The sequence below is a fragment of the Paenibacillus sp. 2TAB23 genome (genome assembly GCF_052115165.1).
Lineage (GTDB): Bacteria > Bacillota > Bacilli > Paenibacillales > Paenibacillaceae > Pristimantibacillus.
Window position 1 is genome coordinate 287,045 of sequence record NZ_JBFRGD010000002.1, and the last position, 115,343, is coordinate 402,387.

The following is a 115,343-nucleotide window of genomic DNA, read 5'->3' on the forward strand; positions in this document are numbered from 1 at the left end:
TTATCGATGACTTGCTTCGGCATATCGACCACATATGCGAGCTTGGCGGTGAGAAACATATAATGCTAGGCTCGGATTTCGACGGCATTGATCGATATATTAGCGGACTAACACACCCTGGGGAGCTGAACTCGTTTACGGATGCTCTGCTGAAACGTTTTACTTCGCTGCAAACGGAGCAGTTCATGTCCGGAAATGCGATGCGATTTCTAAGAAGCAATCTACCAGTTTCCTGAAAATGGTTCATTCTGTTTGCGGTATCGTATTGATCGCAAACAACTATATTTCAATTAAGCGTTTACACCTTGATTTTTGATGGAGCGCGCTTTAAAATTGTTGTGACTGTCATACGATTTACGATATAATTACATGAAGATATTTTAAAATATAGGAACGTATAGGCTTAGGCTATACATTCTTTATATTTCTCGGAATGAAACGCGCGCGCTGCGCCACAAAAGACGGCGATAGCTGTTTCACATTATATTTGTACGTTCTAGAAAAAGAGGAGTTGGGCATTTTGATTAGTCAATTGTCTTGGAAGATCGGGGGCCAACAAGGAGAAGGCGTAGAGAGTACGGACCGAATCTTTTCCACGGCGCTTAATCGCTTGGGCTATTATTTATATGGGTATCGGCATTTTTCTTCACGTATTAAAGGCGGTCATACCAATAATAAAATTCGTATAAGCACGAAGCCTATTCGTGCTATTTCCGATGATCTGGATATTCTGGTCGCGTTCGACCAAGAAAGCATCGACTTGAATGCGAAGGAGCTTCGACTAGGCGGCGTAATCGTAGCAGATGCGAAGTTCAATCCGACGGTCCCAGAAGGCATAGAAGCTAGATTGTTCGCGGTGCCAATTACGAAGATGGCCGAGGAGCTCGGTACGTCGCTTATGAAAAACATGGTTGCCTCCGGCGCGTCTTGGGCGTTGCTAGGATTGCCTATCGAAGTTTTCAATAAGGCGGTAGAAGAAGAGTTCGGCCGCAAAGGCGCAGCAATCGTCGAGAAAAATATAGAAGCGGTTAAACGCGGGGCGGAGTTCGTCCTTGAGCAAGCTGGCGGCCCGCTTGATGAATTCAAGCTTGACGAGGCAGATGGCCAGCAGAAGCTGTTCATGATTGGGAATGAAGCGATCGGACTTGGCTCCATTGCTGCAGGCTGTAGGCTGATGGCCGCTTATCCGATTACTCCAGCGTCTGAGATCATGGAATATTTAATTAAAAAGCTATCGAAATTCGGCGGAACGGTTGTCCAAACCGAGGACGAGATTGCAGCGGTAACGATGGCGATCGGCGCAAACTACGCAGGTGTCCGCACGATGACGGCTTCGGCAGGTCCCGGGTTATCTTTAATGATGGAAGCCATCGGTCTGGCAGGTATGACGGAAACGCCGCTTGTCATCGTAAATACACAGCGTGGCGGTCCGTCAACTGGCTTGCCGACAAAGCAAGAGCAATCTGATCTCAACGCGATGGTATACGGAACACATGGCGAGATTCCCAAAATTGTCATTGCGCCAGCTTCAATTGAGGATTGCTTCTTCGATACGATTGAATCGTTCAACCTTGCCGAGGAATACCAAGTGCCGGTCATTCTAATGACTGATCTTCAGCTGTCTCTAGGAAAGCAATCTTGCGAGCCATTTGACTACGACAAGATTGAGATTAAACGAGGCAAGCTGGTAGAAAATGTGCCAGAGCTTGAAGGTCATGACCTCTTTAAACGATACGAGCTAACGGAGGACGGCGTTTCACCGCGCGTATTGCCGGGTGAAAAGGGTGGATTGCATCACGTAACTGGGGTTGAGCATGATGAGACCGGACGTCCTTCCGAGAATGCAACAAACCGTCTGAATATGATGGATAAACGCTTGAATAAGTTGAATGATGTGTATATTCGCGACGCGATCCGCATTGATGCTCCTCATGAAACGCCTGAGCAGCTGATTATCGGGATGGGATCGACTGGCGGCACAATAGATGAAGCAAGAAGCATGCTGGCTGAGGACGGATTGACAACGAATCACATAACGATTCGTCAAATTCATCCATTCCCTACGAAGCTGCTCCTGCCCTATTTGCAAAGCGCCAATAAAGTAATCGTCATTGAAAACAATGCTACTGGACAACTGGCTGCTCAGATTAAAATGAATGCCGGCTTCGCTGAAAAGATCGAGAGCTTGCTTAAATATGACGGCAATCCATTCTTGCCTTCGGACATTTACAAAGCTTGTAAGGAGTTGAGTCTAGATGGCAACGTTCAAAGAGTTTAGAAATAATGTGAAGCCCAACTGGTGCCCCGGCTGCGGAGATTTCTCCATTCAAGCTGCTATTCAACGCGCTGCGGCCAACGTAGGCTTAGAGCCTGAAAATTTGGCTGTCATCTCTGGAATCGGTTGTTCCGGACGGATTTCCGGATATATAAACGCGTACGGCTTTCATGGCATTCATGGACGCGTGCTGCCTATAGCACAAGGCGTTAAGCTTGCTAACCGCGAGCTCACGGTAATCGCATCAGGCGGAGACGGCGACGGCTTCGCAATCGGAATGGGCCACACCGTACATGCCATCCGCAGAAATTTGAACGTGACCTATATTGTCATGGACAATCAAATCTATGGATTGACAAAAGGCCAAACTTCTCCCCGCAGTGCGGAGGGCTTCAAAACGAAGTCAACGCCGGAGGGCTCCATAGAAACAACATTGTCTCCGCTTGAAATTGCTTTGTCTGCGGGTGCTACATTTGTTGCTCAATCCTTTTCCAGCGATTTGAAGCAATTGACCAAGTTGATTGAAGAGGGTATCAATCATGAAGGCTTCTCATTGATCAATGTGTTCAGCCCTTGCGTAACCTTCAATAAAATCAATACGTACGATTGGTTTAAGGAAAATATCGTGAACCTCGAGCAATTCCCGGATTATGATCCATCTAACCGCGTGCAGGCCATGAATAAGATCATGGAAACGAATGGATTGGTGACGGGATTGATCTATCAAAACAAAACGCGCAAATCTTATGAAGATATGATTACAGGCTTCAAGCCTGAAGCACTTGCAAAACAGAATATCAAGATAACTCCGGAAGAATTCGACAAGCTTGTAGCGGAATTTAAATAAGTGGTATGATAAGCATGCGGTTAATAGCCGTGTGCTTATTTTTGTCGCAAGAACCTATAAATACAACAGGATAACAGGAGAGTGACAACATGATACATAGAGAAGTTACGATAGGAGTATCCGCTAGACATATTCACTTATCACAGGAGCATGTCGAGCTTTTGTTCGGTAAAGGCTATGAATTGACAGAAATGAAGCCTTTGTCCCAGCCAGGGCAATATGCTGCCAATGAAACGGTAGCTGTTTCCGGTCCCAAAGGCAGCTTCGCGAAGGTTAGAATCTTAGGTCCTGCCCGCAAACAAACACAGCTGGAGGTATCCCGTACGGATGCTTTTGCGTTAGGCGTTAATCCGCCAGTAAGAGAATCAGGCGACATTCAAGGCTCTGCGGGGATCAAGCTTCAAGGGCCCGCTGGAGAGCTTGAAATCGAAGAAGGCGTCATCGTAGCTGCCCGTCATATTCACTTCCACACAAGTGATGCTGAGCGCTATGGCGTTGCGGACAAGCAGTTGCTGCGCGTGCGTTTCCCCGGGGAGCGTGGCGTCATATTCGAGCAGGTGGTTGCGCGCGTCTCAGATCAATATGCGCTTGACATGCATATTGATACGGACGAAGCAAATGCCGCAGGCGTCAAAAACGGTGACAAAGCGGAAATTATTGATTAATATAGCGGACGTCAAGAAGAAACGGCTTCGCCGTCCTCTGCAAGAGGAGTGTATCCGTTGCTCGTAGAAATAGAAGAAAACTATATCGCGTGAAACATAGAAGTCTTAAATGTATAAAAAGACAGCTTCCTTGTCGTCAATGACGATTCGGAAGCTGTCTTTTGCGTTACAAAAGTAAGTAAAGTTTGTTAGTGGCCCATCATCATGGACATTTCAGGCTTCTCATCCATGCTGGTGCCTTTCTCTTGCTTCGGTCTGCGAAGCAATAAAGCAGCAATTGCGCCAACGATTGAAATAATAGCGAGAATGAAGAACGTGTCACCGTAAGAGGAGTAAACAACATTCGGGCCAGGGTTTGTCGCACTGTAATGCTCGACTCTGCTCGCAAGAATAGTTGATAAGCCTGCGATTGCAAAGGAGGTCATAACCTGCTGTGCAGCTGCCGTCAACGAGGTGACACGGCTTACAAGCTCTCTGGGAGCGGATTGCATGATATGCGTGTTAAGCGGCATCATGGACAAGCCCATTCCTGCTCCGAGCATGGCAAGTGGAATCATTAATGTGAGAAGCGTCGTTTCAGCAGATATTTGGCTTAAAATAAAACCGGCTACCGTAACGATTGCGAGTCCTGAAAGGACGACCGGACGCGCTCCGAAACGGTCAAACAGCTTGCCGCCGATTGGCATGAAAATACCAGCTGCAAGAGCTTGCGGCAGCAAGATAAGACCTGTGTCAAACGCAGAGTAGCCTTTTGCAAGCTGCAAGAAAATCGGTGCAAGGAACAACGTTCCGAACAAAGCGATCTGCACGATCCATTGCAAAATGATGCCCCGCGTGAAATCGCTGGATTTGAAAACGCGAAGCTCCAGCAGTGGTTCTTTGCGGTTAAGCTCTACGATAATGAAAATAATGAGTGCTACGCCACCCACGATCATGCCGACTAGCGCTTCTGGCGATGTCCAGCCGCTTCCGCCGCCGCCTTCACCGCCGCCAGCTGAGCTTACACCATAAGCAAGCATGGCAAATGCAAGAGGAGCGAATATCATCCCGAGGAAATCAAGGGAAGGTACGCGTTTGCGCTCGATATTAGGCAGTGTACGAAGACCAACGATAACAGCGATGACACCGATCGGAAGATTAATAATGAAAATCCAGTGCCAGGATACATAATCAACAAGGTAGCCAGCTACTACAGGACCAAGTGCAGGAGCGAGCAGCATCGGAATACCGATCATGCCCATAACAGCCCCTTGCTTGCCTGGAGGGCTCAGCCTAAATGTGAAAGCCATCGCAATTGGAGCGACCATACCGCCGCCAAGGCCTTGAATGATGCGGAATACGATAAGCTGCTCAGCCGTCGTTGCGAGTGCGCAAAGAGCAGAGCCAAGTGTGAACATAATGATGGAGAACAAGAATACCTGCTTGGCTCCAAAACGATCCGACATCCATCCCGCGAGCGGAATGACAGCGGCTTGTGCAAGTGCATAGCCGGTGATCGTCCATTGGACCAGTGACATCGAACTCTTGAAATCCTCCATTAAACCAGGCATGGCAACGTTCATTGCCGTACCATCCAGAATGACCATAAACATACCGACAATGATGGCGATCAGCGGGGCAATAATATTGCGAATCGACATGGGATCGCCAGTAGGTGCTGCTTTCTGTGAAGCGGAAGCCATTTTTATTCCTCCTATCCGTATATGGGGGGTCTATTCTTCCTATTGTTGACCTGCCATAAGGAATCAGGCTACAATAAAAAGATGACCGCATCTATGTGCGGACAATTGTCCGCACTACTGAATAATAAAGACGAAACGGGCAATTGTCAATCGTTACATTTGTAAAAGCGGAAAAAGGAGATAGAACGATGACTGCACCAGAAAACAGCAGGACGAAGCAAGCATTGAGCAAAGCGATTTTGCATACTGCCAATTGTTTGTTTACGGAGCATGGGGTAGAATCGGTCAGCATGCATCAAATCGCGAAATCGGTAGGAATCGGACAAGGAACTTTATATCGGCGTTATTCAAACAAAGGCGATTTATGTATGGATATGATGAAAGAGAACTTTGATATCTTCATCTCGGAGATCGATGAATATTTAGAATCAGCCGTTCAACACTCCGTTCAAGAACGACTTAGCAGCGTGATGCGTAAAATTATAGCTTTTATTGACAAAGAATCGAGATGGCTCGGCGTTATGCAATCTTTTAATAAAATGGAGAATCAAAAGCCGGATTTCTTTCAATCGCCGCCATATTTATATTTGCATAGCGTGCTCAAAAATCTTTTTATAGAAGCGTTAGAGAAGAACGAAATCACATCCATTGATCCCTGCTATGCGGCTCATTCTTTTATTTCGATTCAGTCGCCGCATACGTTCAAGCAGCTTAGAATGGTTATGGGCTATTCATGCGAGGAAATTCAAGACCGATTTTGTTTGACCTTTATTGACCCTTTATTCCGTTAACTGGTATAATACTTAATTGGGCTATACAAGCATACTAAGCAACTATTAGTACCCATAAGGAAGTGAAACGGCAGTGACAAAGGATAGTAATCAGCTCGCTACGGATAAGAAGCAAGGGCTGCTAAAGGATTACTCCAAATATTTTGATTTCAGCGATGCGAAAGTGATCGACCAAGACGAGAATTCAACGACCTACCGCATTAAAGGAAGGATCGTCAACATAAACGCCGCACCTAGCCATAAGGATGAGAAAAAGCGCGGCAAAGAGGATATCGAGGTGCATTATGACTTCGCTATTCCGGATGAGCTGAGGACTATGGGAGTTGGCAAGCATTATTTGATCCAAACCTATGGCTGCCAGATGAACGAGCATGACACAGAGGTCATGAAGGGCATGTTCGAAGAGATGGGCTACAAGGCTACGGAGGATCGTAATACAGCAGATGTCATTTTATTGAATACATGCGCGATTCGCGAGAATGCTGAGGATAAGGTGTTCGGCGAGCTTGGCCATCTTAAGACACTCAAAACCGAGAAGCCCGACCTGCTGCTAGGCGTTTGCGGCTGTATGTCACAGGAGGAGTCGGTTGTCGGACGTATTTTGCAAAAGCATGCTTTTGTGGATATGATCTTTGGAACGCATAACATTCATCGCCTGCCACATCTGCTCCAAAACGCTTATTTCAGTAAAGAGCTGGTTGTGGAGGTTTGGTCCAAGGAAGGCGATATTATAGAAAATATGCCTAAGAAACGCGAAGGCATGCGTGCTTGGGTTAATATCATGTACGGCTGCGACAAGTTCTGCACCTATTGCATCGTACCGTATACGAGAGGCAAGGAGCGCAGCAGGCGTCCAGAGGATGTCATTGCGGAGGTTCGTGAGCTCGCAAGGAAAGGCTTTAAAGAAATTACGCTGCTTGGTCAGAACGTGAATGCTTACGGGAAGGATTTCGAGGATATCAGCTATCGCTTCGGCGATCTTATGCACGATATGTCCAAAATCGATATTCCGCGTATTCGCTTCATGACCAGCCATCCGCGAGATTTCGATGATCATTTGATTGAGGTGCTTGGAACGGGCGGCAATCTAGTGGAGCATATCCATTTGCCAGTACAGTCGGGCAGCACGGAGATATTGAAGCGAATGAGCCGCAAATATTCACGCGAGATGTATTTGGAGCTAGTAGACAAGATTAAGAAAGCCATCCCGAATGCGATGCTCACTTCGGATATAATCGTTGGTTTCCCAGGTGAAACAGACGAGCAGTTCGAAGATACGATGACGCTGGTGAAGGAAGTCGGCTTCGATTCTGCCTATACGTTCCTATACTCCCCGCGCGAAGGTACGCCTGCTGCCGGGATGGAAGACAACGTGCCTCTTGAGGTGAAGAAGGCAAGACTTCAACGGTTGAATGCTCAGCTTGCAGCAAATGCGAGAGAGAAGAATGAGCAGCTATGCGGGCAAATCGTTGAGGTGCTTATAGAAGGCGAAAGCAAAAATAATGCGAGCATCCTATCAGGACGTACACGCACGAATAAATTAGTTCATTTGGAAGGTCCCAAGGAATGGGTCGGCCAATTCATAATGGCTAAAGTGACAGAGGCACAAACTTGGTATATTAAAGCGGAATCGATCGAACAGGATGCACAAGAAGCCGTAAGTTAACGGCAAAACAGGAGAGATGACAAATGTCAGAGCAGCAAACAGCAGAAAACCAAGGCGCACATTGCGATCATGATCACGAGCATGGAGAAGGCTGCGGAATTCCGAGCTTCCATACACGCGATCTAATCGTTCGCGAGGATATTACGACAAAAGCGAAAGAGCTGGCGGCTCTCATTTTTACATCGGAGGAAGTCCAGCACTACCGTCGTGCAGAGCAGCAAATCAATGGAAACGAACGCGTTCAGCAATTAATTTCGAAAATTAAAAAGAAGCAAAAAGAAGTCGTTGCGTTCGAAACGACGTTCAAAAACGCCGATATGGTTAAAAAAATCGAAGGCGAAATGGAAACGCTGCAGGACGAGCTTGACGGCATTCCAATCGTATCCGAATTTCAACAAAGCCAGACGGATATCAATTACTTGCTGCAGCTAGTTATCTCGATCGTACGAGACACCGTTTCCGAGAAAATCAGCGTTGAAGATGCATCGGAGCCGGCTCCCGAGGAATGCAGCGACTAAGCGTGCACTAGCATACAATAGAAGAATAAAAAGAAGCGCTTGCCGAACGGGGCAGGCGTTTTTTTATGGAAATCGATCGCGGTTTGTAACTTTTTCCAGAGCTTAAACGTGTATAGCATAAGGAGATGCTGAGGAGCCATTCGGCAGGGCGAGGGGGAGATGGCAGCGCCGAATAGTATTAGCGATTTTGATTGATAGGCTTCCGGATAAACAAAAACAGGCATTGCTCTTGCATGATTGGCAAGAATTGTCGTATGTGGAGTCGGCAGACATTATGGGAATTGGCTTATCTCATTATAAAGTGCTTTTATTTCGGGCAAGGCAGACGCTTAAGCTGCTGCAGAAGGGGGCGTATGATGTCTGAACGTTTTAAACAGTTACTAAAGGACTATGAGGACGATAAGCTGTCAGCAGAGGAACGGGCGGAAGTGGAGCAGGAATTGAAGAAGCTTGAGGCTTATCAGACCTATATGGATGAGATGCTCGAGAAAGGGAATGCTCCGGCTGATTTAGGTGTACTGCGCAGTTCAATGGAGTTAAACCCTAAGCAGGCAAGGAAGCTGATGAAGCGGGGGAAAAGAAAAGCATGATTCTGGAGCGTGGGAACGGTATTTGGCATGCTGCTCCTGTTAAGTGTGTTGAATTCGATTCTGACATCCCTCTATTACACGACAGGCAGTCCTATGCGCCAGAGCGTTTATAGTGATGTCTTGAAGTCAGCACTAGCGGTATCGCGTCCAAATATTGAGGTATCACTTAGCAGCGCGCCGACTAATATATTGGCAACCCGTTTTTTTGGTACAATCACCAAGCAAATCGGCAGCGAAAGTGAAACAGTAGGCACTTATTCACAGACATTCAGACTTAATCAATGGATCGGTACAAGAGTAGATACGTACCTAGATACACAAAATCGAACAAATTTGTTTTTCTATTTGCCAAGCGCAACGGAAACAGTAAGGAGCAGTAATGAATGGTCCCGATTAGAAAAGCTTCCCGAGGGAACGGTGGCTGAAGCGTATGTCTCTTTGGATAATTATTACGAGCAGAGTGATGTGCTATCCAAATTCGATGGGAAAGAGATGGATTTAGTGTGGTATGCCGTTAGAACGGCGGTTGAGGGTTCTGAAATTGGAGAGCAGGCGGTTTGGAATCCGCTAGGGTTTCCGACCATACCATTGTATCACCATGAAAAAAATGGCTTGCAAACGGATGATTACAAGCAAACCCTGCAGCTATTGCTCGAATACAAGTCAATTACAAGGTCTGTTGTCTCGACTAAGCTGGTTAAGGACGCTTTGGGTTATGCGGATGATAATGGCGTACAGATTTACGGCGTCGTAGCGACGGGGCCAGTCAGGGAGCTTCTGAAATTGCAGGAGGTTAGCTTTGTAAGGGCTATTCGAATAGGTGAGGTACGTTTGTGGAATTGGAATCAAAAATAATGCGTATTCCGATGGGACTGACCACTGTGTTATGAAGATGGTCAGTCTCTATTGACGAAAGTCAATTGGAATACGCATATTTATTGCGATAGGACGGTTTCTACCCTTTAATGGTTAAAGTCTGATTGCTGCGCTTGACGGTTGACGAGCGAATATAGACGATGTAAGGTGTTAATGAGATAGCCAGAATGGCGCCAACAAGCGACTTTAATGCATCGCCAATTATGAATGGATAGAAGCCTACAGCCATGGCTTTCTGGAATGAGAAATCAGTAATATGCATGAGCCATGGTATGCCTGGCAGGTAAGCGAAAAGTGAACTGAAAAGCTCGAAAATAAGGAAGAATACAACAACAGCTAATCCTTTATTCGCTTTGGAGCTGCTCGTTCGCAGAAAAGCTCCGATCGCGATACTGACGAGCATAGCGCAAAACGGGAAAGCAAAGATAAAGCCGCCTGTTGCGCCCGTTAGGTGGGCGATTCCTCCGGCGCCGCTGAACAAAGGCAGACCGATTGCCGCAAGTACGATGACAACGAATATGCTGAGAAAGGCATTGCGCGGAGATAGGAACAAACCGGCTAATACAACGCCTAGTGTTTGCAGGGTGATCGGTACGAGTGAACCGCCAAGCTTAATCGTAAGTGAACTCATGATAATAAATAAGGCTGCGAATAAGGCGATGAATACGAGCGAGCGGATATTGTTGCTTTGCATACGATTGAACGACTCCTTTTATGTAGTTGCGATTTAATTGTTAACCGTTTATATTTGTGTAAGGTTAACAATTCGAATTGTAGCATAGCCGATCGATTTGGGGAAGAGGTTGGGTGAATTTTTTTGAATACCGATTTTCAAGTGAAGTTTAAGCATGTTTGTGTTACACCGCCATCCATGAGAGAAGGTGCGAAGTCCAATTCCATTTTAAAAGATATCTCTTTAACGATTGAACATGGCGTTTGGCTTTCCTTGTTAGGCCGCAACGGAAGCGGGAAAAGCACATTGGCCAAAGTAGCGGCGGGATTCCGTGTTGCCGGATTGGAAGGAGAAATGATTCGCAAGATACATACGGCTGCAGAAGGCAGACCAGTACCGATTGTGATGCAGCAGCCTGAAGCGGCAATGGTTGGAGCAACGCCTTGGGAGGACATTGTGCTATTGCTAGAGCAGAACGAGCTTTCGGGGATGGACATACCCGCAGAGGCGGAAAAGGCGCTTCAGCGTGTAGGTATGGGGGACAAGTTCCATCAGCCGATCGAAACGCTCTCAGGAGGACAAAAGCAGCTTGTTGCCATTGCCGGCTGCTTGGCGGCTAAATCACCAATGCTGGTTCTCGACGAGGTAACGGCCATGCTGGACCCGGAGGCTTCCAGTAAGGTGCTGGAGCACGTAAGAGCCCTTCATCATGAAGGTGTAACAGTCGTATGGATAACGCAAAAGCTGGAAGAGCTTCGGTCTGGCGATCGCATTATTGCGATGGAAGAAGGAGCAATCGCATTCGATGGAAATGCTGACACTTGGTTTGAAAGATCACATGCAGGCATAAATGACAGCTGGTGCGAGCGGCTTGGTTTTGAAGCTCCATACGCGGCACAGGTTGCTTGGGAGTTGGCCGAGCTGGGGGTTCAGCTATCACCTTTTCCATTGACGGCAGAGATGCTGGCTAAGGCGGTGCAGCATGTTGAAAGCTGATTGGAAGCTTGACATGGTTTTCGTAAACGCAGATGGGAATGATGGAAAGCCGCTGCTGAAGGATATCGATATGACTTTCAAAGCTGGCGAAATTACGCTGCTAATCGGACATAATGGAGCGGGGAAATCGACGCTGCTGGAGACAATGGCGGGCTTAAGAACGATTGCAGAGGGCGAAATAAAGCTTGGCGGCGAGCCGTTATGGATACAAGGAAAGCGAAGAAAACATTTAAATCAGAATGTCGCGCTTCGCCTCGGCATCGCGATGCAGAGCTCCGAATCGCAGTGGTTCGCCGCGACAGTCCGTGATGAGCTGCTGTATTCTCTTAAGCCTTACGGCGTGTCCAAGGAACAATCAATTACGAGGATAGAGCAAGCGTTTATTGAAGCGGGGCTTCCGTTAGAACTGCTGGAGCGAGATCCATGGACGCTCAGCGGCGGTCAGCAGCGACGGCTGTCGCTCGCCTGCTTGCTGGCGTGCGAGCCGGAATGGCTGCTGCTCGATGAGCCGACGGCGGGACTTGACGCCGTCGGCATTCGCCGCCTGTGCGCGGTTCTTGAAGCGCACAGGGCGGCGGGGCGCGGAGCGGTCGTAGCCACGCACGACCTCGACGCGCTGCTGCCGCTGGCGGACACGGTCGCCGTGGTCAGCGGCGGCACGGTCCGCGCAGCGGCACCTGCGGCGGCGGTAGCGGAAGCCGCAGCAGCGCCGCAGGCGCTTCGCGCGCTGGCAGCGCTGCGGGCGGAGGCGGCTTTGCCGCCTGGGGTTCCGGCGCCGGGAAGCGGGGCGCCGTGGCCGACGCCGCGTGAGACGGCGGCGGCCATTGCGGCGCAATTAAAGCTGCGTAAGGATCATTCAAGCAGCGAAGCCCATGCTGGCGTCGTTTGCCCGCAACAGGCCCAAACCAAGCGATCTGCTGCTGCACGCTTTAATGAGCAGAGGAGCTTCCCGACAGAAAGGTTGAACCAGAGGACAACAATGCCTCGGAACGACCAATTTGATCCACGCGCGCTTGTGCTCGTTTATCTGTTTCTTGCCGCATGCATATTTGCACAGCAAACGGTGCTGGAAGTAGTCATTGCATCCATCGCTACAGCGGTTTTGGCATCACCGTTTCGCACACTGATATGGCAGTGGCGTCGCGTCATTCGTGCGTATGCCATTATGATCATCGTGTTTTGCATAATTGGAGGCATTGGGCTGGATCCCTTTACTTTCGATCTGGATAAGGCATGGCCGATTGCAATGAGGTTTGGCAAGCTGCTGCTTGTTATGGTGTTGAGCATGCCTATGCTGAAGCTTATGACGCCTTACCGTCTTCAGCGCAGCATTGAACAAACGTTTGGCTGGCTTGAGAGGATTAAGCTGCCTATTCATAGCTTCGCACTAATCGTTACGCTTATATTTAGGTTTATTCCCCTTCTTACAGGTGAATGGGAGAGGTTTGCCAAGCTTGCGCATGCAAGAGGAAAGGCGGCAGCGCCGCCTAAATCGGTGCCCATTAAGCAGATCATCCCGATCTTGATTCCTTATGTACGCTCTATTCTCCGTTTGGCGGAGCAAATGGCAGATGCGCTTGAGGCACGAGGCTTCGGCTATGCGAGGCGTAATCCAGTGTATGCGTTCCGCCTCTCATTCCGAAAGGCGGACGCGGTTTTAATCAGCATCGGGATAGCAAGCGGATCAATGCTGTTGATTGTGGCTTATTTCCTTTAGCTGCTTAGAAACCTCATTCATCCAAACACCCTCGTCATCAGCAAGCAGCGTCCGCCATCCGTGCGAAGCTGCTTGCTTTAGGTTGGACTGCTGATCATCGACAAATAAGACGGGTGAGCCTAGAGGCAGTAATGAAATAACCGATACAAAGATGCTTGGATCAGGCTTCTTCAAGGATACTTGGCTGGATATCGTGATCGTGTTCAAAAAAGGTCTGATCGTTGAGAGCAAGGGATCAACCCATGAAGACAAATGGTTGCTTAGGATATGAATGTCGGCAAGCTGCTGCCATTCCGGTATGTAAGCGATGGCGGGAAGCGGCTTCAAACTCATATCGATAAAAGCGCGACCCTGCTCTATGGTTAGCATCGGTGCATAAGATAAAATCCACTCCCAAAATTGCTCCTCAGAAAGCTGGCCGCGCCACAAAGACTCACTTATTTCTCGTTTGTAAGCGGAGTATAAATGTTCTTCGGAAACGGCCGCTTCAATTGCTAACAGCTGCCAGAGCAAAGGAGATAAATTGGTGGCAAGTACACCACCGATGTCGAGTACGAGCTGAGGCTTGGTCATCCGCTAATCTCCTTTACCGTGGACTGCTGCATGTTTTTCCTCTCCGATCTTGCCCACACCGCAACGAGGATAAAGGCAGTAGCCCCTAACAATGAGCCGAATAGGAAGCCCCCATTTAAACCCCAGCTATCATTCAACCAGCCAGCGAGGAAAGGTCCAGAGAACATTCCGATTGCATATAAGGCTTGGTACAAGCCCATTGCAGTCGCACGTCCAGGCAGCGCCACGTCACGAATGGCAAGTCCGAGGAGCAGAGGCATATGCAAGCCTTGCGCGAACCCATTAATCGCCTGAGTGAAGATGAGGAATCCGAATGAATCTCCGAAAACCATCGCGGCTGTGCAAATGGTGCTTAATAGAAAGCCGGCTCCTATCGTACCCCAGTTGCCGAACCTTGGTGTGAACCATCTAGCGGTTACGAGCGAAGCGAACGCGTGAGGCAGCATGAACGCGAAGACGAGTATCGTTAGATTCAAGCCGGTAGCGCCTAGCTCTTCCGCTTTTAAGGGTGTAAAGCCAAACATCGTAATAAACAAAACACCATGAGCTAGAATGGAGAGCAGAGACACTTGCAGCAGCGTTTTCGTTCGTACGACATTTTTGATCATCGCAAAAGACATACCCGGTTGGCTGCGCAGCTCCGATTGCGGTTCCTTGATAACAAAGGCAAGTCCAAGTCCAATAACGGCAATGACAGCTCCTAGAATAAATGGTGCATTTTCGCTAAAGCCGTCCGTGAGCCAGCCGCTCAGCAGCATGCCGACCATTTGCCCGGAAACGGTCATGACACTAATATTGCCCATCGCTTTCCCGGTCTGTCCAGCTCCGAAATAACTGGCGTATAGCACGGTGAATGCGACCCACGTAGATGCGCATACACCAGCCATGAGCCTGCCGGCCAGCGGCCATAACCATGATCCGGGAATAAGAAAGAGCAGACAGCTAATCGCTGCGGTGAGCATGCCTAACAATATGAATGGCTTACGCTTGCCAAATCGGTCAGACAGAATGCCAAGCGGGAACCTGACGAACATTTGAACGAATCCATAGCTGCCAAGCACAATTCCGATAAACGGCAGGGACAGCCCGCGATCACTAAGATATGGCGATAAGGTTGGGACGTATACGTACATCGAAGTCCAGTATAAAATGGTAATAACCGTGAAAAGCACTCGCTGTGCAGGCGTGATTTGATTCATAGTTGTTGAATTCCCCTCTCTTTTTCACTTTAGCGCATAGCGGCTTCCGTTGTCACTTCCTATTTTCAAAGCGCCGCTTGGAAACTTTGCCCAATTTGAAACGTATAAACCAACGGCGCTAGGTATATTAAGCACAGTATTATCCACTATTAAACGAGGTGAAAGCAGATGAAAACAAAAAACAGCCAATCAAAAGGAATACTAAAAGAAATAAAAGAATGGACAATCTCGCTTGGCATTGCGGTTGTGGTAGCTATGTTGTTCCAAAACTATGTATATGCGCAATCCGAGGTTCAAAATGTTTCCATGCAAAACACGCTTATTGCCGGCCAGCGATTAATTGAAGACAAATGGTCTTACCACTTTCATGAGCCGCGACATGGAGATATTGTAATCATTAATGGGCCTGAAAGTGACCTTCGGTTAATTAAAAGAGTTGTTGGTCTACCAGGTGATATCATCGACATTCGTGATGGAGAAGTATACTTGAACGATGAGAAAATCGAGGAGCAATACGTCAAAGGACAAACGTTTGCTGGCACTGTAGCCGTGCCTTTCACAGTCGGGGATGGTCAGCTATTCGTCATGGGCGATAACCGCGAGCATAGCATGGACAGCCGGGCGATTGGGCCGATCGCAAGATCGAGTATTGAAGGAAAAGCTGTCTTACGGATTTGGCCGCTTCCGAAGTTCGGTGCACTGAGCAAGTAAGGGAGAGGGATGTCCTAAATGCCGTTTACGCTATCGCATCCATTGTTCGCTGCTCCAATCAAAAAAATAGTACCGTCTTTAAGTACAACAGGGTTAATACTTGGGAGCATGTCACCGGATATCGAGTATTTCATCGCGATGCAGCCGTTCCGTTCAATCGGTCATGAAATGCTTGGCTTTTTTCTACTCTCGCTGCCGACCAGCATCGCTTTTGCGTGCGCGTTCCATTTGATTCTTAAGCCCGCGCTGCCTAAGCTTCTTCCGAATATTGCTGGCATTGACCGATTTGCCTTACATAAAAACAAGCTCTGGCAGATGAACCGTATTCAGGATGTAGTTGCATTTGTGATCTCGTTGCTGATCGGGTTCCTATCGCATGTGATGCTGGACCACTTCACACACAGCGAAGGGTGGTTTGTGCAGAGATCGCCGTTTTTGCAAAGCGTGTTTTTGGGAGATAACGTTTATCATATTCTTCAGCTCTCACTATCGGCACTTGGATTAGGAATGCCCTGTTTATATTTGCTGCTTCGCATTTCTGCCTATAAAAAGCGCGAGAAAATAGTAGAGGCAGCGTTACAGTCCATCAGCCCGAAAATCAATTGGGGATTTATATTTGCAATCGCTGTTGTCATGCTGTCAGTCAAGCTGTTTATTGCGGATAACTTTTTTTCAATAAGCATTTGGGTTGTGGCACCGATAACTTCTGGTTTATTAGGTATTTATTTTATGTCGTTAATTAATCAAGCGACAGCAAACGGGAAGAGAGCCGGCGCGTTTATTTCAGTGAGCGCAATAGCTGGCCTCATTATATTATTCAAATGCTTCGCTTCTTTCGCCACCGTTTCAACTGCTATGTGGATCATGTATATATGGCTGTTGTCGGCGTTCATTCTCGTAAGTTCAATTCATTGTCAAAAGAATATAAAATTTAATGACGTAAATGATTAATGCAACTAAACAAATGGTCATCCTATTTATTACGCATCAAATACCCAAACGTAATAATTTTGTAAGAATTGGTTACAAGTTCGTTTAGAAATGTCCTTTATGATAAACCATAGGTTATAAGATATTGATGAGTGAGGCGTGAGCAGAATTGTCGATACGGGTAAAGCTTTATATGTCTTACTTAGCGATGGTATTTCTGCCGCTCATATTAATGAGCCTTTTTATGATATTCGTCTTTTATGCTCGCGGCGTCGAGGATGTAAGGCATTATTTTGAAAAGGAAAGCAAAGAGCCTTATCTTCAAGCTTTGGTATATGGCGAATTATCCTACGTGCTGCGCAATGATGCCGGACAGCTAGAGAAAAGGGAGTACGTCGCGGAAATTCAACAAAGACTGGGAGAGCACTGGGCAGGACTCGTCATCTCCAGAGAGGGACAAATCAAATCTGTCGCGCCGTTTCTGGATCAGACAGCGCCGAACGAGAATTGGAATCGCTTCTTGCAAGAAAGGCCTTCGAAGGTAACCTTCAACTCATTCCAATTCGAAGTGAGCTCGCTCGATTTCAACTATCCTGACGGCGGTGAAGGAAGTGCGTTGATATTTAGGCGTATTGATACCGTGCCTATCTATTGGCGTCCTGTAGGAACCGTTTTTAGCCTCGCCTTTATTGGCTTAACCAGCTTGCTGCTCACTTATTTTGTTTCCAGGAGCATTATAAGGCCCATTAAAGAGCTGGAAGCAGCTGCGCTTCAAATCAAGGACGGCGATCTCTCTCATAAAGTAAAAGCAACCACGAAGGGGGAAATCGGGCAGCTAAGCAATGCATTCGAGGATATGAGAGTGAGACTGAAGCACTCGATTGATCAGAGCCTTTTATATGAAGAAAACCGCAAAATGCTTTTGTCACATATTTCGCATGATTTGAAAACGCCGATATCGGCCATAAAGGGTTATGTTGAAGGAATAATGGATGGCATTGCGAATACCGACGAGAAGCGCATCCGATATATGGAAACGATCTATCGCAAAGCATCAGATATGGATCAATTGATCGATGAGCTGTTCCTCTTCTCGAAGCTGGATCTCCAGACCGTGGCGTTTGATTTCAAAATCATAGATATTCGGCGCTATTTGGAGCACTTCTTGGACGAGCAGCGCTTTGATTTGGAGAAATCAGAGGTGGAATTAATTTATCTCACCCATGAGTCAGAACCGCTGCTAATCGCAGCTGATCCAGACAAGCTTAGCAGAGTGCTGACTAATATTTTAAACAATTGTGTCAAATACATGGGGCAGCACACCGACTCATACAACAAGCAAGTTTTTGTAAGGGTTAGGGAGCTGCAGCAGTATGCACTCATAGTGATTGAAGATTCGGGTCCTGGCATTGAAGAGGATGATTTGCCGTTCATATTCGATCGTTTCTATCGAGCGGAGCAGTCGCGCAACTTGGAAACAGGGGGAAGCGGGTTGGGACTTGCTATCGTCAAACAAATAATCGAAGGGCACGGCGGTACGGTTTGGGCAGAGAATGCAGAACAGGGAGGTGCCAGGTTTTGCCTGAAGCTGCCTAAATCCACGACCGTCCATACGGTGGATGAGCATGAAGAGCATACTAATCATTGAAGACGAGAAAGCCATTGCCGAGCTTGAGCGTGATTATTTGGAAAGTTACGGTTTTGGCGTACACATTGAAGGCAGGGGAGATATTGGCCTTCAGAAAGCGTTGGAAGGGAGCTTCGACCTTGTCATATTGGATGTGATGCTGCCTAAGGTAGACGGTTTCGAGATTTGCCGTCAAATCAGACAGTCTATTAATATTCCGGTGCTAATGGTAACGGCAAAGAAGGAAGATATAGACAAGATAAGAGGTCTGGGGCTTGGAGCGGATGATTATATGACGAAGCCGTTCAGTCCAAGTGAGCTTGTAGCTAGAGTAAAGGCCCACCTGGCGAGGTATGAGCGTCTAACGGCAGATAAGAGTGAACGGGGCGAGCATATTCGTATTCGAGGCTTGTTTATTGACAAGCTCTCCCGCAGGGTGATGATTCATGAAAAGGAAGCGATGTTAACCTCCAAGGAGTACGAGCTGCTGCTTCTGCTTGCCTCGAATCCCAATCGCGTCTTTGAAAAGGAAGAGCTGTTTGAACGAATATGGGGCTTGGAATCAAATGGCGACGCAGCTACGGTCACGGTTCACATTCGGAGGCTGCGCGAGAAAATAGAGCATGACCCGTCAAAACCCCAATATATCGAGACGATATGGGGAGTCGGTTACCGTTTCAAAGTATAGATAGATGATGAGGGAGTGGAAGAACTTGAAGAGCATTATCCGGTTTTCATTGAACAACAAGTTTGCGTTATGGATTTTGACATTACTTGTACTATTTGCAGGCCTTTACTCTGGTTTGAACATGAAAATGGAAACCTTGCCTGACATTACGGTACCTATCGTGAGTGTGACGACGGTTTATCCCGGCGCTGCTCCTGAAGAAATTATGGAGAAGATAACCAAGCCGATTGAGCAAAGAACAAGAAATTTAAAAGGTGTAGAAATCATTAGTTCAACCTCCTATGAGAATGCATCGTCAGTCGTAATTGAATACACTTACGAGACGGATATGGACAAAGCGGAAGCAGAGGTGAAAAACATCCTCGCTGAGCTATCGCTTCCGCAAGGGGCACAGGATCCATCCGTATCTCGGATTAGCTTAAACGCATTTCCGGTCGTTTCGTTAAGCTTGTCTAACGACAACTTGAATTTGGAACAGCTCACAAAGGAAGTGCAAGACAATGTGCTCCCGCGTCTGCAAGGAATTGAAGGTGTAGCAAGCGTTCAAATTTCCGGTCAGAACGTACAAGAGGGAGAGCTTACGTTCAACCAAGAGAAGCTAAAGGAACTCGGATTGACCGAGGAAACGGTAAAGGGGATCATTCAAGCATCCGCTGTATCGGTTCCGCTTGGTATTTATGAGTTTGGCGATTCAGAGAAAGCACTCGTGGTTGACGGTAATATCTCCACGGAAGAAGACCTGAACAATATGGTCATCGTGCCAGGCGTCAAGCTTAGCGATATTGCGAAAATAAGCATTATTGACAAAGCCGAGTCCATTTCCCGTACGAACCAAAAAGATGCGATTGGTCTAAACATCGTGAAATCTGCAGATTCGAATACGGTTGACGTTGTTAACAACGTTAAGGACGAAATTAAAGAGCTCGAAAGCAAAAATGAAGGCTTATCCTTTGTCATGACGCTAGACCAAGGTAAACCAATAGAGGATTCGGTTCACACGATGCTAAGCAAAGCCGTTATAGGTGCTTTGTTCGCCGTTATTATTATTATGATTTTCTTGCGTGATATTCGGTCCACGATTATCGCAGTCGTGTCGATTCCGTTATCGATTCTAATTGCAATGCTTATTCTAAGCCAAATGGATATTACATTGAATATTATGACGCTCGGCGCAATGACAGTTGCGATCGGCCGGGTTATCGATGATTCGATTGTCGTCATCGAGAATGTATATAGACGGATGGCTTTAACGACAGAAAAGCTAAAGGGCAAAGAATTAATTCTAGATGCCACAAAAGAGATGTTCGTACCTATTCTAGCTTCAACCATTGTTACGATTGCGGTATTCCTGCCTTTAGGTCTGGTATCAGGCATGATTGGCGAAATTTTCTTACCGTTTGCCCTAACAATCGTATTCGCTTTGCTGGCATCGCTGCTCGTTGCGATTACGGTTGTACCAATGCTAGCTCATATGATGTTCCGTAAAGGGATGAAAGCAGGCAAAGCAAACCATGATAAGCCAGGCCGCCTAGCAGAATGGTACAAAGGCGTACTGCGTTGGTCACTTGACCACAAAGCAGTTGCATTTGGTTTGGCCGTTCTGCTCTTGGTAGGCAGCTTGTTCCTTGTTCCAGTCATCGGTACGAGCTTCTTAGCTGGAGACGAGCAGAAAATGATGGTTGTTTCGTATAACCCTGCTCCAGGCGAAACGCGTGAGCAAGTGGAGGCAATGGCACTTGAAGCCGAGAGCAAGCTCTTTGGTCGCGAAGGCCTTACGGTTGTACAGTATGCGGTAGGCGGGCAAAACCCGTTTAGTCCGGGAGCTTCAAAGCAAGCATTGTTTAACTTAAGCTACGATGAGGCTTACAAAGATTTCAACGCTGAGAAAGAAAAAATCATACCGCTCCTTCAAGAACTGGGCGGCAAAGGTGAATGGAAGCAGCAGGATTTCACAGGCGGTGGACTTGGCGGATCAGGCGTATCGATGCTTGTATACGGACCTGACATGAAGTCGCTGCAGCCAGTTGTAGATGATCTGACGAAAAAGCTAGCCGATAATAAAAACTTGAAAAACATTGATTCCAGCTTGTCGGAAACATACGATCAGTACAGAATTGTAGCAAATCAAGAAAAATTGAGTCAAAATGGCTTGACCGCTGGACAAATTGCAATGGCATTAAGTCCAGTGCGCGAGCGGCCGGTATTAACAACCATCGAAAAGGATGGCGGGCAATTTAATGTTTACGTGAAGGTTGAATCGAAAACCTACTCGAATAAAGCAGATCTAGAAAACGTGAAATTAATGTCGCCAATGGGAACGGAAGTGGCTCTTAAAGACGTCGTATCCATCGAAGAGGGCGAAGCGCCTAACACGGTAACAAGACGTGATGACCGAATCTATGCGGAGGTTTCCGCGGATGTTACTGCCTCTGATGTAGGTAAGGTTTCAACTGAAATTCAAAAAATGATTGATGAGACGGATCTTCCGGCGGGTATTGATATTGATATGGGCGGGGTAACCGAACAAATCAATGAATCCTTCACCCAGCTTGGTCTGGCTATGTTAGCCGCTATTGCGGTCGTATATCTCGTACTTGTCATAACCTTTGGCGGTGCAATGACGCCGTTTGCTATCCTATTCTCCTTGCCATTTACGATAATCGGTGCGCTAGTCGGGCTCCTTATCGCTGGCGAAACGCTAAGCGTGACAGCGATGATCGGAGCGCTGATGTTGATCGGCATTGTTGTTACGAACGCGATTGTGCTCGTGGACCGTGTCATTCAGAAAGAAAAAGAAGGCCTATCGATACGCGAATCATTAATCGAAGCGGCAGGCACGCGTCTTCGTCCAATTCTCATGACGGCAATTGCTACCGTTGGCGCGCTTCTTCCTTTGGCATTCGGGTTTGAATCTGGAGGTTTAATTTCGAAGGGAATGGCTGTGACTGTAATCGGTGGACTAACAAGCTCTACGTTATTGACGCTAATTATTGTCCCAGTTGTGTATGAATTCTTGAACCGCAAACGCAAGCATCGTGCAGTTGAAGAAGCTTAATACGATAAACGGTCACCGGCCTTATGCCTGGTGGCCGTTTTTTTTCGCTCCCTATCGCATATGAGAGCCAAGAATAATTCAGCAATAAAGCCCTTTTGCACCGGAATGGGATAGGATGATTCTAACTAGGCCACCTTATACCTATATCTTTCTATGCAGACAGGTGGTGTTGAAATGCTGCGACATATCGTTATGAAGGCTGTATTTGTATTGCTGAGTCTCGCCCATTCCGAGGTTGCCTCTACAGAATCTTCTGCTCTTTTCTCGGAGCCTTCCTATGCGAAGTGGGGTAAGCTTGCCGTTGAGGAAACGAAAAAAATGTACCAGGATGCTTCGATTGTGGATTATAMGTACGAGGGAAGAAAAACGCTGCCAAGTGGACAAGCGAATGAAAGCTTTGTTCTGTGGGTGCGCAAGGATACAAAGGAATTTGGCGTTCGAGTTGTTATGACCATTGAATCAAACACGGACCGATTAATAAAATTAAAGCTATCAGAGATTAATAACTAATAAATTGTGAAACATTACCTTATTGATGTCGTAATAAAGAAAAACAGAAATAGGCTTCAGAAATGAAGCGAAAGGAGTAGATGTATGTTAGTTTCAACTACGCCAACGATTGAGGGACATCCTATTCAAGAGTATGTAGGTGTCGTTACGGGTGAAGCGATTATGGGTGCCAACGTCGTCAGGGATTTCTTCGCATCTATTACGGATATAGTCGGCGGTAGATCCGGTGCCTACGAGAGCAAGCTAAAGGAAGCGCGCGACGTTGCTTTCGATGAAATGAAAAATCAAGCTGCAAGACTCGGAGCCAATGCCATTGTTGCCATTGATATTGATTACGAGGTCGTTCGCGAGGGTATGCTGATGGTTGCGGTCAGCGGAACGGCAGTCCGTCTCTAACCCATTGTTTAAAGTTGAAAAAGACAAAACTTCGATAGGCTTAAGCGACGCTTAAGACAATCTGAGTTTTGTCTTTTTTTTTGAAATCACCTGAAATGGGAAATATTGCAACCTTTCGATTGTAAAAACCGTTAAAATAAGGATGTACATAAAAAGATTGAGAAAAATATGGAGAGGGGCCATAAGGTGAATCGAATCAGGACAAAAGGAAAGCAAGCCGCTGCGTTAGCCGTTTTTTTCAGCATGCTCACTGCATTGCTAGCCTTCAATGGGGTTGCAAAGGCTGCTGCCGAAGAAAGTGGCATCTTGGTAAATGTCAGCGCGGGTTTTAAAGGCTACATGAAGCAAAATGAATGGTACCCGGTAAAACTAACGTTAACGAATGCAACGGAGGAGGATCTGAAAGGTGAGCTAGTCATCTCTCATCTTTTGCAAAACACGCAAGCCTCCAGCGATATCGTCATTCCGGCTGTGCTGCCTGTGGGGACAGCCATCACTGTAACAGCTTCTCTTCCAGGTGAAGTGCTGAACAAAAGCAATAGTAAAATCCGATTTTACAAGGACTCATTCAAATCCGGCAATAACGTCAAACTCATTGGAAACGACTATATTAGTTCGAAAACAGCAAACACCCATACGATCGGGGTACTCTCCCGTGATCCCGATACGCTGAACTTTATGCCGTCTTTAAACCAGAAGGGCTATGATATTACGGTAATCCCTTTGGTCCAAGGGGATCTTCCGACGAATGCGGCTCTGCTGAATTCATTGGATGTGCTAGTCATTAATGATACAGCTACTGCCAGTTTTGACGAACAGGCATTGAAAGCGGTGAAGGATTGGGTCCGCTTAGGCGGTAAGCTTGTTTTGTCAGGAGGAGTTGGTTATGCCAAAACGGCTGAGGGGTTCATGGATATTGCTCCGGTTGAAGCTACAGGCACATCGCAAATGACCAATCCGATCACCGTAAATGCGGCTGATCAAACGGTTATCAAGCTGAATTCTCCCGTAACGGTATCCGTTGGGACAGTCATTGAAGGAGAAATCGAGCAAGCTGAAGGCGGGCTGCCGCTGGCGGTATCACGTGAAATCGGGTTCGGTACCGTCATTTATGTCGCTTTTGATCCTTCGCTTGAGCCTTTTTCTACTTCTGCAGGAAGCGCTGCTTTATGGGCCAATCTGCTGCAAACGAGCATCATGCCTATTCAACCGGGAGCAATAAGCAATGCTTCGGATATGTTCTGGAACTTAAACAACGTCATCGACCAGTTTCCGTCGATAAATCCGCCGAACCTAACCTTGCTTATCGTGATGTTTGTGTTATATATGTTTGTTGTGGCACCGCTGTTATATTTTATTATGTCTAAAACGGATCGAAGAGAATGGTTATGGTGGCTCATCCCTACTACGGCAGTCATAGTGGGAATCTCGATCTTTTACATTGGCGCGGAGGACAAGCGGACAAAATCCGCCCATACCATTGAAATCATTGAGTTAACCGGGCATGGCGATGCTGTTCGCTCAGGCGCAGCTGCCGTATTCGTACCTGCTGGAGGTACGGTCAAAGCGGACTTTGAGGAACCGTTAAACACGAAGCCATACTCCAATAACTTTGACAATTATATGCTGGCGCTTGATGGGAAAACCCAAGCCGTCGTTCGAAACGAGTCTACCTCGATGATATGGAGAGAAGTCCCTTATTGGTCGACTCGCAAATTGTGGCTGGACCGCAGAATGATGGAAAGTGATCCAGGTCAAATGACATTAACGTACAAGCGAGTGAACAACGACCTTGAAGTATCTGCCAAAAACGACACAGATACCGATCTTAGTCACGTAGCCGTGCTTATAAAGGGACAAGCCTTTAAAATTGGAGATCTGAAACGCGGCGAAAGCGGAACTGCTTCGATCATAAGCAGCACGATGCAGCAGTCGGGATATTATCCATACGGACAACTGCTGTTTCCGTATCCATCAGGACGCACGAAGGACACTTTCAATCGCGAACGAAGCTTACTCGATAGTTATGCGAACCAAAACAATGGCGGGATTGTCTCGTCCAACCCAATGATAGTCGGCTTTAGCACCGATCATGAACCGTCTTTTAAAGTGAATGGCGACCGGATAAAGACCGATAACCTTAAATTCTGGATTCAAACGCTTGAGACGGCATTCATAGATGGCAACCGCTCCATCGTTCCGGCAGGTATCATCCAGCCTGTTATTAAACAAAATAGCTTGCAGCGATTAGAAAACTATGGGAATGGAATCTATTCCATAAGTGACGGTGAGCTTATGTTTGAGTACCGATTACCTAATTCCAGCAAAGTTGCGTATGACAAGCTTGATATTACAATCATGAACGGATCTACACAACTGACCAATATGCTTGCCGTCTGGAATGAAAAGACTGCACAATGGTCAACAGTTCAATCCGCGATGGCTGCTCCAAAAGAGTTTTTCGTAGGCAATGAGATTCTCCGCATGAAGGTGACGGCAACAGGATCACTCGAGATGAGCATGCCGTTAATTGCAGTTGAAGGAGAGGTGCAATGAACCCATGAGCAGAGAAGATGAAACTCAAATTATTCAGGTTGAACGAATTCAGCCTTCGAAAGCGGAAGCTGCAATGATGGATCAAGCAGAAGTTCCGATGATTGAGATCAAACAGCTCACGAAAACTTTTGGAAGCTTTCAAGCATTGAAATCGATCGATTTGACGATTCCAAAAGGCACCGTATTTGGGTTTGTCGGACCGAACGGAGCAGGGAAATCGACAACCATGTCTATTCTAGCCACGTTGATGTTTCCCACGTCAGGTACAGCGAAGGTAGACGGCTTTGACGTGACGCTCTTCCCGAATGAAGTTAGGAAGAGAATCGGGTATATGCCGGACTTCTTCGGCGTGTACGACCAGTTTAAAACGGTTGAATATTTGCATTTCTACGGTGCGAGCTACGGCATTCCCAAAACGGAGCGCGAGCAGCTCATCCCGCAGCTGCTGGAACTCGTCAACTTAAGCGATAAGAAGGATGCATACGTGGATACACTATCCCGCGGAATGAAGCAGCGACTTTGTTTGGCAAGATGCCTCGTTCACGATCCTGAGCTTCTTATCCTTGACGAGCCGGCATCGGGGCTCGACCCGCGTGCGAGAATTGAGATGAGGGAAATTCTGCGCGAGCTAAAAGCAATGGGGAAAACGATTATTATTTCTTCGCATATTCTGCCTGAATTAGCAGAAATGGTCGACGAAATTGGTGTTATTGAGCATGGTCAGATGATTGCGATTGGGAATGTTGCCGAAATTCAAAATCGTCTGCGCGTCAAACGTTTTCTGCATATCAGACTGCTTGGTCGAGAAGCAGAAGCAGAAGCTTATTTGCGTGAGCAGCCCTTCGTCAACCGCATCTTGCGGGATGAATCAGGCATTCAGGTACACTTCGGCGGGCAGGACGCCGAACAAGCAGCGCTGTTGAGCGGCCTTGTTGCCGCTGGGTTTGCGCTTGTATCATTCAGCGAGGCACAAACGAATTTGGAAGATGTGTTTCTGGAGATTACGAAAGGAGGCGACGGCTTCGAATGAGAGAGCAAACGGCTGCCAAGCATTCATGGGCAAGTTGGCGCAATAAGCTAATAAACCCAGTACTGAATAAAGAATTTAAACTGCGCATGCGAACGCCTAGAGCGATGTTGACGCTATTCTTTTATTTGTTTGCCATTGGATTAATGGCGTTTAGCGCTATTTATATTATGCAGATTAATATGCAAAGCTCGCAGTCTTTCAATCCAGAGGAAAGCAAGCTGCTCTTTTATTTCTTAAGCTTCGCGCAGCTCGGCCTCATTGCTTTTATGGCTCCGGGACTGACTGCGGGCGTTATTAGCGGCGAACGTGAGAAGCAGACGCTGAATCTGCTGCTGACAACGCAGCAAAGCTCGGCAACGATCGTGCTGAGCAAGCTTGTTTCGTCACTTAGTTTCATGATATTGATCGTGTTAAGCACCATTCCAGTATACAGCATGGTCTTTCTATACGGGGGTATTTCGCCCAAGCAGCTGATGCTGGTCTTTTTGTTTTATTTGTTCATTATGCTCGTGCTTGGCTCCTTCGGCATATTTTTTTCTTCGCTTTTCAAGCGTACGATGGTATCCGTCATAGTCACATATGGCGTCACCTTGTTTGTTTTTGGTGCAACGGCGCTTTTGTATTTTGTGTTAGCCAGCACGATGGATCAGTTGTATAACTACAACTCTGTTACATCATATAGCTGGGTAGGACATGTTATTGCATGGAACCCTATGGCAGCTTTGTATAGCATTCTTGATCCAACGATAACCGAACAAGCTTATTTGGGAAATAGGGGCAACCCGATCACTCAAGATCCGCCGCTGGCCCTGTGGCAGGAATTTATGATTATCTACACGATCTTGTCTGTTCTTGCTTTAATCTTTGGCATACGCTCGCTGCGTCCAAGATTGAAAAAGCATTGATAGCATGATCCGATAAAGATGATGACTTGGCTATTACGCTTATAGGAGGAGCGCCGTGGAACATAAATCTTTAATCGAGCTTATTGGCTCTGTTCGGAATCGGATGACGGTGTTCGCCGTATGCAAGTTTGCACTTACGGGCCTATTCATTGGAAGCGGGTGCGGACTGCTGCTGCTTGGCGCAAGCCGGTTGTGGCCGATCCTTCATGCACAGTTTTTCTTATATATGCTTCCTGCAGCTGGATTAATCGCAGGTATGGCTTGGGGTGTATGTAAGCGTGCTTCTATTCGGGAGGCAGCTCGGTTAATGGATCGGAAGGGGACAGAGGATGCTGTGTCTACTGCGCTAGACGGTATGCAGCGAGAGGAAAGCGTCGAGCTGCCCATTATTAGGCTGCAGCGCGAGGAAGCCGTGGAGGCTGCTGAGCGCTTTATTGGTTCATTGCGCGTGAGTTTGCCATGGCCGCCTTGGCGCAGTTGGAGGCGGCTCGCGTACGGAACGGCAGCGGTTTGGGTCGTGACGGCGGCGCTGGTCGTCATGCCTAACCCGCTCGATGAGCGGGCGCAAGCGATGGCCGAGGCGAAGGAACGGCTGGCAGAGCTTGAAAGCGAGGCAGTTAAGCTTGCCGAGCTTACGGATGCAGCGGAGCTTCCGAAGGATGCGAAGCAGGAACTGCTGCAGCCGCTGGACGAGCTGCGAAGCAAGCTGGACGCGCTCAGCGGCGATGGGGCTGAAGCGCTGGAGCAGTTGGAGGCGGCGATCAGTGAGCTTGAGGCAGCAGCGGAGGCGGCGGAGCAGGCCGTCGAACGAATGGAGGCTGCGGCGGAAGCGATGAGCGCGGAGCCGGGCCTGAGGCAACTCGGTCAGGCGCTGAAGGACCGGGACGCCGCAGGCATGCGGCAGGCGATCAGCGATATGCGATCGCAGCTGCAAAGATTGTCGCCAGAGCAGCGTGAAGCGCTGGCGGAAGCGTTGGAGCGGCTGGCGGCGGAGCAGCCGCGGGAAGATGGCGCCGCGGGGCTTGCTGCGGCGCTTGAACAGGCGGCGCAGCAAGCTCGCGCCTCCGGCGAAGCCGCCGCTGGCGGCGAGAGCGACGGCGATGCGCTCGCCGCTCTGGAGCAAGCGCTCGCCAGCGAATTATCGCAGGGCGAGCTGGAGCAGTTGGCCCGGTCCATGGCGGGCCAACTGGAACAAAGCGGGCAGCAGCTTGCACAGAAGCTGGCCGCGCAGGGGGGAACCGTACCGCCTGGATGGTCTGGCGGTACGGCCGCGGGAGAAGCTGGCACTGGTTCTGGTTCTGGCTCTGGCACTGGCACTGGCACTGGCTCCGGCTCTAGCCCTGGCACTGGCTCTAGCCCCGGATCTGGCACTGGCTCTGGCTCTGGTTCTGGCTCTGGCTCTGGCACTGGTTCTGGTTCTGGCACTGGTTCTGGCTCTGGTTCTGGTTCTGGTTCTGGCACTGGTTCTGGTTCTGGCTCTGGCACTGGCTCTGGCACTGGCTCTGGCTCTGGCTCTGGCTCTGGTTCTGGTTCTGGTTCTGGTTCTGGCACTGGTTCTGGTTCTGGCTCTGGTTCCGGGTCAGGAATTGGCAGTGGAGCGGGGACGGGCATGGGGAACAGGCATTTGGTTACGACTCCGCGTTATTTGGAAGGTTCAGGAAACATACAGCAGGATGGCGGGCCATCAAGCGGAGGCCAGACGGAAACGGGTGGCCAATCTCCAATGATTGACGGTACTACGAGGCCATATGAAGATGTATACAGCGAGTATGCGACAGAAGCGAAGCAGTCGCTTGGACGCTCACAGCTGCCTGCCAGCATGCAGGAGAAGGTAAAGGAATATTTTGACCAAATACAACCGAACCAATAATGGAGATGATCCAATTTGATTGAAACGAAAGCTCAGTTAGAGGAAGCCGCGGGAAGGATCGCCGCGCTCAAAGAAGAAATCGGTCGCGTCATAGTCGGCCAGCACAATGCAGTAGAACAGCTGCTGTGGTGCCTGCTTGCTGGCGGCCATGCTTTGCTGGAAGGGATTCCAGGACTCGGAAAAACCATGCTTGTCCGCACCGTCGCGGATTGCATTGCCCTGCAGTTCTCAAGAATTCAGTTCACGCCAGACCTAATGCCTTCAGATATTACCGGTACGACCTTAATTGATTTCGGCACGCAAGGTAGCACGGCGCAGCGCTTTCAGCCTGGGCCCATATTCGGCAATCTCGTGCTTGCCGACGAGATTAACCGTGCCACACCAAAAACGCAAAGCGCTCTTCTTGAAGCGATGCAAGAAGGAACGGTTACGGCTGGCGGTGAAACACACCGTCTGCCAAAGCCATTTTTCGTATTGGCTACTCAAAATCCCATCGAGCAGGAAGGGACATACCCGCTTCCTGAAGCGCAACTAGACCGATTTCTGTTGAAAATTGGTGTCGAATTTCCAACGCGGGAGGAGCTGAAGCAGATTGTGCTTAGAACGACTGCCGCTTCCCAGCCTCAGGCTGCCGCCGTCGTATCGGCAGCAGAGCTGCTGGAGCTTCAATCAGCAGTCAAGCAAATGCTCGTCGCTGATGACGTATTGGATTTGGCTGTCAAGGCGGTCATGATGTCGCATCCCCAAGAACCCGATGCACCGGAGGAGATAAAGCGGTATGTTCGATTTGGTGCTGGGCCACGCGCACTGCAAGCGGTTATTTCCGTCAGTAAAGTAAGGGCGCTCGCGGCCGGAAGGCTGTATGTTTCGTGGCAAGACATCCGACTAGCTGCGGTGCCCGTTTTGCGTCACCGGATCGTTCTCAGCTATGAGGCACAGGCAATGGGATTAACCAGCGATCGGATGAGCGAGTCAATTCTCGCAGTGATCGAGGCAGAGCGATGAGTGTGGGCAAAGCAAGCGGGCTTTCAGCTATTTCGGGCCAGCTAACGGAGCATTCGCTCACCGCACAGGAGGCGCTACATCGATTATTTCCTAATGTGGGTTTGCTCTCAGAACTAGACCGGATGAGCATAAGCAGTGGAAATCGGATTAAAGGGATGCTGGCAGGCAAACGGCGATCCAGCTCGTTCGGCGGTTCACAGGAGTTTGCGGATTACCGTCCTTATTCGCCAGGCGACGATGTCCGCAGAATTGACTGGAACGTTTATGGCCGAACGGCAAAAGCCTATATGCGGCAGTATTGGGACGAGCAGGAGCTCCAGGTTAATCTTTACGTGGATGTGTCGCAATCCATGAATTTTGGGGAAAAGGAAGCAAATAAATTGCAGTACGCCATCAGGCTTGCAGCAAGTCTAGGATATCTTGCTCTTAGCGGAGATGATCGCATATCCGTCCGATTATTTCAAGAAAGCATTGTAAAAGAAATGCAGTCGCTGCATGGCCGGGCAGCGGTGCCTAAGCTATTGCAATTTCTGGCGGGAGAGCTTCATGCTCTCGAATCGGAGCAACTGAAAGGGGAGGCGGCATCCGCAGCATTCACCAGCCTCTATATGCCATTCAACTCGGGTACTGCACTGCCTCGACGTTCAGGCACTTCTTGGCTCATTACGGATGCCATGTTCGAGAGCGGGGTTAAGGAGACGATACTGTCCTTAATGGCAGCTGGCCAAACAGTCGTATTCGTTCATTTGCTGTCTCAGGAAGAGATCAATCCAGCATTTAGCGGTGAGCTTAAGCTGATTGACAGTGAGCTTGGAACGGGGAAGGAGGTTGCGATTGGGCATAAGAGACTAAAGGAATATCGCGAAGCCGTTTCTGCGTTTCAGCAGGAATTGCAGCAGATTTGTGCAGAACGGGGTGCCGTCTATGTATTTGTGAATACGGATGTTCCGCTCGAAGAGACCATTCGTCATACCTTATTATCCTCGCGTCTGCTGAATAGTTAATACGAATACATGCGTCGATCATCGTCGCAGCCAGCTGCATCCATGAATGAGAAGACAGGAAGGAGGGAAACGGATGCAGTTTTTATCCCTTTCATCTGCTTGGTTTGCGGCCGCATTGCCCGCTATTGCAGCGATGTACCTGCTCAAGCGTACCTATGAACGGAAGGAAATCGCGAGTCATCTGTTATGGCGGCGTGTCCTTCAGGAGCAAGAGGCTAACCGTCCCTGGCAAAAGCTCAGAGCACGCTTGCTGCTGTTTATTCAGCTCCTGATTGCGATATTGCTAGTACTTGCCTTAATGCAGCCTGTCGTAACCAAAGATGTCGTTTCGACAGGGCATGCCGTGATCGTCATCGACCGTTCGGCCAGCATGGCATCGAAGCTAAGCCAACCGACGGCTTCTCGGGCCTCTACGAGATTGGAGCTTGCAATCGAACATGCAGCCATTTGGATGGACGAGCAGCCTGGAAAGAGAACAGTTTCGTTGATCGCAATCGGTGCACAGCCGGAGCTGTTAGTCAGTGAAGAGACCGATAAAGCCGTGGTTAAGCAGCAATTAGCGCGGATAACGCCTTACTATGGCAAGTCTGACCGAATAGCAGCGCTTTCGCTTGCGGATTCCATTCTGCAAAATGATCCGACTGGTGAAATGATCCTATTTTCTGATGGACACTGGGCGGATGCGGAGGAAGCGAGCAACCTGCAGCTTGAAGCCCCGGTCCGGTTGATTGTAGTTGACGGCGAAGCGACAAACCGGAACGTAACGATTATGTATTTTGGAATAAAAGCAGCTGCGGAAGGAAGCGCTTCAGCTAGCGGCGTCATCACCATTCGCAATGACAGCGAGGTTGATCGCAAACTTCAGCTAGAGATATATGCGGTGTCACTTGCGCAGGAAGAGGAGCTCGTTTCCGTGCAAGAGATTGCCGTCCCGGGAGGAGAATGGGAGAGCGCGGAGGTACAGAAGCTGCCAGCGGCCGATTATTACAAGGCACGCATTAACGAGCGGGATGATCGGTTTGTCGTTGATAATACGGCTTATCATTTTCCGGAAAATCCGCAAGAACGGCAAATATTGCTCGTCACCGAGGGCAATCTTTTTCTGGAAAAAGCGCTTCAGCTTGCAGGCGTTCAAGCAATCAAAGCAAGTCCTGACCAAGTTGCACCTTCCGGCGAACAAGCCAGCGAGCTCGACTGGATCATACTGGATGGCGTGGATGATCGTTTGCTTGCGGACCCTTCTTGGTCGGTTCTTCTGGATCAGAAGCCGCTATGGATGATTGACCATCCTGATCCCTTGAATAAGAATTCGGAAGTTCCCGTCAATAACCGTGTCGTAACGAAAAAGCATGCGGTTACCGCGTATGTGACTTTCTCAGATACGCATATAAGCCGGCTTGCAAGGCTGAAACAGGAAGATTTGTTATGGGCAGAGGACATTTTGAGCTATGGTGGAATACCTGCCATATATGCAGGAACGAATAGCGGCAAGCCGCAGCTCCGTTTCACGTTTAACCTTCAGGACAGCGATCTGCCGTTGCGGCCCGAATTTCCGGTTTTGATCGTTCAAGCGGTTGAATGGATGAATGGCGGCAAGCAGCTTAATCTTGGTACTGCCATTTCCGGTGAGCGGGTGGAAATTTCCTTCCAATCCGATACGGCAAAAGCAGAATGGGTTCAGGTTGCGCGCAATGAGGAGCTTTCTAATAATGAAATAAGTCGAACTGCTGAGGTCGAATTAGAACCGTCGGGCCTTTACATGGTACCTGAACAGCCTGGCTTGTACCGATTAATGGAAACAAACGAGGATAATCGTATTGTCGGAAACCGTCTGTTAGCCGTAACGAACGATCATACCGAGCTGACGGGAAGCCAATTAAAGGATGGCAGCCGTTTGCTGTTAGGCGCAGGGACGCCAGACGGCCAATCAAAGAGTGAAGGCTCAGAGTCAGAGCCGCGTGCCGAGCAGGCTTTATCGCTGCAGATATACGCAGCTATGCTGCTGCTTCTCATAATGGGCGTAGAATGGGAGGTGTACAGACGTGGGCTTTCAAGCTAATAGTCCGTGGGTGCTTCTCTTGCTGCTGCCGCTGCTTTTCTATGTGTGGTGGATGGCAAAAATGACCATACGATTGCGAGGCAGCAGAAAAATAATATCGATTGCAGTACGCTCCGTCATTCTGCTGCTGTTGCTCGTTATTGCAGCAGGCGTCCAGCCCTATACGGAAAAGAATCAGCGGCATGTCATCTTTATAGCAGATAGATCGGCTAGCGTACGCGCGGACGCCGTAGTAAGCGATTGGATTCAAGAAGCCTGGGCCTCTAAAGCACAGGATGACTGGTCCGGATTGATCTCGTCTGGCTTGCATGCGGCCATTGAGCGGCCGCTTACGCAGGACAAGCGTGAGAAGAAAGAACAATTGGCATTCCACGCTGACGTAAATAAACAATATACAGATCTTTCGCAAGGGCTCCAGCTTGCAGCCGCTATGCTTCAAAAAGAGGGCGGAGGGCGAATTGTTTTGCTCTCAGACGGCGCTGAGAACACTGGTGATGCGCGCAGACAAGCTCGGCTATTGAAGGATGCAGGTATTGTTATCGATGTTGTAGCACTCACGCCGGAGCGAATAACCGATGTCTCTATTGAGGAGCTTAACGTTCCAGCGGCTCTCAAGCAAGGGGAGACGTTCAGCTTCGAAATCGTCGTTGCAAGTACGGTCGCAGGACCGGCACAGCTGCGTCTCTATGCTGACAATAAGGAACTGTCGGTTTCAAGCATCCAGCTGGAGACTGGCGAGAACCGTTTCGCTTTGCAAAGCATCGCGGCAGAACCAGGTTTTCATCGCTTCCGCACAGAAATTTTTGCAGCAGGCGATGATCAAGCGGTCAACAATACCGCGCATGCTTTCAGCCGGGTAAGCGGACCGCCAGCCGTATTAATCGTGGAAGGGGCTAGCGGTACGTCGGCCAATATCGAAGCTGCTCTGCAAGCTTCATTGATCCGATATGAAACCATCCTACCAGAGCAGCTGTCAGTCGAGCTTCCGGATTATGCGGCTTACGACAGTATGATCTTAAATAATGTTCCGGCTACTCGGATAGCCGAGAAACCGATGGAATGGATTGCAAAGGCGGTTAGCGATTACGGGGTCGGATTAGTCATGCTGGGCGGCGACCAAAGTTATGGTCTGGGCGGCTATTTCAAAACGCCTATCGAGCGGGCGCTGCCTGTCTATATGGAACTTCAAGGCAAGAAACAGATACCTTCCTTAGGGCTTGTTCTTGTTATCGATCGCTCGGGCAGCATGGCTGGCGCAAATCTGGAGCTCGCCAAGGAAGCGGCAATGCGAACGGTTGAGCTGCTTCGCGATACCGACACTGTTGGAGTAGTTGCATTCGATTCTGCGCCATGGTGGGTGGTTGAGCCAACGCAGTTGAAGGACCGGGATGCAGTATTGAACCAGATAAGAGGGATTCAACCCGAAGGCGGCACTGACATTTTTTCGGCGCTGAGAGCGGGTTACGAAGGATTGAAGGAACTTGATGCGCAGCGCAAGCATATGATTATGTTAACAGATGGGCAGTCAGCTACAGGAGCCAACTACAAAGAGATTACCGATGCGATGAATGATCAAAATATGACATTATCCACGGTTGCGGTGGGAGATGGAGCGGATCAGCAGCTGCTAAGGCAATTAGCGGATGACGCAAAGGGCCGCTATTACTTTACGAAGGATCAGAGTACGCTGCCTGCAATTTTCAGTAGGGAAACCGTTATGATGTCCAGAACCTATATTGTCGAGAAGACGTTCACGCCAAGCATCGGACAAGCTGCGGATTGGTCCGTTCTCTTTCGGAACGGGCTGCCGCCCATTCATGCGTATGTCGCTGTCACGCCAAAAGAAACGGCGGAAATCGCCTTATGGACTCCAGACGGCGATCCACTGCTAGCGCGCTGGCCTTATGGCTCAGGGCGAACGGTCGCTTGGACAAGCGACCTTATTGGCAAATGGTCCAGCAGTTGGGTGCAGTGGCCAGAGATGCCGAAAGTACTCGTGGATTGGATCAAATGGACGTTTCCCCAGTTTGAGAGTACACCGTTCACGATCGCTGCCGAAATGGCAGGGAACGAAGCGAGGTTAAACGTTCGCGCGCTTGCAGGTGAGGGGGAAGCCATAAGCGACCTATCTGCCGGCATTCAAGACGAAACTGGCCAATTCGAGTTGAAAAAGCTGATGCCCATCGCGCCAGGCGAATTTGAAGCCAAGATGACAGTATCCGAGCCAGGCGTTTATTTGGCACAGATCGGTCAGCAGGCGGGTGATTCAAGTATTAAGGATGGCAGCACTGCAGGATTCGTCATTCCGTATTCACCCGAGTATCGCATCTCGAATGAGAATGGAGCCGTCTTATTGGAACAGCTCGCAGCAACGACAGGCGGAAGAGCATTGCAGCTATCAAGCCCGCAGCAGGCGTTCGAATTCGCACCGCTGCCGTCGAGGCAGATTTATGATTGGACCCAAGCGTTGCTAGCTGCGGCACTCCTGCTCTGGCTGTTCGATATAGCGCTGCGAAGATTGTCGATACCTTGGGAACGTTTGTGGCTCCGAATAAGTATGCCATTCAGCTCGAAACGGCGAGCCTCTTTTCGGAAGGATCCAAATGCAGCGTCTGATATGGCCTCCCTTCGCGCGTTATCCCGTTTGAAGGAACGGAAGCTGGAAACGGACCGTTTCTATGGCAGAAGTAATAGCAGTCTTCATTCAACTGAAACGTTGTCAACTAATTACTCAGAGTCAGCTCGTCCGAAGCCGGCACATAAGGAACCCGAAAAACAGATTAGTCAAGACACGGAGCCTCTGAATAAAGCTTCGGCTGACGCAACGATTAATCGGTTGTTAGCTGCTAAAAACAAAAAGAAGCGTTAGTGCTCCCGCAAACGAAAGTGCGCAAGATAGACATGTCAAAACTTGCAGGGTACAATGACTGTATGTGAGTTCACTATAATCAACGCTTGAAGGGAATGGGCAATATGTATTCGGAAATATCGGCAGCAGAGCTAGAAACACAATTAAAGGACGGGAAATCCATTAATCTCATTGATGTACGCGAGCCGGATGAATGGCAGGAAGGCCATATTAAAGAGGCGCGCAGCATTCCATTGTCAGAGCTACAGGATCGGATAAGTGAGCTTCAGCAAGGCGACCAAGAGATCGTCCTGATCTGCCGCAGCGGCGGCCGCAGCGGGAAGGCATGCGACTTTCTACAAGCCCAAGGCTATAAAGTGGTCAATGTAACAGGCGGCATGCTGCAATGGCCTGGCGAGGTTGCATTCGGCAGCTAAGCGGAAATGGGTTTATTCATAATTGTAAAGGCCTCGATTCCGGGGCTTTTTTATTTTTGGCGCGCTTTGAGGTATCCTTAATATCATAAGAAAGACAGTATCTTTTAGATAAGGCAGCTAAGATGCAAAGGATTGGGTGATTGCAATGATCGTCATAAAAACGAATGAAGAAATAATGAAAATGAAAAAAGCTGGCGAAATTCTAGCCGCATGCCACCGCGAGCTGCGGACTTTTGTACGGCCGGGTATTACAACGAAAGCAATCGATGATCACGTGGAGCAGTTTTTGAAGGAGCATGGAGCGATTCCCGAGCAGAAGGGCTATCATGGCTATCCATTCGCAACCTGTACGTCGGTAAACGATGTCATTTGTCATGGTTTCCCTGGGCAAACGGTATTAACGGAAGGAGATATTGTCACGGTTGACATGGTCGTTAATTTGGACGGCTGGTTAGCCGATTCTGCATGGTCCTATGCCGTTGGCCAAATTTCCGAGACTTCTCAGAAGCTGCTTGATGTGACGAAGGAATCGTTGTACAAAGGCATTGAACAGGCCGTAGTAGGCAATCGGATAGGCGATATTTCTCATGCTATCCAAGTTTACGCAGAGGCTCAAGGCTACTCCGTCGTCCGAGATTTTATTGGACATGGAATAGGGCAAAAAATGCACGAGGAGCCTCAAGTTCCCCATTACGGTCCGCCTAATAGAGGAACTCGCCTAAAAGCCGGTATGGTACTCACGATTGAGCCGATGCTCAACACGGGTAAGTATCATAGTAAGATCGATCCAGATGGTTGGACAGCTAGAACGGCGGATGGCGGGCTTTCGGCGCAATATGAGCATACGCTCGCCATAACCGAGGACGGACCCATTATTTTGACAGCGCAATAAGATTGGAGAAAACAGGCTTTCGTCGTTGACGGATGCCTGTTTTTTCTAAATATAAGACTTTATATGCTTCACGCGATAAAGTATTCTACTATGTCTACGAAAAACGGATACCGTCCTCTTGCAGCGTACGGCAAAGCCGTTTCTTCTGGGTTGCGTGTTACTTTTTACTTCATCAGGGTGTCTATTAATGGCGGGAGTCGTTTCATTTATCCTTTTGCAAGATGATGATAGGGAGAAAGCAGGGATTGTGATGAGCAGAAGAAATGTGTATATCCTGATGGCGGTGATAGCTGTATGGCTAATGGGACTAATATGGGAGGCTGTGAGTGCCCAAACGGATCATTTTGCTTATTTCCAGCGTTTTGCAGTTACCGTTCATAATGAATCGGATTTCGATCTCGTATCGATTGAAACGGGAATCGTGTCGGGCAACGAGAAGGACATCGTCGATCGGAGCATCAAATCCGGCGCAAGCGCAGTCATTAAGCCGAAGCTTAGCTTGTCTGGGGAAGGAGCCGTCTATTTGAAATATACGGATTCGCGAGGCCACACCAAGGAAACGATTGCTTGCGGATATACGGAGTCGCTAACGGGACGGACTGCAATCACGATTGACAATGACGGCATTTCTAAAAACGAGCAAAAGTGTTATTAAGTATTAAGCAAATCGAGTATAGGGCTAACGGCAACGATTTAGGAGCGCCGGAAATAAAAAAAGACCGATTAAGGTATCGGTCAACCCTTTTTACACGAAAAACGTATTGGCAGCTCTATGGATAATACTTCCATCAGACATGCGGATTGAATCATCGTTATATCCGATAATGGTTGAAGCGGGTCTGATCTGCATGCCGTTTTGCATCGGTTTAATTTTTGCTTTTGCTGCAATCGCAACTTCAAAATCTTTGTTTGTAATCAGTTTTTGTCCAGGTGTAAGCTTGATTTTTTCTTGCATGTTAGGTTGCCTCCATACATCTATATGTTTAGTATACCAAGGACAAATCATACACCATTTGCCTATAAATAGCCAATGGTTTGAATAGCTGTGCACATGCAGGTTCCATTCATGCAATTCGATTGCCTGTCATATAGATAAACGCAGAGAGGTACAGGCATGAGAGGGCGATGGATGGAAGGCGGTGCTTAGCTTGATAGACAAGCGAATCGATCATGAATTAGAAAACGATTGTACGATAGATTTCGCAGTGCAGGGCATGAGCTGCTCTGCGTGCGCGGCAAGAATAGAGAAAACGGTAAGCAAGCTGAATGGCGTGGCAATGGTTGCCGTGAGCTTTCCGCTCCGGACTGCGTGGGTACAGTTCAAGCCTGCTGAAATTCATGCAATGCAAATTGCAGAGAGAGTCAATCAGTTAGGATTCATAGCCATGCTGAATGAAACGGCTAAGGAGGGGCTCCATAAAGAGCATCACGTGCTGAAGCTGCGCCTGATTATCTCAGCCATACTTACTCTGCCGCTATTGATCACCATGCTGCATCATATCCCTCTGTTAATGCCATTAATTGATTATTTGCCTGCTTGGCTAAGTTTCCCTTGGCTGCAGCTAATATTCGCTACGGTTATTCAATTTGTAATCGGCATGCCCTTTTATCTCGGAGCCTACCATGCGGTGCGCGAGCGCAGCGCTAATATGGATGTACTCGTGGTGATCGGTACAACGGCTGCTTATTTATATAGTCATTATGCGGTGTTCCAGAATGGCTTGTTTCATTCCTATATGGATGCGGCACCGCATGCTCCGCCTCTATATTTCGAGACCTCTGCTGTCGTAATGACAGCGGTGCTGCTTGGAAAATATATTGAGACCTCAGCTTCCCTGAAGGCGTTGAGCGGAACGGAAGGTTATGATAAGCTGCATAACCAGACCGCTGTAGTTGAACGGGCTGGAGAATGGATACGAATGAAGACAGAGTTCGTTAGGGCTGGCGATATCGTAATCGTGCAGGCAGGCGAGGTCATCCCTGTTGACGGAAGAATAACAGCCGGACGATCCACGGCTAATGAAGCCTTGCTCACGGGAGAAAGCCTTCCAATGACGAAGGTCGAGGGAGATCAGGCATGGGCAGGGACGCGCAATGAGACGGGGCTGCTGCGGATTCGCACGCAAGCTGCGGGACATGATACGATGCTGAACCGCATACAGGAGCTTGTTCGAAAAGCGCAGCGATCGAAGTCTGCAATCCAGCGTAATGTGGATGCGGCAGCAAGCTGGTTCGTTCCGGCTATGCTTGTATTCGCCATCAGCACGATTGTGTTATGGGGATTTTTCCTAGAGCCTGGCAACTGGAGCAAAGCATTTATTTGCGGCATTGCCGTGCTATTAGCTGCTTGTCCCTGTGCGCTTGGCTTGGCGGCCCCGATCTCCTTGGTCATTGCTTCTGGCAGTCTTGCCAAGCAAGGCATTATTGCTAAGGAAGCTGGAGCACTAGAGAGGCTAGCAAGCATTCAAACGGTTATTTTCGATAAAACAGGAACTTTGACTGAAGGCAAGCCGCGTGTAAGTGCCGTATTGTCTGATCAAATCAGCCGATCCGCGCTGCTTCGAATGGCAGCAGCGGCGGAGTCGCAATCGACGCATCCGCTTTCTGTCGCCATCCTGAATGAAGCGGGGCGGCTTGGGCTTGTCATACCCGCTGCCAGTGAATATGAATTTACAGAAGGCGGAGGCATTGAAGCTATCGTCGAAGATCATCGCTTCGGCATTGGAAACGCAAGTTTTGCACATCATCGCAAATGGTCATTAAACGACAAGCTTTTCGCATTTGCCAAGCAGCGTGAGGAGCTTGGGGAGACGGTGCTGTATGCAGCGTCGGCTGGAAAAGGCATAGGCGCCATGGCTTTCAGCGACAGTGTGAAAGCGAATGCCAAGGGGACGGTGAAGCAGCTGAAGGAGCTGGGTATATCGTCTATTCTTGCCACAGGGGACCATCAAGCGCCAGCTTATGCTGCCGCTAAGGCTGTAGGCATCTTGCAGGTTCATGCTTCCATGCTGCCTGAGAGCAAGCTCAAACTCGTTGAGCAGATGAAGCGTAAAGGAATTCGGGTTGCTATGGCAGGGGACGGTTGGAATGATGCACCGGCGCTTGCAGCTGCCGACGTTGGTCTAGCCATGGGTGAAGGTACGGATGCTGCGCTTCAAGCCGGCCATATGACGCTGCTGTTCTCGCGGCTGCAAGCGATTCCGGAAGCGATTAGAATCAGCAGGCTGACAATTCGAAACGTACGGCAGAATCTAACATTCGCATTTGTATACAATGTCATCGTCATTCCATTTGCCGCTATGGGAATGCTGGAGCCATGGATGGCAGGAACAGCAATGGCGCTCAGCTCCGTGTCGGTAGTAGGGAATGCACTGCGGTTGAAGGGCTTGCTGAAGCGAAGAGCCGGTGGCTATTCATGACGTTGACAGGGCAGCTCATCGGCTTTATTATTCTTACCGGTTTATTCAGCGCGCCGCACTGCATGGGAATGTGCGGGGGAATCGTATCCGCTGTTTCGTTGAATTCCACAGCTTCCGTGAAGAAATCGATGCTGCTTTATAACACAGGCCGTATCGTTTCCTATGCTCTGCTGGGAGGCGTAATGGGGACTGTAGGCTCTTTTGTCGACGTAGCAGGCAGGTTTGCCGGGATGCAGGGGCTTGCATCCATCGTCGGAGGCTGCTTTCTCCTTCTCTGGCTTTGGCGTCGCTTCCAGCTGCCCGTTATGAACCGCCTTTCTTCCTTTCTATACAAGAAGCTTGTTCATGACGCGAAACAATCGAACAAGCACGAGACCATTCATCTGCTCGCCACTGGCATAGCTTTTGGATTTCTTCCCTGCGGTCTTACCTATGCCATGCAAATGACAGCAGCCTCTACAGGTTCCGGTTTAACAGGTGCTGCCGTCATGGCTTTGTTCGGTTTATCTACTTTTCCAGCACTGGCGTTAGCCGCATCGGTTGCTGCGTTTGCCAACAAGAAATGGCGCCGTTTCATGCGAGAGGCAAGCTTTGTTACGGCACTTGCCGTTGGCGTCATTTCAATTCTGCGCGGACTTGCAGTCAATGGCCTGATTCCGACCATAAATCCATGGTTATGGTAACCGGCTAATGGCTGGCTTTCAGCAATCTGCTTATTTCATAAGTTTGCTCTTTGGTTTCAAGCGTTAACGTTGCTTTCCATATGCCTGCCATTAGGGGGACGCCATCTCCTGTATATTTGCCTGAGGCTTCTTCAGTCATTTCGAACACGTAATCACCGCAAACCATGCTCAGCATGTCTAGCTTCACTGTTATATTAGCATCATGAACCGGAAAGCCCTGTATATCTTTTATATCAACCGTGAATTGATTTTCGTGCAAAACCTTGGCGGGGTATTCCGCAATGGTCCAGCTTATCGTACCGCTATTGAAGGCATGCTCCGTCGTTTGCGGAGGTACAGCTTCATCTTGCTGAAACCACCAAATAGCAAAACCGATTAGTAGCACGAGTAAGAAGAAAATGAGAAAAAATTTCAAATATGAGGTGCGGAATTTATCATTCGGCTGCATCTAATCTTTATCCTCCTTCAGTCGTTTTTTTGAGAGGATGCTCATTTAAGTTACCTATGCGGGAAGAGTGGGAAGCAGAACTCGGCTTGCAAGAATGAATTGCTGCTGTTTAATGGACAAATACGCGATGTCGGTGTATATTAACAACTGATTAATCAATCGTAAACGGACAGGTGCGGATAGGAGATTCTTGCAAGGTATCAACATCTTGCAGTGCTCTTTGAAGCTTAAAAGGGAAGACCGGTGCAATTCCGGCACGGACCCGCCACTGTAAGGTTGGATAGCGACGCTTTAGGCTTCGTTACGACCGAGTCAGAAAATCTGCCAGTCCTTACATGCGCTTAAACCTACGTGGAAATAGGGAGGGTGCTCGGAAAGCTTGTCGCTTTGCAAGTAATGGAAGAGCGTATGGGAGCATTTCTGGCACAATTGCCGGTGATGCTTTTTTGTTTTGACAAACTAAAAAAGAGGTGCAGAGAAACATGGTAAGAAATAACCGTAAATTAATGAAGGCTCTGTTTGGATTGCTCCTTGCGGCAATGCTTGTTGCCACAAGTGCATGTGGAGTAAACAAAGAACCTGAAAACCAGCAACGTCCAGAAACGAACCTTACGAATTCGGATGCCAATAAGTCAGAAGAAACCTCAGACGCAACGGTATATCCCTACACGATTAAAGACGATACCGGGACTGAGATTACTTTTGAGCAGCAGCCAACTAAGGTTGTGACGCTTGTGCCTAGTGAAACAGAAACGATCTACGCGATCGGTGCTGGGGAGCAGGTAGCAGGTGTCGATCAATGGAGCGATTACCCCGAGGATGCAGCGGCAAAGCCAAAGGTTGGGGATATGACGACCAATATTGAGGCCGTAGTGGCATTGAATCCGGATCTAGTTTTGGCTTCGTCCACATTGAACACAGATGCAATCGCAAAGCTGAGAGAGCTTAAAATACCCGTGTACGCATCAGATCCGCTTACCTATGATGCCGTTATTGCCAAATTAGAAATTTTAGGTCATATTATGAATAAACCTGCCGAAGCGGCTGAAATTGCAGATCATATGCGGCAGGTAAGACAGCAAGTAACGGATGCGGTGAAAAACGCTGAGAGAAAAAAAGTGTATATGGAGTTTTCGCCAGGCTGGACGGTCGGCTCCGGCACTTTTCTTGATGAGCTTTTAAACCTGGCTGGCGGGATTAATATTTCTGCTGCTTCGCAAGGCTGGTTCGAGGTCAGTGCAGAGGAAGTTGTAGCTCAGGATCCAGAATTGATTATATACCCTGATTTGAAGGAGGATCCGAATCCGATCGTCGTTGGCATCCAAAGCCGCCCAGGCTGGGAAGTCATTGCCGCAGTGAAGAACAAACAGCTGCATGCAGTGACAGAGAATCCGCTCGTGCGCGTTGGACCGCGTTTAGCGGACGGCTTGCTGGAGCTTGCTAAAGTAATCCACCCGGATCTCGTGAAATAAAGCAATGACCTATAAACTGGTTTGGTACGGAGGAGCAGCCATGCTCCTTCTTGCTGTTTCTATCGTGGTGAGTTTAACGATTGGCTCATCGGGCATTTCGGTGCGAGACGTATGGGGCATATTGCTTCATAAGCTGCCCTGGTTTTCGAATGAAGCAGTCTCTTATTCGGCGGGCGAGATCGCGATCGTTACGCAAGTAAGATTGTCCCGCGTGCTGCTCGCTGTTCTGGTAGGCGCATGTCTGGCGCTGGCGGGAACAGGTTTTCAAGGCGTGCTCCGTAATCCTCTTGCTGATCCCTATACGCTCGGTGTTGCATCAGGGAGCTCAGTAGGCGCAGCTTTTATTATTTTGTTTGGATTACAGGCAGCGATGGGGATGTGGACCATTCCGATTGTTGCATTCGCAACGGGGATGGCTACGCTGCTTGGCGTGTTTTGGCTTGCCAATCAAAAAGGTGTTATGCATATGGAAACACTCATCCTTTCCGGCGTCATCATTCAATCTTTTCTAGGCGCGTTTGTTTCCTTTATGGTTTCGATGTCAGATGGCGTCGTCAACCAAATATTGTTCTGGTTAATGGGATCACTAGCCATGCGAGGCTGGGATCATGTAATTATGCTTATCCCCTTTCTGCTGATTGGATTGCCCTTATTGCTTGCTTACGGGCGTCCCCTCAATTTATTTGTATTAGGAGAGAGGCACGCTGCCCATCTAGGCATACATGTGGAGCGAACGAAGCTAATCGTCTTGATCAGCTCTACGCTGCTTACTGCGGCTGCCGTCTCCGTGTCGGGTGTTATTGGTTTCGTAGGGCTTGTTGTGCCGCATCTAATCCGATTACTCGTTGGTCCGGATTATCGGTTAATAACGCCATTGTCGGCTATCGGAGGCGGTATATTCGTGTTATGGGCAGATACGCTTGCGCGAGTAGCGTTAACGCCGAAGGAGATCCCATTAGGTGTAGTAACCGCTTTAATTGGTGCACCATTTTTTGCTTATTTGCTGCATCGGCGGAAGAAAGGACAGGGTGGCGCTTTATGATCGAGGTTCGCGAAGTGATCCAGGATGTGAACGGTCGACAAGTGTTAAAGGGCGTTTCCTGTACGTTTCAAAAAGGCAATATGTATGGCATCATCGGGCCAAATGGCGTCGGTAAATCAACTTTGCTGCAATTGCTGTCCGGAGTTGATCGGCCAAAGCAGGGAGAAGTACTTCTAGATGGTCGGCCATTGTCGACATTTCCCCGTAAAACGATTGCGAAACAAATGGCAGTGCTGCAGCAAAACGGGCTTCCGCCTGTTGGTTTTACTGTGCGGGAAGTCGTCAGCATGGGACGTTATCCATATCAGAACTGGCTCGGAAGCGAGAATGAGGACTCGGCGAAGCTGATTGACGATACGCTCCTAACAATGGGCTTGAAGGAGCTTGAATTACGCACAATGGATCAGCTAAGTGGCGGGGAACGCCAGAGAGTGGCGCTGGCCAAGCTAATGGCACAAGGCCCGGCGATTCTATTGCTGGATGAGCCGACAACCTATCTTGATATTGGCTTTCAGGCACAGCTTATGGATACCGTGCGAACATGGCAGCGAAATAGCGAGTTGACTGTCATCGCCGTGCTTCACGATTTGAATCTCGCCGCGCTATATTGCGATGAGCTTGTGGTATTGCATCAAGGAAAAGTAGAGGCTGCCGGTACACCGCAGCAGGTACTTACTTCGTCACTAATTGAGCAGGTATATGAGACAAAGACGACTGTCATATCCCATCCGATTACAGGGGTGCCGCAATTGATGCTGCAGCCAAACTTCTAATTTAATTGCTTGAAGGGACTGATGAAATGGAAACACATACATACAAGCATCTATTAGACATTATCAATACTATCCCTCCTTTTGATAATGAAGCCGCAAAGCTTGCGATGACACATTCTGATTCCTTAACAAAACCGCCGGGAAGCCTAGGCAAGCTAGAAGCGGTCGCTGCACAGCTTGCCGGCATTTCAGGTAAGCTGTGGCCGGATTTGTCCCAAAAGGCTGTTATCGTAATGGCAGGAGACCATGGCGTCTGTGAGGAAGGGATCAGCGCGTTTCCGCAGGCCGTAACGCCACAAATGGTTGTCAATTTCTTAAACGGAGGAGCTGCTGTCAATGTGCTGGCCAGACAAGCAGGAGCAGAGGTTGTGTGCGTAGACATTGGCGTCATTGGGGATATCGAGCATGAACGGCTCGTAAGCAGAAAGATTGTACGCGGAACAGCGAATATGGCAAAACAAGCCGCCATGAGCAGGGCAGATGCGGTTGACGCCATAATGGTGGGCATCGAAACGGTGAATGAGCAAATAAAGCGCGGCTGCAGGCTGTTTGCGACTGGCGAGATGGGAATCGGCAATACGACGGCAAGTGCAGCTATTACGACCGTGCTGACTGGTTTGCCTCCTGAGGAGTCGGTAGGCCGGGGGACTGGAATTAATGATGCAGGCTGGTTGAAGAAGGTTGAGGTTGTTAAGCGGGCAATTGAAGTCAATGGGCTTCATGCAGCTGGAGCTGATCCTCTTGACGTATTGGCAAAAGTAGGCGGCGTTGAAATCGCCGGCCTTGTTGGCGTTATCATTGGGGCCGCGGCAAGCGGCTGTGCGGTTGTTATTGACGGATACATCTCGTCCGCTGCTGCACTTGTCGCATCGAGAGTTACCGAAAAAACGTTGCCATATATGATCGCTTCCCATCTTTCGCAAGAGCAAGGACATGCAAAGCTGCTTGATGCCGTTGGCTTGACACCAATGATTCAGCTGGATATGAGGCTAGGCGAAGGAACAGGTGCCGTGCTGGCATTTCATTTTATTGACGCTGCACTGCTGCTGATGCAGGAGATGGCTACATTCGATAGCGCAGGCGTTACCAAGGGTTAGGTGAAGGAAAGTTGGCAGTATTCATCACAGGCGGGGCACGCAGCGGCAAAAGCAGCTTTGCGGAGCAATACGCAATGAAGGTCGCAACAAAAGGCATATACATAGCAACCTGTCAGCCGTTTGATGAGGAGCTGGAAGAGCGCATCTCCAAGCACAAATTGGATCGTATCGACTCCGGATTTCACTGGACTACGATTGAAGAGCCTTATGATGTCTCTGAGCGGTTAGAACAAATCGTTGGCGAGCAGTCAGCTTCTGCAGCGCAGGGGAAGGAATTGCCTGTCATCCTGCTTGATTGTTTGACTCTTTGGTTGACAAACTGGCTGATGAGGATGGACGACAAAGAAACAAAACATTCAAGCTTGGACAGTGAAATTGCGCAGCTGCTAAAAAGCATTCAAAGCTGCCCTTTTCCTTTGATCATCGTATCGAACGAGGTAGGCGATGGTATTGTACCAGCCTACCCGCTCGGGCGGATCTTTCGTGACGAAGCAGGCAGGCTGAATCAACGGGTTGCTGCAATCTGCGAGCGTGCATTTCTGGTCACTGCGGGCATACCGATCGATTTGAGAGCTATCGCTTTTAACTGGGAGAAGCTATGATCCTCTATTCGATGAAGGAGCTTTTTTTGCTTGCAGCAGCTGCTTTGGTCATAGACTGGATCGTAGGTGACCCAAAATGGCCAACACATCCCGTAATATGGATCGGGCGCTTTATTCGGTGGCTCGAACGAAGGCTGTATCAGAAGCGTTGGAAGGGCAATTCTGCTGTCTTAAGAGGTTTAGGCACAGTATTGGCGTTAACGACTCTAAGCGTTAGCTACATGACGATATGGGGGTTGGTATGGGCCGCGGATGCTGTACATCACTGGTTGGGATATGCAGTAAGCGCATGGTTTATTTCAACAACGATTGCGGTCAAAGGTCTCAAGGATGCTGCTATGCAGGTCTTTCGGCCGTTAGTGGAAGGAAGACTGCACAATGCCCGTAAATTTGTCGGTTATATCGTTGGCCGTGACACGGAACACCTGAACGGGCGTGAAGCTGCGCGGGCAGCAGTGGAGACTGTAGCTGAGAATACGGTCGACGCACTCGTTTCCCCTTTCCTATTCGCTGTTATCGGCGGAGCTCCGCTCGCTATGTTGTACCGCGCCGTAAATACGCTGGACTCCATGGTAGGCTACCGCAACGAAAAATACGAATATTTTGGGTGGTTTTCAGCCCGAACAGACGATGTTTTCAACTATATTCCGGCTCGCATAACAGGCGTAATGCTTACGATCTCTGCACGATTGGATCGTAGAATGAGCGCACGGGATGCTTATCGCTCCATTCGCGCATTCGCGCATCTGCACCCAAGCCCGAATAGCGGCATTCCGGAGTCGGCTGTTGCAGGAGCGCTTGGCATTGAGCTAGGCGGTTTGAATCACTATCTTGGTGTGCCAAGCGAGCGCGCTAGAATGGGCTGGCCTTTGCGAGAGCTTGATGCACAAGACATCTTGCTTAGCGTGAGGTTGTTATACCTGGTTAGCTATCTGCTGTTCGCGGGGGTGATTATTGGATGTTTCTTCGTGAGTTGAAACGGCAAGCGCAAGCGCTTGCTGCAGCTATACAATTTTTAACGCGATTCCCTGTCCCGGTCAACATCCCGTTTCAAGGTCCTGTATTGTCGCGCAGTGTAGTTTACTTTCCAGTAGCAGGCATGCTGCTCGGAGCATGCCTGTATGGCTTCGCGTGGCTGTTAACGCTGTTTGTGCCGGCATGGCCTAGCGCCGTTCTCATGCTTGGACTGTGGACAGCGCTTAGCGGAGGGCTGCACCTTGACGGTTTGATGGATACTGCTGACGGTGTTCTCAGCCATAGGTCCCGTGACCGTATGCTTGAAATTATGAAAGACAGCAGGGTAGGCGCAATGGGCGTGCTGGCTGCTGTGCTGCTGCTCATGCTAAAAGCGTCGCTGCTCGCCGAACTTTTAAGCCATGAACTTGCTGCTTCTTTTGGATGCATGCTTATGATCGTTCCGATCTGGAGCCGAGCTTGGATGAGCGCAGCCATAGCCCGGTGGCCTTTTGCACGGGCAGGAGAAGGGATTGCTGTTTTATTTAACGAGGTTAAAGGTATTCATGCTGCTGCAGCACTGCTGATAGCTGCGATTAGTTCCTCTGCCATTCTAATGATAACCGAACATGAATTGAAAGCTACTTTGCTTTGGGTGCTTGCATTCATAATCGTCACGACGAGTGCAGGCGGGGCATTGGCTGCTTGGCTTAATCGAAAGCTTGGTGGATTAACAGGTGATACATACGGCGCTATGAATGAATTGATTGAAGCTATGCTGCTGCTCGTCGTTGTGATTTGGCTGCATGCGCAATAAAAAAGGAGCTGGAAGTTGATATGTTGGAAAGATACGGTCATGGTGGCGATTTAAAGACCGCAGAGGAAGCATTTGATATACCCGCACAGAAATTCGTTGATTTCAGCTCGAATATGAATCCGTTTGGTCCACCGCCAAGCGTGAAGGAAGTGCTGTATCATTACACGGAAACGATTGGTCAATATCCGGATCCTGCCGTACGGGGTCTGCGTCGAAAGCTGGCAGAGAAGCATCAAATCGACGAGAATTCAATCGTAGTCGGTAATGGGGCTGCCGAGCTGATTGATCTCATCGTACGGGCGTTGCAGCCTAAATTAACGACACTCGCCATTCCGTGCTTCGATGAGTATGGGGATGCGATCCGAAAAACTGGCGGCGCCATTTATGAAATTAAGCTGTCGGAGCATAACCATTTCACCTTGCATTCGAACTTCGAGCATCTTTGTGAAGCTGCGGCGGCAGGCTCGCTGTTCATGCTTGGCTCGCCTAACAATCCGACAGGACAACTGGTAGATCCCGAGCTCATACACGCGCTTCTTAGCCGTGGCGCGTATGTCGTCGTGGATGAGGCGTTTATGGATTTTGTGCCAGATGAAGCCAAGTACAGTCTCATTCATGAAGCGACAAGAAATGAACGGCTGTTTGTTATCCGATCGATGACGAAGTTTTATTCCGTCCCTGGTATCCGGTTGGGCTATATCGTCGGCATGCCTCGAACATTAAGCGGATTAAAACGGCTGCAAATCCCTTGGAGTGTGAATTCCCTTGCCCAACAAATCGGTGAAGCTGTTCTTGATGAAACCGAATATGCCGAGCGTACCCTGTTATGGCTGCAAGAGGAACGAACGTGGCTTACCGCCGCATTGCAGGCGCTTGGCTTCGTGGTGAATCCGAGCGCAGCCAATTACTTGCTCGTGCGAATTCCGAAGGATGCAGGCCTAAGCGCAAGCATGCTTCAGCTTGAGATGGGCAAGCAAGGCGTACTCATTCGCGACGCGTCGCGGTTCCCAGGGTTAGATCATACATATATTCGGGTTGCGATTAAGCTGCGCATGCAAAACGAACAATTATTAATGGCGTTAAGTAAATGTTTGTCGATACATAGATGATTATAGATAATTAATGAGGCTAATAAAAAACTTGTCGATTCATAAGTCATATTATTATAATTAATTAGATTAATTAAATGGTCGGCGCAACAAGTATTCGCTTAGTAAGATTTCTGAATAGTCGTCGATATCGACTAGCCATAAAGGGAAAAACGAAGAAAAGCTGAATGTTGACCTATTTTCGCGCGGGTGCAATATGAAGGAGGAAGTGTAATGGCACAGCCTTTTCGACAAGGCTCACACTATGGATCGAAGCTGTTAAACGGTGTCGACATCAGGCTGCTCGAGGATCGAATGGAAATATGCAGCAGCGTGAGCTGGCATGTTCTAAGCAGTGCCATTCTGCCAGGAGGCTTCTCGTTTGCAAGCCGTATCGTAAACTGGAAGGTGCCTCTGGATTACATTGGTGTTGACCCGGTGCAAGATATGATGGATCAGCTCGTTATATGGGGCTCTGAACCAGCCAGCACGGTTGGTTTGATTACGGCGGCCAAGCTTACGCATGCATCGGTCACGGAGATTGCAGGCGATCGCTTTAACCTGCTTTGCTGCACGACCGTTGGGACACGAAATGCGGCAAGGGCAGGAACCCGGCGTGATACCTTCTCGGCTTATGCCCCTGGAACGATAAATACGGTGCTTCTGATTGATGGGCAAATGACAGAATCGGCGATGGTGAATGCCATTATTACCGCCACCGAAGCGAAGGCTGCTGCAATGCAGCAGCTCGGCATCATTGAGCATGCTTCTGGTCAAATAGCTACCGGAACGACAACGGATGCAGTCGTAATCGGAGTCAGCCAGCGGTTAGATTGGAATGCCGTTCATGCCTATGCAGGCGCGGCTACGACCATAGGCTGCAGCATTGGCGAAGCCGTGTACAGAACAGTCGTTGAAGCGACACGTACGCAGCACGAAGAATAGCGTGAGATTACAGATGCTCTTTTATCGTGTAAAATGGTGGAGTTGAGCACTAGGCTTAGCTATAGTTGTTGCGAGAAGCAGAATGGAGGACGTATCCTTTGATACGCATTGTTGGTTACACAAAGCAAAAGGAATGGTTGACCGATCTGACCATCGATGATTTGAAATCAACGGAGCTTGATTGGTATTGGGTCGATTTCAACAATCCGAAGGAAAACGAGTGCCGCCTGCTCGACTCTTATTTCCATTTCCATCCGCTGGCCATCGAGGACTGCTATCATTTGCTGCAGCGTCCTAAGATTGACCATTATGAAGATGTGCATTTTTTTGTGCTGCATGAGGTAGAGCGAAAAACGCTGACCGTTAATGAAATCAATTTGTTTTTAGGTCCTAATTTCATCGTCACGTTTCATTATGAGCCTTCGCCTGAAATCGAGGAGGCGCGAAGCAAGCTGCTTACGAGCAGCAAAATGGGAGAGAAGGGCCAGCTTTTTGCCGCCTACCTGGTGATAGACAAGCTTGTGGATCAATACTTCCCAGCAGTCCATGAACTCGAGGATCAGCTGCTGGATATGGAAATAGGAAATGACGACGGACAAAGCCAGACACTGATGACCGATATATTTAACATTAGGTCAAGGCTGCTCCGTTTGCGCAAAACGATCGTTCCGATGCGCGACTTGCTGTACAGGCTGACCAATTCGGATCGCATTGAAGGCATGGACCAATATTTAGCGTTTTACCATGACATATATGATCATTTGCTTAAGCTCTCGGAAATGATGGATTCAAGCCGTGAAATGACGGCAGATTTGCGCGATAACTACATTTCGTATAACTCGAACCGAATGAACACGATCATGAAGACGTTAACGGTCATTACAACCATATTTATGCCATTGACGTTTTTAGCTGGCATCTACGGCATGAATTTCCGCAATATGCCGGAGCTCGAATGGAGCGGCGGGTATTTTGCGGTTATTATCGTTATGCTTGTAATTGGTCTCAGCATGTATGCATGGTTCCGCAGCAAAGGCTGGTTTAAATAAATAGGTGTTAGGAGATAGGTCTGTTATGGAGATGAAGGAGCCTGTTCGATTGAGCAGAAAAAAGAGGTTAACCATAGCGGGTATCATGATTGGACTTGTGCTTGTATTGGTTATTATGCTCTATCTTATGATTATCGCGCTCGGAAACCGAAACGAGGCAAATTTACTGAAGTCGGAGCAAGCGCTGCATTATACGTATATGACAGAAACCTCGAAGAATGGTATAAAGCTGCATGCGCTGCAGACGCGGCCAGCTTACGTTACGTTGGAAACCATCAATAATAATGTAACACTTTCCGGCAAGGTTGGCATAAACGGAGGATTCTTCTATGGCAACCAATTGCTTAGCATCGGTGTCGTTAACAGCATTCCAGTCAACAAGGAAATCGGTAATTTCGGAACGGGCAGCGAAAATGTGAAGTACGCCCGGGGAACGCTCGTCTGGGATGGGGCTTCCGATCAGCTCAGCGTACAGGTTGCGAGCCAAGCGTCAGAGCTTAAGCTGAAGGATCATACGCGGTTTTGGGCACAGGGAGGCATTAGCATGAGCCTGGGAGATGATGCCAATTGGATGCAGCAGGCTGCGAAAGAGAATGCCCCCTTCCCGGAGGATGACCGCTTGCGCTCTGCGGCAGTGTACGATGCTAACGGGACCTTATATTTAATCGTGAGCGAAACGAAAAGTTCGTTGTCCGATTTTAGGGAAGCAATCGTTCAGACGTTTGGCGGCGGAAAGCTTGTAGACGGCATTTTTCTTGACGGTGACGGCTCTTCTCAGCTTTTGAGCAGCGAAACCGCCCTTCCAGGCGACAACCGTCCCGTTGTGCAGATGCTTCGAATTGTGAAGTAGTTAGTCGATTGGCAAAGTAGTCTACTGGCAAAGGAGCATTTAGGATGAGTCCCATGCAATTGCCGATTGATTCGGTATTGCCACAGCTTCTTGAGGCACTTCGCAGCGGTACGAATGCGGTATTGGTAGCGGAGCCAGGAGCGGGAAAGACGACGCGCGTACCGCTTGCGCTGCTGGATCAGCCATGGTTGTCCGGCAAAAAAATAATCATGCTGGAGCCGAGAAGATTGGCAGCAAGATCTGCTGCCAAGTTTATGGCCAGCACCCTGGGTGAACAAGTAGGCCAAACGGTTGGCTACCGTGTAAAGATGGATACGAGCGTAGGTCCGCGTACGCGTATAGAAGTGGTAACAGAAGGCGTACTGACGAGAATGCTGCAAGAGGATCCTGCACTCGAGCATATCGGAGCCATCCTATTCGATGAATTTCATGAAAGACATTTGCACGGCGACTTAGGGCTTGCGCTCTGCTTGCAGTCGCAGACGTTATTGCGCGAGGATCTGCGGCTGCTCGTCATGTCCGCTACGCTCGATGCCGCCCCTATTGCTGCGATGCTAGGCGAAGCACCTGTTATTCGCAGCCAAGGACGGGTATTTCCGGTCATCACGCATTATCTTCCGCAGAAACAGAGCGGGCCGTTGGAACCGCGAATGGCTTCTCTAATTCTTGATGCGCTGCGTTCCCAGGATGGTGACTTGCTTGCCTTTCTGCCTGGCGCAGCCGAAATAAGACGTACCGCACGGAAGCTGAAGGAGCTTGGTCTGCCGCTATCGACTCGCGTTGAGCAGCTTCATGGCAGCATGCCGCTGGAGCAGCAGGATGCGGCAATTGCGCCATGTTCCGTTGGCGAGCGAAAAGTCGTGTTAGCGACATCCATTGCGGAATCAAGCTTAACGGTTGAAGGCGTTAAGATCGTAGTCGACAGCGGCCTCATGCGTATTCCGCGTTTTTCACCGCGCACCGGCATGAGTCGGTTGGAGACGGTGCCTGTTTCATTAGCCTCGTCTGACCAGCGGCGAGGACGGGCAGGGAGGCTCTCTCCCGGGACATGCTATCGGCTATGGACGGAGCAGGAGCATCCTTACTTGCCAGAGCACAATAAGCCGGAGCTGCTGGAGGCTGATCTAGCTGCGCTTGCACTAGAGCTCTCCATTTGGGGCGTACAAGGACCAGCTGAACTGGAATGGGTGACTGCCCCTCCGGAAGCTGCATACGAGCAAGCTGTATCGCTGCTTCTGCAGCTGAATGCCATTGATTCACAAGGGAAGCCTACGGCAAGCGGACACCAGATGGCAAAATTCGGCTTGCACCCGCGGCTCGGCGCTATGATCATTCGGGCATCTGAATTTGGTGACGCACGCATAGCCAGCGAGGCGGCGGCACTGCTGAATGAGCGCGACCTGATGGGTCAGGAACGCAATGTGGATTTGCAGCTCCGCATTGATCTGTTGCATCAATTGTCTAAGCATAGGGAGGGCAGCGGTGAGCATCCTGCGAGCGCGGCAGTTCGGCGGATCGCTTTGCAAGCAGCGCAATGGGAGCGGCTTGCTACTTCGAATGTCGAGGGTACAGCCAAGCTTAGCGGTACTGAAGCTGTCCCAATCGGTGTTCTTCTTGCGTTTGCCTACCCGGACCGGATTGCTCAGCGCCGCAGCGATGGCCGATATCTGTTGGCGAATGGAAGAGGAGCTGCACTTCCTGAGCAGCAGCCCTTGTCACTCTTTTCTTATCTGGCTGCTTGCGAGCTTGACGATTCAGGCGGGGAAAGCCGCATTCGGATAGCTGCCGAGCTGCAGCAAGCGGATCTGGAACGGTATTTGAAAGACAAGCTTATGAATGAAGAGGTTATTGAGTGGGATACAACAGCCCAGGCTGTTAGAGCCCGCAAACGGCTTCGGCTTGGCGCTCTGATCGTCAAAGAATCCATTCTGCAGCAGCCGAATGAGGATAAAGTGGCCGAGGTCATCCTTGCCGTGGTTCGGCAAGCCGGGTTCGCGATTCTGCCAATGAGCAAACCTGCACAGCAATTAAAGGCTAGAATGCTGCTCATGTCCCATGCTGGCAAGGATTGGCCAGATGGCACAGATGAAGCGCTATTGGAAACGGTTGATGAATGGCTGAAGCCTCATATTATCGGGATGAAAAGCCGAACGGATCTCCAGAGGCTACCTATGCAGCAGCTGCTTGAGAGCAAGCTTAGCTGGCAGCAGAAGCAGGAGCTGGACGAGCAAGTGCCGACACATTATGTCGTCCCGAGCGGTTCACGCATACCGATTGATTACAGTGATCCTGGGTCACCCGTACTTGCCGTCCGTCTACAGGAGCTGTTCGGCTTGAAGGAAACGCCGAGGCTGGCAAGAGGAAGACTTGCGGTAACGCTCCATCTCCTGTCACCGTCGCAGCGGCCTGTGCAAGTGACGCGTGATTTGGGAAGCTTTTGGGAGAATGCCTATTTTGATGTGAAAAAGGATTTAAAAGGACGTTACCCGAAGCATTATTGGCCAGATGATCCTTATGCGGCAATACCTACGAACCGGACGAAGCCGAGGCCGCGCTGATCGCTTCGGTTCCGGTGACAGCTGAGATCTTGGAGAGGATGTGACCTATGGCTGCGATTTATTATGTTTTAGCTGCCTATTTGCTCGTTATAAATGTGTATACCTTTTCTTTGATGGGCATGGATAAAAAGAGTGCCAGAAAGCAGCGCAGGCGCGTTCCGGAGAAAAAACTTTTTTTGCTTAGCGCGGTCGGCGGTGCCGTCGGTACTTGGCTTGCCATGAAAGCTTACCGTCACAAGACGAAGCATCGATCATTTACGGTAGGCATCCCATTCTTGTTTGGACTGAATATATTGCTCGTACTGGGGGCCGTTTGGCTGATTGGGACTGCGCTGAACTCTTAATTGCTTTGAGAAGCCGACCTATGGTATATTGGGGCTTCTCTTTTTTATTTCGTATACCATAACTTAGGAGGTAACTGACTTGACAGTTCAAAGTGCCTATCAAGAAGAACAAGATCGATTAACGAATTCGCTCAACGATATTATGACACAGCTTCAGGCGATTGGTCCGCGTTACAAAGGTGATGATTTCACAGAGCAAATGCTAGATTTACAGCAAGAGGAACGAAGGCTGCGTCTGGAAATTTCGAGGCGTGAGCCTTATTTTGGCCGAATTGACTTTGAAGAGCTTCCGGATGGCGAGAAGAAGCCGTTATATATTGGGAAAGCAGGCGTCGCGAAGAAAGACAGCAACGAGCTGCTTGTCATCGATTGGCGGGCGCCAGCCGCCAGCGTTTTCTACTCCTTCACGGGAGGCGAGTCGCCTGCATCCTACGAGTCGCCTGACGGGCAAATCGAAGGGCATGTTCATTTGAAACGAAACTTTATGATTCGCCAAGGTGAAATTGTAAGGCTGGTAGACAGCTATGTGCGAGGTCAGGAAGAGGGCTCTGTGACGGATGAGTTCCTTCTCTACCGTCTCGGAGAGAATAAAGACAACAAACTGCGTGACATCGTATCGACCATACAAGGCGAGCAGGACCGGATCATACGTGCGGATCGAAGCAAAGCCTTGTTTATTCAAGGCGTTGCGGGAAGCGGGAAAACAACCGTTGCGCTGCATAGGCTCGCTTTTCTTCTCTATCAATATGCCGACAGGATGCGAGCGGAACGAATGATTATATTCGCGCCGAACCGTATGTTTCTCGACTACATATCAGGCGTATTGCCCGAGCTAGGCGTAGGCGATATTCAGCAAACGACATTCAGCGATTGGACGGTTGAGCTGCTGGAGAAAACTATCTCCGTATGCGATGCTTCGGAAGCCATGTCGTATTGGTTCGAGGAGCGCCGTACCGCAGAGGAGATCGAGCAAGCTTCGGGCAGATTTAAAGGAAGCCTGGACTTTAAAGCGATCGTAGACGAGCGGATTGCCGATGTCGAGCAGCGCATCGTTCCTGTCATTCCGTTCATGCCGATTGATCGATTGGAGCTCTCACCGGAGCAAATGCGCGAGTGGTATGAAACAGACTATGGCGATGAAACGTTGATGAAAAAACGCGACCGTCTAGTCAGCCGCATTCGCCGCTGGATGGAATCCGAGCTGAAGATGAAGGGAATCGCAGACAAAAAGATAAGGGCAAAAGCGCTTGCCAAATTCAACAGCTTCACGAAAAAGATTCCTGCCTATACGGCGCTGCAGCTGTATGCTTCGATGTTCAGCGGCAAGCAGCTGGTCGCAAGTATTCCGAAGCGGATCGCGGCTGCGACAGCGGAGCGTCTGAAAAAAGAAGTTGCTGCGGCAGAGGATTTGGCGCCGCTCGCGTACATCCAGCTTCAGCTTTTTGGACTTCCGAAGCAGGCGTTTGATCATATCGTCATCGATGAAGCCCAAGACTATTCACCGTTTCAGCTCGAGGTGCTGCGTCTATGCCAAAGAACAGCTTCGATGACCGTATTAGGGGATTTGCAGCAAGGCATTCACGCTTATGCAGGCGTGCAAAGCTGGAGTGAGCTTACTGCTCTGTTCGAGGAGGAGCAGCTAGGCTATTTCGAGCTGAATCGATCCTATCGCTCTACGATGGAAATTATTGAATTCGCCAATAAAATCCTTGGCAGTATGATTGGCGAGGTTAAGCCTGCCGTCCCGGTATTCCGCAGCGGCGATCCGGTTATCGCGGAGCCGGTGACGGGAGAAGAATGGCTTCGAGCCATTGCCATAACCGTTCGGGAGTGGCAGGCTAAAGGCGAATATGAAACCATATCTGTCATTGGTCGGACGGCTTTACAGTGTGAGACGATTCACTTGTATTTGCAGGAGAATGGTCTGGATGCATCACTCGTGCAAAGCAAACAGCCGGCATATGGCGGCGGTTTGTCAGTCGTACCCGTTTACTTATCCAAAGGGCTCGAGTTCGATGCCGTATTAATCGCAGATGCGAGTGCTGAGAATTATTCGCCGCTTGATGCCAAGCTGCTGTATGTGGGCTGTACGCGTGCGCTGCACAAGCTAAAGCTTTATTACCGCGGGGAGCTGACTATGCTTCTAGGCGAATAAGCTTGACAGAAGGATTCGAATGGAGAGTTTTGCAGAAGGATTCATGATTATTGAATGACCGCCGCGGCAATCGCGGCGGTCATTGATGTTTTCTGCGTATGCCTGCCACGAATATTTCATTACAAATAGATCAATCATGTGAACAACGAATCCGATTTCTGCTAGCTTCGTATTATTTGCAAAAGAGGAGAGTGGCGATATGGCACAAGTCTATGATTCAAAAGAGCAACTGCAGGCTTCTTTGCAGGAAATCGAAGCATGGGAGAAAGCTCAGAAGGATTTATGGTTTTGGGAAAAGCTTGGGCGGCTGCCGTTTATGCTGCTGGATAAAGTAACACCAAAATTCATACAAGATAAGCTTGGTCAAGCAGTGGACGAGATTGGCAGCTATATTCAAAACGGAGGTAAATACCTCATTTCAGAACGCTCTATTATCGAACGGCTGCAGCGGAATGCCACGCATAGCGGTTTTACACAAGGCGATGAGGAACAAGTTCTTACACTCGAACATGCGGCGCAAATGCCCCTTGCCGTTATGAATGAAACGGCGGTTCAACTTGCCTCAAGCCGTTCCACAATGGCGACGCTTCAAGGAGCGACGACTGGAATAGGCGGCATTTTCACATTAGCGGTTGATATTCCGGCTGTTCTGGGTTTATCGCTTAAGGTAATACAAGAAATTGCGATCTGTTACGGCTTCGATCCGAAGTTAAAGGAAGAGCGCGTTTTCGCAGTAAAAGTTATGCAGTTCGCATCATCGGACATTGTTGGCAAAAAAGCGATTATAGAGGAGCTTAGCTCCTACGAGAATGCGAGCGGGAGCAAGCAAATGATGTCGCAGCTGCAAGGCTGGCGTGAAGTCGTAACGGTATACCGCGATAATTTTGGTTGGAAAAAACTGTTCCAAATGATTCCGGTAGCCGGCATGCTGTTCGGCGCCTTCATCAATCGAGGCATGCTGAACGATGTGGCGGAAGCGGCTACGATGTTATATCGAAAACGGAGAATACTGATTAAGCTTGATGAGAACGAGGAGAAGACAACTTGACAACGATGACAAAAACACAGCTCTCGAGGGATGCTGCCGTATTTTTAGGCGAGCTTTATTTCGAGCTTGAGAAAACGGAAGCGGAAGCAAAGCGCCGAATTGACGAGGTTCTGGAACAAATCGAGCGAACTGGGAGCTACGAGCATACCTACGAAGAGCTGAAGCATGGAGCCAGAATGGCTTGGCGCAACAATAATCGATGCATCGGCAGAATATTTTGGCAGACGCTGGAGGTATTCGATGCACGCGATGCGATGGATGAGCATCAAGCTGCGGAACGAATTATTCAGCATATCGACTTTGCTACGAATCGCGGCAGAATTCGTCCAACGATCACGATTTTGCCGGCCCGAGGCACTAAAAACAGCATGAGGATTTGGAATCATCAGCTCGTGCGCTACGCGGGCTACAAGCAAAAGGATCAGGTTGTAGGCGACTCATCGTCGCTGGCTTTCACCTCCGCCTGCGAAAAGCTTGGTTGGAGTGGCGAGGGCACGCGCTTTGATGTATTGCCGCTTGTCATCCAGAAGGGCAATGAGGTGCCGAAGTGGTTTGAATTGCCTAAAGATAGCGTGATTGAGGTGGCATTGACGCATCCGAGCCATGACGGCTTCGGGGATTTAGGCTTGAAATGGTATGGTGTTCCCTTTGTTTCGGACATGGAGCTGGAGATTGGAGGCATTTGTTATGGAGCCGCTCCATTCAACGGCTGGTACATGGGAACGGAGATCGGCGCAAGAAATTTGTCAGATGCGGACCGCTATGATCAGCTGCCTAACGTAGCTAAGCTGTTTGGCTTTGACATGTCAACGAATACGTCACTTTGGAAGGATCGCGCGCTTGTTGAACTAAATATAGCCGTGCTCCATTCTTATAAGATGCACGGCGTTAGCATCGTTGATCATCATACGGCAGCTGAACAGTTTCTGCGCTTCGAGAAGCAGGAGCAAGAGAAGGGCAGGGCTGTAACAGGGCGATGGTCGTGGCTTATCCCTCCAATGTCGCCCGCAACGACAGGCATTTGGCATCGGAGCTATGACGATATTGAACGGACGCCAATTTACCGTTCACAACCGTTGCCTTACTGATGGTTAAATAGCTGCCTGCTTAGAGATGTCTTCCCTATTCAAGCCGGCGGTAATCAACATGACATGGCAGGTAACGGTAGCGCGTTTTTTTCCAGCTTCGTAATCTGGGCAGCGCTATGCGTATGATGGCTAAGAATGCTTTTATGCGCCGGCACTGCTTCAAGCTTGCAACCCAGTAAGTCGCGGCCAGTGGTTCCGATCTCAAGACGGTCACCGCTGGCATGAACATTCTCCGTTATGACCTCAAGCACTTCACTGTTCGTTCGAACCGAACCTCGACGTCGAGATCGACCAGCAGCTTCAGCATGCCGCGTGCGATATTGTACCTACCGCCCTCAACATAGTGAATGCTTAGACCTATTTGCACGCAAATAAGCTGTGACAGTACGGCAGGTGCTGCCTATGGCATGAGCCAATAACGGATAAACCGTTCCCTGTCCTCAGGCGACAAACCTCCAATCTGTGCAAGTTTATTCGGCAGATCCCTCAGTACATATGAATGTAGGCCGGATTTTTCCATTTGCCAAAAAAATCGATCAGCGGCCACATTGCCTTACTATCTAAAACTCATGCTCGAAAAAATCTATAAGAGGTCACACCGCCTTACTACGGCAATTCATGCTCGAAAAAATCTATCCGCGGCCAAATCGCCTTACTATCGGCAAGTCATGCTCGAAACGCTGCGAGGAGAATGGGCACATTGGATTATGCTTCTTTCGACCCCCTTATTCAGTCTTTGGAATGAGCGATGGAGCATAGTTATCGTGATAACCCGTGCGCTTGCGGCTAATTTGCCATGAATACTCGTACAGCGCTATAATTGTTCGCGGTTCTCACGCCTGATGTTACGAAGGGACGAGATATGCTATCCTAAGGAGATGACATCAGCTCGCTTGGAGGAATTATAAACGTGGATTTTAACATGCAATATTTATCCTTTTTCGTTATACATACCGATGGGGAGGAGAGTGCGGCCTCATCTGGCAAGCGGTATAAGCATTACCAGACGCTGGAGGAGGATACCTATGAGGATAGCGAAATTCAAAGGTTTCTGGATGACGAATTTAAACGGATCGTGAAACGCAAGGTTGAGCGCAATCCGAATTCGGCGGGAGCGCCAACCAAGATCGGCAGGTTTATGGTAGAGCCTGGCTACGAGCTCGGCAGCAATCAAAACTACAATCTGTTTCAAAGACTTCGTGATGCCGACTCCAAAGAGCGGTTTATCGGCATAGCGGATGAGCTCGTGCGTATCTACATGGATACGAGCGCTGTTCGCGGAGGTGCCTTTATTATTGCGTTATCGAAGCTGAATACGTATTTCGACGAACCTTTTTTATTTTTGCTGAAATGTGATTTTGAACCGAAAATAGCGAGAATATCCGATGAGAAAAATCTGATCTCACAGGTTGAGATGGCCATAAGCGCGCGGAGCATCAAATCGATTCAATATCCGCATATGCCGGAGGAAGGCATGCTGGAGCATTGGGAACTCAAAATCCATCAAGCCTCACATGCGCGGTATTTCGAGGATTTTTTGAAATACGTATCGTACGAGAAGCCGCTGCCTGAAGTAATGGGTGAACAGGTTGTTGAAATGGTTCATCAATATATAGCTGATAAATGGCAGGAGGATGAGAGCTCCGAACGACGCGAGGAAGAAAATGCGGTTGAAGTATGGGCGGCAAGCGAGAAGCGGGACCTTCAGGAATGGTGGACGCCGGAGCAGGTGGAGACTGCCGCTGCCGCATTGGTTGAGCAAAAGCCTGATCTGCCATTTTCGTTCAAGCTGGGCGATGTGACGGTAAAGGGGCTTTTGGCCGATTTCGGGGACAGCATTCATTTCGCCAAGCATAATGGCCGATACGTCGTTGTCATTGAGGGTGATTCGTTCCAGTTCGATAAGGGGATGTCGCCTGTTGAGCTTGTGCAGCCGCTGGATTTGGTTGATGTGATGCCACGGATCGGCAGTAAGCAGCCTGCTGAAGACGCGGACTCAGGATACAGCTATACGCCTGCCGGGGAATCGCCATTGAGCAAAGACGACGTGCCGTGGTAAGGCTGCATCAGGTATGAACGATCATGGAAAAGGAGAGGATAGTTAAGTGGACAACTTATTTTTTATAGAAATAGGCATGGGATGCGACCTTCATGGTCAGAACATAACGAAGGCATCGGTACGTGCGGTACAGAACGCCATTCATCATAATTCTATGCCAGGAATTCGGTCAGTGCTGCCGGGAGGGTCTCTTGATAACATGAAGGTGCGCGTCAGGCTCGCGCTTCCATGCGATCATGAGCTGCTTGACCTAGAGCAGGTTAGGGCTGTATTGCCTTACGGCCAAGTCACGATCGAAGTGATGGATGGCGGAATGCTCACGACCAGCGGAATTGTTCTACCGGATAAAGATGATAAAAACGATCTGATCTATATCGTGAATGCATCGGTAGAGGTAGGCTACTAATCGCATCTCCAGTTGCCCAAAAGGGAGAACAGTATGGTTTTAAAGCTAGGTCTATTCGCGCTGCTGCTCGTATTTACCGCTTTCTTCGTTGCGACTGAATTCGCAATTATCCGAATGCGTTCAAGCCGTGTCAATCAAATGGTTGCAGAAGGGGTCAAAAACGCAAAAGCTGTCGAGCAGGTCACTAACAAGCTGGACGGTTATTTATCCGCTTGCCAGCTCGGTATTACGATTACAGCTCTCGGCCTAGGATGGCTAGGGGAGCCGACGATTGAGCTTGTGCTGCATCCTATCTTCGATCGTTTACATATTGAGGGCGATATCAGCAACGTGCTCTCGTTTATCGTCTCGTTTATTCTCGTGACATATTTGCATGTGGTGCTTGGCGAGCTTGCGCCTAAGACGCTTGCTATCATTAAGCCAGAGCAAGTAAGCCAATGGGCTGCACCGATCATAATCGTGTTCTACAAGGTGATGTTCCCGTTTATATGGCTCCTTAACGGATCTGCCAATTACTTGGTCAGGCTGCTCGGTTTGAAGCCGGCAAGCGAGCATGAAGCGCATTCCGAGGAAGAGATTCGGATTATTTTGTCCGAGAGCTATGAAAGCGGGAAAATCAACAAAAGCGAATACGGCTATGTTAACCGCATCTTTGCTTTCGACGAACGGCTCGCTCGTGAAATAATGGTCCCAAGAACCGATATGGTGTGCTTGTATGCGAACCATACACGTGAAGAAAACTTGGCAACGATTAAAAGAGAGCAGTATACGCGCTTCCCGGTCGCAAAGGGCAGCAAAGACAACATTATCGGCGTATTGAACACGAAGCAGTTTTTTCTTCGGTATGAGGAAGACCGTCATGTAGAGGTCTCCTCTCTGCTGCAAACGGTCATGTCCGTACCTGAGGTGATGCCCATCAATATGCTTCTTCGCAAAATGCAGCTGGAGCGGGTTCACATCGCTGTCCTGCTTGACGAATACGGCGGGACGGCGGGCTTAATTACGATCGAAGATATTATCGAGGAGATTGTTGGGGAAATCCGCGATGAATTCGACGAGGATGAGGTGAAAGAAATCGAGTTTTTGGAGCAGCAGCGTTATATGGTCAACGGAAAAGCGCTTATCACTGAGGTGAATGAAGCCGTTGGCACAGAGCTTGCCTGCGAAGAAGTTGATTCTATCGGCGGCTGGTTATTTAACTTGAAGCCAGAGCTTCCCGTCGGTGAGCCTTGGGTATTTGACAACATCACCTTCACCATCCGTGAACGTGATGATAACCGTATTCGCAGAATTGAAATTCAAACCGATTTTCATGAAAATGAAATGGGCACCTATGGACATGCATAAGCTATATCTATGGAAATGAATAAGAGGATTACCGAGGGGGAGATCGGGCGTTGGGCGATTTAATTACCGCGATCATTATGGGTATTGTTGAAGGGTTGACGGAATTTTTACCTGTATCCTCAACTGGTCACTTAATTCTGACGGCGGAGCTGCTGAATTTCAAAGGCGACCGGGCCAAAACGTTCGAGGTCGTCATTCAATTCGGTGCCGTGCTCGCGGTACTGGTGCTTTACCGAAAGCGGTTTGCAAGCCTGCTTAATTTCAAAATGGGCAAAGGCTCGGGGCTGAATGCCTTGCATATTATTGTGGCGATGGCGCCTGCTGGCGCCTGTGCCGTACTGCTGCATTCCTTCATCAAAGGCGAGCTGTTCGCGGCCGAAAAAGTATTAATCGGCTTAGTCGCAGGCGGCGTACTGATGATCATTGCAGATCGGGTCCGGAAGAAGCCGACGGCGGAAGAGCTTGATGATATTACATACAAGCAAGCATTCGCGGTAGGCTGCTTCCAGATTTTGGCCTTGTGGCCGGGCTTTTCACGATCAGGCTCCACCATTTCGGGAGGCATGCTGTTTGGTGTAAGCCAGAAAGCGGCAGCGGAATTTACTTTCCTGGTCTCTGTTCCAATTATGGCTGGCGCAAGCGGAATCGATCTTCTCAAAAGCCGAGAGTTTCTCACGACAGCAGATTTGCCATTGTTTCTAATTGGTTTAATCGCAGCTTTTATCGTAGGCATGATCGCAGTCGTAACGTTCATTAACATGATGAAAAAAATCAAGCTTTCCTGGTTTGCCTATTATCGATTTGCATTAGCTGCACTCTTTTATTTTATCCTTTTTTAAATGTCGAATGATACAAAACCCAGCGAAAAATCAAGCTTAATTGATAGCCATTATCACTGGTTTTCTCAAATCGTCGAGAACCATTTTCAATTAGAAAAAATGGCGAAAAAAACATGAATAAACATCTATCATTAATTTATATCTAAGCTATTAATTTTTCTGATAAACCAGTAGAAATCAGGGCGAAATGCCCTGATTTTTTTATTTTATAAGCCAATTGTTGATATTTGTATAAAAATAGGTGATTTTGAACGGAAGCGGGTCGTTGAAGGTTTTGTCTGATTATGTTAGGTTAAGTAATATTGAACTACAGAAAAAGTGCCATGTGCACACCGTGAATTGATGATGAATGAAAATGATGATTTTATGTTTATGAGAGGTGGATATTGTTGCAACTTCAGGTAACGAACAGTCCGTTTAACCAGGAGCAAGTCGATCTATTGAATCGCCTGCTTCCGACACTAACCGAGTCTCAGCAAGTTTGGCTGACAGGGTATATGTTTGCCCGTCAAGCAGCTGCTGGCACGCCATCAGCAGAGGCCGTCGTACAGGCCATTTCAGAATCGCCTAAGTTAGAAGAAATGGTTTCCGTTAGCCAAGTTCCGGCAGCATCGCGCGAGGTAACCATTCTATTCGGCTCCCAAACAGGCAATTGCCAAAGACTCGCGACAGGTATGGCGCGCAAGCTAGAAGAGCAGGGCATGCAGGTCACGCTTTCTGCCATGAACAAATACAAAACGAACGGCTTGAAAAAAGTCGAGAACTTATTGCTCGTCGTCAGCACTCATGGCGAAGGCGAACCGCCCGATAATGCACGCGCTTTACACGAATTCTTAAATAGCAAGCGTGCTCCGCAATTCGACAATCTATTTTTCTCCGTTCTTGCATTAGGAGATACGTCCTATGAGTTTTTCTGCCAAACAGGCAAGGATTTCGATCAGCGTCTCGAGGAGCTTGGCGGCAAACGCTTAAGCCCGCGTGTCGATTGTGATCTTGATTATGATGAGCCCGTTGCACAATGGTCGGCTCAAGTTATTAGCGCTTTGAACGAGCGTCTTAGCGGCGGTTCGAGTGCAGCAGCAGCTGTTCAGGCGCCTGCTATGGAATCGTCAGCCGTACAATCCGCATATTCACGTACGAATCCTTTTAAGGCAGAGGTGCTTGAGAACCTCAACCTGAATGGCCGCGGATCAGATCGGGAAACACGTCATTTGGAGCTGTCGCTTGAAGGTTCAGATTTGCAGTACGAGCCAGGAGACAGTCTCGGGATTTATCCGGAGAACCACCCTGAATTGGTAGACGCCATTATTCGTGAACTGAACTTCAATCCTGAAGAAATCGTTCCAGTGAATAAGAATAATGAGCAAGGCTCTTTGCGCGATGCTCTTCTTAAGCATTATGAGATTACCGCTTTGACTAAACCGCTCCTTACGCAAGCAGCAGAGCTTACGGATAACGCTGGACTCCACGAGCTTCTTGCGCCAGGCAGCGAACAAGCACTCAAAGAATATGCAAGCGGCCGTGATTTGCTTGATCTTGTACAGGACTTTGGACCATGGCAAGCAGATGCAAGCCGATTCGTAACGATACTTCGCAAGCTTCCGGCTCGCTTGTATTCCATTGCAAGCAGCTTCAAAGCGAACGAGGGTGAAGTTCATTTAACGATCCGAGCAGTCCGCTACGAGGCGCATGGCCGCGATCGCTACGGGGTATGCTCGATTCATTGCGCAGACCGAGTCCAACCGGGTGACAGTCTACCGATCTATATTCAACAAAACCCGAACTTCAAGCTGCCATCTAACTCCGATGCGCCGATCATTATGATTGGACCAGGAACAGGCGTTGCTCCGTTCCGTTCATTCCTTGAGGAACGCGAAGAGCTGGGTGCAGAAGGGAAATCGTGGTTGTTCTACGGCGACCGCCATTTCGTTACCGATTTCTTGTACCAAACCGATTGGCAGCGGATGCTTAAAGACGGTGTCCTGACGAAGCTGGACGTTGCTTTCTCACGTGACACGGAAGAGAAGGTTTATGTGCAGCAGCGGGTACTTGAGAACAGCAAAGAGCTGTACGCGTGGCTGCAAGAAGGGGCCCACGTCTATATTTGCGGCGATGAGAAGCATATGGCACATGATGTGCATTCCGCATTGTTGACGGTTATCCAGCAGGAGGGCTCGCTAAGCGCAGAGGAAGCAGCCGCTTATCTGGATGATATGCAGGAGCAGCAGCGCTATCAGCGCGACGTATATTAATAAATAACGAAAACAACGAGAGTTCGCGAATGATTGCGAGAGGAGACAGCAACAATGGCAAAGGAACAAATGGTTAAGCCAATCGGCGGGCCTCCAAGTGAAGTAGAGCATATTAAGATCGAAAGCAACTACCTGCGCGGAGCATTGGTAGAAACGCTGAAAAATCCAATTACAGGCGGCTTGCCTGAGGATGACAACCGGCTGTTGAAGTTTCACGGGAGCTATATGCAGGATGACAGGGATTTGCGCAATGAGCGTGAACGCCAGAAGCTCGAGCCTGCCTATCAATTCATGCTGCGGGTTGTATTGCCGAGCGGTGTAGCCACATCCCAGCAATGGCTCGCTATGGACGGTCTGGCTCATAAATACGGCAATGGCACGCTTCGTCTTACGACTCGGCAAACGTTTCAAATGCACGGCATATTGAAATGGAACCTGAAGCCGACCCTGAAAAAAATCAATGACGAGCTGATGACAACGCTTGCTGCTTGCGGCGACGTAAACCGTAACGTCATGTGCAGCCCGAATCCGTTTCAATCTGATCTACATGGAGAGGTAAGCCACTGGGCACGTCAGGTTAACGACCATTTGGCACCGCGTACCCGCGCTTATCATGAGATTTGGCTTGACGGCGAGAAGGTCATTGACGGTCAGCAAGACGGAGCTGAGGTTGAACCGATCTACGGACCGGTATATTTGCCTCGTAAATTTAAAATTGGCTTTGCCATTCCGCCTTATAACGACGTGGACGTGTTTTCACAGGATATTGGTTATATTGCCGTAATTGAAGATGGTAAGCTAAAAGGCTTTAATATTTCGGTTGGCGGCGGCATGGGCATGTCGCATGGCGACACGGCTACTTATCCGCAGCTCGGTAAGGTTATCGGTTTTTGTCCGCCGGAGCGTATTGTTGCACTTGCCGAGAAAACCGTTATGATTCAGCGTGACTACGGTAACCGTTCCGTTCGGAAAAACGCAAGATTCAAATATACGATTGATCGCCACGGTATTGAATGGTTCAAGTCGGAGCTGCAAAACCGTTTGGGCTGGCAGCTCGAGGATGTACGTCCTTACCAATTCGTGAATAACGGCGACCGTTATGGCTGGTTGAAGGGAAGCAACGGCAAATGGAATTTGACGGTGTACATCCAAAGCGGACGGATTGACGATCAGGAAGGTTATCCGTTAATGACTGGACTTAGAGAGATTGCAAAAGTTCATACAGGCGATTTCCGCATTACACCGAACCAAAATTTAATTATCGGCAATGTAACGAGTCAGAAAAAACGTAAAATTACAGAATTGGTCGAGCAATATGGCCTTACGGATGGTGCACATCATTCTGCGCTTCGTAGAAGCTCCTTGTCCTGCGTATCTCTGCCAACCTGCGGCCTTGCAATGGCTGAAGCGGAGCGATATCTGCCGGCTCTTATCGACAAGCTAGAGCCAATCATAAATGAAGCGGGACTTCGCGACCAAGAAATTAACATTCGGATGACTGGATGCCCGAACGGATGTGCAAGACCGGCGCTCGGCGAAATTTCTTTTATTGGGAAAGCATTGGGCAAATACAATATGTATATGGGTGCTGGCCATGCCGGTGATCGACTCAATAAGCTTTACCGTGAAAATATTGATGAAACCGAGATTTTGGACACGCTTCGTCCGATCATTAACCAATACGCTAAAGAACGTGATTCCGGCGAGCATTTCGGAGATTTCGTTATTCGTGCGGGTTATGTGAAAGCTGTTCATGATGGTCAGGAATTCCATAGCTAGAAGAATAGCTATCATTAAAGCAACAAAAAGACCAAGGCGATCGCCTTGGTCTTTTTGTTGCTTTATTCGTTATCGTATGCGATGAGAACGATGCTTATTTTGCTTGCAATTGTTGTAGATTTAAAACAAAGATTGATTGTTTTGAAAAAGGAATGAAAATAATTCCATTCCATTTTCCGCAATAAATCAAATCTAGTTGTAGACTATAATAATAAAGGATTAGACTGACCCTGCTTTATTATGCTTCCTTGGTACGATAGTTCAAAAACACATATGAATGAGCAGGTGCTGCGGTAGCCTGCTTATTTTGTTAAACGATCTGACAGTTTAACGCAACATAACATTTATTGGAAACGTCTAAAGAAAAACGAGAAAGGAGGTTTAAGATGATATGTTTGTCTGTTAGCAAATTATTCGTTGTGACATTTTGATCAACACAATTTAATAGCTGCTGAATGTGAAGCTATTTTTAAAAATAAATGTATAATAACAAAAAAAATATGTCTTATGTTAGCGTTTCATTGAACGGGAAGGATTGTTAATATACATCAAGAATACCTTAAATATGGAAATTTCGTGATGTTCGTAAATAAGACGATTTAGGAGATTTACTTAAAAAACTTTTGTTATGGAGGTGTCGCATGGAGGATGAAATAGAGCAAATTAAAAAAGATCAATCGAATATAATATTCTATTTCATGCTTTCGATCGCAATAATTGGATCAATGATCATATTGTTTCTGAATATCTATCGCTTGACTTTAGTAGATATCCTCACTCCCTTTTTTGCGACATTTATTGAAATACTGGGTTATATTGTTTTCTTTATTTGCACACTGATTGTTTTTGTGTATTTTAAGGTAAGTAAATCCTTCAATAGGGCAAGAAACGGAATCCCTTTTTTGTTGAATCTAATTATTTTTATTTTGGTGTTAATTATTCCGTTTACCTCAATAGTTTTAGATTTCGATTTTCGTTTCAATAAGGAAGAAAGAGAAAATGTAGTTCGAATGGTATTGGAGGGTTCATTGAAACCGAATGTATCTCATAATGAATTATTGATTCGTTTGCCAGAGGAATATAAGAAACTCTCCAAAGGCGGTGGTGAGATTAGGGTTGAAGGATACGGACAGAGTGCTCAGATTCTTTTTTTTACCTATCGTGGAGTATTAGGTAATATGGCTGGTTTTATTTATACCGCTAATGATAGCGCCCCTGATGAAATGCTTATTGGCGGAGACTTTATGGAAGTGAAAAAACTGAAAAAGAACTGGTATTCGGTTAGAGCTACGTAGAAATGGACCTCGTACATGTTCACACAAAGATTGTTATCACCGTCCTCGGTAAGCAGAGGCATTTCGAGTTAGCGGATTCAGGTGGACACACCTGCGAAAGTAGTTCGTCGGATGGCAGTAAATCATTACGATAACAGGAAACTTTAGCTCAATACACAACTAAGATGAAGCTGCCGCGGCAATCGGCAGCTTCATTGCTTTAATGGGCAGTATTTTTCAATAGCTATTGTTTTTATGCTTGAGATAATGGTAATATTTGTTGGGAACATGTGTTTGTTTATTGTATTCCAACGGTTAGGGGGAAAAGGCTTGGTTGAAATCATTGATAAAGAGCAATTTTCGATAATTGGAAAATTAGGAAAGTGGTTTTCAAATGAAGCTTCCCAATGGATACCATCATTATGGAAAGAAGCAAATAGTTACTTTATTAAGATAAGTAATCTCGCCATTCATTATCATGTGCAAACGGCTCCCGTTTGTTTCGTTAAGGAGCCGATGTGTACATGATCCAATTGACGAACCGCCAGGCACGGCAATTTCTGTTATTGAAGCACGGGTTGTTAGGCGAATATCGTTTTACCGGAAAGCAAGGAGTATTGGATTTTGTGCGGCAGGTCGGCTGTATTCAATTCGATCCTATCGATGTTTGCGGAAAAAACGCCGAACTGGTGTTGCAGTCGCGAATCAAAGGATTTTCCAAGAACATGCTCGCCGAGTTGCTGTATCAAGATAGAATCCTTGTCGATTATCCCGACAAGAACTTGGCCATTATCCCAGTCGAGGACTGGCCGTATTTTGAGCGGTACAGGCAGGCCGCCCGACAACATGCCAAGCGCTATCCCCAAATGGAAGCATTGATAGAGCAAGTACGTGCTGACATCCAAAATCACGGTGCGCTAAGTTCGGATGATCTTAAATTGGATGGAAATTTCGCTTGGCAATCGGCAATCCACTGGAGCAGCGGAAACAATTCATCCCGGTCGGTGCTGGAGCAGATGTACTCGACAGGTGAGTTGATTATACATCATAAAAAAGGAACGCGTAAATATTACGATATCGCCGGGAAGTACATACAGCCAAAACTGCTGAATGCGCCGGAGCCGCTGGAGAGCGAGCTTGAGCATCACAAGTGGCGGGTACTGCGTCGAATCGGCGCTGTCGGACTTTTATGGAATCGCGCATCCGATGCCTGGCTTAATATATGGGGATTGAAAGCGGAGCAGCGCAACGAGGTTTTCCGCCAACTGTTGCACGAAGCTCACATTGTTGCTGTTTCCGTGGAGCAAATGAAGGATATACTTTATTGCCGCGCAGAGGACTTGCCGCTTATTGAAGCCGTTCTGCAAAATCCAGCGCCGAAATGGCGCTGCGAGCTGATTGCCCCACTAGATAATTTTATATGGGACAGAAAACTGATCAAAGAATTGTTTGGATTCGATTACACCTGGGAGATTTACACGCCTGCAATCAAACGGAAATTCGGCTATTATGTGTTGCCTTTATTATACGGAGAAAACTTCATTGGACGAGCCGAGGTAATCGCGGAGCGAAAAGCCGGGACGCTCGTTGTTAAAAACATTTGGTACGAAAACGACATAAAGCCAACAAAGCAATTGCAGACAGCCATGAACAATTGTATTCAAAATTTCGCATTATTTAACGAATGTGAGGCGATTTCGACAGAATTTATGAACTGATAGTTCCAGTTCCCTGGTAACATTTCTCTCAAAGGGGAAACGGTTCATCCAGTGCTTCGCATGTTTCGAAATGACCAAGCGGTCCGTTTCGAGAGGAGTATACATGAACGTACGAAACAGGTAAGCCGACGCGGCCGATAGTTCCGGTTTATGTGTAGTTTCAAACGTTTCGTTAAGCTATCGGCACGAAAACTTAACAGAGTATTAAGCATTCGTAACAACGCCAGATGGATGACAACATGAGCGATTCGCAAAGAGTGATTTGATGCCGATAGCGAAACTAAAAACGGGGTGAAGCGACAATGGAATGCTTGGGATGTAGAATTGCAAATGGAATTGAACCTAATTTGAATATTATTTATGAAAACGAGCTAATTACATGTGCGCTTGATATTGCTCCGTTTAACGAAGGACATACTCTGATTCTTCCTAAAAAACACTATTTGGATGTCGAAGAAATCGACCAAGAGACTGCTTATGGCATTATGGATGCCTCTAAGATGCTTTCAACTGTCTTAAAACGTTTGTTTAAACCTGATGGCATAAGTATTTGTCAAAATGGTGGGAAATTCAATGATTTGACGCATTACCATATGCATCTCATTCCGAGATACGAAGGTGATGGATTTTCTTGGAGTGAACCGTTACATCCACATGGTGCTGAACAATGGTTACCACGAACTAAAGAAAATATCCTGAAGGTTTTATCCAATTAACGGGAAACTAAACTTGAATAACAAAGGGCTGCCTGGTGGCAGCCCTTAGTCGTTAAGTTCAGTTTTTACCAAACTTTATTTTCAAAATGCTTGATCTCTTTAACGAAAAAACAAGGGTATGTAGCTTTAAAATTATCAAACTTTCTTATAAAACTACAATTGTTATTCGCGAAGCAGTTTTTTGTCGAGCACGAACGTGCCGAAGGGCAGAAAAGCGGCAATGAATGCTGCAGCGGCTTTGAGGATTGACCAACGATGCACGATCCAAACATGTAGAACCGCCAACATATAAAGAACAAATAAAAGTCCGTGCAGACCGCCGACAACGGTTACGGCCTCAGGAATATCCGCCCAATATTTAAGGGGCATAGCGATTAGCAGCAATACCAGAAAAGAAATTCCTTCGTAAAATCCAACGACGCGCAGTCGGCCCATGGCCGTTTTGAACATGTGATTACCTCCGATTATTTTTAATACTTTCGTGGTTCTAAACCAGCCCACAGTAGTTCTACGATTTCGGACGCGGCTTGTTCCACTGTTTTTTCGCTATTGATAATTTCTTTGCGATTTTTCACAGTCAGCATCGCTGTAAAGAGATGGGCCAGGAGCATCGGATCGTTAGAGGCGATCTCACCTTCATCGATAGCTTTTTTAAATTCAGAGCCGATCAGGACATGAAGCGCCTGCTCGCTTGCTCGAATGCTTGCAATCTGCTCCACAGACAAGCCAGAGGACGCTTCGCGCATCATCGTCTCAAATTCAACATGTGCGTTTTTCATATGGCGAACGGCGACGTTAAGCAATCTTTCTTTCAGTGTACCATCTACTAGGAGAAAGGCAGCCGTATTATCGTAAGCCATTTTCAACACAAACTGGAGGCATTCTGTGAACAGAATGCTCTTGTTATTGAAATAATAATATACGCTTGCTTTCGTTATCCCGCAAGATTGTGCAACACCTTCCAAGGACACTTTCTCAAATCCCTGATCCATAAAAAGAAAAGCAGCTGTGCGCAAAATCTGCTGCATGGTCTGAACTGAACCTGTGCCTTTTGGCCGGCCTGGCTTGCGTTTTATTTGCTCTTCGCTCATGGCCATGACCTCCATTCATAAAATTGTAATAATTTTAGATTGATTAATTAACCTTCGGGTATATATAATTAAGTCATCGCTTGTTTTCATTTTAAACGATAACAGGGAAAATGTGAAATGGAGGATTTGTCAAATGATCGAAAAATTAGCAGGGGTAATAGCTGGACCTCGTACGCGATGGGTTACTCTAATCGCCTGGATCATACTTGCTGCAGTTTTGAGTGTGTTTCTTCCGGCCGTTGGAGAGAAGGAATCAAGCAATGCTCCCAATTTGGAAGCGGACAGCCCTTCAGTGCTTGCAGACAAGCTTATAAAAGAGAAATTTCCAAGCTCATCCGGCATCCCGGCATTAGTCGTGTGGCATCGCGAAGACGGGTTATCGGATGATGATTATAACCTTATACAAAAAACGACACAGCATATCATTGAGAACCCATTGAAAGAGCAGGGCGAGGTTGTTCCTCTTCATGAATTGCCTTTGCCTGCTTTGAAGGCTTTTGCTTCAGAAGATGGAACAACGCTGGTACAGCCTATTTCCTTTGGAGCGAATGCAGAGACTGAGGTGCTCAAAGAAAACATTGAGGAAATCAAAGTCATTATCAGTGATGCTTCCGGCAAGAAACCGTTTGAGGTTGCTGTAGATGATGCATCTGAGTTAAGCGTCCGGGTCAGCGGTCCGGCGGGCATCTCGGTTGATGCGACCGATTTGTTCAAAGGTGCGGATGTATCGCTTCTTATCGCAACCGTGCTCATCGTACTCGTTCTTCTGCTGTTCATTTACCGCTCGCCTATTCTAGCTTTTATCCCATTGGTCGGCGTTGGCTTTGCATACGCCGTGACGAGCCCGCTGCTTGGCTGGATGGCAGGCGAGGGCTGGATTACCGTCGATGCACAGGCGATATCCATTATGACCGTATTATTGTTCGGAGCAGGTACCGATTATTGTCTGTTCTTCATCTCACATTTCCGTCAGGAATTAACGCGTGAGGATGACAAAATGAAAGCTCTTAAGCGTTCTTTCAAGGATGCATCCGGCGCTATTGCCATGAGCGGCTTTACAGTGGTCCTTTCTTTGCTGGCTCTGCTTGCCGCGAAATACGGCGCATATGACCGTTTTGCGGTACCGTTCAGCTTATCCATACTTATCATGGGTATTGCAAGCTTAACGCTGGTCCCAGCTTTGCTTGCCATTATCGGAAGAGCTTCTTTCTATCCATTTATTCCGCGTACGGAATTCATGGAGCAAGTGCGCGCAGGCAAGAAAGGAAAGCCTTATCGCAAACCTAATCCAGAGAGAAAACTGGGTTCCAAAATTGGTAATCTGGTTATAGCGAAGCCGTGGACGGTTGTTATTTCTTCCGTCGCCATTCTGGCTATTCTAGCGAGCTTCTCCATCCAAATTAAATTCACCTATGATCTGCTTTCTTCTTTCCCTGAGGATATGCCGTCAAGAGAAGGATTCGAGGTAATTTCTAAAACCTTTACGCCAGGAGATCTAGCGCCTATCACGGTTGTCGTTCAAACGGATGGCTCAGATGCTGATTTGGCAGGCAAGCTGGCAAGTGTACCGCTTGTCGATCATGTGCAAGAACCAAAGCAAAGCATAAATGATCCTAACTTGCTATCGTATTCCGTTATTCTAAACACGAATCCCTATTCACAGGAAGCGATGGATACGATACCTCTTCTACGGGAAGCAGCACAAGCTGAGCTTTCGCGGGCGCAGGTTGCCGAGGCCGATGAAAAGGTGTGGATTGGCGGACAGACAGCTACTCAATATGATTCCAAGGAGCTGACTGATCGCGATAATCTTGTCATTATTCCGCTTGTTATTGGACTCATTATGATCCTGCTTCTGGCATACCTGAGATCCGTGACAGCTACCCTTTACTTAATTGGTACGGTATTGCTCTCTTATGCTGCTGCGCTAGGTCTAGGATGGATTATTCTTCATTACTTTATGGGCGTTGACGCTATTCAAGGAGCGATCCCGTTATATTCGTTCGTATTCCTCATCGCTCTAGGCGAGGACTATAACATATTTATGATCTCTAGCATTTGGAATAAACGGAAGACAATGCCGCTGAAACAGGCGATTAAAGAAGGCGTAAGCGAGACTGGCGGAGTCATTACGTCGGCAGGTTTAATTCTTGCTGCTACTTTTGCGGTACTAGCTTCATTGCCGATTCAGGTGCTTGTCCAATTCGGAATTATTACTGCAATTGGCGTATTAATGGACACATTTATCGTTCGTCCATTCCTTGTTCCTGCGATTACGACTTTGCTTGGCAAAAAAGCATTCTGGCCAGCGAAGGCAGAGCTCGTTGAAGAAACCACGCAGACGTCGAAGGGCTGATCTGCAAGGAAAGCTGCTATCATTGCAAAAAGCGATGATAGCAGCTTTTTTGTTCCCATCAATGCAACATTTTCCCAAATATTATCGTATAAGCTTTAAGGCTGTTAATCCAAGCCTAATATATAGAAGCAGCCGGGGGATATCATGTTTACTAAAAAGAGAAGCATTATTGTTGGAATTACTGTAATATTCCTTGCTGTTAGTATCTTTGCTGCACCGCGATCAGCTGTAGCATGCTCATGTGCTGAGCATGGATCGGTACTGGAAACGATGAAGAGGAGCGATACCGTATTCGAAGGAACGGCGATCTCGGTGAAGTCGATAGCATCGGATTTGTTTCGTTCCTCGGGGTCCCGTGTAAAAGCTAGCTTCAAAGTCAATGAAGTTTGGAAGGGCCATGTCGCTCCACAAATTGAAGTATTAACCGCTGGCTCGGAGGATAGCTGCGGATATGCCTTCAAGGAAGGTGAACGTTATCTCGTATACGCCAGAGCTACAGGCTCCTCACTAGAGGCTAATCTCTGCAGCGGAACCTTACTGCATCACGAGGCTGAAGAGCATATCGCGCAGCTTGGCAGCGGATCGCTCCCGCCACAGTCGAGCAGCGAAGCTCAGCAGAAGGACGATTCATTCCCGCGCAGCATCATGATTGCGGGTATTGCAGCAGTACTGGCTGCTGCATTCTTATTTGCGCTTGTAAAGTCAAGGAATCGATTTAAATCAAAAACATAGCGACGATCGTCGTAACGCATAGTCCGATTAGTACGGGCTTTAAATTGCGGCGGGCAAGCTCAAAGGGATCAACGCCGCAAATGGCCGCTGCGGGTATAAGCGCCCAAGGGATGATCGTCCCGCCGCCTACCCAAATGGCTGCAACTTGACCAAGCGCCGTTAATGTGGCTATGCCTGAGCCAATGGCATGACCGAAGAGCTGGGCAACGGAGCCTGCCAATGAAATGCCGGAGAAGCCTGAGCCGTCAAGGCCTGTAACAGCTCCTACGACCGTTAATGTAATGGATCCAACAACTCCATTCACGGGTACGATATGCGCGAGTGCTATCCCTAAATCGTTGACAATCCCAAGTGATCCTTCAGGCAGCTTTTCACCAAACATCGACAGAAAACCAGAGTCTCCCAAGTAGAAAAACGCAGCGATCGGAATGACGGGTCCGAATACCTTGAAACCGAATACAAAGCCATCGATTAAATAACTTGTCGCCTTCTCGAATCCTTTCCCTCGATGCGTCAGCATGGTAATAAACAGCATAATGAGGATTGCCGTTCCTCCTATGAGAGCAGTGGCATCTCCTCCTTGCAAATCCAGTATGAACATGGCAATGACATCTATTGCGAATAAAACAGGAATAGCAATCGCAAGCGTTCTTTTCGTGCGGAGCGACAGTGCGTTGCGGTCTGCTGTATCGTTCAATTTCGAGTTTGTCGAAGTCGTTGAAGCAGATGCGATAAGCCCGTCTCGCCATTTGCCTGATTTCTGATCCCTTTTCATCATCCAATAAGCTGCAATCGTAGTTACGGCACCCATGACGATGACAAGGGGGATACTCGCTTGCATGACGGCGCTTACCGGTATGCCTGCTGCACCGGCAGTAAGCTCGGGTGCTCCTTGGATGATATAGTCGCCAGAAAGCGCGATGCCGTGACCGAATAAGTTCATGGCAACGGCTGCGCCGAGTGCAGGCAGACCGACACGAATGGCTACGGGCAGCAGCACCGCGCCGATGAGAGCAACTGCGGGAGATGGCCAGAAAAACCAAGATGTCACCATCATAATAATGCCGATTCCCCAGAAAGCTAGGGCAGGGGTTCTAAGAAATCGGGTAAATGGCGATATCATAATCTCATTAATTCCGGTTCGGATGAGAATACGGCTCATGGCTACGATTATGGATATAATGAGAATAGTCCCGATCAACTCTTTTATGGCATAAATAAAGCTGTTAAAAATTCCGCTTACAGACCCGCTTGCAGAGGTCGTTGCAAGTATGCCGATACCCAATATACCTGCAATACAGATTAGCGTGGTGTCCCGCCTCATGAGCATAAACCCAATAATGGCAAGCACGAATCCTAAATATAACCAATGAAGTGCCGTTAATTGAATGTCCATCCTGATCATCTCCTTGTGACATACACGGAACCAGCCTTTGCTGAGTTCGTATAGTACAGTATGCATGATCAAAGATAGGCGTTCGTCTCGGAACCAGGACGTTTATAACAAGGAGGAGTTAGATGATAAAGCGAAGCGTATCCATGCTGATGATCGCGGTAATGCTTATGACCGCTGGCTGTGGTATTATTAACGAAGTGAGTCAAACGGTAAATTTTGCAACGGAAACGACGGATTACTTACAATCGCTAACGGACTTTGGTCAAAATATGAATACCCTTGCAGAGCAGGCGATGACAGATCTGGACGCTAGAACGAATCTGAAAGAGCAGCTTGTCGCACTGAAGGATCAGGTGATTCAGTACGGAAGCCTGCAAGTACCGGATTATGCTAAGGATATCCACCAATCGATTGCGGATTATAACGCGACGCTGCAGAATGGAATCGATCAAGCTCTCACTAATATCGAGCAAGGTAGAGCGGTATTCGATTCAACGGGCATCCCGGATACGATTAACAAAATCAATGAGCTGCTGAATCAGATTAACCAGCTTGCACCGTAACGAAAAGGAAGGAAGAATGAAAGTGATAAACGTTAAAGTGTTAGAAGCAACGATGACGTATTCGAAGGAAGACGGATATGTAGGCAAGGTTCATTTTGGAGTAGAAGGTCACAAGAACGAATATGAGATAGCCTTGCATAGCAAAAGAGGGAAAGAATGGGGCTATGGCTTGTTCTTCCTGCACGAGTCAGGCAAAGAAGAAGAGCTGCTCGCCTTGGAGGATTTGCTCGAAGAGGATGATGAGCTGTTTGATTTCCTAATCGAAACGGCTAAAGAGAAATTAGAGAAACAAGAATAGCAGCAAGTAAGAAGAAACGTCTGACGGCGTCCTTTCAATAGACGCCATCGTTTCGGCGAAACGTATAGAGAAAGTATGAGCTATCTCATATAATTTCCTATACGTCTAAAAAGCTCATGCGGGCACATTTTACAATGTGCTTGCATGAGCTTTTTTGTATCAATGGCCGCTTGAAGAGGTCAATCCGAGCTTGCGAATAATGAGCTTGCTCTCTTCATTCAGACCGACGAATGCAACTTCTTTGTTTAAAAGTTCATATTTGTTTTTCACTTTGACGATTGCGGTTACGGCAGATTGGTCCCACACATGTGATTGGCTAAAATCCAAGATGATGTGCGAAGGATCATTCTGATAATCGAAGAGGGAGACAAAACGACTCGTCGTACCGAAAAACAGCTGTCCAGTAATGTTGTAAGTACGTCTTCCGGATGAATCAGATAATTTCGAAATTCGTATTTTAGCCATCTTCCCAACGAACACGAATGCGCTTAGCACGACTCCTGCAAAAACACCTTTGGAGAGATCATGGGTAATTAATACGATGATGACCGTCACGATCATGATGACAGCATCTGTCCTCGGCACCTTATGGATTTGAATGACGGACTTCCAATCAAAGGTACTTATTGAAACCATAATCATGACACCTACCAGCGCTGCCATCGGAATTTTGTTAACCATATCGCTAAGCACCATGATGAGAAAAAATAAAAATGCACCTGCAACGAAAGTGGATAACCTTGTTCTTCCGCCTGATTTGGTATTAATGACAGATTGTCCGATTAAAGCGCAGCCCGCCATGCCTCCGAAGAAGCCTGTTGCAATGTTCGCTAAGCCTTGCCCACGAGTTTCTTTGTTTTTATTGCTGGTTGTGTCAGTCATTTCGTCGAGTACGGACGCAGTGAGCAGCGTTTCCAATAGCCCAACGATCGCTAAGGAGAAGGAATAAGGCAATATGATCCAAAGCGTATCAAGTGAGAACAACACATCGGGGATATGGAACATAGGCAGTGTGTTTTCAACTAAGCCGCGATCACCTACGGTTTTGAGATCGGCACCAATCGCTACGGCGATTAGTGAGACGATGATAATCGCAGCTAATGGCGAAGGAATCGCCTTGGTGAATTTGGGCAGGACATAGATGATAACTAGCGTTAAGGCTACTAGCCCATACATGATCCAGGTTGCACCAACAAAATGGACTAGCTGTGTGGTGAAAATAAGTATGCCGAGTGCATTAACAAAGCCGAGCATAACGGATTGAGGCACGAACTGGATGAGCTGTCCCAGCTTGAGCACGCCCATGAGGTATTGCAATATACCCGCCAAAATCGTTGCAGCGAATAAATATTCAATGCCATGATCCTTTACAAGAGAAACCATGAGAAGTGCCATAGCTCCCGTTGCTGCCGAGATCATGCCCGGTCTGCCGCCAACAATAGAGATGATTACGGCGATACAGAATGAAGCATACAATCCTACCATCGGTCCCACACCAACCATTAACGAGAAAGATATTGATTCAGGGATAAGGGCTAAAGCGACGGTAATTCCTGCGAGAACGTCACCGCGGACATTAGAAAACCAAGCGTTTTTTAGTCGAGTAAGCAAAGCAAATAAACCTCCTATTTTTGTAAGCTCGAAAATCTGCAGAACGGCAGATTTTCTCATGATTGACTTTTCACTCTCAGAAAAGTCGGGGCCGATGCACACTGAGCGTAATTATACAACAAATGCAGAAATGAAATGTAAATTTAGACCGTCTGTTAAGCGCTTACATCATAGGATATCGATGAAATCCACGCAATTACTCCATTTTCGATCATTAGATGAATGCAAAAAAACCATCGCATACGACTGATGGTTTTCCTCGACTCCGATCTTACATCGGACGCTCAACTTGATTTTTATGTTGTTTGCCCTTTACATACTTATAAACGATAAAACCGAGCAGGATGGCAGCAAGTCCGTAAATGACCCAAATCCCGTACTTATATATATGATCCGATAGATTTTGAACCTGGTCGCCAACGAAAGATCCAATGATAAAATAAGCAAGCGTCCAAATAAAGGCAGAGGGATATGCGAACAAAGCAAAACGCTTGTAAGGCATTCGGTTCATTCCCATCACATAAGGAGTAACATGCCTTAAGAACGGGAGACAAAGACTTAGACTAATCGCATAACCACCGTAACGCTCGCTTAGCTGCTCTGACTTCGTTACAAATTTTCCAATATTTTTTTTGCTGCTGAACCAGTTCGATAATTTGCTTCCAGCAAATCTTCCGATGCTGTATCCGAATGTCATGGCTGAGCATATGCCTAGACATGTCATGATGAAAGCAGGTACTGGCAGCAATACGCCTGATTCCGATAAAGCACCGCCTGTCATGACAACGGCTTCGTTCGGTATAGGCAATCCGATGAGTCCGAGACATAAAACAAGAAACAAAGCGAAATATCCGACTTCTTCAATAATATTCAACAATATGTCATACATTTAGCAACATCCTAACCTTCCAAAAATTAGAATTTATATAGAATCACTCCAAATAGGTTATCATATCTGCACCCTGTTTGGATACCATTCATACGCCTATCAAACCGAAAGGATTCAAATTTAACCTTTTCGTAACTAATTGCATTTATAGAGAAGCTACAATAAAGGAAAGGTTTTATATGTATGAAGGGGCGGCTATTCTCATGTTTGATTTCCAACAAAAGGTTGAGGCATTACGGCGATACGAATCGCTTTGTTATACATTATGCCTTACATTGCTCATAGAAGAACAAGCAGCGTGCAAAGCTGCCGAAAAAACATTGTGCAAGCTGTTTGAAGATCAAGATTTTTGGCATAAGCCGGAAACCGAACGATCCAGCTATTTACTGCGAATATGCACTAGGGAATGCATGCAGTGGAAGGGTCAAGTATTGTCGAAATCATCGTAGTCATAATAAAAACGTTGATATTTCAAGCTTGCAGCGATCATAATAGAAAAGATCCTTTTTTGCCATGGATTGTAATTCTAGATTATTATCTCTGAAAGGATGAACCATGAACGCTTCGCAGACTCGCAAAAAAGTAACCGTTGCCTTATTCGTAGCTACCTTTCTCGCAGCAATCGAAGGTACGATTGTAAGTACGGCCATGCCCAGCATTACGGGGGAGTTGCAAGGAATCCGGCAATATAGCTGGATTATCTCCATTTATCTGCTCGCAACCGTAATAACGACGCCAGTGTACGGCAAGCTATCCGATTTGTACGGACGCAAGAAAATGTTTGTGATCGGCGCCTTGATTTTTCTTGCAGGCTCCATGCTCTCCGGAGTAGCGCAAACGATGAATCAGCTGATCTGGTTCAGGGCTCTGCAGGGCTTGGGAGCAGGTGCGCTTACCACGATTCCTTATACCATTATCGCGGACATGTATTCCTTCGAACAGCGAGCCAAGGTACAGGGCTGGATGTCGAGCATATGGGGCATTGCCGGAATCTCCGGTCCGTTGTTCGGCGGATTATTGGTCGATTACATATCTTGGAGAGCTATTTTCTATATGAACCTCCCATTTGGCATAGTGGCGATTTATTTGTTGGCGAGCTCATTGAAGGAAACGCTGGAGAAGCGAAAAAGACATATTGATTATCCTGGCATTATAACCTTTACTATCGCAATGTTCAGCCTTTTATATGCGATGACTCTTATCCGTAATGAGGATGGAAGCGGTTCTGGCAGCGCATGGCTTATCGGAGCGCTATTTGTTTTCTCCGTCTTATTTTTCGTCATTTTTGCCCGTATAGAAATGAAGTCTCCTGAACCGATAATTCCTTTCCAGCTTTTTCGGAATCGAATGATAAGTATGGCGAATTTGGACAGCTTTTTGCTATGTGTCATTAACGTTGTCGTTATTTTTTATTTGCCCTTATGGATACAGGGGGTTTATGGGAAGCCTGCCACGTATTCCGGACTTGCGATGATTCCGCTTTCGGTTGCATGGCCGCTTGGCTCCATTCTGGCAGGAAATTGGATTTCTAAAAAAGGCCTGCGCTTCATCGCTGTCGCCGGATCATGCTTCCTGCTTGCGAGCAGCATCGGTTTTTCTTTCATGAATGCGTCTACCTCGATTGCCTTATTTATTGTCTATACATTTCTGGCTGGATTGTCGTTTGGTCTGTCGCTTACCTCTCTAACCGTAGCCGTATCTTCTTCAGTTGGCTGGGAGCTGCGCGGTTCTGCTGTGGCAAGCAACAATTTCATCCGAACGTTAGGCCAAACCATCGGCATTACCGTATTTGGCTTGCTGCTCCATACAGGTAGCGCTGAACAGATCGAAGCCTCCGTGCTTGCCGGAAGCTTGCATACGATTTTTGTTTGGGTAGCGGCATTGTCTGTGTTCGTTGTGCTTGTTTCTCTGAGTATGCCGGCGCTTAAGCAGGCTGAACAGCAGCAAAGAAATGCTTCATAGGAAAGGTCGATTAGGACATGCATGCGAATGAACTGAAATTAGATCACCATTTTCTTGCCGAGAGAAAAATCAAATCGGTCATTGTGCTGCAAGGGACGAAGAGCATATTGGAATGGCATGCGAGCGGCAAGGACACGATTGGACCGCTTTATTCCTGTACAAAGAGTGTCCTGTCCCTGCTGATCGGAATGGCCATTGATCAAGGATTGCTGAAAAACGTGGATCAGCCGATTACCGACTTTTTAGATCATCCCGCTGAAATCAAAGAAGCTCTCAGCCGCATAACGATTAAGCATCTCCTTACGATGACGCCGGGCTTTGAATGGCCTGATTTCGATAAGCCTTACAAAGCCTTTAGAGCTTCGGAAGACCCTATACAGTACGTGTTTAAGCAGCCGTTAATTTCTGATCCAGGCACGGCGTTTGCCTATAACTCCGGAGGTTCTCATTTGTTATCCGCTATTCTCACGAAAGCGGCAGGAATGTCGGCACTCTCGTTTGCCAAGAAGCATTTATTCGAGCCGCTCGGCTTTCAAGGTGCCCGTTGGATGGAACGTGGGGGAGTGAATGAAGGAGGCACAGGTCTTTTCTTGTATGGCAGAGACTTAGCCAACATAGGCAGTTTGCTTGTTCAGAAGGGATGCTATGGTGGAAAATCATTTGTTTCTTCAGGTTGGATTGCTGAATCCACAGAGCTTCATCATCGCGGATTACTGCATTATGAGCCCCCGATTTATGGCGGCTACGGTTACCACTGGTGGCATTCGCCCGTGGAACATAATTCGCAGTGCGATTGTTATTTCGCTTTCGGTCATGGCGGTCAATATTTGCTTATAGCACCTGAGTATGAGCTTGTCATCGTTGTTCGTAAGCAGATCGCAAAGCGAAATGAAGCGGAGTGGTCAAGAAAACTCATTTTTGAACAGATTATTCCTGAATTCTCTGGAAAAAATATAAACCGTGAACGTTCGGAGCATTTGAACTAGAAGCAATGGAGCTTGAACTAGAAATACTGTGGACATTACATGGATTTGAGGGAAAGGAAACCAATCAAGCAGAATCATTATGCTTGGTTGGTTTTTTTTATTCGCTTTCATGTTAATTTAATGTCAGGTGCAATCCGATACAACTTATTCAGCATATAAATAATGAAAGAGAAGTCTTGCTTAACCTACAATTCTGATTTATCATGTTATATAAACTTACACAAAAGAAGCGAGAGGGCAATTTTATCCCCATGTGGATGTAAGCACATTTTTAAATAATATTATCAGAAAATTCAGACAATAAAATTTGACATTTGAAACGAGGAATAAGCCTGCAATACCATAGGCCTGAATAAGCTAATGAGTAGCAGCTATAGCGCTTTAGGGGGATTGAACATGACAACCATACTTATTCAGAACGCCGTCATTATGAGCATGAATGAACAAAACGATATTTTTACAGGTGATGTATTAATAGTTGGTAATCGGATAACGGAGATCGGCGTTGGACTGGATGGCAATCAAGCGGATCGTATCATAAATGCGGAAGGTAAAGTATTGCTCCCGGGATTTGTGCAAACGCATATTCATTTATGCCAAACGCTTTTTCGAGGGAGAGCTGACGATTTATCGCTAATCGATTGGCTAAAAGAAAAAATATGGCCGCTTGAGGCAGCGCATAGCGAAGATTCTGTCTATTACTCCGCGATGCTTGGTATCGGAGAGTTAATACGCAGCGGAACGACGACCATCCTCGATATGGAAACCGTTCATTATACCGAATCGGCATTTCAAGCTATTAAGGAAAGCGGAATACGAGCGATATCGGGCAAGGTCATGATGGATCACGGGACGGAGGTTCCGCTTGCCCTGCAAGAGAAGACGGAGAAATCACTGCAAGACAGTATCGATCTTCTGGAGAAATGGCATGGTGCGGAAAATGGCAGAATTCAATATGCCTTTTGCCCTCGCTTCGTCGTATCCTGCACGGAGGAGCTGCTCATTGGCGTGCGGGACCTCTCCGCGGCTTACGGCGTAATGGTTCATACCCATGCATCGGAGAATGTCGGCGAAATCGCGATGGTTGAAGCAGAAAGAGGAATGCGAAACGTCGTATATTTGGACCACATCGGTCTGGCAAAGCCTAATTTAATCTTGGCACACAGCATATGGCTGGATGACGAAGAAAAAACAATCATCCGTGACCGGGGAGTGAAGGTTACCCATTGTCCAGGATCGAATATGAAGCTGGCATCCGGAGTTGCCGAAATTCCATTGCTGCTGGAGCAAGGAATTGATGTAGGGATTGGTGCCGATGGAGCACCGTGCAACAACAATCTAGATATGTTTCAGGAAATGCGGTTAACGGCTTACATGCAAAAGGTAAAGCATGGGCCAACCGTCATGAATGCGAAAACAGTGCTTCGGATGGCGACGATGGGCGGTGCCAAGGTGCTTGGTTTGGACAAAAGCATCGGGAGTATTGAAGTAGGGAAGCTTGCAGATTTGCAGCTTCTGGATTTGGAGGATTTTCACGTATATCCATCTTTTGACGCGGATTGGTATTCGAGAGTCGTATACGCCGCAACAAGGGGGGACGTGGATACCGTATTGATCGATGGACGTATCGTGATGGAAAATAAGCTTGTAAGGTCGGTAGACAAAAAGATCGTATTGAAGGAAGCGGATCAAGCGCTCCGCAGGCTGATTCAACGTTTGTAAGCTTCAGAACGCATCCTTTGCTGAGTTGTGAGAAGAACAGATTTGCTCCATAAGGGGGAAGGGTTATGGATATGCACGAAATATTGGAAGCTCTGCATCTGCAAGAAGAGAGTCAGTGCGTGCTGGCTACGATCCTCTGTGTGGAGGGTCATTCTTATCGGAAGGCAGGTGCTTCAATGCTGTTCAAACCAAATGGTGAGCAAATCGGAGCGGTTAGCCCTGGCTGTTTGGAGCATGATTTGCAGGAAATCGCGGATGTAGTACGTGCTTCGGGCCAGTTTTCCCTTATTAGCTACAATATGAATGCTGACGAGGACGCCATTTGGGGTGATGCTGTAGGCTGCGGCGGCGAGATTCGATTGCTGCTCGAGCCAGTTCATGGGCAGCTGCTGAAGCTGTTGCTGGCAGCAAGAGCAAAAATGGAAGCAGGCATACCGGTAAGGCTGATGCGAAGCTGGGATGACGCAGGAATCGATTACGTGCTGTATGATCTTTCGCATGACGAGGCAGATACCATTTACTGGGAGGAGGTAGACGAGCGCAATCATTTGTTTGTTGACATAACGCCTAGACAAAGGCTCGTCATATTCGGAGTGGGTAAGGATGCGGAAGCGATTTACGCTCTAGTCAAGCAAATCGGGTTCCAGGTCATTATAGCCGATTGGAGACCGGCGTTATGCACGCAGGAACGCTTTCCTGAAGCGGCATTTATTACAGGATCGCCTGAGGCAATCGCGGAGCAGCTGCAATTCCGATCAAGTGATTATTTGATCGTTTGCAGCCATAATTTGCAGCGGGATAAAGAGATGATTCGCGTAGCGCTTCCTCTGCAGCTTGTTTATATCGGTATTCTAGGCTCAAAAAAGAGAATTCGAATGTTATTTGAAACATTTTTAATACCATCGAATGTGAGAGCTCCAATTGGCCTTGCATTAGGGGCAGATGGACCTTATGAAATTGCAGTGAGTATAGCTGCGGAGCTTATCGCCATACGTGCAGGTCGCAAGGAGAGACTGCGAAAGGAGCGGAGGCAGAATGAATATTACAGCCCTCTATTTGGCAGCAGGACGGAGCAGGCGAATGGGCATCAGAAAACAAACGCTTGAGCTCGCGAAGAACAAACCGCTCGCAAGCTTGGGACTGCGTGCCCTTTTAACCAGTCCAATTGACGGTATCACTGTAGTTGTGGGCCCAGACGATCAAGGCGAGTGGATAATAGCAGAGCATAGGCTCGCTAAGGCTGCTGGCATAGCGTCGACTAAAACAGTGACAGTGGTGACATGCGCGGAAGCAGAACGCGGCATGTCATTCTCCATACGCGCCGGTCTTCAGAATATGATGGATCAAATCCATTCGCTTGATGGCGTACTCGTTGCATTAGCAGATCAGCCCTTCGTTACACCCGATATGTTCGAAGAGCTCGTCCATTATTGGGCAGCGCAGCCTGGTTTGGATTTTGTCGCGACAGCCAGCCAAGATTTTTCACAGAAATCAATCATTTTAACCCCTCCTGCTTTATTATCTAAGACGATGTTCCCTGCATTGCTAGCTTTAGACGGCGATACCGGAGCGCGTCAATTGTTCCATTCCCCTACGTTCATTGGATTTGGTTTAGTTGCTGCTGATGAGCAAGCGTTGTTTGACGTGGATACGCCTGCTGATTTTGATAGGGCTAAAAAGCGATTTTTGGGCATGTAATAGGGTGCTAGAATGATTTCGTGTGAATATATATAACATAATTGACAGTTCGTTTGTGCACTTAGCACAAAATTCGCATTGAACGCATATTTTCGAAATATTAATGTTATATATGTTGACATATATATTACATGATCATATATTGGGATTACGTTATCGGTTGAAATCAAGACGAGTGAAGCAGCTTAAGGCTGCAAGCGAAGGCTTGTATGGGCGGATATCGCAATGAAAGAAGGGAGCGTCTCTGCAAGACTTGTATGCTGACAGTTCTTACAAAACAGAGAGTCGGGGTGGAATGGGATGAAGTATCGTAAAAAAGCATTTGCCGCAAGTGGAGCCTTTTTATTAGCTCTCGTATTCGTAATTAGCGGCTGTTCCAGTAGTAAAACGAACAATGTAAGCGACGATTCTTCAAACACGCCAGCTGAGACTGCTGCCGGAAATGCAGCCACGGAGGCGCCGGCAAAGCTGCCGCGTGTTGCATTTGTTTACATCGGGCCGCCAGGCGATGGAGGATGGACCTTCGAGCACGACAAGGGCAGACTGTTCATGGAAGAAAAGCTGGGCATAAAGGCGGATACGGTAGAAAATGTGCCTGAGAGCGCCGATGCTGAACGTATCATTACGGAGCTAGCCCAGAATCACGACGTCATTTTCACGACTAGCTTTGGGTACATGGATTACACCCTCAACGTCGCCAAGAAATTTCCTGACGTGAAATTCCTTCATACGGCAGGTTACAAAACGAACGATAACATGGGTACCTTCTTCGGTAAAAATTACGATGCCAGTTACTTAAGCGGAATTGCAGCCGGCAAAATGACTAAGAAAAACGTCATCGGTTATGTAGGAGCGTTCCCGATACCGGAAGTGATTTATAACATAAATGCATTTATGCTAGGTGTCCAAAGTGTAAATCCAGAAGCAAAGGTTAGCGTAGTATGGACGAATACTTGGTATGATCCGACGACGGAAAGGCAGGCTGCAGTGAGTCTGCTGGACAAAGGGGCAGACGTGCTGCTCGCCTATCAGGATTCGCCAGCAACGCTTCAAGCTGCTGCTGAGCGCGGCGCAATGGCCGGAGGCAATGATTCGGATATGACAAGATTCGCTCCGGAATCATACTTAACGAATCCGATTTGGAACTGGGGTCCTTATTATACGAAGACCGTTCAGTCGGTTATAGACGGGACTTGGAAAAGTGAGCAGTATTCTGGTTCATTAGCCGATGGCATGGTAGATATCGCACCACTCGGCCCAAGCGTGCCGGAAGAAGTGAAGACGCTCGTTAACGATACGAAAACAAAGCTAATAAACGGTGAAATCAGCGTGTTTACTGGACCGATCAAGGATGCAGCTGGAGCAGTAAAAGTGGAAGCAGGAAAAACCTTAACGCTGGAAGAGATTCTAGTCATGGACTGGTTCGTTAGCGGAGTGGATGGAACAATACCCAAATAATCGCTGTTTGGTCATAGGATGAAATCGACAAATCCCTGAATGAAAGGGATTTGTTGATTTATCCGAAGCTTTTTGGTTAATGCCATGATGGATGTTTGGGAGTGGAGGGATGGCATGCATGACAAATATTCGGTAGAGATGCGTCAAATCGTTAAACAATTCGGTTCTGTCATGGCCAATGATCTCGTTGATTTCCGGGCAAAGGCTGGACAGATCCATGCGCTGCTTGGCGAGAATGGCGCAGGGAAAAGCACGATGATGTGCATGCTGTCCGGCGTGTACAGACCAACAAGCGGCGATATTCTTTTACATGGTGAAATGACAAAGATGAAATCGCCAAAGGATGCAATGAGGCATGGAGTCGGAATGGTTTTTCAAAATTTCAGGCTCGTTCAGACGCTTACAGCAGCGGAGAATATCGTGCTTGGCGAAAAATCATCGTTCTGGCGAGGCGGCAGATGGCTGAAAAATAAACAGGAAGAAATCGAAGCTATTGCTCAGCAATTTGGATTAGCCTTTCCTGTGAATCGGCCGATCTGGCAGCTGTCCGTTGGGGAGCAGCAGCGCGTGGAGATTGTAAAGACGCTTTATCGCGGAGCAAGTCTCATCATTCTAGACGAACCAACCTCCGTTCTCACTCCAGGCGAAGCTGAACAGTTATTTACGACGCTGCAGCATATGAAGTCTGAAGGGAAAACCGTAATCTTGACCACGCACAAGCTCAAGGAGGTGATGGCCGCCTCGGATCATATCTCGGTCATGCGCAAAGGAAAGCTTATCCACAGCATGGAAAAATCAGCTACGAATGAGCGAGAGCTTGCAAAGCTGATGGTCGGAAAAGAGCTTGGAGAAAGCATGCCGCTTCTTCCAAGGACATCAGGCAAACGATTGCTCGATGTGCGAGAGGTTGACGTCTATGCAGAGCAGGGAAGGAAATCGCTTGACCAACTCTCTCTTCATGTCAATGAAGGTGAGATCGTTGGGGTAGCGGGGGTGGCTGGCAACGGACAAAAGGAGCTTGCCGAAATGCTTACGGGGCTGAGGACGTGGAAGAATGGAGCTATTTGTTTTAACGGAAAACCTTTATCAAACGGCTCGGTTCGGTCGGCGATCAAGGCAGGAATTGCTCATGTCCCTGAAAATCGAATGAGAAGCGGTCTTGCCGGCACTTTGGGTATTGTTGATAATTTGCTGTTCAAATCTTATCGCAATGCGGAGCGCTCGCGATTCGGCATTCTGAGAATAAGCAAAAACCGAGCTTGGTCAGCAAGCTTGGTGCAGCAATTCGACGTCAAGACGCCGAATCTAGATACGCCGGTTCAGCAATTATCCGGGGGAAATCAGCAGAAGCTTCTATTTGCCAGAGAGATTCATCAGCAGCCTCTGTTAATGGTGGCCGTCCACCCGACGCAGGGCCTCGATGTCGGCGCAACGGAAGGCGTTCATCAGCTGCTAAGTGAAATGCGGGATAACGGCAAGAGCGTATTGCTCATTTCGGAGGATCTCGATGAAGTGATCAAGCTATCCGATCGAATTCTTGTCATCTTTAACGGGCAAATGGTAGGCGAGGTTGCGAGACAAGAAGCTGATCGAGAGAAAATAGGGATGTATATGGCAGGTCTCCAGAACGCGGAGGAGGCAGCCGGATGAATGAAAGCAAGCCATCGCTTCATACGGAGGGAACGGTATCAGCCCAATCCGCGCTTATAAAGGACAAATGGAAATGGCGTTCCTACCGTATCGAAATAGACAGCTCCAAAAAAGAGAACTCATGGTGGCTTCCGTTCATTTCCGTATTGCTCGCCTTGTTGGTTTGCGGAATATTCATCGGGGCAAACGGTATGAATCCCTTCCCGGTATACAAGAAGATGTTTATGGGCGCTTTCGGTACGTCCTATGGATTGACTGAAACACTCGTGAAAACCATTCCGCTGCTGCTTTGCGGGCTAGGCGTGGCAATCGCTTATCGCATATCGGTATGGAATATCGGTGCGGAAGGGCAGTTCGCTGCAGGCGCAATGGCTGCAACTGCGGTTACGATTTATTTGCCGAATATGCCGATTCTGCTCGTTATTCCTACAATGATTGTGTTCAGTATCGCAGCTGGCGGCATATGGGGCCTCCTGACAGCTATCCCAAAAACCTATTTTCAAGTAAATGAGCTGGTCACCTCGTTAATGCTGAACTACGTTGCGCTTCTGGCCATGGATTATTTCGTGTTTGGTCCTTGGAAGGATCCAGACGGCATGAATTTCCCGGGTACCAAAGTGTTCACGGCTGCGCAGTCGCTTCCCGTGTTCCACGATACGCGGCTGCATCTCGGGCTGCTGTTCGGCGTCATTGCGATTGCGGTATACGGTTTTTTCATGAAATACACGCGTTCGGGTTATGAGCTACGCCTAATTGGAGCGAATCCCGAAGCAGCTAGGAATGCCGGCATTCGTATCAGCAGGCATATCCTTCTGGTCATGCTGATTAGCGGCGGATTGGCGGGACTTGCAGGTATGGCAGAGGTCTCCGGAGTGACTCACCGGCTCATGTATGGCATTTCGCCAGGATACGGCTATACGGCTATTATCGTTGCGTGGCTTGCAAAATTACATCCTGTTGGACTAGTCGTTTCGTCTTTTTTATTTGGAGGGCTTATCGTAGGCGGGTTCAGCGTACAGACGATCGGTTTGCCATCCTCTATCTCTGAAATGCTTCAAGGAGCTATTTTGTTTTTCCTCATTGCAGGTGGCACGTTGAGCAAATTTCGGATTCGTAAAACGGGATGAAAAGGAGCCTCTGAGCGATGGAAATCGTCTATCAAATGCTGCTTGCAGCTATTTCCTCTGGTACGCCGTTGTTGTTCGCTACGCTTGGCGGCATTCTTATTGAACGGTCCGGCATCATCCAGCTTGGCGCTGAAGGCTTGATGCTCATGGGTGCCGTGACAGCATGCCTTGCTTTTATTCATACGGGGAGCTTAACGGTTACATTACTGGCCGTATGCGGAATAAGCATAGTATTAGGCATGATTCACGCCTTTCTGAGCGTATCGCTTCGGGCTAACCAAATCGTATGCGGCTTGGCGATGACCTTATTCGGGGCAGGTCTTAGCGCTTATCTCGGGAAGCCCGTAAGCGGACTGCCCGTTCCGAGAGCCATACCGAAGCTGGATATGCCATGGCTTGAAGCGGTTCCTTTCATTGGCCGAATATTTGCCCATCTTGATTATTTGACTTGGTTTAGCTTTGGGCTTGTCATTGCACTGCATGTGTTTATCCACAAAACGTCATGGGGTCTGCATCTGAGGGCGATGGGCGACAATCCGGCTACAGCAGATGTAATGGGCATTCCGGTGCATGCACTGAGGTACGGTTATATTATCGCCGGCTCCATTTTAATCGGGATTGCAGGCGCGGATTTATTGCTCGTGTACTCGCCAACCTGGACCGAAGGCATGACAACGGGAAGAGGCTGGATTGCAGTTGCTCTGATCATCTTCGCGAGATGGAATCCGATTCGCGCACTACTTTGTGCATATTTTTTCGGAGCCTTAGACATGCTTGGATTCCGAATCCAGCTGATCGGAAGCGAGATACCGTCCTATTTCTTAAAAATGATTCCGTATATCGTCACGATTCTGGTACTGATGTTACTTGGATGGCGGAATCGCAACAAGCCTTCGGGATCGCCTGAAGCGCTTGGCGTGCCTTATATACGGGAGCAGAGGTTCTAAAAAAGGCAAGGAGGAGAACGATGGGAATGAATGTACAGGGGACCAAGTCGTCTCCTCAAGTATGGTATCCGCAAACGGCAGCAGAGGCTTGGCGTTTGAAAAAAAGCTATGGGACGGAGAGCGTATATATATCCGGAGGTACTTTGCTGCGGACGCAATGGGAATCTGGCGTTGCTGCGATGCCGAAGCATTTGATTGATCTGAGCGCAATCCGAGGTTTGGGTGAAATAAGAATCGGTGAAGCGGGCCTTGTAATAGGAGGTCAAGTCAGCCTGGAGGCATGCCGCACTCATCCAATCATTCAGCGCCATTTCCCAATGTTTACTGAAGCCTTGCGGTTAACAGCGGCACCTTCTATCCGGCGGTTGGGAACGATTGGAGGCAATATCGCCTCCAATATCGGAGATTCACTGCCTGCTTTGCTTGGTTACAATGCCCATGTGGTTTGGTATAACGGCATGGAGGATCTTCAAATCACCTTGTCGGAGTGGCTCAAAATCGCCGGCATGCTTCATACGGAGCGGCTTCTTCTCCAGATTCAACTGCCTTTCCAAGTGGATAAAACACTTGATGGTCATGAGGTCGAACACTTGCTTGCGGTTAATTCGAAAACAAAGCGTTTTAGCGCTTACCATAAAGTCGGGCGTCGCGAAGCTTTTACGCCTTCGGTTGTAACTGTTTCCGTATCCGGTTCCTTGTCGGAGAAAATGGAAGTAAACGAAATCCGAATAGCGCTCGGAGGCGGTCAGATGATAGCGCAAAGACTCGAAGAGCTCGAACAGGAGCTGCTGGGAGAGGTAGTCGATGCTCAACTTTTGCGCCATGTATACAATCGCATTATGCAGCTATATAAACCACGCGAGGATTTATTCGCCTCTGCTTCTTATCGCAAAACGACGGCTGCCCATTTAATTACAGCTGAATTGTGGAAAGCGGCGCATCAATAGTTAGGACGAGAGGAGGGACCGTATATGCTCTTAAACCGTGAAAACAGCGGGGCGCGTTGGCGAATTCGGCCAGATGGAGCGGGAAAGGTGACAGGCGGCTTAGTATACCTCACGGATATGTCAGCGCAGCCGATGCTTTACGGGCTTGTACTTCGCAGTGAGCATCCGCATGCTCGCGTCATTTCGATCCAAACGGAGCGAGCAAAGCAGCATAAAGGCGTTCATGCGGTGCTCACGCACCAGAACATTCCCGGGCTGAATGCCTTCGGGATTGCCCATCCGGATCAGCCTGTTCTATGCGCGGATACGGTGCGTTATGTCGGTGACGCGCTTGTTGCGGTGGCGGCCGAGTCGATGGCGCTTGCACAGGAGGCGCTTGAGCTCGTGGAAATTGAATATGAGGTTCTTGATATTCTGGACGATCCCGAGGAAGCGCTGTTGGCGGATGCGCCGCAGCTTCACAAAGGCGGCAATGCCATGCATCGCACTGCTTTCGCGAGAGGCGATGTCGATGAGGCGTTTAAGCAATGCGCTTTTGTTGTTGAAGAGACCTATTATACGCCACGCCAAATGCACACCTACATGGAAACAGAAGGAGGCTTATTCGTTCCTGGCGAGGATGGACGCCTGACCGTATATTCGCCCACGCAGCATGGCTTCATGGACCGCATGCAGCTTGCTCGGATTCTCGCGGTACCGCTGGAACAAATACGGATTGTTTCGAGTCCGATAGGCGGTTCCTTCGGCGGCAAGGATGAGTTGAACGTCCAGCCATATGGCGCATTGCTAGCCATCTATACTGGCAGGGCCATTAAGATGCACAATTCCCGGCAAGAATCGGTTCGGGCTGGATTAAAGCGGCACCCCATGAGAATTGCAATGAAAACGGGAATAGATGCAGCGGGCAGATTGCTCGCGCACCAAGTTGATATTCTATCGGATACGGGTCCTTATTCTACACTAGGGGCCGAGGTGCTTAATTTCGCGACCGAGCATGTGATTGGGCCTTATAAATATGAGCATCTRGATGTGAAAGGGATATCGGTTTTTACGAATAACGGAATGTCGGGCGAATTTCGCGGCTTTGGCGGCAATCAAGCGATATTTGCACTTGAAGGGCAGATGGACCGTCTGGCTGAACGGCTCGGTATGTCGCCTTGGGAATTCCGAAAGCTGAACATGCGGCAAAAAGAAGATTTGGGACCTTTCGATCAGCCAATTGCGATGACCGAAGGCGCTGAGCGGGTGTGGTCAGCTGTGGAGAAGAGCCAGCTATGGCAGGAAAAGACTCATTTGGAGTTGAACGCGATTGAAGGCAGCTTAGATCCATGGCTTAAACTGGGCATTGGTGCCGCCTTTACGATGCATGGAGCAGGACTCGGAGTAGGCATTCCAGATCCTGCGGGCGGCCGGCTGAAGCTAGCAGCGGATGGGAAGATCGAAGCGGTGTTCGGCTATGAGGAATTCGGCCAAGGGCTGCTTGCCTCACTCGAACAAATGCTTATCGAGCAATTCGGCTTCGGTGCAGTGGATATCAGAATGATTATCGGAGATACGGATATCGTGCCCGATAGCGGTTCGACGACGGCCTCGCGTGCAACCGCCATGATGTGGAAAACACTGCAACGGTTGAAAAAGCCTTTTACGGATCAGCTATTAAAGGAAGCGGGATCGATAATGGAGTGTCCGGCAGAGGAACTAAAGCTAAGAGAAGGCGGAATATGCAAGCTGACGAATGATCTAGTGCTGTTATCTTACGCAGACCTCGCCTGTAAGGCGATACGTCCAATAAGCAGCGAAACCTCCTTTTCATTTCCTACCTCGCCTACGGAACGGGTTGGAGCTCATTTCATGTATACCTATTCGGCTGTAGTGGTGAAGGTAGAGCTAAATACGTTAACAGGCAGGGTCAAGGTGCTTCAGCAGTACCATGCGGTTGCGGCGGGGCCAGTCATTAATCCGCAAGGCTACCTGGGCCAAATCGAGGGAGGCAGCAGCATGGCGCTCGGCTTTACGCTGCTGGAGGATGCTGTCATGGACAAAGGACATTATATCACGCGCAATTTGGATACGTATCTTGTTCCGACAATTGCAGATCAACTAGGTCTGGTAGAGGTTGAGCCGATCGAGCATCTGCCGGAGCGGGATGATTACGGTCCTAGGGGCATTGGTGAAGTGGGATCGGTAACGCTAGCTCCTGCCATTGCGGCTGCCGTTAGGCAAGCGAGCGGCAAATGGGTAACAAAGCTGCCGATCGAGCCTGGATTTTTGCAGGAAACGCCATTTTTTCTAACGGGGGTGAGCGGCAATGACCGACCATAGCAGGCAAGCGGAGTCGCCGTTTGCGCTCCAATGCGTCATTAACGGGGAAGCACAAACGATAGAAACGACCGCTTCCGCCAGATTGCTAACCCTGATCAGAGATGAACTCGAATTAACCGGAACAAAGCGGTCCTGCGATATCGGGCGCTGTGGTGCCTGCATGGTATTAATAGAGGGCAAAGCCGTTAATTCCTGCTTGACGATGGCTTATCAGTGCGCCGGCAAAAGCATTACGACAATTGAAGGCATTAGCAATGGCGGATTTGATCCTATCCAGCAGGCGTTTCTGGAAGAAGGCGGGTTCCAATGCGGGTATTGCACGCCTGGGATGATCATTTCGGTCAAAGGTTTGTTAGATTGCATCCCTAGTCCCTCGGACGATGAAATAGCAGAAGCGTTATCCGGAAACATATGCCGGTGCACGGGATACGGCGGCATTCGGCGAGCGGTTTCAAGAGCCATTGAAGGGAGGATGAAGACCAAATGACAAGAAATCGTTCACACATCGAGTATCTATTAGAGAGCATTGCGGTCTCCAAACTGGCAAGGGAAGCAGGAAATACCCCTTTTGGTGCTATTCTTGTAGACGCAGCTGGCGAAATTGTACTATCTCAGGGGAATGTGGAAAGGACCGAATCAAATTGTACGGGACATGCGGAACGAACGTTAATGGAGCAGGCGTCCAAACGGTATAGTCGGGAAGAGCTTTGGCATTTTACCCTTTACACGTCGGCTGAGCCTTGCGCGATGTGTGCTGGTGCTATTTACTGGGGCAATGTGGGCACAGTCGTATATGGCATATCTGAAAAGCGGCTTGCCGAACTTACGGGAGATGACGATCAAAACCCGACGCTGGATTTGCCCTGCCGCATCGTATTTGCACAGGGAAGGAAGCCGATTCAGGTGATCGGTCCCATTCAAGAGGTTGAGGAAGCAGCGGTTGCCGTACACGAGGGGTACTGGACATGAGCATAACGATCGAGGAGCTTAATGCCTGCAGCCGTGAGCAGTTCATCGAGAAATTGGGCGCTGTATTCGAGCATTCGCCGTGGATTGCAGCTTCAGCTTTCGGTGCAAAGCCTTTCGCATCAATAGAAGCGCTGCATGCCGCAATGATAAATGTCGTACGTGAATCAAGAATGGAGACGATCATCGATTTGTTCCGGGCACATCCCGATCTTGGAACGAGGCTGGCGGTTGCGGAATACTCGGCCAAAGAACAGCAGGGTGCTGGACTTAACCTGCTCTCGCCTGATGAATACGAGCAGTTCTCCGGTTTAAACCAAATCTATGTGAAAACCTTTGGTTTTCCGTTCATTCTGGCTGTGAAAGGCAAGAACAAGGAACAGATTCTAGCGGCGATGGAATCGCGGATTTGGCATACAAGCAGCGAAGAAATGGAGCAGGCATTGCTTGAAATAGAAAAGATATCCGGATTTCGATTAAGAGATCTCATCATCGAGTAGAGAAAGGACGGATAACTATGCTGAAATTACGCAGCGGACGCACCCTTTATTATGGAAAAGGAGATGTGCTAAGCTACCGGACATATGCCGCGCCGCTCACTGTACGTCCTATTGAAGCCTCGCCGTATAAAGGTGACAGCAATATTATATTTGCTCACAACATTACGTTCTCGGTCAGCAGCGAGGTGCTGCTCTCCTCCTTTACGGAGGGCGATAACACGCAGGTCGTTGCCACGGACTCGATGAAAAATTTTATTTTGCGACAAACGGCTCAATATGGGGGAAGCACTACGGAAGGGCTGCTCGCCTTTATCAGCGAACGGTTCATGGAGCGCTATCCGCATATCGATGCGATAGAAATTCAAGCAGACCGTCTTCCGTTCAGCGCGGTGACCGTAGCTGATGATAGCGGCTGGAGTGATAGCCAGCTTGTTTTTCGCCGATCTCATAACGAGCATGCCAGCGCGTCGCAGAAATGGAAACGCGAAGGAGGGGCCGGCATTCTTGCCGAGCATGAAAGCGCGTTGTCGCAAATCCAGCTGATTAAAGTAAGCGGAAGCTCCTTTTATGGGTTTGTCCGTGACGAATATACAACGTTACCAGAGAGCTTTGACCGTCCGTTGTTTATTTTTCTCGATATTTTTTGGACATATATAGATGCGGGGGATGCATGCGATAGTACGCATGGAAATTATGTTCCTTCCGAACAAATCCATGATCTTGCTCATACGCAGTTCCATGCCGAGCAATCTCCTTCGATTCAACATCTAATCTATCGGATCGGCATGAGCATACTCGCTCATTTTCCTCAGCTTGCAGAGGTTCGGTTCGAGTCCAACAATCGGACATGGGAGACGATTGTTGAGCCCGAGCAATCAGCTGGCGCTGGTGTATACACCGAGCCGCGCCCTCCTTATGGCTTCCAAGGATTCACCTTGTCGCGAGCCGATCTGGAGGATGGAGGGGATGAGGCGTGAGCGGTCGAATTACGACGCATGTTCTAGATCTGGCAGGCGGGAGACCTGTCATTGGTATGACGATGGAGCTATGGTACTTGGGCAAGGAAGCAGAAAGCATGGAAGCAAGAGAAGTGCCTCAATTAAAAGGAGGCTACCAGACGAATACAGATGGCAGAGTGGATACTCCTTTGCTTGAAGGAGACGCTATTCTGCCAGGCGTATATGAGCTTATATTCGCGGCAGGTCATTACTTTAGACAAATGGAGCATTTGTCTGCCATTAAGGATAGTTTATTTGATTTTATTCCGATTCGATTCCGTATCAAGGATGCTGCTGGCCATTACCATGTGCCGTTATTGGTTGCTCCAGGCGGATACAGCACATACCGGGGGAGTTAACTGCAGCCCTTGATGTATACGATCGATTGCGGATGTGTATGAATATACCGAGAGGGGACTTGGCAATGACGTTAATCAATGAACATTCGACAGCTGTGGGGACGTTATTGTCCCAGCTGCCAAAGGTCGATCTGCATGTACACCTAGATGGGAGCGTGAAGCCTGATACGCTGCTGCAGCTTGCGAAGGAGCAAGGAAATCCGTTAATGTTCACTTCGGATGCTGAATGGCTGTCCAATATGCAGGTAAGCGAGGATTGTCAAAGCTTAAAAGAATATTTAAGTAAATTCAGTTTCGTATTGCCTTATTTGCAAACCGCTACGGCGATTGAAAGAATAGCTTTTGAGGTTGTAGAGCAAGCTGCCAAGCAGCGGGTAAAATATATCGAGGTTCGATTCGCCCCACAGCTTCACCGCCAAAAGGGATTGTCCATTTATGAAGTGATTGAATTTGTCCTTAAAGGACTGCGTCGCGGTGAGCAAGCTTTCGGAACGACAGCAAGAGCAATCATCATTTGTATGAGAAACCATCCGTATGAGATGAATAAGGATGTGGTGCAGGAAGCCGGGCGATTCCATAATAAAGGGGTCGTTGCCGTAGACTTGGCAGGTGATGAAGCATCGTTCCCGGCAGAGCTGTTTCTTCAACTGTTTGCTGATGCGCGGCAATTAGGCTTACCCGTAACGATTCATGCTGGAGAAGCAGCCGGTGCCGAGAACGTGAAGGTAGCCGTCACTGGCTTAGGAGCTTTGCGGATTGGGCATGGCGTGCGGATGCTGGAGGATCCGAGCGTCGTAGCGCTTGTCAAGGAACGCCAGATTCCGCTTGAGATGTGTCCGCTAAGCAACATGCAGACCAAAGCCGTCACTGGCTGGGCAGCTTATCCATTGCGGCAGTATTTGGAGCAGGGGATCGTCGTTACGGTCAATACGGATAATATGACAGTCTCGGATACGACCCTTCAGAAAGAATATGAACGGTTGATCACAAATTGCGGTCTTACCATAGATGATATCGGTACGATCATTATGAACGGCTTTAAAGCCGCTTTCTTGGAGGAACGCGAGAAGGCGCGTTTAATCGTACAGGTTGAAGCGGAATTAAGGGAATTAGGACTGCAAGTGTAACAGCCTGAATAAGTCAAATTAACCGTATAAAAGGCTTCACATCGAATAGTAGATGTGAAGCCTTTTTGCTGTGCACAGCGGTTTTAGGTTTCGAATTAATCGCTTAATTGTTATACTTATAGGAATTGCAGGGATTAGACGGAAAAAACGGGAGGTTTTGCTTCAATGTTACAATCAAAAGTTCGCGATGGCATTATCGGACTATGCGTGGGGGACGCGCTTGGCGTGCCTGTTGAATTCCAATCACGTCAGACGCTTCGCAATAAACCATTGACAGACATGATCGGCTACGGTACGCATAACCAGCCCGCTGGCACTTGGTCGGATGATAGCTCGCTGGTCTTCTGTTTGATGGAGAGTGCCGCTGCCTTTCCTCAAGTCGATCTGTATGACATCGCAGAACGTTTCGTCATGTGGTTGGATAAAAATGAATGGACGCCRCATGGCGTTGTATTTGATAGGGGAATCGCGACTGCTTCGGCAATCGAGCGATACAAGGATTTGTGCATTCGTCCGGATCTGGCGGGAGGAATAAGCCTAAATAGCAACGGGAATGGTTCATTGATGCGAATATTACCGCTTGCTTATTGGTTCAAACATGAAACAGCGATGGATCGGAAAGAGCTTGTTGCAAAGATTTCTTCGATAACGCATGGACACCCCATCTCCCAAATCTCATGTGTCATTTACGTGGAACTGGCGATTCAATTAATCGAAGGCCAATCGCTGGCGGCCAGCATTAGCAGTATGCAGGAAACGGTATTGACGTTATACAAGGATGAGCAACCACATAATATGAAACCCTTCGAACGAATGCTCAAAGGCGATCTTGCGCTATTGGATGAAGGGGATATCGAATCCTCCGGGTATGTCGTACATACGCTTGAAGCTAGCCTATGGAGCTTGCTTAAGTCGAGCAGCTATTCCGAAGCTGTACTGCGTGCCGTTAATTTGGGTGAGGATACGGATACGACAGGGGCGGTAACAGGAGGTCTAGCTGGATTATTGTACGGAGAGGAAGCTATCCCGAGTGATTGGATTCGGCAGCTTGCTAGACTGGACGATATTCAAAAGCTATGCAACCGTTTCGAAGAGGCAATTCGCCCAACATAGTAAGGTGGAGATGAATTGGAAGACCATTTACCGATAGCAAAGCGGCTGTTTGCCGAATATTACGGGAATTATTTTCAAATGAGCCGGGCTGGTTATTATGAAACATATAAAGGCTATGAAATAACGAAAGAGCAGGAAACGAAGTGGTATGAGGAGCTCATTGCCAAGAACGTTGGCGAGCTGTCGATTCGAAATGGGGATGCTTTGGCTGAGCTGGTGTCTATTGCCAAAAATAAGCCGGATAACCTCATCCTCCACCATGTCATTACATTCGCAGACAGGCATGTTATGTCATCAGACAGCATCGTGAAGCTGATGTATGCGGAGAATATCATTGCAATCGTAAAGCTTGTGAGAAATGATGCGGAGACGGAGCTGCTTCATCGAGCCTTTAAAGCGGCCGCTGATTTATTGGACGATATTATGACCAAGCCGCTTATTGTCGATCCCGGGCACGAGCTTCAGTCTCTAGGCTTAAAGGATAAGCGAGGACTAAACCTTCGAGCAGCTAAAAGCATCGATATGATTAAGGAGCTGCTTGCTTCAGATCAATAATGTTGGCAGCACTAGCAGCACAAACATAAGTAGTTATCCTATTTAATGAGGAGAATAGAGCATGGAAGGATTAGTATTAAATAATGTGTCACCTGATCATGCGGATCTTCAGAAGTTGATTTGCCTTCTCGACCAGGATTTATTGCAGCGATACCCACAGGAAGAAATTTTCGGTCTCGATTTCTCGGATGAGAATATTAGTGATGTGAGTTTTCTCGTTGCTTATTTGTACGGCATTCCTGTCGGCTGCGGAGCTATTAAGCCCTATGATAAGCACTCGACTGAGCTGAAGCGTTTCTTTGTTGAAGAGCCCTATCGCAATAAAGGGATTGCTAGGGAGCTGTTATCAGAGCTGGAAATGAGAGCGAAATCAATGAATTTCCGAAGCATGAAGCTTGAGGCAGGAGAGGCGCAGCCGGAAGCGCTGGGTTTTTATCGGAAGCATGGGTATGAGGCTATCGATCGTTTTGGCCCTTATCAAGATAATGAAAGCAGCGTTTGTTTAGAGAAGCAGCTTTAGGGCTAGTCTGCCTATTGTCATATGGGAGGAGAGCGAATGAACCTTAAGCCTCGTAAAAGGATCTATTCGTATGTACGGCAAATATGAAGCTGGAACAGAATTCGAAGTTGAATATCACTCCGCGAATCGGTAGTATAGAACAGTGGCGGAGATAACAAGATAGGGGTCAGGCTTACAAAAGCGTATAACCGCGTTATTGCGCGGTTAAACATATACGATTCCAACGTTTGGACGAAAGACTAGGAGGAGCAGCATGTCTAACTTAATGAATGACAAAGTAGTTGTAATTATGGGAGTGGCCAATGATCGAAGCATCGCTTGGGGAGTTGCTAAAGCGTTGCATAAGCAAGGAGCAAAGCTGATCTTCACGTATCGCAAGGAAAGATCCTTGGATAAGCTGAATAAGCTGCTCGAGCAGCATCAAATCGAAGCGCTGCAAAAGGTTTCTTGTGATGTGCTTGATGATGCTAGTATCATCGCCGCATTTGACGAAATACAGAAAACCACCGGCATTATTCACGGACTCGTGCATTCGGTTGCTTTTGCCGAGAAGGACGAGCTTCAAGGTGAATACGTTGATACGACTAGAGACGGTTATTTGCTGGCGCAAAATTCAAGCTCTTACTCATTAGTTGCAACCGCTCGCGAAGCGAAGAAGCTGATGACCGAGGGTGGAAGCATCGTCACTCAAACCTATATCGGCGCAGAGCGCGTAGTGAAAAATTACAATGTGATGGGCGTAGCGAAGGCTGCGCTTGAAGCGAGCGTCATGTATCTTGCCGAGGATTTGGGTAAATACGGAATCAGAGTAAATGCGATATCGGCTGGTCCGATTCGCACACTTGCTGCAAAAGGCGTTTCCGGCTTCAACGACATTATGTCTACAATTGAAGAAAGAGCCCCGCTTCGACGAAACATTGATCAAGATGAGGTTGGCGATGCAACCATGTTTCTGCTGAGCAGCTTATCCCGAGGCATTACTGGCGAGGTGCTGCATGTCGATGCAGGATACCATATCCTTGGATTATAAAAGATTGGTTTCATGGTTTCTTTGAATCGAGTTATTCGAAGTACGATGTAAAAAACAGGCACAGCCCTCATCAATAGGGCTGTGCCTGTTTGGTTTATTTGGCCTGCAAAGCCTGATTGATTTGGCTGTTGACCGCTTTCAAATCAATTGTGGCGATGGACTTGTCCTGCAGCTCATACTTTTGTTTGAGACTCAATATGCGATAAACGCTTTTATCGAGCATTTCCTTAGCAATAGCACCATCGCGTGCAGCAAGCTTCAATGCTTTGATTACGGAAATTTGCGTTTTGTAATCATGACCGATCAGGATGATATCTGTACCTGCTTGGATCGATCTGACTGCCGATTCCCCAACGTCGAAATGCTCCGTAATGCCGCCCATTGTCATATCATCGGTAATGACGACCCCGTCATAACCTAATTCCTCGCGAAGCAGATCGGTTACGATGGTTTTGGAAAGGGAAGCGGGATACGTTTTGTCGAGTTTCGGAATGAGCAAATGCGCGACCATGATGGCATCAGCCTTTTGCTTAATAGCCTCCTTGAAAGGAAGCAGCTCGAATGCTTGAAGCTCGGCCATAGATTTGTTCACGACTGGCAAATCGAGATGAGAATCAACGGAAGTGTCGCCATGCCCTGGAAAATGTTTCACAACCGCGGCCACTTGTTCAGACTGGATGGCTTTCATCGTCTCGATACCGTGAGTCGTAACCGTCTTGGCATCTGTACCAAAGGAACGGTTCCCAATAACAGGATTGTCAGGATTGCTGTTAATGTCTAGAACCGGAGCGAAATCCATATTAAAGCCAAGCGAGCGAACTTCGGTACCGAGCGCGGAACCGACTTCGCGAGTGTAAGCGGCATTGTCTCTTTTGCCAATCGTGGCAGCAGGCGGTATTTTCACAAAGTCATCAGGCATGCGGCTTACTTTTCCGCCTTCTTGATCGATGCTTAGCCAAAGCGGTGCTTCATTTTTTGTATTTCTTTCCTTCAGCGCATTTAGAAGCTTAAGCGTTTGGTTAGGATTGGTAATGTTGTTTTTATAGAGAATAAAACCGCCTACATGATAAGTGTCAATCAGCTCGGTCGTCGGAGCCTGCAAAGTAGTTCCTTCCACGCCGACCAGCACGAGCTGGCCAATTTTTTCATCCAACGTCATCGCAGCTATTTTTTCTTTGAGAGGATCATTGGCTGCCGTAGGTTCGGTGGTGGGCGACTGCACCGGTGCCGTAGTGGGGCTCGTGTTAGGCACTGGAGAAGCAGTTGTAGGACTCGTAGTAGCCACTGGAGAAGCCATGTTATTAGTAACGTTATTCTGTCCGCATCCGATGCATAGCATGAGGAGCGAGAGACTGGCAATGAGTTGCTTGATCATCAATAAAACCTCCTTTTTGCAATATCCCCTTGTTCAGCAGAACGCATACCACTGCATTGTCTATCATTTGACGCTTGGACGTTTTAGGATGTTGCAGCCTCAAGCAGACATTCATGGCTTAAGCGGCGATGGCCTTAGCATATTTCAATGATGTCGAACATAGGTTGTAGAGGTCAATTATGCAAATTGGGGCTTACTTATAGGGTAAAAGGAGGACTAAAATGGAAGAAGATGAAAGAGAACAGGCTATGATCGGACAAATCCCTCAGCCGATCAGGCGGAGCGACGGGGCGGGCAACATAGACCTTGGTCCACGTGACATTATGCGGGATATGGAGAACCCGAACATGTTGGTTCCGCCTGTTACCGATTCGGGGCTTTTACCGAACCTGAGGTTCTCCTTCTCGGATACGCATATGCAGCTCAACAATGGCGGATGGTCTCGAGAGGTTACCGTACGTGATTTTCCCATTTCGACTACGATTGCCGCAGTCAATATGAGCCTGACTCCCGGCGGTGTGAGAGAATTGCATTGGCATCAGCAGGCCGAATGGGCTTATATGCTCGTTGGCAGCGCAAGAATTACGTCTGTCGACCAATTAGGCCGGAACTTTATTGCGGATATCGAAGAAGGCGATTTATGGTATTTCCCTCCAGGCATCCCTCATTCCATTCAGGGCCTAGAGAAGGGATGTGAGTTTTTACTCGTATTTGATGACGGGAACTTCTCCGACCTTAACACCTTGTCCATTTCCGATTGGTTTGCTCATACGCCAAAGGATGTGCTTTCAGCAAATTTTGGTGTCCCAGAGAATGCTTTCTCGCATATTCCTTCTGACCAGGTGTACATATACCAAGATCAAATTCCAGGATCGATTGAGAGCCAGCAGGTTCCTTCTCCATATGGCACCATTCCGCTCAGCTTCAAGCATAGATTGCTTGCGCAGACGCCTCTTCGAACATCAGGCGGGACCGTGCGCATCGTGGATTCAACGAACTTTCCGATTTCGAAGTCGATCGCAGCAGCCCTGGTGGAGGTTGAGCCTGGCGGGATGAGGGAGCTGCATTGGCATTCGAACAATGATGAGTGGCAGTATTACTTGTCCGGCCAAGGACGCATGACGGTCTTTGCAGGGAACGGAGTTGCCCGAACCTTTGATTACCGAGCGGGAGATGTCGGCTACGTCCCGTTCGCCAACGGACACTACATTCAGAACACGGGTGATCAATCGTTATGGTTTTTGGAAATGTTCAAAAGCGATCGTTTCGTCGATGTATCTTTGAACCAATGGATGGCATTTTGACGCCACGCGAGCTCGTACAAAGCAATTTGAATGTCGGTGATCAACTGCTAGACGCATTGCGAAAAGAAAAGTGGCCGGTCGTTAAATATCCGGGGTACGGCTACCCTGTCAAATAAAGCGTACCTAAACCATTTTCAGCTGCCCTTCGGCATGCTGGAAATGGTTTTATTTATTGAAGATGTTCTCTTCGAGGACATCATGCTTATCACCGAAAACCTTGATCAAATGATGCTCTCCCCATGCGGAAAGCGAATCTAAAATGCTTTTTAAGCTTTGCCCGTAAGGCGTCAGCTGATACTCGACCTTAGGAGGCACCTGATTATATACGATTCTTTCAATAATGCTGTCATCTTCAAGCTCTCTCAGCTGCTGGGTGAGCATTTTCTGGGTAATTTCCGGAAGCAGGCGCTTAAGCTCGCTCGTCCGTTTCTTGCCATGCGTTAAGTGGCAGAGAATAATGCACTTCCATTTGCCCCCGATGACCTCGAGTGTTGCTTCCACGGGTACGTTGTACTTCTTCTTGATCAATGTCATTCTCCCCTATAGCTTGATACATGTACCGATACAGGTACTAATAAGTACCTATAGTACTTTTAAGTACGTACTAGTTATTTTTCATTGCATAAACGATAATAACATTCATCGGCCGATCTAAGCTACAACTATTTGCATCATTAGAAAGGGATTGGGGAGAAGCATCATGACGATAGAGAAAAGAAGAAGCACCTTAGCCTTGCTTGCACTGGCAGTCAGCGCATTTGCTATCGGAACGACTGAATTTATAAGCGTCGGTCTGCTGCCGCTTATATCGGAGGATATGCATATTTCGGTTACGACAGCAGGTTTAACGGTTACATTATATGCCTTGGGCGTTACCTTTGGCGCACCGATCCTCACATCCTTATCGACAAAAATACCGAGGAAGGCGCTGCTGCTATGGATTATGGTAATCTTCATGATTGGCAATACGGCGGCAGCTGCAGCGCCAACCATTGAGCTGCTGCTGATAGCGAGAGTAATATCAGCTTTGTCACATGGCGTGTTCATGTCGATCGGCTCTACGATCGCTGCAGATGTGGTACCTCAGAATCGCAGAGCAAGTGCGATCGCCATCATGTTCACAGGCTTAACCGTTGCAACGATTACTGGCGTTCCAATCGGGACATATATTGGACAACAGCTGGGCTGGAGGGCCGCTTTCGTAGCGATCGTCATTGTAGGCCTTATAGCTTTTATTGCGAATAGCATACTTGTTCCGTCTGATTTACGGAAAGGAACACCAATTACGATGCGCGAGCAGTTCAAGTTGTTCACGAACGGGCGGCTCTTGCTCATGTTTTTAATTACGGCACTAGGCTACGGCGGTACATTTGCCGTCTTTACTTATTTAGCCCCTTTGCTCCAAGAAATATCCGGCTTTCAAGAGAAGCATGTCACTTTGATCTTGCTTGTCTACGGGATCGCAATCGCAATAGGCAATATGATTGGCGGGAGGCTTGCTAATCGAAATCCACTTAAAGCATTGTTCTATATGTTCATCATTCAAGCGATTGTACTATTTGTACTGACCTTCACCGTATCATTCAAGGTTGCGGCGCTGCTTACGATCATATTAATGGGTCTCTTTCACTTCATGAATGTGGCTGGACTTCAAGTTTATGTGGTCATGCTGGCTGAGCGAATTATGCCTGGCGGGGTGGATGTTGCATCCGCTATTAATATAGCAGCATTTAATGCAGGAATCGCGATGGGTGCTTATTTAGGCGGCGTCGTTACCGATTCAATGGGATTGATTCATACCCCTTGGTTTGGCGGCATTATGGTAGTAGCTGCCGTCATTTTGACAGGCTGGAGCATGAAGCTCGAACAAAAAGATAGGACAAAAGCAGTTTAAACATAACTTAGGAGGTTTACATGTAATGAAAAACTTACAATCGACGACAACGCTGCACAATGGGATCAAGATGCCATGGTTTGGATTAGGTGTCTTCAAGGTGGAGGAAGGGGCTGAGCTTGAGAATGCCGTTGCCTCCGCAATCCGAAATGGTTATCGAAGCATAGATACGGCGGCCATTTACGGAAACGAAGCAGGAGTCGGACGTGGAATTGAGCAAGGTCTGCGCCTTGCAGGGATTGAACGATCCGAACTTTTCATTACTTCTAAAGTATGGAATGCCGATCTTGGTTATGACGCCACGCTGGCTGCATATGAGACAAGCTTAAGCAAGCTTGGTTTAGAATATTTGGATTTGTATTTGATCCATTGGCCTGTGGAAGGAAAGTTTGTTGAAGCATGGCGAGCCCTTGAGCATCTATATGAGCTGGGCCGCGTAAAGGCAATCGGTGTAAGCAACTTTCAGCCTCACCACATTGATACTCTCATGATGGATGCTAAGATAAAGCCAATGGTCAATCAAGTGGAATATCATCCGCGGCTGGCGCAGCTTGAGCTAAGAAATTATTGCAAGCAACAGGGTATTCAGCTCGAGGCGTGGTCGCCGCTTATGCAGGGCCAATTGCTCGATAACCCGCTTCTGCGCCAAGTTGCAGCAAGATACGATAAATCGGTCGCGCAAATTATTTTACGATGGGACTTGCAAACCGGTGTCGTGACTATACCGAAATCGACCAACGAAGAACGGATCATAGCTAATGCGGCTATTTTTGATTTTGAACTATCGGAAGCAGACATGGAGCTAATCGCCGGCATGAACGAAAATGTCCGTGTCGGGCCGGATCCCGATCATTTTGATTTTTAATGGAATGGGACGAATAAGACGAGAACGATGTATATAGTAGCAAACAAACAGCCAAGCAGGTAATAAAAGGAGTGGCCTCAGTTTCTATGACAGAGGTCACTCTCAAACCCTGCTTGGCTTTTTTGTATGTGAATCAGGCAAGAGGCTTGAATTAAGAAGCGCAAAGCTTGTTTCATGTGATAAAATATGTTCATGAGTCATCGATTCGGATGGAGGGATTCCGCTTGAAGCTTGATGATGCTGGCGAGCTTGATTCATTTAATGAAATACTGGGGCGCGTGAGGGAATTGTGTTTGTCATTCCCAGGCACGAGTGAGAAATTGAGCCACGGAGCTCCAAGCTTTTTTGTTGCCGAGAAAAAGTCATTCGTGCAATATCGTCACAATCACCACAACGACGGTAAAGTTGCCCTTTGGTGCGCCGCGCCGCCAGGCATGCAGGCATTGCTAATCGAGTCGGAACCGTCCGTTTATTACCGTCCAGCCTACGTTGGGCATTTGGGATGGATTGGCGTTAGGTTAGATCGAAGCATCGAATGGGAAGAGCTTGTTGGGGTCATTCAGGAAACATATCTGACGAGAGCGCCTAAGAAGCTTATTGCGATGCTGAAAAAAGCAGGCTCATAGAAAATATACATACACAGAATATAAAGAATAGAGGAATGACATTGAAGTTTAGACCTTGTATCGATTTGCATGAAGGCAAAGTAAAACAAATTGTCGGAGAGTCATTGAATACTGAAATTATAGAAAATTTTGTTTCGAAGCAGGATTCGGCTTTTTATGCAGAGCTCTTCAAGAATGACGCGTTGACTGGAGGGCATGTCATTATGCTCGGAGGGGGCAATGAAGCAGCAGCCGTTCGGGCACTGGAGCAATACCCTGGCGGTTTGCAAATAGGTGGCGGCATAACAGCGGACAACGCTGCTTTTTATTTGGAAAAAGGGGCATCCCATATCATTGTGACTTCTTATATTTTTAAGGATGGACAACTTAACGAGGAGCATCTCTCTAAAATTGTGGCGGAGGTTGGGGTTGATCGCTTAGTTATCGATCTTAGCTGCAAAGAGAAAGACGGCAAATGGTACGTTGTAACAAACCAATGGAAACAGTTCAGCGATTTCGAAGTAAACCAAGACAATATTCGATTTCTTGAGCAGTATTGCAATGAATTTTTGGTACATGCCGTGGATGTGGAAGGAAAGCAGCGAGGCATTCAACAAAGTCTCGTAAGCGCACTGGCTGAATGGGCGAGCATTCCAACGACTTACGCAGGGGGAGCCAGATCAATCGAGGATATGGACCAATTCGATAAGCTGTCGAATGGGAAGCTGGACATTACAATCGGCAGCGCGCTTGATATATTTGGCGGGCATCTATCCTATCAAGAAGTTGTAGCTTACAGCAAGAATAAGCAAGCCTAAACGGCCGATGTATCCTATTCCGCGAAGCCTGTTCACTAGCTAACTTCCGGTTAGCTAGTTTTTCATATCGGCTTCGGCTGCGAGGGAGGAATGGATATTGGAACGATGCAATGGCAAGCAGGAAGGTGTTGAAGCGATGAGACCGGATCATTATAAGCTCATGTATGAGTTCGTACAGTGGGCAGGGACGCAAGCGCATATCGAAGGAATTGCTTTGGTTGGACCATGTGCTGACGATGAGAACGAGGAAAATGCGAATTTGAGCTTTCTGCTCATTACGGATAAAAAGAAAAAGACGGTTGAAGCGATTCTCCATCAGTTTCCATTTGAACCGCTCGAGCAAGCATCCATAGAAGAACATGGGATGCTAACATCGATTAAAGCAGTGTACGCAAGCGGCATCGATGCTGATTACGGCGTCGCAGGGGAAGAATGGCTGAGTCAACCTCTAGAGGGTGAGCTGGGAGCTGCTCTTTCGATGGGATTTAAAGTCATATGGGAGAGCGAAGGGCTGTTTGATGGCCTGCATCGTGCCATAGTTAATTATATTGCTGAGCAAATGATGTCATGAACGCATAGCATTTCATACTCAAGGCTGGCTCAGCAAGGTTAATCACCTGCCTTACCAGCCTTTCGATTATGAGGGGAATGAAAATGTGATTAACTCTGAAGCTAGCACATAGGTGGTTTCACCTGTTGAATTAGCCAAAGTAAGGAAATTAGCATTAAAAGCAAGTAATATTCCTGACTTCATCCCATTGGATGTCGTGACTTCTATTTCTTTGCCTTGATTGCTTTTTAACAATCCGTATAATGCAGTGCCAGGGAGAATGAGAGAACCTTTCGTTATAATCGCCATTGTCCGTCTTCCTTTCCATGATGCTCGGTATCATTCAACGGGATTCTCGTGAACATAAACGATGTTCGCATAGAAGATACGGATTTCGTAGAGGAACTTTTCTTGCTCGAAGGAAACAAGTATGAAATCATTTCCTACCTGATCCAGCCTGCCAATGATGGCAACTTGGCCATAACCGTTGGTCATAACGAAAACCTCCTTGCCCAGCAAGGGAAGCAAATCGCCGGATAGTGTTGTCGACATGAGCAGACACCTCTTTTCTAGGTTGGCTGGGTTAAAAGCTCGATATTCGTAATATAGCCAAGTGGAATCGTCATTTGGGTACCGGAAAGAGATTCGATTCGAACAAGAGTCTCCAATACGGTAGTAACCGTTCCGGCAAATCCAGTAGGCTGTCCTGGTGTCATCACGTTAATGACGGAGCCTAGTTCCAAAAATCCGTTAAGGATAGACATCAGCTCGGTGAAATCGGTTGAGCCGGGAGTTCCGGGCGCCCCCTGTATGCCTTGAGCACCTTGTGGTCCTTGAAGACCCTGGGACCCTTGAGGGCCAGCTGCTCCAGCCAAACCCTGCAAGCCTTGTGCTCCTTGTGGTCCTACTGAACCACTTGGTCCGCTTGTGCCTGAAGCGCCGGGAGTGCCAGCTGGGCCGATTGTGCCCTGCAGTCCAGTCTTGCCTGTTGCGCCAGCTGGACCTAGTAATCCTCTTGGACCTACAGCAATACGGTGTTTGTGCCTCAAGCATGATTTTGTTTTTTGTTTTTTCCTGCAGCATACCTTTTTTTTCTTGTTCAAGCTCGAGGTACGGCGCTGAACCCGTGTAGATTGGGATGAAGCTATCAATATATGATCCCTCCTAAATCGCTACTGCCTTCTATATATGTATCCGAAAGAGGCTGTAAACGGACTAGGGATTACACCAATTATAGGAGCTGTTGCGATAGTTAGGCCTCATTTCATAGATTTCCAGCACAACCCATCGGTAGGTTAAAGAAGGGTTTAGAATGTTGAAAAATACGGACTATTCAGAAAACGGTTTAAGCTGTATAATCATGAAAATAATGAGGCTGCATTAGGATAATAAAGCGAAAATGATGCGGAGAAAGAAGGACTCATATGGATGAAAAATACCCAATTGGCACATACAGTTTTGATGGAAAGATATCAGCAGATCAACGCCGAGCTTGGATAAGTGAAATCGAACAGCTGCCAAAGCGATTAATAGAAAGCGTTGCTGGTCTTCAAGGGTCGGAGCTGCAAACACCATATCGAACGGGTGGCTGGAGCATCATCCAAGTTGTCCATCATATCGCTGATAGCCACATGAATAGTTATATTCGGTTCAAGCTTGCTCTGACGGAGGAGACGCCTACAATAAGGCCTTATTATGAGGATCGTTTTGCAGAGCTTCCTGATTCTCTAGATGCTGACATCGAGCCGTCGCTAATTCTCATTACACAATTGCATAAAAAATGGGTTACATTGCTTGAGTCGTTGAAAGATGAAGATTTCCAGAAAGCTTTTTATCACCCGGAATCGAAAGAAACGCTGCATTTGGATTATACGCTTGGCAACTATGCTTGGCATGGCAACCATCATGTTGCCCATATCCTTGCTGCCAGGGAAAGGATGGCTCAATAAATGATCAACTATTATTCAGATCGAATCATTACTGCTGCTGATTTGTCGCTTGTGTTCGAAAGCTCAGGAATAAAAAGACCTTATCAGGATTTTGCGCGCTTGGACAAGATGATCGAGCATGCGGACTTGATCATAAGCGCATGGGATGGCAGCAAGCTAGTGGGTATCGCTCGGTGCTTAACGGACTATGTCTATTGCTGCTATCTCTCGGACCTTGCCGTGAACCGCGATTATCAAAGGCTGGGAATCGGGAAGCAATTAGTTGAACATGTGAGAGCTGCGCTTGGTCCATCCGTATCGCTAGTCCTTCTTTCGGCACCGACCGCAACGGAATATTATCCACGCATCGGATTTACAAAAACGGATAAATGCTTTCTTATACCAAGAGAGAGTTGAGCTTTGCCTATGAAATTCAAGGAGGAGCGTTCATGAGGAAGAGTCAATGTGCTGCTGCTGAATGTCTTAGGATGGTGGTAGCTGGATGAGTATGGGCGATCAAGAGTATTTTCCAATCGGAATTTCTGAGATGTTGAAATCGGTTGCGGATCGGATGGTTCCGGAGGATGCCTGGCCGTCGGCGGCCGGCAGCGGCGTTCTAACCTACCTAAAACGTAGAGCTGCTGAGGATGTTACAACATGGACGGATGTGATCGAACCTGGACTTCACGCATTGGAAGCTGAAGCCTTAGCACTTCATGGTCAATCATTTTCACAACTGACTGCTCACTTGAAAGATAACATGCTGCTGGATGCCGAGAAGGATTGCTTTGAAGTCTGGCCTGTATCGTCGAAACGTTTCTTTGACACTTTATTATCTCTAGTTATCGAAGGTTACTATGGAAGTCCTGATGCAGGCGGGAATAGAGAAGCTAAGTCCTGGGATATGATCGGCTTTCGTCCAGGCCCCGTATCTCCTAGCGATACGCCTGTTCCCGAAACGGATTTGCCTCAGAAAACCTTCGATCAGCTTCGAGAACATTATGATGTTGTCATCATTGGAGCTGGGGCCGGCGGCTCGGTGGCGGCAGCTGTCCTTGCTGAATCGGGGCTTCACGTTCTTATCGTTGAACGCGGAAGCTGGCTTCCATACAGTCAGGTAGGCAGCGACCATTTGCGTAACCATCGATTCAGCAAATATGGACATAATACAGGACCAGAATTAGAAGGCAGCCCTCGTACCATTCTATTGGCAAGCGGAGCCGAACGGATTACCGCGCCTCTGGAAGGTGACTATCATAACAATGCAATGACTTTAGGCGGAGGAACAAGGATTTATGGGGCGCAGGCTTGGCGGTTTCACCCCGATGACTTCCGCATGGCGAGCCGCTATGGAATACCAGATGGGAGTTCGCTTAGTGATTGGCCGATTCGCTATGAGGATCTTGAACCGTATTACGCAAGGGCCGAGTGGGAGGTCGGGGTCTCAGGCGATGGGCTTGCCCACTCAGGGCGAGGGAAGCGGCAGCAGGCTTATCCGATGCCTGCACTTCCGCTTACGCTGGAAGCTCAACATCTCGCTCGTGGAGCAGAGAAACTGGGATGGGACGCTGGGCCGGTGCCTCTCCTCATCAACTCCGTTGATCGTGACGGTCGACCGGCGTGTGGACGCTGCGGCCAATGTGTCGGATTTGCTTGTCCGACCAACAGTAAAAATGGCGGCCACAATACGATGCTGGTTAGGGCTATCGCTACAGGTAATTGCGATCTGATCTGCGATACCATGGCGGAGCGTATCGAAACCGAGGGCGGAAGACACGCTACCGGAGTTCGCCTTGTGCGGCAAATGGAGGGGATGATTCAGCGACGTTTAGTGAAGGCCGGTCATGTTGTGGTTGCCGCCGGAGCCATTGAAAGCGCTCGCCTCCTTCTCAGTTCCGCAACGGAATCGGAACCGAATGGAATTGGCAATCAGAGCGGACAAGTAGGAAGAAATCTGCAAGGCCATGTTTATTCCGGCGCTTACGGCCTCTTTGACGAACCGATTCAAGACGGTCTTGGACCAGGAGTGAGTATTGCCACCTTCCGGTTTGATCACAGTAATGAAGGCGGAATTATTGGTGGCGGTCTGCTTGCTAACGAGTTCACTCGCCTGCCGCTCATTCACTGGTATCGAGCGCTTGCTCCGAACGCGGCGCGATGGGGAAGTGCAGGCAAGCAATCGATGCGTGAGAGTTATTTGCGCACCAGCCAAATTCAAGGACCGATTCAAGAAATACCGAGCGCCGAGTCCCGGGTACGCCTGTCTAAGACGGTCAAAGATCGCTTCGGCATGCCTGTTGCTCAGCTCTCCGGAAGTGTCCATCCTGAGTCACTTCGGGCTTCTACTCTGCTGGGGGAGCAAGCGGAGAAATGGCTCTGGGCCTCTGGGGCACAGGAGGTGTGGCGAACACAGCCAGGCGGTGGATTAAGTGCCGGCCAACATCAAGCTGGCACGCTCCGCATGGGAAACGACCCTTTGACTTCCGTCACGGATCCTCTGGGTCGCATTCATGGCTACGACAATCTCTGGGTGAGCGACGGTTCTGTACATGTGACCAATGGCGGCGTCAATCCGGTGTTAACGATTCTTGCCCTGGCTTTTCGAACGGCAGAGAATGTGGTAAAGCAAGGGTAGTGTAGTTGATTGGCATGGCCTTATAAAGACGTT

At 48.1% G+C, this 115,343-nt stretch carries 108 protein-coding genes, 1 pseudogene and 1 riboswitch (1 of these 110 cut by a window edge); of the genes and pseudogenes, 93 read left to right on the forward strand and 16 right to left on the reverse strand.

Translation table 11 applies throughout. The annotated features are described in order from the left end of the window. The 4 genes from AB4Z29_RS04080 to pduL form a co-directional block, all read left to right on the forward strand. Window positions 1–236, forward strand: the 3' end of a protein-coding gene (locus AB4Z29_RS04080) for a dipeptidase (protein WP_441941815.1). It extends 706 nt beyond the left edge of the window; only the last 236 of its 942 coding nucleotides appear in the window; its start codon lies beyond the left edge, outside the window; the stop codon is at window positions 234–236. Between the two features lie 284 nt (window positions 237–520). After that, complete coding sequence (locus AB4Z29_RS04085; protein ID WP_441941816.1) at window positions 521–2,278, forward strand: 2-oxoacid:acceptor oxidoreductase subunit alpha; 1,758 nt, start codon at window positions 521–523, stop codon at window positions 2,276–2,278. After that, a complete protein-coding gene (locus AB4Z29_RS04090) occupies window positions 2,256–3,122 on the forward strand; it encodes a 2-oxoacid:ferredoxin oxidoreductase subunit beta (RefSeq protein WP_183561603.1) in 867 nt (288 codons plus the stop codon). Before AB4Z29_RS04085 ends, AB4Z29_RS04090 begins: the two co-directional genes overlap by 23 nt. A gap of 89 nt (window positions 3,123–3,211) precedes the next feature. Then, on the forward strand, window positions 3,212–3,787 hold the full coding sequence (gene pduL, locus AB4Z29_RS04095) for a phosphate propanoyltransferase (protein WP_441941817.1): 576 nt from the start codon (window positions 3,212–3,214) through the stop codon (window positions 3,785–3,787). A gap of 188 nt (window positions 3,788–3,975) precedes the next feature. Here the strand turns inward: pduL and AB4Z29_RS04100 are convergent, their stop codons facing one another. Continuing rightward, window positions 3,976–5,469 carry an MDR family MFS transporter gene (locus AB4Z29_RS04100; RefSeq protein WP_441941818.1) on the reverse strand — a complete coding sequence of 498 codons (1,494 nt, stop codon included), beginning with the start codon at window positions 5,467–5,469 and terminating at the stop codon, window positions 3,976–3,978. Between the two features lie 188 nt (window positions 5,470–5,657). On the opposite strand from AB4Z29_RS04100, the gene AB4Z29_RS04105 reads away from it, so the two are divergent. From AB4Z29_RS04105 to AB4Z29_RS04130, 6 genes are all read left to right on the forward strand, one after another. After that, complete coding sequence (locus AB4Z29_RS04105) at window positions 5,658–6,260, forward strand: TetR/AcrR family transcriptional regulator (protein WP_441941819.1); 603 nt, start codon at window positions 5,658–5,660, stop codon at window positions 6,258–6,260. A gap of 73 nt (window positions 6,261–6,333) precedes the next feature. Then, a complete protein-coding gene (gene miaB / locus AB4Z29_RS04110; RefSeq protein WP_441941820.1) occupies window positions 6,334–7,926 on the forward strand; it encodes a tRNA (N6-isopentenyl adenosine(37)-C2)-methylthiotransferase MiaB in 1,593 nt (530 codons plus the stop codon). A 23-nt stretch (window positions 7,927–7,949) separates the two neighbouring features. Then, the gene (locus tag AB4Z29_RS04115) at window positions 7,950–8,444 is read left to right on the forward strand and encodes a RicAFT regulatory complex protein RicA family protein (protein ID WP_441941821.1); all 495 of its coding nucleotides are present in this window, start codon (window positions 7,950–7,952) and stop codon (window positions 8,442–8,444) included. A 187-nt stretch (window positions 8,445–8,631) separates the two neighbouring features. Continuing rightward, entirely contained in the window at window positions 8,632–8,808 is a 177-nt protein-coding gene (locus AB4Z29_RS04120) for an RNA polymerase sigma factor (protein WP_441941822.1), read from the forward strand. Further along, window positions 8,798–9,034: a hypothetical protein gene (locus AB4Z29_RS04125; protein WP_441941823.1), complete on the forward strand. Its 237-nt coding sequence runs from the start codon at window positions 8,798–8,800 to the stop codon at window positions 9,032–9,034. Before AB4Z29_RS04120 ends, AB4Z29_RS04125 begins: the two co-directional genes overlap by 11 nt. 9 nt (window positions 9,035–9,043) lie before the next feature. Continuing rightward, a complete protein-coding gene (locus tag AB4Z29_RS04130; RefSeq protein ID WP_441941824.1) occupies window positions 9,044–9,889 on the forward strand; it encodes an anti-sigma factor C-terminal domain-containing protein in 846 nt (281 codons plus the stop codon). 100 nt (window positions 9,890–9,989) lie between these two features. Here AB4Z29_RS04130 and AB4Z29_RS04135 read toward each other — a convergent pair whose 3' ends face one another. After that, on the reverse strand, window positions 9,990–10,604 hold the full coding sequence (locus tag AB4Z29_RS04135; RefSeq protein WP_441941825.1) for a biotin transporter BioY: 615 nt from the start codon (window positions 10,602–10,604) through the stop codon (window positions 9,990–9,992). Window positions 10,605–10,727: 123 nt separating this feature from the next. Between AB4Z29_RS04135 and AB4Z29_RS04140 the strand changes: the two genes are divergently transcribed. Both AB4Z29_RS04140 and AB4Z29_RS04145 read left to right on the forward strand, forming a co-directional pair. After that, the gene (locus AB4Z29_RS04140; protein WP_441941826.1) at window positions 10,728–11,579 is read left to right on the forward strand and encodes an energy-coupling factor ABC transporter ATP-binding protein; all 852 of its coding nucleotides are present in this window, start codon (window positions 10,728–10,730) and stop codon (window positions 11,577–11,579) included. Further along, the gene (locus tag AB4Z29_RS04145; RefSeq protein WP_441941827.1) at window positions 11,566–13,296 is read left to right on the forward strand and encodes an ATP-binding cassette domain-containing protein; all 1,731 of its coding nucleotides are present in this window, start codon (window positions 11,566–11,568) and stop codon (window positions 13,294–13,296) included. The genes AB4Z29_RS04140 and AB4Z29_RS04145 overlap by 14 nt, the downstream gene beginning before the upstream one ends. Here the strand turns inward: AB4Z29_RS04145 and AB4Z29_RS04150 are convergent. Together AB4Z29_RS04150 and AB4Z29_RS04155 are read right to left on the reverse strand one after the other, a co-directional pair. Next, a complete protein-coding gene (locus tag AB4Z29_RS04150; RefSeq protein WP_441941828.1) occupies window positions 13,264–13,869 on the reverse strand; it encodes a haloacid dehalogenase in 606 nt (201 codons plus the stop codon). The genes AB4Z29_RS04145 and AB4Z29_RS04150 overlap by 33 nt on opposite strands. Next, complete coding sequence (locus AB4Z29_RS04155) at window positions 13,866–15,068, reverse strand: MFS transporter (RefSeq protein WP_441941829.1); 1,203 nt, start codon at window positions 15,066–15,068, stop codon at window positions 13,866–13,868. Before AB4Z29_RS04155 ends, AB4Z29_RS04150 begins: the two co-directional genes overlap by 4 nt. Window positions 15,069–15,236: 168 nt before the next feature. Here AB4Z29_RS04155 and lepB point away from each other — a divergent pair, with 168 nt between their 5' ends. From lepB to AB4Z29_RS04245, 18 genes are all read left to right on the forward strand, one after another. Then, entirely contained in the window at window positions 15,237–15,779 is a 543-nt protein-coding gene (gene lepB, locus AB4Z29_RS04160) for a signal peptidase I (RefSeq protein ID WP_441941830.1), read from the forward strand. An 18-nt stretch (window positions 15,780–15,797) separates the two neighbouring features. Then, the gene (locus tag AB4Z29_RS04165) at window positions 15,798–16,730 is read left to right on the forward strand and encodes a DUF4184 family protein (RefSeq protein WP_441941831.1); all 933 of its coding nucleotides are present in this window, start codon (window positions 15,798–15,800) and stop codon (window positions 16,728–16,730) included. Between the two features lie 148 nt (window positions 16,731–16,878). Beyond that, window positions 16,879–18,357, forward strand: coding sequence for a sensor histidine kinase (locus AB4Z29_RS04170; RefSeq protein WP_441941832.1), 1,479 nt, complete (start codon window positions 16,879–16,881; stop codon window positions 18,355–18,357). Then, a complete protein-coding gene (locus AB4Z29_RS04175) occupies window positions 18,335–19,024 on the forward strand; it encodes a response regulator transcription factor (protein WP_183561570.1) in 690 nt (229 codons plus the stop codon). Before AB4Z29_RS04170 ends, AB4Z29_RS04175 begins: the two co-directional genes overlap by 23 nt. A gap of 25 nt (window positions 19,025–19,049) precedes the next feature. After that, window positions 19,050–22,079 (forward strand): efflux RND transporter permease subunit, encoded by a 3,030-nt coding sequence (locus AB4Z29_RS04180; RefSeq protein WP_441941833.1) that lies wholly within the window; start codon window positions 19,050–19,052, stop codon window positions 22,077–22,079. Window positions 22,080–22,253: 174 nt separating this feature from the next. Then, on the forward strand, window positions 22,254–22,589 hold the full coding sequence (locus AB4Z29_RS04185) for a DUF3889 domain-containing protein (protein WP_441941834.1): 336 nt from the start codon (window positions 22,254–22,256) through the stop codon (window positions 22,587–22,589). An 84-nt stretch (window positions 22,590–22,673) separates the two neighbouring features. Next, entirely contained in the window at window positions 22,674–22,985 is a 312-nt protein-coding gene (locus tag AB4Z29_RS04190) for a YbjQ family protein (RefSeq protein WP_441941835.1), read from the forward strand. 186 nt (window positions 22,986–23,171) lie between these two features. Then, window positions 23,172–25,541 carry a DUF7408 domain-containing protein gene (locus tag AB4Z29_RS04195; protein WP_441941836.1) on the forward strand — a complete coding sequence of 790 codons (2,370 nt, stop codon included), beginning with the start codon at window positions 23,172–23,174 and terminating at the stop codon, window positions 25,539–25,541. 97 nt (window positions 25,542–25,638) lie between these two features. Further along, complete coding sequence (locus tag AB4Z29_RS04200) at window positions 25,639–26,571, forward strand: ATP-binding cassette domain-containing protein (RefSeq protein WP_441942012.1); 933 nt, start codon at window positions 25,639–25,641, stop codon at window positions 26,569–26,571. Beyond that, a complete protein-coding gene (locus AB4Z29_RS04205; protein ID WP_441941837.1) occupies window positions 26,568–27,476 on the forward strand; it encodes an ABC transporter permease in 909 nt (302 codons plus the stop codon). The genes AB4Z29_RS04200 and AB4Z29_RS04205 overlap by 4 nt, the downstream gene beginning before the upstream one ends. 55 nt (window positions 27,477–27,531) lie before the next feature. After that, window positions 27,532–29,346: a hypothetical protein gene (locus AB4Z29_RS04210; RefSeq protein ID WP_441941838.1), complete on the forward strand. Its 1,815-nt coding sequence runs from the start codon at window positions 27,532–27,534 to the stop codon at window positions 29,344–29,346. Window positions 29,347–29,361: 15 nt separating this feature from the next. Beyond that, a complete protein-coding gene (locus tag AB4Z29_RS04215) occupies window positions 29,362–30,351 on the forward strand; it encodes an AAA family ATPase (protein WP_441941839.1) in 990 nt (329 codons plus the stop codon). Further along, entirely contained in the window at window positions 30,348–31,355 is a 1,008-nt protein-coding gene (locus AB4Z29_RS04220) for a DUF58 domain-containing protein (protein ID WP_441941840.1), read from the forward strand. Before AB4Z29_RS04215 ends, AB4Z29_RS04220 begins: the two co-directional genes overlap by 4 nt. Window positions 31,356–31,428: 73 nt before the next feature. Then, entirely contained in the window at window positions 31,429–33,414 is a 1,986-nt protein-coding gene (locus tag AB4Z29_RS04225; RefSeq protein ID WP_441941841.1) for a vWA domain-containing protein, read from the forward strand. Further along, entirely contained in the window at window positions 33,398–36,283 is a 2,886-nt protein-coding gene (locus AB4Z29_RS04230; protein ID WP_441941842.1) for a VWA domain-containing protein, read from the forward strand. The genes AB4Z29_RS04225 and AB4Z29_RS04230 overlap by 17 nt, the downstream gene beginning before the upstream one ends. Window positions 36,284–36,387: 104 nt before the next feature. Beyond that, window positions 36,388–36,699 (forward strand): rhodanese-like domain-containing protein, encoded by a 312-nt coding sequence (locus AB4Z29_RS04235; protein WP_441941843.1) that lies wholly within the window; start codon window positions 36,388–36,390, stop codon window positions 36,697–36,699. Between the two features lie 145 nt (window positions 36,700–36,844). Continuing rightward, window positions 36,845–37,591: a type I methionyl aminopeptidase gene (gene map, locus AB4Z29_RS04240; protein ID WP_441941844.1), complete on the forward strand. Its 747-nt coding sequence runs from the start codon at window positions 36,845–36,847 to the stop codon at window positions 37,589–37,591. 250 nt (window positions 37,592–37,841) lie between these two features. Further along, entirely contained in the window at window positions 37,842–38,246 is a 405-nt protein-coding gene (locus AB4Z29_RS04245) for a hypothetical protein (RefSeq protein WP_441941845.1), read from the forward strand. 90 nt (window positions 38,247–38,336) lie between these two features. Here AB4Z29_RS04245 and AB4Z29_RS04250 read toward each other — a convergent pair whose 3' ends face one another. Next, window positions 38,337–38,546 (reverse strand): hypothetical protein, encoded by a 210-nt coding sequence (locus AB4Z29_RS04250; RefSeq protein ID WP_441941846.1) that lies wholly within the window; start codon window positions 38,544–38,546, stop codon window positions 38,337–38,339. Between the two features lie 193 nt (window positions 38,547–38,739). On the opposite strand from AB4Z29_RS04250, the gene AB4Z29_RS04255 reads away from it, so the two are divergent. Beyond that, window positions 38,740–41,010: a heavy metal translocating P-type ATPase gene (locus AB4Z29_RS04255; protein ID WP_441941847.1), complete on the forward strand. Its 2,271-nt coding sequence runs from the start codon at window positions 38,740–38,742 to the stop codon at window positions 41,008–41,010. Continuing rightward, window positions 41,007–41,693 carry a sulfite exporter TauE/SafE family protein gene (locus AB4Z29_RS04260; protein WP_441941848.1) on the forward strand — a complete coding sequence of 229 codons (687 nt, stop codon included), beginning with the start codon at window positions 41,007–41,009 and terminating at the stop codon, window positions 41,691–41,693. Before AB4Z29_RS04255 ends, AB4Z29_RS04260 begins: the two co-directional genes overlap by 4 nt. A 4-nt stretch (window positions 41,694–41,697) precedes the next feature. Here the strand turns inward: AB4Z29_RS04260 and AB4Z29_RS04265 are convergent, their stop codons facing one another. Beyond that, a complete protein-coding gene (locus tag AB4Z29_RS04265) occupies window positions 41,698–42,141 on the reverse strand; it encodes a FixH family protein (RefSeq protein ID WP_441941849.1) in 444 nt (147 codons plus the stop codon). 201 nt (window positions 42,142–42,342) lie between these two features. Further along, window positions 42,343–42,484: riboswitch (cobalamin riboswitch) on the forward strand. Between the two features lie 139 nt (window positions 42,485–42,623). On the opposite strand from AB4Z29_RS04265, the gene AB4Z29_RS04270 reads away from it, so the two are divergent. The 27 genes from AB4Z29_RS04270 to AB4Z29_RS04400 all read left to right on the forward strand — a co-directional run bounded on the left by AB4Z29_RS04270 (window position 42,624) and on the right by AB4Z29_RS04400 (window position 72,413). Beyond that, on the forward strand, window positions 42,624–43,613 hold the full coding sequence (locus AB4Z29_RS04270; protein ID WP_441941850.1) for an ABC transporter substrate-binding protein: 990 nt from the start codon (window positions 42,624–42,626) through the stop codon (window positions 43,611–43,613). A gap of 40 nt (window positions 43,614–43,653) precedes the next feature. Next, window positions 43,654–44,655 (forward strand): FecCD family ABC transporter permease, encoded by a 1,002-nt coding sequence (locus tag AB4Z29_RS04275; protein WP_441941851.1) that lies wholly within the window; start codon window positions 43,654–43,656, stop codon window positions 44,653–44,655. Continuing rightward, complete coding sequence (locus tag AB4Z29_RS04280) at window positions 44,652–45,428, forward strand: heme ABC transporter ATP-binding protein (protein ID WP_441941852.1); 777 nt, start codon at window positions 44,652–44,654, stop codon at window positions 45,426–45,428. The genes AB4Z29_RS04275 and AB4Z29_RS04280 overlap by 4 nt, the downstream gene beginning before the upstream one ends. Before the next feature lie 26 nt (window positions 45,429–45,454). Then, window positions 45,455–46,525 carry a nicotinate-nucleotide--dimethylbenzimidazole phosphoribosyltransferase gene (gene cobT, locus AB4Z29_RS04285; protein ID WP_441941853.1) on the forward strand — a complete coding sequence of 357 codons (1,071 nt, stop codon included), beginning with the start codon at window positions 45,455–45,457 and terminating at the stop codon, window positions 46,523–46,525. Between the two features lie 11 nt (window positions 46,526–46,536). Then, window positions 46,537–47,127: a bifunctional adenosylcobinamide kinase/adenosylcobinamide-phosphate guanylyltransferase gene (gene cobU / locus AB4Z29_RS04290; protein WP_441941854.1), complete on the forward strand. Its 591-nt coding sequence runs from the start codon at window positions 46,537–46,539 to the stop codon at window positions 47,125–47,127. After that, window positions 47,124–48,104, forward strand: coding sequence for an adenosylcobinamide-phosphate synthase CbiB (cbiB, locus tag AB4Z29_RS04295; protein ID WP_441941855.1), 981 nt, complete (start codon window positions 47,124–47,126; stop codon window positions 48,102–48,104). Before cobU ends, cbiB begins: the two co-directional genes overlap by 4 nt. Continuing rightward, window positions 48,086–48,898: an adenosylcobinamide-GDP ribazoletransferase gene (gene cobS, locus AB4Z29_RS04300; RefSeq protein WP_441941856.1), complete on the forward strand. Its 813-nt coding sequence runs from the start codon at window positions 48,086–48,088 to the stop codon at window positions 48,896–48,898. The genes cbiB and cobS overlap by 19 nt, the downstream gene beginning before the upstream one ends. A 20-nt stretch (window positions 48,899–48,918) precedes the next feature. Next, on the forward strand, window positions 48,919–50,007 hold the full coding sequence (cobD, locus tag AB4Z29_RS04305; RefSeq protein WP_441941857.1) for a threonine-phosphate decarboxylase CobD: 1,089 nt from the start codon (window positions 48,919–48,921) through the stop codon (window positions 50,005–50,007). 213 nt (window positions 50,008–50,220) lie between these two features. After that, window positions 50,221–50,931, forward strand: coding sequence for an adenosylcobinamide amidohydrolase (locus tag AB4Z29_RS04310; RefSeq protein ID WP_441941858.1), 711 nt, complete (start codon window positions 50,221–50,223; stop codon window positions 50,929–50,931). A 98-nt stretch (window positions 50,932–51,029) separates the two neighbouring features. Continuing rightward, a complete protein-coding gene (gene corA / locus AB4Z29_RS04315) occupies window positions 51,030–51,980 on the forward strand; it encodes a magnesium/cobalt transporter CorA (RefSeq protein ID WP_441941859.1) in 951 nt (316 codons plus the stop codon). Between the two features lie 49 nt (window positions 51,981–52,029). Further along, window positions 52,030–52,830 (forward strand): phosphodiester glycosidase family protein, encoded by an 801-nt coding sequence (locus AB4Z29_RS04320; RefSeq protein ID WP_441941860.1) that lies wholly within the window; start codon window positions 52,030–52,032, stop codon window positions 52,828–52,830. 44 nt (window positions 52,831–52,874) lie between these two features. After that, complete coding sequence (hrpB, locus tag AB4Z29_RS04325; RefSeq protein WP_441941861.1) at window positions 52,875–55,388, forward strand: ATP-dependent helicase HrpB; 2,514 nt, start codon at window positions 52,875–52,877, stop codon at window positions 55,386–55,388. 47 nt (window positions 55,389–55,435) lie between these two features. Then, window positions 55,436–55,732 (forward strand): DUF1294 domain-containing protein, encoded by a 297-nt coding sequence (locus AB4Z29_RS04330; RefSeq protein ID WP_441941862.1) that lies wholly within the window; start codon window positions 55,436–55,438, stop codon window positions 55,730–55,732. 79 nt (window positions 55,733–55,811) lie between these two features. Then, window positions 55,812–57,887 (forward strand): HelD family protein, encoded by a 2,076-nt coding sequence (locus tag AB4Z29_RS04335; RefSeq protein ID WP_441941863.1) that lies wholly within the window; start codon window positions 55,812–55,814, stop codon window positions 57,885–57,887. Between the two features lie 199 nt (window positions 57,888–58,086). After that, on the forward strand, window positions 58,087–58,935 hold the full coding sequence (locus tag AB4Z29_RS04340; RefSeq protein ID WP_441941864.1) for an EcsC family protein: 849 nt from the start codon (window positions 58,087–58,089) through the stop codon (window positions 58,933–58,935). A 5-nt stretch (window positions 58,936–58,940) separates the two neighbouring features. Beyond that, on the forward strand, window positions 58,941–60,023 hold the full coding sequence (locus AB4Z29_RS04345; RefSeq protein WP_441942013.1) for a nitric oxide synthase oxygenase: 1,083 nt from the start codon (window positions 58,941–58,943) through the stop codon (window positions 60,021–60,023). A 569-nt stretch (window positions 60,024–60,592) separates the two neighbouring features. Beyond that, entirely contained in the window at window positions 60,593–60,823 is a 231-nt protein-coding gene (locus AB4Z29_RS04350; RefSeq protein ID WP_441942014.1) for a hypothetical protein, read from the forward strand. A 110-nt stretch (window positions 60,824–60,933) separates the two neighbouring features. Then, window positions 60,934–62,082: a DUF3900 domain-containing protein gene (locus AB4Z29_RS04355; RefSeq protein ID WP_441941865.1), complete on the forward strand. Its 1,149-nt coding sequence runs from the start codon at window positions 60,934–60,936 to the stop codon at window positions 62,080–62,082. Between the two features lie 46 nt (window positions 62,083–62,128). Then, window positions 62,129–62,488, forward strand: coding sequence for a Lin0512 family protein (locus tag AB4Z29_RS04360; RefSeq protein WP_441941866.1), 360 nt, complete (start codon window positions 62,129–62,131; stop codon window positions 62,486–62,488). A 33-nt stretch (window positions 62,489–62,521) separates the two neighbouring features. After that, window positions 62,522–63,835, forward strand: a complete 1,314-nt coding sequence (locus tag AB4Z29_RS04365; RefSeq protein WP_441941867.1) for a hemolysin family protein — start codon at window positions 62,522–62,524, stop codon at window positions 63,833–63,835. Window positions 63,836–63,885: 50 nt separating this feature from the next. Beyond that, window positions 63,886–64,674 carry an undecaprenyl-diphosphate phosphatase gene (locus AB4Z29_RS04370; RefSeq protein WP_441941868.1) on the forward strand — a complete coding sequence of 263 codons (789 nt, stop codon included), beginning with the start codon at window positions 63,886–63,888 and terminating at the stop codon, window positions 64,672–64,674. A gap of 389 nt (window positions 64,675–65,063) precedes the next feature. Continuing rightward, entirely contained in the window at window positions 65,064–66,926 is a 1,863-nt protein-coding gene (locus AB4Z29_RS04375) for an assimilatory sulfite reductase (NADPH) flavoprotein subunit (protein ID WP_441942015.1), read from the forward strand. 54 nt (window positions 66,927–66,980) lie between these two features. After that, the gene (gene cysI / locus AB4Z29_RS04380) at window positions 66,981–68,705 is read left to right on the forward strand and encodes an assimilatory sulfite reductase (NADPH) hemoprotein subunit (RefSeq protein ID WP_441941869.1); all 1,725 of its coding nucleotides are present in this window, start codon (window positions 66,981–66,983) and stop codon (window positions 68,703–68,705) included. 641 nt (window positions 68,706–69,346) lie between these two features. Continuing rightward, window positions 69,347–70,000, forward strand: a complete 654-nt coding sequence (locus tag AB4Z29_RS04385; protein WP_441941870.1) for a hypothetical protein — start codon at window positions 69,347–69,349, stop codon at window positions 69,998–70,000. A 309-nt stretch (window positions 70,001–70,309) separates the two neighbouring features. Continuing rightward, the gene (locus AB4Z29_RS04390) at window positions 70,310–70,507 is read left to right on the forward strand and encodes a hypothetical protein (protein WP_441941871.1); all 198 of its coding nucleotides are present in this window, start codon (window positions 70,310–70,312) and stop codon (window positions 70,505–70,507) included. Further along, window positions 70,504–71,697, forward strand: a complete 1,194-nt coding sequence (locus AB4Z29_RS04395; RefSeq protein ID WP_441941872.1) for a winged helix-turn-helix domain-containing protein — start codon at window positions 70,504–70,506, stop codon at window positions 71,695–71,697. The genes AB4Z29_RS04390 and AB4Z29_RS04395 overlap by 4 nt, the downstream gene beginning before the upstream one ends. Window positions 71,698–71,999: 302 nt before the next feature. Then, window positions 72,000–72,413, forward strand: coding sequence for an HIT family protein (locus tag AB4Z29_RS04400; RefSeq protein ID WP_441941873.1), 414 nt, complete (start codon window positions 72,000–72,002; stop codon window positions 72,411–72,413). A 162-nt stretch (window positions 72,414–72,575) separates the two neighbouring features. On the opposite strand, the gene AB4Z29_RS04405 is transcribed toward AB4Z29_RS04400, so the two are convergent. Next, complete coding sequence (locus AB4Z29_RS04405; protein ID WP_441941874.1) at window positions 72,576–72,863, reverse strand: DUF3817 domain-containing protein; 288 nt, start codon at window positions 72,861–72,863, stop codon at window positions 72,576–72,578. Between the two features lie 20 nt (window positions 72,864–72,883). Next, a complete protein-coding gene (locus tag AB4Z29_RS04410; protein ID WP_441941875.1) occupies window positions 72,884–73,504 on the reverse strand; it encodes a TetR/AcrR family transcriptional regulator in 621 nt (206 codons plus the stop codon). A gap of 133 nt (window positions 73,505–73,637) precedes the next feature. Between AB4Z29_RS04410 and AB4Z29_RS04415 the strand changes: the two genes are divergently transcribed. Both AB4Z29_RS04415 and AB4Z29_RS04420 read left to right on the forward strand, forming a co-directional pair. Then, the gene (locus AB4Z29_RS04415) at window positions 73,638–75,860 is read left to right on the forward strand and encodes an MMPL family transporter (protein ID WP_441941876.1); all 2,223 of its coding nucleotides are present in this window, start codon (window positions 73,638–73,640) and stop codon (window positions 75,858–75,860) included. Between the two features lie 144 nt (window positions 75,861–76,004). Further along, window positions 76,005–76,592 (forward strand): hypothetical protein, encoded by a 588-nt coding sequence (locus AB4Z29_RS04420; protein WP_441941877.1) that lies wholly within the window; start codon window positions 76,005–76,007, stop codon window positions 76,590–76,592. Here the strand turns inward: AB4Z29_RS04420 and AB4Z29_RS04425 are convergent. Continuing rightward, on the reverse strand, window positions 76,576–77,988 hold the full coding sequence (locus AB4Z29_RS04425) for a hypothetical protein (protein ID WP_441941878.1): 1,413 nt from the start codon (window positions 77,986–77,988) through the stop codon (window positions 76,576–76,578). The genes AB4Z29_RS04420 and AB4Z29_RS04425 overlap by 17 nt on opposite strands. A gap of 122 nt (window positions 77,989–78,110) precedes the next feature. On the opposite strand from AB4Z29_RS04425, the gene AB4Z29_RS04430 reads away from it, so the two are divergent. Continuing rightward, window positions 78,111–78,551 carry a DUF6376 family protein gene (locus tag AB4Z29_RS04430; RefSeq protein ID WP_441941879.1) on the forward strand — a complete coding sequence of 147 codons (441 nt, stop codon included), beginning with the start codon at window positions 78,111–78,113 and terminating at the stop codon, window positions 78,549–78,551. A 16-nt stretch (window positions 78,552–78,567) separates the two neighbouring features. Continuing rightward, on the forward strand, window positions 78,568–78,849 hold the full coding sequence (locus AB4Z29_RS04435) for a hypothetical protein (protein WP_441941880.1): 282 nt from the start codon (window positions 78,568–78,570) through the stop codon (window positions 78,847–78,849). Window positions 78,850–79,008: 159 nt separating this feature from the next. On the opposite strand, the gene AB4Z29_RS04440 is transcribed toward AB4Z29_RS04435, so the two are convergent. Together AB4Z29_RS04440 and AB4Z29_RS04445 are read right to left on the reverse strand one after the other, a co-directional pair. Further along, the gene (locus AB4Z29_RS04440; RefSeq protein WP_441941881.1) at window positions 79,009–80,460 is read right to left on the reverse strand and encodes a SulP family inorganic anion transporter; all 1,452 of its coding nucleotides are present in this window, start codon (window positions 80,458–80,460) and stop codon (window positions 79,009–79,011) included. Window positions 80,461–80,731: 271 nt separating this feature from the next. Next, window positions 80,732–81,349, reverse strand: a complete 618-nt coding sequence (locus tag AB4Z29_RS04445) for a DedA family protein (RefSeq protein ID WP_441941882.1) — start codon at window positions 81,347–81,349, stop codon at window positions 80,732–80,734. A gap of 555 nt (window positions 81,350–81,904) precedes the next feature. Here AB4Z29_RS04445 and AB4Z29_RS04450 point away from each other — a divergent pair. From AB4Z29_RS04450 to fabI, 21 genes are all read left to right on the forward strand, one after another. Continuing rightward, complete coding sequence (locus tag AB4Z29_RS04450; RefSeq protein ID WP_441941883.1) at window positions 81,905–83,311, forward strand: MDR family MFS transporter; 1,407 nt, start codon at window positions 81,905–81,907, stop codon at window positions 83,309–83,311. 17 nt (window positions 83,312–83,328) lie between these two features. Next, complete coding sequence (locus AB4Z29_RS04455; RefSeq protein ID WP_441941884.1) at window positions 83,329–84,297, forward strand: serine hydrolase domain-containing protein; 969 nt, start codon at window positions 83,329–83,331, stop codon at window positions 84,295–84,297. 396 nt (window positions 84,298–84,693) lie between these two features. Then, complete coding sequence (locus AB4Z29_RS04460; protein ID WP_441941885.1) at window positions 84,694–86,019, forward strand: 5'-deoxyadenosine deaminase; 1,326 nt, start codon at window positions 84,694–84,696, stop codon at window positions 86,017–86,019. A 65-nt stretch (window positions 86,020–86,084) separates the two neighbouring features. Continuing rightward, the gene (locus AB4Z29_RS04465) at window positions 86,085–87,125 is read left to right on the forward strand and encodes an XdhC family protein (RefSeq protein WP_441941886.1); all 1,041 of its coding nucleotides are present in this window, start codon (window positions 86,085–86,087) and stop codon (window positions 87,123–87,125) included. Continuing rightward, a complete protein-coding gene (locus AB4Z29_RS04470; protein WP_441941887.1) occupies window positions 87,100–87,717 on the forward strand; it encodes a nucleotidyltransferase family protein in 618 nt (205 codons plus the stop codon). The genes AB4Z29_RS04465 and AB4Z29_RS04470 overlap by 26 nt, the downstream gene beginning before the upstream one ends. Before the next feature lie 300 nt (window positions 87,718–88,017). Beyond that, window positions 88,018–89,175 (forward strand): BMP family ABC transporter substrate-binding protein, encoded by a 1,158-nt coding sequence (locus tag AB4Z29_RS04475; protein ID WP_441941888.1) that lies wholly within the window; start codon window positions 88,018–88,020, stop codon window positions 89,173–89,175. A gap of 114 nt (window positions 89,176–89,289) precedes the next feature. Next, window positions 89,290–90,825, forward strand: coding sequence for an ABC transporter ATP-binding protein (locus tag AB4Z29_RS04480; protein ID WP_441941889.1), 1,536 nt, complete (start codon window positions 89,290–89,292; stop codon window positions 90,823–90,825). After that, window positions 90,822–91,952: an ABC transporter permease gene (locus tag AB4Z29_RS04485; protein ID WP_441941890.1), complete on the forward strand. Its 1,131-nt coding sequence runs from the start codon at window positions 90,822–90,824 to the stop codon at window positions 91,950–91,952. The genes AB4Z29_RS04480 and AB4Z29_RS04485 overlap by 4 nt, the downstream gene beginning before the upstream one ends. 17 nt (window positions 91,953–91,969) lie before the next feature. Then, on the forward strand, window positions 91,970–92,899 hold the full coding sequence (locus AB4Z29_RS04490; protein ID WP_441941891.1) for an ABC transporter permease: 930 nt from the start codon (window positions 91,970–91,972) through the stop codon (window positions 92,897–92,899). A gap of 20 nt (window positions 92,900–92,919) precedes the next feature. Continuing rightward, a complete protein-coding gene (locus AB4Z29_RS04495) occupies window positions 92,920–93,846 on the forward strand; it encodes an FAD binding domain-containing protein (RefSeq protein WP_441941892.1) in 927 nt (308 codons plus the stop codon). Between the two features lie 24 nt (window positions 93,847–93,870). Beyond that, a complete protein-coding gene (gene pucD / locus AB4Z29_RS04500; RefSeq protein ID WP_441941893.1) occupies window positions 93,871–96,168 on the forward strand; it encodes a xanthine dehydrogenase subunit D in 2,298 nt (765 codons plus the stop codon). Continuing rightward, window positions 96,155–96,655 (forward strand): (2Fe-2S)-binding protein, encoded by a 501-nt coding sequence (locus tag AB4Z29_RS04505; RefSeq protein ID WP_441941894.1) that lies wholly within the window; start codon window positions 96,155–96,157, stop codon window positions 96,653–96,655. Before pucD ends, AB4Z29_RS04505 begins: the two co-directional genes overlap by 14 nt. Beyond that, a complete protein-coding gene (locus AB4Z29_RS04510; RefSeq protein WP_441941895.1) occupies window positions 96,652–97,137 on the forward strand; it encodes a nucleoside deaminase in 486 nt (161 codons plus the stop codon). Before AB4Z29_RS04505 ends, AB4Z29_RS04510 begins: the two co-directional genes overlap by 4 nt. Then, on the forward strand, window positions 97,134–97,634 hold the full coding sequence (gene uraD, locus AB4Z29_RS04515) for a 2-oxo-4-hydroxy-4-carboxy-5-ureidoimidazoline decarboxylase (protein ID WP_441941896.1): 501 nt from the start codon (window positions 97,134–97,136) through the stop codon (window positions 97,632–97,634). Before AB4Z29_RS04510 ends, uraD begins: the two co-directional genes overlap by 4 nt. Before the next feature lie 17 nt (window positions 97,635–97,651). Then, on the forward strand, window positions 97,652–98,611 hold the full coding sequence (gene pucL / locus AB4Z29_RS04520; protein WP_441941897.1) for a factor-independent urate hydroxylase: 960 nt from the start codon (window positions 97,652–97,654) through the stop codon (window positions 98,609–98,611). Beyond that, window positions 98,608–98,991, forward strand: a complete 384-nt coding sequence (uraH, locus tag AB4Z29_RS04525) for a hydroxyisourate hydrolase (protein ID WP_441941898.1) — start codon at window positions 98,608–98,610, stop codon at window positions 98,989–98,991. Before pucL ends, uraH begins: the two co-directional genes overlap by 4 nt. A gap of 65 nt (window positions 98,992–99,056) precedes the next feature. Then, the gene (gene add / locus AB4Z29_RS04530; protein WP_441941899.1) at window positions 99,057–100,118 is read left to right on the forward strand and encodes an adenosine deaminase; all 1,062 of its coding nucleotides are present in this window, start codon (window positions 99,057–99,059) and stop codon (window positions 100,116–100,118) included. A gap of 165 nt (window positions 100,119–100,283) precedes the next feature. Beyond that, window positions 100,284–101,231 (forward strand): ADP-ribosylglycohydrolase family protein, encoded by a 948-nt coding sequence (locus AB4Z29_RS04535; protein ID WP_441941900.1) that lies wholly within the window; start codon window positions 100,284–100,286, stop codon window positions 101,229–101,231. A gap of 15 nt (window positions 101,232–101,246) precedes the next feature. Continuing rightward, window positions 101,247–101,786, forward strand: coding sequence for a hypothetical protein (locus tag AB4Z29_RS04540; RefSeq protein WP_441941901.1), 540 nt, complete (start codon window positions 101,247–101,249; stop codon window positions 101,784–101,786). 61 nt (window positions 101,787–101,847) lie between these two features. Continuing rightward, the gene (locus tag AB4Z29_RS04545; protein WP_441941902.1) at window positions 101,848–102,306 is read left to right on the forward strand and encodes a GNAT family N-acetyltransferase; all 459 of its coding nucleotides are present in this window, start codon (window positions 101,848–101,850) and stop codon (window positions 102,304–102,306) included. Window positions 102,307–102,559: 253 nt separating this feature from the next. Then, window positions 102,560–103,336, forward strand: coding sequence for an enoyl-ACP reductase FabI (gene fabI / locus AB4Z29_RS04550; RefSeq protein ID WP_441941903.1), 777 nt, complete (start codon window positions 102,560–102,562; stop codon window positions 103,334–103,336). A gap of 94 nt (window positions 103,337–103,430) precedes the next feature. On the opposite strand, the gene nagZ is transcribed toward fabI, so the two are convergent. Continuing rightward, the gene (gene nagZ, locus AB4Z29_RS04555; protein WP_441941904.1) at window positions 103,431–104,711 is read right to left on the reverse strand and encodes a beta-N-acetylhexosaminidase; all 1,281 of its coding nucleotides are present in this window, start codon (window positions 104,709–104,711) and stop codon (window positions 103,431–103,433) included. A gap of 221 nt (window positions 104,712–104,932) precedes the next feature. On the opposite strand from nagZ, the pseudogene AB4Z29_RS04560 reads away from it, so the two are divergent. After that, a pseudogene (locus AB4Z29_RS04560) lies at window positions 104,933–106,131 on the forward strand (oxalate decarboxylase family bicupin). A gap of 49 nt (window positions 106,132–106,180) precedes the next feature. Here the strand turns inward: AB4Z29_RS04560 and AB4Z29_RS04565 are convergent. Then, the gene (locus AB4Z29_RS04565) at window positions 106,181–106,543 is read right to left on the reverse strand and encodes a winged helix-turn-helix transcriptional regulator (protein ID WP_246431695.1); all 363 of its coding nucleotides are present in this window, start codon (window positions 106,541–106,543) and stop codon (window positions 106,181–106,183) included. Between the two features lie 172 nt (window positions 106,544–106,715). Between AB4Z29_RS04565 and AB4Z29_RS04570 the strand changes: the two genes are divergently transcribed. From AB4Z29_RS04570 to AB4Z29_RS04590, 5 genes are all read left to right on the forward strand, one after another. Next, the gene (locus AB4Z29_RS04570) at window positions 106,716–107,909 is read left to right on the forward strand and encodes an MFS transporter (protein WP_441941905.1); all 1,194 of its coding nucleotides are present in this window, start codon (window positions 106,716–106,718) and stop codon (window positions 107,907–107,909) included. A 25-nt stretch (window positions 107,910–107,934) separates the two neighbouring features. Next, a complete protein-coding gene (locus tag AB4Z29_RS04575) occupies window positions 107,935–108,774 on the forward strand; it encodes an aldo/keto reductase (protein ID WP_441941906.1) in 840 nt (279 codons plus the stop codon). A gap of 224 nt (window positions 108,775–108,998) precedes the next feature. Next, the gene (locus tag AB4Z29_RS04580; protein WP_441941907.1) at window positions 108,999–109,400 is read left to right on the forward strand and encodes an MmcQ/YjbR family DNA-binding protein; all 402 of its coding nucleotides are present in this window, start codon (window positions 108,999–109,001) and stop codon (window positions 109,398–109,400) included. 41 nt (window positions 109,401–109,441) lie between these two features. Next, a complete protein-coding gene (hisA, locus tag AB4Z29_RS04585; protein ID WP_441941908.1) occupies window positions 109,442–110,197 on the forward strand; it encodes a phosphoribosylformimino-5-aminoimidazole carboxamide ribotide isomerase in 756 nt (251 codons plus the stop codon). 97 nt (window positions 110,198–110,294) lie between these two features. Beyond that, window positions 110,295–110,768 carry a hypothetical protein gene (locus AB4Z29_RS04590; protein WP_441941909.1) on the forward strand — a complete coding sequence of 158 codons (474 nt, stop codon included), beginning with the start codon at window positions 110,295–110,297 and terminating at the stop codon, window positions 110,766–110,768. 66 nt (window positions 110,769–110,834) lie between these two features. Here the strand turns inward: AB4Z29_RS04590 and AB4Z29_RS04595 are convergent, their stop codons facing one another. From AB4Z29_RS04595 to AB4Z29_RS04605, 3 genes are read right to left on the reverse strand one after another with little or no spacing between them, the layout of a single operon-like run. Further along, window positions 110,835–111,056, reverse strand: coding sequence for a hypothetical protein (locus AB4Z29_RS04595; RefSeq protein ID WP_441941910.1), 222 nt, complete (start codon window positions 111,054–111,056; stop codon window positions 110,835–110,837). Between the two features lie 30 nt (window positions 111,057–111,086). Next, window positions 111,087–111,299 carry a hypothetical protein gene (locus AB4Z29_RS04600; protein ID WP_183561426.1) on the reverse strand — a complete coding sequence of 71 codons (213 nt, stop codon included), beginning with the start codon at window positions 111,297–111,299 and terminating at the stop codon, window positions 111,087–111,089. 17 nt (window positions 111,300–111,316) lie between these two features. Further along, window positions 111,317–111,898, reverse strand: a complete 582-nt coding sequence (locus AB4Z29_RS04605; RefSeq protein WP_441941911.1) for a hypothetical protein — start codon at window positions 111,896–111,898, stop codon at window positions 111,317–111,319. A gap of 273 nt (window positions 111,899–112,171) precedes the next feature. Here AB4Z29_RS04605 and AB4Z29_RS04610 point away from each other — a divergent pair, with 273 nt between their 5' ends. The 3 genes from AB4Z29_RS04610 (at window position 112,172) to AB4Z29_RS04620 (ending at window position 115,310) form a co-directional block, all read left to right on the forward strand. Then, complete coding sequence (locus AB4Z29_RS04610; protein WP_441941912.1) at window positions 112,172–112,696, forward strand: YfiT family bacillithiol transferase; 525 nt, start codon at window positions 112,172–112,174, stop codon at window positions 112,694–112,696. Further along, window positions 112,697–113,092, forward strand: coding sequence for a GNAT family N-acetyltransferase (locus AB4Z29_RS04615; protein ID WP_441941913.1), 396 nt, complete (start codon window positions 112,697–112,699; stop codon window positions 113,090–113,092). It abuts the gene before it with no gap. An 85-nt stretch (window positions 113,093–113,177) separates the two neighbouring features. Continuing rightward, a complete protein-coding gene (locus AB4Z29_RS04620) occupies window positions 113,178–115,310 on the forward strand; it encodes a GMC family oxidoreductase (RefSeq protein ID WP_441941914.1) in 2,133 nt (710 codons plus the stop codon). The last annotated feature ends 33 nt before the right edge of the window (window positions 115,311–115,343 follow it).

Bases quoted from the DNA above. Each gene is read 5' to 3' on its own strand.
- AB4Z29_RS04385 (WP_441941870.1), top strand. From the start codon at position 69,347: ATGGAGGATGAAATAGAGCAAATTAAAAAAGATCAATCGAATATAATA.
- AB4Z29_RS04175 (WP_183561570.1), top strand. From the start codon at position 18,335: ATGAAGAGCATACTAATCATTGAAGACGAGAAAGCCATTGCCGAGCTT.
- AB4Z29_RS04395 (WP_441941872.1), top strand. From the start codon at position 70,504: ATGATCCAATTGACGAACCGCCAGGCACGGCAATTTCTGTTATTGAAG.
- nagZ (WP_441941904.1), bottom strand. From the start codon at position 104,711: ATGATCAAGCAACTCATTGCCAGTCTCTCGCTCCTCATGCTATGCATC.
- AB4Z29_RS04270 (WP_441941850.1), top strand. From the start codon at position 42,624: ATGGTAAGAAATAACCGTAAATTAATGAAGGCTCTGTTTGGATTGCTC.
- AB4Z29_RS04150 (WP_441941828.1), bottom strand. From the start codon at position 13,869: ATGACCAAGCCTCAGCTCGTACTCGACATCGGTGGTGTACTTGCCACC.
- AB4Z29_RS04190 (WP_441941835.1), top strand. From the start codon at position 22,674: ATGTTAGTTTCAACTACGCCAACGATTGAGGGACATCCTATTCAAGAG.
- AB4Z29_RS04480 (WP_441941889.1), top strand. From the start codon at position 89,290: ATGCATGACAAATATTCGGTAGAGATGCGTCAAATCGTTAAACAATTC.
- fabI (WP_441941903.1), top strand. From the start codon at position 102,560: ATGTCTAACTTAATGAATGACAAAGTAGTTGTAATTATGGGAGTGGCC.
- pduL (WP_441941817.1), top strand. From the start codon at position 3,212: ATGATACATAGAGAAGTTACGATAGGAGTATCCGCTAGACATATTCAC.
- cobS (WP_441941856.1), top strand. From the start codon at position 48,086: ATGTTTCTTCGTGAGTTGAAACGGCAAGCGCAAGCGCTTGCTGCAGCT.
- AB4Z29_RS04610 (WP_441941912.1), top strand. From the start codon at position 112,172: ATGGATGAAAAATACCCAATTGGCACATACAGTTTTGATGGAAAGATA.
- AB4Z29_RS04310 (WP_441941858.1), top strand. From the start codon at position 50,221: ATGGCACAGCCTTTTCGACAAGGCTCACACTATGGATCGAAGCTGTTA.
- AB4Z29_RS04505 (WP_441941894.1), top strand. From the start codon at position 96,155: ATGACCGACCATAGCAGGCAAGCGGAGTCGCCGTTTGCGCTCCAATGC.
- AB4Z29_RS04100 (WP_441941818.1), bottom strand. From the start codon at position 5,469: ATGGCTTCCGCTTCACAGAAAGCAGCACCTACTGGCGATCCCATGTCG.
- AB4Z29_RS04265 (WP_441941849.1), bottom strand. From the start codon at position 42,141: ATGCAGCCGAATGATAAATTCCGCACCTCATATTTGAAATTTTTTCTC.
- AB4Z29_RS04490 (WP_441941891.1), top strand. From the start codon at position 91,970: ATGGAAATCGTCTATCAAATGCTGCTTGCAGCTATTTCCTCTGGTACG.
- AB4Z29_RS04245 (WP_441941845.1), top strand. From the start codon at position 37,842: ATGAGCAGAAGAAATGTGTATATCCTGATGGCGGTGATAGCTGTATGG.
- AB4Z29_RS04200 (WP_441942012.1), top strand. From the start codon at position 25,639: ATGATTGAGATCAAACAGCTCACGAAAACTTTTGGAAGCTTTCAAGCA.
- AB4Z29_RS04400 (WP_441941873.1), top strand. From the start codon at position 72,000: ATGGAATGCTTGGGATGTAGAATTGCAAATGGAATTGAACCTAATTTG.
- add (WP_441941899.1), top strand. From the start codon at position 99,057: ATGACGTTAATCAATGAACATTCGACAGCTGTGGGGACGTTATTGTCC.
- AB4Z29_RS04330 (WP_441941862.1), top strand. From the start codon at position 55,436: ATGGCTGCGATTTATTATGTTTTAGCTGCCTATTTGCTCGTTATAAAT.
- AB4Z29_RS04420 (WP_441941877.1), top strand. From the start codon at position 76,005: ATGTTTACTAAAAAGAGAAGCATTATTGTTGGAATTACTGTAATATTC.
- cobD (WP_441941857.1), top strand. From the start codon at position 48,919: ATGTTGGAAAGATACGGTCATGGTGGCGATTTAAAGACCGCAGAGGAA.
- AB4Z29_RS04470 (WP_441941887.1), top strand. From the start codon at position 87,100: ATGGGCATCAGAAAACAAACGCTTGAGCTCGCGAAGAACAAACCGCTC.
- AB4Z29_RS04260 (WP_441941848.1), top strand. From the start codon at position 41,007: ATGACGTTGACAGGGCAGCTCATCGGCTTTATTATTCTTACCGGTTTA.
- AB4Z29_RS04220 (WP_441941840.1), top strand. From the start codon at position 30,348: ATGAGTGTGGGCAAAGCAAGCGGGCTTTCAGCTATTTCGGGCCAGCTA.
- AB4Z29_RS04125 (WP_441941823.1), top strand. From the start codon at position 8,798: ATGATGTCTGAACGTTTTAAACAGTTACTAAAGGACTATGAGGACGAT.
- lepB (WP_441941830.1), top strand. From the start codon at position 15,237: ATGAAAACAAAAAACAGCCAATCAAAAGGAATACTAAAAGAAATAAAA.
- AB4Z29_RS04465 (WP_441941886.1), top strand. From the start codon at position 86,085: ATGGATATGCACGAAATATTGGAAGCTCTGCATCTGCAAGAAGAGAGT.
- cysI (WP_441941869.1), top strand. From the start codon at position 66,981: ATGGCAAAGGAACAAATGGTTAAGCCAATCGGCGGGCCTCCAAGTGAA.
- AB4Z29_RS04405 (WP_441941874.1), bottom strand. From the start codon at position 72,863: ATGTTCAAAACGGCCATGGGCCGACTGCGCGTCGTTGGATTTTACGAA.
- cobT (WP_441941853.1), top strand. From the start codon at position 45,455: ATGGAAACACATACATACAAGCATCTATTAGACATTATCAATACTATC.
- AB4Z29_RS04475 (WP_441941888.1), top strand. From the start codon at position 88,018: ATGAAGTATCGTAAAAAAGCATTTGCCGCAAGTGGAGCCTTTTTATTA.
- AB4Z29_RS04450 (WP_441941883.1), top strand. From the start codon at position 81,905: ATGAACGCTTCGCAGACTCGCAAAAAAGTAACCGTTGCCTTATTCGTA.
- AB4Z29_RS04620 (WP_441941914.1), top strand. From the start codon at position 113,178: ATGAGTATGGGCGATCAAGAGTATTTTCCAATCGGAATTTCTGAGATG.
- AB4Z29_RS04090 (WP_183561603.1), top strand. From the start codon at position 2,256: ATGGCAACGTTCAAAGAGTTTAGAAATAATGTGAAGCCCAACTGGTGC.
- AB4Z29_RS04435 (WP_441941880.1), top strand. From the start codon at position 78,568: ATGAAAGTGATAAACGTTAAAGTGTTAGAAGCAACGATGACGTATTCG.
- AB4Z29_RS04105 (WP_441941819.1), top strand. From the start codon at position 5,658: ATGACTGCACCAGAAAACAGCAGGACGAAGCAAGCATTGAGCAAAGCG.
- AB4Z29_RS04510 (WP_441941895.1), top strand. From the start codon at position 96,652: ATGACAAGAAATCGTTCACACATCGAGTATCTATTAGAGAGCATTGCG.
- AB4Z29_RS04445 (WP_441941882.1), bottom strand. From the start codon at position 81,349: ATGTATGACATATTGTTGAATATTATTGAAGAAGTCGGATATTTCGCT.
- AB4Z29_RS04250 (WP_441941846.1), bottom strand. From the start codon at position 38,546: ATGCAAGAAAAAATCAAGCTTACACCTGGACAAAAACTGATTACAAAC.
- AB4Z29_RS04495 (WP_441941892.1), top strand. From the start codon at position 92,920: ATGGGAATGAATGTACAGGGGACCAAGTCGTCTCCTCAAGTATGGTAT.
- AB4Z29_RS04165 (WP_441941831.1), top strand. From the start codon at position 15,798: ATGCCGTTTACGCTATCGCATCCATTGTTCGCTGCTCCAATCAAAAAA.
- map (WP_441941844.1), top strand. From the start codon at position 36,845: ATGATCGTCATAAAAACGAATGAAGAAATAATGAAAATGAAAAAAGCT.
- pucL (WP_441941897.1), top strand. From the start codon at position 97,652: ATGCTGAAATTACGCAGCGGACGCACCCTTTATTATGGAAAAGGAGAT.
- AB4Z29_RS04145 (WP_441941827.1), top strand. From the start codon at position 11,566: ATGTTGAAAGCTGATTGGAAGCTTGACATGGTTTTCGTAAACGCAGAT.
- AB4Z29_RS04135 (WP_441941825.1), bottom strand. From the start codon at position 10,604: ATGCAAAGCAACAATATCCGCTCGCTCGTATTCATCGCCTTATTCGCA.
- cbiB (WP_441941855.1), top strand. From the start codon at position 47,124: ATGATCCTCTATTCGATGAAGGAGCTTTTTTTGCTTGCAGCAGCTGCT.
- AB4Z29_RS04595 (WP_441941910.1), bottom strand. From the start codon at position 111,056: ATGGCGATTATAACGAAAGGTTCTCTCATTCTCCCTGGCACTGCATTA.
- AB4Z29_RS04155 (WP_441941829.1), bottom strand. From the start codon at position 15,068: ATGAATCAAATCACGCCTGCACAGCGAGTGCTTTTCACGGTTATTACC.
- AB4Z29_RS04615 (WP_441941913.1), top strand. From the start codon at position 112,697: ATGATCAACTATTATTCAGATCGAATCATTACTGCTGCTGATTTGTCG.
- AB4Z29_RS04235 (WP_441941843.1), top strand. From the start codon at position 36,388: ATGTATTCGGAAATATCGGCAGCAGAGCTAGAAACACAATTAAAGGAC.
- uraD (WP_441941896.1), top strand. From the start codon at position 97,134: ATGAGCATAACGATCGAGGAGCTTAATGCCTGCAGCCGTGAGCAGTTC.
- AB4Z29_RS04350 (WP_441942014.1), top strand. From the start codon at position 60,593: ATGCTCGAAAAAATCTATAAGAGGTCACACCGCCTTACTACGGCAATT.
- AB4Z29_RS04115 (WP_441941821.1), top strand. From the start codon at position 7,950: ATGTCAGAGCAGCAAACAGCAGAAAACCAAGGCGCACATTGCGATCAT.
- AB4Z29_RS04365 (WP_441941867.1), top strand. From the start codon at position 62,522: ATGGTTTTAAAGCTAGGTCTATTCGCGCTGCTGCTCGTATTTACCGCT.
- AB4Z29_RS04575 (WP_441941906.1), top strand. From the start codon at position 107,935: ATGAAAAACTTACAATCGACGACAACGCTGCACAATGGGATCAAGATG.
- AB4Z29_RS04415 (WP_441941876.1), top strand. From the start codon at position 73,638: ATGATCGAAAAATTAGCAGGGGTAATAGCTGGACCTCGTACGCGATGG.
- AB4Z29_RS04455 (WP_441941884.1), top strand. From the start codon at position 83,329: ATGCATGCGAATGAACTGAAATTAGATCACCATTTTCTTGCCGAGAGA.
- AB4Z29_RS04225 (WP_441941841.1), top strand. From the start codon at position 31,429: ATGCAGTTTTTATCCCTTTCATCTGCTTGGTTTGCGGCCGCATTGCCC.
- AB4Z29_RS04545 (WP_441941902.1), top strand. From the start codon at position 101,848: ATGGAAGGATTAGTATTAAATAATGTGTCACCTGATCATGCGGATCTT.
- AB4Z29_RS04430 (WP_441941879.1), top strand. From the start codon at position 78,111: ATGATAAAGCGAAGCGTATCCATGCTGATGATCGCGGTAATGCTTATG.
- AB4Z29_RS04570 (WP_441941905.1), top strand. From the start codon at position 106,716: ATGACGATAGAGAAAAGAAGAAGCACCTTAGCCTTGCTTGCACTGGCA.
- AB4Z29_RS04600 (WP_183561426.1), bottom strand. From the start codon at position 111,299: ATGTCGACAACACTATCCGGCGATTTGCTTCCCTTGCTGGGCAAGGAG.
- AB4Z29_RS04340 (WP_441941864.1), top strand. From the start codon at position 58,087: ATGGCACAAGTCTATGATTCAAAAGAGCAACTGCAGGCTTCTTTGCAG.
- AB4Z29_RS04485 (WP_441941890.1), top strand. From the start codon at position 90,822: ATGAATGAAAGCAAGCCATCGCTTCATACGGAGGGAACGGTATCAGCC.
- AB4Z29_RS04275 (WP_441941851.1), top strand. From the start codon at position 43,654: ATGCTCCTTCTTGCTGTTTCTATCGTGGTGAGTTTAACGATTGGCTCA.
- AB4Z29_RS04460 (WP_441941885.1), top strand. From the start codon at position 84,694: ATGACAACCATACTTATTCAGAACGCCGTCATTATGAGCATGAATGAA.
- AB4Z29_RS04205 (WP_441941837.1), top strand. From the start codon at position 26,568: ATGAGAGAGCAAACGGCTGCCAAGCATTCATGGGCAAGTTGGCGCAAT.
- AB4Z29_RS04345 (WP_441942013.1), top strand. From the start codon at position 58,941: ATGACAAAAACACAGCTCTCGAGGGATGCTGCCGTATTTTTAGGCGAG.
- AB4Z29_RS04410 (WP_441941875.1), bottom strand. From the start codon at position 73,504: ATGAGCGAAGAGCAAATAAAACGCAAGCCAGGCCGGCCAAAAGGCACA.
- AB4Z29_RS04425 (WP_441941878.1), bottom strand. From the start codon at position 77,988: ATGGACATTCAATTAACGGCACTTCATTGGTTATATTTAGGATTCGTG.
- AB4Z29_RS04280 (WP_441941852.1), top strand. From the start codon at position 44,652: ATGATCGAGGTTCGCGAAGTGATCCAGGATGTGAACGGTCGACAAGTG.
- hrpB (WP_441941861.1), top strand. From the start codon at position 52,875: ATGAGTCCCATGCAATTGCCGATTGATTCGGTATTGCCACAGCTTCTT.